A 115,343-nucleotide genomic window follows, 5' to 3' on the forward strand; every position below is an offset into this window, starting at 1 on the left:
TTTCTCCTCATAGTTGCTATGTACAATCTTTAAATTTTGTGCTTGTTTCGATTTTAGTTTGTCAAAACAAAAATTCTTTGTCATTGTCATAGAAAACGCCTCCACATTCTTATACTCACCAATCTTACTTTTATTTCGCCATAGTTTCAACAGCACCTCTTGGGTGGCGTCTTCAGCCTCTTCAGTAGAAACCAGCAGTCGTTTTGCCAAACGAAACACTTTATCCTTAAAAGGCATTACTATGTTTAAAAACTCGTTCTGAGTCATTTTGGTTATGGTTAATGTTGTGGTTATAATAACTTTATTACTGCTATTTGTCTTTACGACGACCCACTATTTGTTTTGTTACATCAAAAAATAAAAAATTTTAAAATTTGGGCGTAACCCACAAGGGGTCGGGCTTTCACTACTCGCTCCCTCCTGCGTCGGGGAGCTCAAACATGCCGTTCAATCCCTTACGCGGGGTCTTTTTGCCAGTACCTTCATATTAATTCTTACACCTGTCCAATCTTCTGTCTACTGCCTATCGTCTCTTGTCTCGGAAACCACAATTCATCGATTAATTTTTTTATTGTACAATAATGTAAGTAAATTTAGGGTTTAATAGACTACTATATAAAAATTGCGAAAAAGATGAAATCAAAGAAACATTATGTTTCTGAGATTGTATGTGTTATAAATAAAAAATAAAAAGCTATCACATGAAAAAGATAAAAGCCCTAGCACTAATTTTAGCTGCCCTAGTTTTAACAAGTTGTTTTGAGGATAGAGACGATAATACTGTACAAGCCAGCAGTATTAATGATTTTGTATGGAAAGCAATGAATGCTGTGTATTTGTACAAAAGTGAAATTCCAAATTTGGCCAATGATAGATTCACGAACAATGCTGAATATGCAGAGTATTTAAACTCTTTCTCGTCTCCCGAAGCCCTATTTGAAAGCTTAATTTTTCAAAGACAAACAGTCGATAGGTTTAGTATTATTGTCGACGACTACATAGCATTAGAGCAACGACAACAGGGTATTTTTAAAACGAATGGTATGGAGTTTGCTCTTTATGCAGCTCCAAATAGTGATACAGAATTGGTAGGTGTGGTTCGGTTGGTAATAAATGGCAGTGAAGCAGATACTAAAGGCGTAAAAAGAGGAGATTTATTCAGTCAAGTTAACGGAACAACAATCACTAGAACTAATGCTGGAGATTTATTAGGTCCAGATGTATATACCATTAATTTAAGTACTTACGATGATAAAGGCACCCCTGAAAATACGGATGATACTATTGAACCTAATGGCACCAATATTACTTTAGAAAAATTTCAGTTTACTGAGAACCCAATTCATATCAATAAAATTTTTCAGGTAGGTGGAGAAAATGTGGGGTATTTAATGTACAATGGTTTTATAGGCGATTCTGAAATTGGCTTGAATACTGTTTTTGGAGATTTTAAATCAAGTAATGTGCAACACCTAGTGATAGATTTACGATATAATCCAGGAGGCTTTGTATCAACAATGACCTTTTTGGCTAGCATGGTTACTGGGCAATTTACAGGACAAGTATTTGAAAAATTAATTTATAATGAAAATTTACAGGAAAGAAATAGAGACTTCCTATATGCAGATAACATAAGCGGAAACACAATTAACAGTCTGGGCTTAAGCAAAGTTTATGTGCTTACAACTGATAGATCAGCATCTGCCAGTGAAGGACTAATAAATGGTTTAAGTGCTTATATTGAAGTGGTACAAATTGGCACAAACACCACCGGCAAAACCCAAGCGTCCAGTATATTTTACGATTCCTCCAATTTTGGTCGCCAAGGTGCAAATCCAGCACATACTTATGCAATACGACCTCTAATAGCAAATGGGATAAATAAAAACCTAGAGGCTGTACCAGGCACTGGGTTGCCACCTTCTATTGGTTTTGAATACGAAGAAAGACCACTGAATTTAGGTGTTTTGGGAGAGGTAAACGAGCCGATGTTGGCCTTGGCACTAGCGGATATTGAAAATTCTACTAGTAAAAGAAATCTAATAAAAGAAAAACCTGTATTGCTTGCTAAATCAGAAATAGACAGCAACGATTTTCTACCATTTGAAAAAGGTGGTTTAATAGCAGATTAATTTTATTTCTTGAAACCTCACAAAACCTATTTCAATTGGAGCTCTGGTAAAGATTCTGCTCTAGCTTTATACCATCTGTTGCAAGATAAACGCTATTCAGTTGATGAACTTGTTACGACCGTAAATTCATATTATAATCGTGTGTCCATGCATGGTTTACGCAAAGCACTACTTGTCGAACAAACCAATGCCATTAATATTCCTGTAAGCTTTATAGAACTTCCTGAAATGCCAAGTATGGAAGTGTACGAACAAAAAATGAATGATACGGTTGCAAGGTTAAAACTTAAAGGCTTTACACATTCAGCTTTTGGCGATATTTTTCTTGAAGATTTACGTAAATATCGTGAAGAACAACTGGACAAACAGGGGTTTAAAGCTATTTTTCCAATTTGGAAGAGAGATACAAGAGCGCTAATGAATGAATTTTTAGATTTAGGTTTTAAAACGATTATAGTCTGTGCTAATTCCAAATATTTTGATGAAAACTTTGTGGGAACGGTTATGGACAAACACTTCGTAAACAATCTCCCAAAAGAAGTTGACCCTTGCGGTGAAAACGGAGAATTTCACACCTTTTGTTTTGAAGGCCCTATCTTTAAAAACCCAATAGATTTTACAATTGGCGAAAAGGTATATCGAGAATACGACCATCCAAACACTGATGATTCCATTTGTGGTGCCGACAAATATGGCGTTTGGTATTGCGATTTAATTCCAAAAAACTCATAAGTATTTATAATAAAGTTTCAATTCAAACTATCATTTTCTTAAAAATAGGAGTACATAAAAAAGCCACTAAATAGTGGCCTTTTATTTGCTGTAAATACGAACTATGCTACCTGTCGCTCTAAAGCTACAAAGTGTGTTTTCTTGTTATTAACTTTTAATGGAAAAATCTTCACCTCACATTTATACGGCGTACCATCCTTTTTATAATTTGTAATCACCTCAGTAAAAGCTAAATTGGTTTTAAGTTTTTCCTTAATATTACTCCTAGATGTATCTGATGTTTTCGAACCCTGTAACACTCTAGGCGTTTTATTTAAAACTTCACGCTTTAAATATCCTGTCATTTTAGTAAATCCCTTATTCACCCAGATTATTTTCTGCTTTAAGTCTGTTATCAAAATTGCTTCAAATGTTTCTTTTTCAAATATAAAATCGATATCATTATCCCAATTCATTTTTTTTGCATAAGACTTCACCTTTCGTATATCCTGTAAACGCTCAGCTTCCTGCAATTTTTCAATATTTCCTTGACTATAAATATCCCAACTTGTAAGTGGTGTAATTATCCTAGAACCCTTGGATATAGTTTTAGAAACTGCTTCATATTCTGTTTTATTTAACGATGACAGATATATGTCCAAACACATCATCTTATATAAATTATACTTCATAACTCAAAGTTTATAAATTCAAGTTCATACCCAAACTCACATTTCTACCTCTCGTTGTATACCCTAATATTTCAAAGTAATCTTCGTTAAAAAAATTGGTGATATTTGCAAAAAGCTTCACCTTGTTTTTAAGCATTTTATGACTGAAATATAAATCGATTAAAGAGTAGGCACTTAAATCCTCGTTAGCAAACGTAGAGAAATTGGTATCTGTTCGCTTTCCAACAAATTGATAACTCAATGATGCAAAGGTGTTTTCGCAAATATCATAGCCCAAACTAGCATTTGCTTTATGCTTCGGAATTCTTAAACGCACACCGTCCTTAACTTCCGTAAATGTATAATTTGTAGAAATAGCTAAGTTTTTCACCACATCAATTTGCGCCTCAAGCTCAAATCCATGAACAGTAGCGTCAGTAGTAGCATTTTCATAAGCTGAGGTGAATATGATGGTATGCACTTCATTTCGGTTAAAATAAACACCATTAATACGAACGCCCGTTGTTGTATTATATTCAATACCCCCTTCAATAGTAGTGTTCTCTTCTGGCTTTAAATCGGGATTTGCGCCAAAAAAACCGAACAGTTGTGACAAATTTGGTGCAATAAAGGACGTAGCATAAGATCCAAATGCCTTTACATAAGCCTCGTCAATTGAAATACTATAAGACGGATTCAAACTATACACAAAATGCGAACCATATTCGCTATGGTTGTTCAATCGTCCACCTACGTTCATATTCAGTCCAAAATCCGAGACATATACCACATTTAAATACGGATCGGTGTTGGTAAAACTTTCTTCTTCAGCAAATAAACTATTATAGTCACCATAGTTTAAACCAACAATAGTATAAAAAGTGTCGTTAAAATTATACTTGTTAAATGCATCAACAACATAACTATCCGCTTCATTGGTTGAGCCAAAAGCCGAAATAGTTTCCCTATCAATTTTTGTGTATGCCGCATTTACTTGAAATGTTCCATTCTTGTAGGTAAACTTTGGAGACAACCCAACTCTTTTCTGTTGCGAAATATACTCATCGTTAGTATCTGCAAATGCAAAATTTGGAGGCGGAAACCCGTCAATATCCGTTTTAAATTTATCTAAACTGGCATATGCGATCAATTCAAAATTATCACAAAACTCATAGCCTAATTTTAAGTTGGTGTTGTATCTAGAGAACGGATCTTTTTCCGCGTCTTCAGACTTGAAAGCAGACAAGCCATCTGCAAATTGGTTACCAAAACTTGCTAAGTAGGTAAATTTATCTAAAGTACCGTTTACCGAAACATTATTGGTAAAACTCGCGCCGTTATAATTTAAATCATCTTGAGTTTGATTGGTACCAACCACGGTTAAAAAATTTCCTGAGATTTTATCTTTTGAAGCCTTTTTGGTAGTAATGTTTATTACAGCCGTTGCTGCACCGTTTCCATAAAGGGTACTGGCTGCACCTTTTATAATTTCAATAGAGGCAATGGTATTTAAGTCTATCAACCTTAAATCTAATTCATTATTTACTAAGGATGGATCGTTAATTTGAACACCATCAATTAAAACTAAAACCTGTCTGTTATTTCCACCACGCACAAAACTTGAGATATTTTGTCCTGCCACACTGCGCGTACCGTTTATTTCAATACCACTTTTGGTGTTTATTAAATCTGTAAGCGTTCTGCCTTGGTTACGCTCAATTTCATTTTGAGAAATTTTAATAACGGTTTTTCCTGAATTTTCTCGTTTCAAGGCAAAACGAGAGTCTGAAATAACAACTTCATCAAGTTGCTCTACTTTAGTTGAATCAGTTTGCTGCTGTGCAAAACTAAACAACGAGCATCCTAAGCATAGGACACCAAAAACATTTGTGTGTTTCATTTTAATGAATAATTACTCGAGAATCGCATGGATTATCATACAATATATTATTCATAAATCGAATTAACTTAAATAAAACTATGCTTTAGTATTTATGCTTCAAAATAAAAAACGCCATAGCTAATGCTATGTCTTATTTTTCTTTTTTGCCTAAACAACAAAAATTTTAGTTTTCTTTTCAGCGAATTCAATTAATGACTAACATCAACTTTTATCCCGAAAGTTTAACTTATTTGTTTGAAAATGGCAGGTCTCCTGACTTGCGTCTTCATGTTGGTCTTCCCATCAAAATTGACAGTGACATTAGAAGTATAACATGAAGCTTTGTAGCTTACAGTTGCGGGAACAGTTCTGGAATTAACGATTTACGATTTACGATGTTTAAAAATTTCAACATCAAATCTTAAATCTGTAATCATAAATCATTGCACCAGATTCCCTTTTAATTCCGCCGAAGCGGAAACCAAAATTCGATGCAAATATACTTTATTAAAAACAATACCTTCTTAGAAAGGCTACTTTTTCCTATTCAGCTTATATATAAGATAAATAAACCCTACAAGAAAATGAATTATTATAACTCCAGCTACTATATATATTGTTAAATTTGAACTGTCTCTCATTGTTTATTTTTTTCGAAATTAACAATGAATACCCAAATCAAACATGACATAAGTCACTTTGCTTTTATGATATATAAAATTTTCATCGTTGCAACCTTTCTAAGTATTACGTCTTGTAAAGAAGACAAGGGTATTACTAGAAAACTTCCACTATCGGACGTTGAAATTGTTGATTTAAAATATGCAAAAGGGTTTTTAGTAACTCATTTTGATAAGTACAAAGTAATTAAAGTGAATCACCCATGGCCCGATGCAAAAAAGGTGTATAAATATGTGATAATTGACAATAAAAATCTTGCTAAGACAAGTTTTATGAGTGGTGAATATGACGGTATTATTGTAACACCCATTAGTAAAATTGTTGCTACCTCCACTACGCACCTCCCAGCCCTAGAGTTATTACAGGTTGAAAACACCTTAGTAGGTTTTCCTGGAACAGATTATGTGTCCTCGAAAAAAATACGCACTCAAATTGATAATGGAACTATTAGAGAACTAGGTAAAAACGAAAGTTTAAACACCGAAGTGTTGCTAGAATTAAATCCTGATGTCGTCGCTGGGTTTGGTATTGACGGCGGCAACCGCTCATTAGAAACCATTAGTAAATCTGGTATTCCGGTAATGTTTAATGGTGATTGGGTAGAAAGTTCCCCACTTGCTAAAGCAGAATGGATTAAGTTTTTTGGTGTACTTTACAATAAAGAAAAGGAGGCAGATTCTATTTTTAATCAAATTGAAAAAGATTATTTAGATGCTAAAATGCTAGCTCAAAATGTAACGTCAAAACCTACCGTTTTAAGTGGTGCCATGCACAACGATATTTGGTATTTACCTAATGGAACTAGTACAGAGGCGCAATTATTAAAAGATGCCAACGTCAACTATCTGTGGCAAAACACCGAGGGTGTAGGAAGCTTAAAACTAAATTTTGAATCGGTGTTTGTAAAAGCAAAAAACGCTGATATTTGGTTGAGCCCTTCAAATTATTCCACTTATGAAAATTTAAAAAACGGTAATGAAAACCATACGTTGTTTGATGCTTTTCAAAATAAAAAAATATATACCTTTAACAAAACAACCGGGGCAACAGGAGGTGTTACCTATTATGAATTGGGAATGACAAGACCAGATTTAGTTTTGAAGGATATTATAAAAATTTGTCACCCAGATTTACTTGAAAATTATCAACCCTATTTTTTTAAACCTTTAGAATAATTGTCTAATCAAAACACATATCGCACTGCTTTTGGTTGGCTTATTCTGGCATTGATAATTTGTTTTTTATTAAATATCAGCCTTGGGTCTGTATCTATTCCTTTAAAAGACATTTTTAATAGCCTTATCGGAAAGAATGTTGAGCAAGAGTCGTGGCAATTTATTATTCAAAATTACCGACTTCCAAAAGCCCTAACAGCGATAATAGTAGGTTCTGGTTTGGGCATTTCTGGTCTGCTCATGCAAACCTTATTTAGAAATCCACTTGCAGGCCCTTTTGTTCTGGGCATAAGTTCTGGTGCAAGTTTAGGGGTAGCCTTAGTAATTTTGGGCTCAGGCGTTATAGGGGGTGTTTTAGCTTCAGCATTTCAATCAAAATGGGGAATCGTATTAGCCGCTAGTTTAGGTAGTTTTTTAGTGTTATTAGCTGTATTAATTGTATCCATAAAAGTTAGGGATACCATGGCTATTTTAATTATAGGATTAATGTTTGCCAGCATAACAGCTGCCATAGTAAGTGTTCTCTCATACTTCGGTTCAGCCGAACAATTACAACAGTACATTTTCTGGGGTTTTGGCAGTTTAGGCAACCTGTCTTGGGACGAGCTTTTTATTTTACTGCTGATGTACGGAATAGGCATTTTTCTTGGAATCATTTCCATAAAATCATTAAACACACTACTCCTAGGAGAAAATTATGCTAAAAGTTTAGGGGTAAATATTAAAAAAAGTAGGTTTATTATAATTATTACTACAAGTTTACTAGCTGGCAGTATTACCGCTTTTACTGGCCCAATAGCTTTTATTGGTTTAGCCATACCCCATATCACCAGACAAATATTTAATACATCTAATCATAGGATTTTATTGCCTGCAGTTTTCTTATCTGGCGCAATAGTGATGCTATTATGCGATAGTGTCTCACAGCTACCAAACAGTGATTATACATTGCCTATTAACGCTATCACCGCATTGGTAGGCGCCCCAGTGGTAATATGGTTATTAGTTAGAAAACGAAAAATGGTATTTTAATGAAAAGTGAAACAAAAAATATCATTCTTAAAACTGAAAACCTGTCTATTGGATATACTTCAAAAAAAGACAACATTGTTGTGGCTTCAAACATAAATGTAGCGTTGGAAAAGGGAAAGCTAATAGGATTGATTGGTGCCAATGGCATTGGAAAATCTACATTATTACGAACTTTAACCAAGGTACAATCACCCCTGAAAGGAGCGATTTATATTAATGATACCGAATTGAAAGACTTCTCCTCTGTTGACTTAGCTAAGGCATTGAGTTTGGTTTTAACCGAGCCAGTTGCTGCAAAGAATTTATCAGTATTGGAGCTTGTTGCCCTTGGGCGTCAGCCTTATACAAATTGGATTGGTAATCTTTCAAAAGCCGATATAGAGATTACTGAACGTGCTATTTCACAGGTAAACATTAACCATTTAAAGCATAAAAAGTGTTTTGAACTAAGCGATGGACAATTACAAAACGTGATGATAGCCAGAGCTTTAGCGCAGGACACAGATTTAATTATTTTGGATGAACCTACCACGCATCTGGACATGTACCATAAAGCCTATATTTTAAAATTACTTCAAGAATTAGCTAAGGATACGGGCAAAACTATCTTATTTTCATCTCATGAAATCGATTTAGCCATTCAACTATGTGATGCACTAATTGTGATGACTGAAAACGAAGTTGTTACAGATGAACCTTGTAACCTGATTACAAAAGGCACTTTTGAAAAACTATTCCCAAAGGATTTGATTGCGTTTGATGAAGCTACAGGAAGTTTTCGAGTGAAAAAGTAGTTTCCAGTCGCAGTCACAGTATTCAGTACTCTTAAAATATAACCTTGCTACTTTTTGGAATTTGGTTTTTGTTATTTGATATTTGTTATATGAACGATAATTTAATAATAATTCTCGCTGCCTTAGTCTTTGCAGGAATCGGTTTCTTCTTAGGAAATTACTTTTCGAAGTTGAAAAACAAAAGTGAACAGAGCACCTTAGAGGAACGTCAAAACCAAATGCAGCGTACCATTGAGGAGCTAAAACAAAACCTAAGCAAGATAGAAGGTGAACGCGAGGAAATTCGTCGAGAAAAGGAGTTGTTAAATACCGAATTAGCTAGAAAGAATTCTGAATATGAAAATCTGCAAGAGTTAAACTTAAAGCGGGACAAAGAGCTAGAACAGCGTCAAGAACAACTGCGTAAAGATTTTGAATTATTAGCCAATAAAATACTTGAAGAAAAGTCAAATAAATTCACAGAGCAGAATAAAGAAAATATCAAGAATATTTTAAATCCGCTTCAAGAAAAAATCCAAGGATTTGAGAAAAAAGTAGAAGCTTCACAAAAGGAAAGTATCAGCATGCATTCTGCTTTAAAAGAGCAGTTATTAGGTTTAAAAGACCTTAATCAACAAATGACTAAAGAGGCTACCAATTTAACTAGAGCTTTAAAAGGCGATAGTAAAATGCAAGGAAATTGGGGCGAGTTGGTTTTGGAGCGAGTACTTGAAAAATCAGGTTTAGAAAAAGACCGTGAGTATTTTGTGCAACAAAGTTTTACTCGTGACGATAACTCGCGGGTGATGCCGGATGTGGTGTTGCATTTACCTGATGGTAAGAAAATGATAATTGATTCAAAAGTATCCTTAACGGATTACGAACGTATGGTAAATGCAGATGAGGACGACAGACCTCAATTTCTAAAAGCCCATGTAAATTCCATAAGAAAGCATGTAGAGCAGCTATCTGCTAAAAATTATCAGGATTTATACGATATTGAATCGCCTGATTTTGTATTACTTTTTATTCCCATAGAGCCAGCGTTTGCCGTGGTTGTCAATGAGGACAATAGCATTTACAATAAAGCTTTTGAAAAGAATATTGTAATTGTGACACCTTCTACCCTTCTGGCTACGTTGCGTACCATTGATACCATGTGGAATAATGAAAAACAGCAACGTAATGCTATAGAAATAGCACGACAAGCTGGTGCGCTTTACGACAAGTTTGAAGGCTTGGTAAAAGATTTAACTGGCGTTGGCAAAAAGATTGATGCAGCAAAAACCGATTATTCTGCGGCTATGAATAAACTAGTTGATGGTAGAGGCAACCTCATCACTAGCGTTGAAAAGCTTAAAAAAATGGGCGCAAAAGCTAAAAAATCATTACCTGAAGCTATTATAAAACGTGCCGAAGAGGACGAATAATTTGTTTATCATCTAAAAACGTGATATATTTGATTATTCCATAATTAAGGAATAATTATATTTATTCCATTTTAAAGGAATTTTATATATTATTCTATTTAAACGGAATATTATGACAACAAGCGTTATTACTGGTGATATTATAAGGTCGAATAAATTTAAAAACCCAAAAGTTTGGTTAGATCCTTTAAAAAAGGCGCTAATAAAAACAGAAACAGACCAAAAATATTGGGAAATTTTTCGTGGAGACAGTTTTCAAATCGAAGTGCGCGATAATCAAAAAGCATTTCTTACAGCCATATATATCAAGGCATGCATAAAATCAGTAAAAGGTTTAGATGTCCGTATGGCTATTGGTATTGGACATAAAACTTTTGAGGGAGATACTGTTACAGAATCGAATGGGGAAGCGTTTCAATTTTCAGGCGAAACCCTAGAAAATCTAAAAAAAGAAAAAACAAATCTCAAAATCAAGTCTCGGGATACGCATACAAACGAAGAGCTCAACTTATATTTCAAACTTGCTTTGATTGCTATGGATAACTGGACCGTGAGTTCATCAGAAGCTATAAAAGTATCTATTGAAAATTTTGGGGCTTTACAATCTGAAATTGCTGAACTTCTAGGCATAAATCAAGAAGCTGTAAGCAAACGTCTTAAACGCGCATATTTTAATGAAATACTAAGTCTTGATAGAATGTATCACAAAAAAATTACTCTACTTGAACAAAACATACAAGAAAGAAAATGATTTTAATAAAACTTTTACTTGCACACCTCATAGGCGATTTCTTTTTACAACCACAAAGTTGGGTTAAAGAAAAAGAGAAGAAAAAACTAAAATCCCCAAAACTCTATTTTCATGTATTCATACATATTGCTGCTCTGGCATTACTGTTATGGGATGTATCGTTGTGGCCCATAATTATAATTATTGGAGTTTCACATTTCATTATTGATGCGTTAAAACTTTCATTTCAAAAGAAAAAAACAAAGCGTAAACTATTTTTCCTAGATCAATTTCTTCATATTTTAATCATCTTAGGTTGCTATTTTTTTTCGTTTCATAGTGTCAATAAATTTCACTTCAGGATTACCGAAAATCAACTTGCATTAATCACTTGTATATTGTTTTTATCAATTCCTGCATCGATAATTATGAAAAACATTTTTTTAAAGTGGGATATTTCAGAACTTACTAAAAATAATCAATCACTTAAGGATGCAGGCAAATATATTGGTATTTTAGAGCGTGTTTTAGTGTTTATATTCATTATTGTAGACCATTGGGAAGCTGTGGGGTTTTTAATAACCGCAAAGTCTGTTTTTAGATTTGGAGATTTAAAAGAATCAAAAACCAGACAGCTTACCGAGTATATTTTGATAGGCACCTTAATTAGTTTTGGCATTGCCATAATAACAGGAATTATTTACACCGTTTTAACTTAAAACAACATGTTTAAACACCCTAAAGAATCGCAGGTAACCATAACACAACTTATGTTGCCATCTCACTCAAATTTTAGTGGAAAAATTCATGGTGGGCATATTTTGAACTTAATGGACCAGATTGCCTTTGCATGTGCCTCTAAGCACTCACAAAATTATTGCGTAACGGCATCCGTAAACCGTGTTGATTTTTTAAACCCTATTGAAGTTGGAGAACTGGTAACCCTAAAAGCATCAGTAAATTATACCGGTAGGACCTCAATGGTTATTGGGCTACGTGTGGAATCTGAAAATATTCAAACTGGAGAGGTTAAGCATTGCAACTCTTCATATTTTACAATGGTTGCAAAAGATGAACATGGTAAAAATGTAGCTGTACCAGGCATTATTTTAGATTCTGAACAAGCTGTGAGACGTTTTGCACGAAGCATCGTTAGACAGCAACAAGCAAGACATCGCTCTACGAAATTTAAGGCAAATGAGTTCAAAATGGAAGAACATTTGGATGTTATTAAAAGCCATAATGCCAAGATAGAATTATAAGTTTAGATTAAGAAAGTGCCTCATAGCAATTAGCATATTACTTTGATATCATGTATCTTAGTAAAAAATGCTTCACATTAAAACAAATAGCTATGAAACAAAAATTACAATTTATTTTACCAATTCTTTGCGTATTCTTTCTTTTAGATTTAAGCGCACAAACTACAGCTAACCTCACACCTGTAAAAGATAATTCTATTTATAGCGAATCTAATAATTCCAATGGTTTAGGACGATTATATTCTGGAAGAACAGGTTCAACAGATGGTAACAATAACAGAAGAGCACTAATCAAGTTTGATTTAACTTCAATTCCCAATGGTGCTACAATTACAAGCGTTACTTTAACATTAAATGTATCTAGAGTACCCGGAGGTGTCGGGACTCAAACGTATAACATTTATGAGTTAACTACCGATTGGGGAGAAGGCACATCCACAGGCACTGGAAATGGCGCAGCAGCAGTTGCCCCTGATACCACTTGGAGTGATGCCATGTTAGGCACATCCAATTGGACAGCTGCAGGAGGGGATTTTTCTCCAACAGCTTTATCTACACTAAGCTTGAGCGGTCTTGGTAACTATGATTTTCCAACAAGCACTACATTCGTAAGTGTAGCGCAACAGTGGCTAGATAACCCGAGTACAAATAATGGCCTTATTTTAATTGGAGATGAAACAGTTAACAGAAGTGCGAGGCAATTTGGAAGCAAAGATTCTGGTATTGCGCCAATACTAAACGTTACTTATAACACACTAAGTACTGAAGAGTTCAGTTTAACCAATTTTTATATCATTCCCAATCCAGCAACATCAAGTATAAAATTAGAACTCCCAAGTTTTATAAATGAAATCGATATAAGCGCTTTTGATGTATTAGGTAAAAACATTTATTCAGCTAAACACAACTCAAATGTTATTATTGATGTTGCTAATTGGACACCAGGGATATACTTGCTAAAAGTTAGTTCTGAAAATGTTTCTAAAACCAAACGTTTTGTGAAAATTTAATTTTCGATTTTCGGTAGAATAAAAAAGCCGCATATAGCGGCTTTTTCTTTTTATTATTTATTTACTCAAGTACATCTTACGTCTGGAGTACAAATCGTAAAACTCATCGTCCTTTAAACTATCAATAAACAAGATACTCTCACCTGTACTTTTCATTTCTGGTCCTAATGTTTTATCCACATTCGGAAATTTATTAAATGAGAAAACCGGTTGTTTTATGGCATAACCTTCCAATTCTGGTTTAAAGTTGAAGTCTTTAATCTTCTTTTCTCTCAACATTAGCTTAGTAGCATAGTTTACATAAGGCTCTCCGTAAGCTTTTGCGATAAATGGCACTGTTCTGGAAGCTCTTGGATTTGCTTCTATAATATATACCTTATCATCCTTTATCGCGAATTGAATGTTAATTAAACCAACAGTATTTAATGCTAAAGCTATCTTTTTGGTATGATCCTTAATTTGTTGCATCACAAATTCACCAAGATTGAATGGAGGCAGGGTTGAGTTACTATCTCCTGAATGAATACCGCATGGCTCAATATGTTCCATGATTCCAATAATGTAAACCTCTTCACCATCACAGATTGCATCGGCTTCTGCTTCTATCGCGCCTTCTAAATAGTGGTCTAGTAACAGTTTATTATTTGGAATTTTATTCAATAAATCTATAACATGCTCTTCAAGCTCTTTTTCATTAATCACTATTTTCATCCCTTGTCCTCCAAGTACGTAAGACGGTCTTACAAGGATTGGGAAATCCAGCTCTTTTGCTACGGCTAAAGCCTCATCAGCAGTTTCAGCAGTATCAAATTGTGGATAAGGAATATTGTTTTCTTTTAATAGAGTTGAAAAACTTCCTCTATCTTCAGCCAAATCTAGAGATTCAAAGCTGGTTCCAATAATTTTTACACCGTAACGCGATAGTTTTTCAGCAAGTTTTAAAGCAGTTTGTCCGCCTAATTGCACAATAACACCTTCTGGCTTTTCGTGCTTTATGATATCATAAATGTGTTCCCAAAATACAGGCTCAAAATACAGTTTATCCGCCGTATCAAAATCCGTTGAAACCGTTTCAGGATTACAGTTGATCATTATGGTTTCATAACCACATTCCTTCGCGGCATAAACCCCGTGCACACAACAATAATCAAACTCGATACCCTGGCCAATTCGATTAGGGCCAGAACCTAAAACAATAATTTTCTTTTTATCTGAAACAATACTCTCGTTGTCTGAATAGCGCTTTCCATCAGCAGTTTCCATGTCGCTTTCAAACGTTGAATAATAATATGGTGTCTTTGCTTCAAACTCAGCAGCACAGGTATCAACCAATTTATAAACACGGTTAATCCCCATTTCCTCACGCTTATTATACACTTGACTTTCCAAACAACCCAACATGTGAGCAATCTGTCTGTCTCCATATCCTTTCTGCTTTCCTTCAAGCAACAATTCTTTATCAATGGTATCGATGTTAAACGTAGAAATCTCTTTTTCCAAGAAATATAGTTCTTCATATTGTTTTAAGAACCACATGTCTATCTTAGTAATTTCAAAAATTCTACTTAAAGGAATTCCCATTTTAATGGCATCATAAATGGTGAAAACCCTATCCCATGAGGCATTAGTTAATTTATCGATTACCTCATCATAGTTAGTGTTTTCTTTACCATCTGCGCCTAAACCATTACGCTTAATCTCAAGCGATTGCGTTGCTTTGTGCAATGCTTCTTGGAATGAACGTCCAATACCCATCACCTCTCCTACGGCTTTCATTTGAAGCCCTAGAGTTCTATCTGAACCTTCAAATTTATCAAAATTCCAACGTGGTATTTTTACAATTACATAATCTAAAGTAGGCTCAAACAATGCTGAAGTAGATTTTGTAATTTGATTACTTAATTCATCTAAACTATACCCTAAAGCTAATTTTGCAGCAATTTTTGCAATTGGATACCCTGTAGCCTTACTAGCCAATGCCGATGAACGCGATACACGCGGGTTAATTTCAATAGCAATAATTTCCTCTTCTTCATCTGGGCTAACTGCAAATTGTACGTTACAACCACCAGCGAAATCCCCGATACTACGCATCATGTGGATTGCCATATCACGCATCTTTTGATAGGTTCTATCACTTAAAGTCATTGCCGGAGCTACGGTTATAGAGTCTCCAGTATGAATTCCCATGGGGTCCATATTCTCGATAGAACAGATAATAACAACATTACCATTGGAATCTCGCAACAGCTCTAACTCATATTCTTTCCAACCAAGCAATGCTTTATCTATCATTACCTCGTGGATAGGGGAAATTTCCAATCCGTGGCGCAGTAATTTATCAAAATCCTTTTCATCATAAACAATTGCCGCACCAGCACCGCCAAGGGTAAATGAAGAACGAATACATAATGGAAAACCAAATTCTTGTGCTATTTCTTTTCCTTTTAAGAAAGATGAAGCGGTTGCTTGTGGTGCCATTGCAACACCAATCTTACCCATTAATTCTCTAAACTGCTCCCTATCCTCAGTGACGTTAATAGCATCAATATTAACACCAATCATATCCACTCCAAAATCTTCCCAAATTCCTTTTTCATCAGCTTCAATAGCCAAGTTTAGGGCTGTTTGCCCACCCATTGTTGGCAGTACCGCATCAATTTGCGGATGTTCCTTCAATATTTTAATGATGGATTTAGTATTCAATGGCAACAAATACACATGATCTGCCATGGAAGGGTCTGTCATAATTGTTGCAGGATTGGAATTAATTAAAATGGTTTCAATCCCATCTTCTCTTAGAGACCTTAAAGCTTGAGAACCTGAATAATCAAATTCGCATGCTTGACCAATGATGATAGGACCTGAACCAATAATTAGGATAGATTTTAATTTCGGATTTTTCGGCATTTTTAAAAGTATTCTATAATTAAATAAATCGGTTTGCTAAATTAGTAATTACGAAACATAAAAAAAGGCGTTACACTTAAGTAACACCTTTTAAATATCAACAATTGTTAATCATTATTTCTTATGTCTTGTTTCAGATGACACAGACAATTTTTTTCTACCTTTTGCTCTTCTTCTGGCAAGTACTTTTCTGCCATTAGCAGAAGCCATTCTTTCCCTGAAACCGTGCTTGTTCCTTCTCTTTCTTTTTGATGGTTGAAACGTTCTTTTTGGCATCGTCTTATGTTTTTAAAATCTGAATTTTATTTTTCTGAAATATTTTGACCCTTGTCAAAAACTGAGCGCAAATATACAAAGCTTTTTTATTTCACAAACCTATTTTAAAAATATTTTTTACATAAAAAATTTAGTTTCTTTGCATTTTAAAAGAAAAACGGGCAAAAAGTGAAAAATGAAGCCCAAAACTGCAATAAAAATTAATTTAAATGTTCAACAAAATTATAAAACTGATTTTAGCTGCTGGAATTATAGCGTACGCTGTTTATCAATTTACTGAAGGTAATATAGGAAATGGTATCTCTTTAATTTTATTAGCCGGAGTTTTTATATTTCTTTATTTTAAAAATGAATTTATACTTCTCGCCTTCTTAAGACTACGTAAACAAGATTTTGACGGTGCTAAGAAATGGTTGGATAAAATTAAAAATCCAGAGGCAGCATTAGTAAAAAAGCAACAAGGCTACTACAGTTATCTTCACGGGATAATGACAATGCAGGATAATATGAACGAGTCTGAAAAGCATTTCAAGAAAGCAATTGCTTTAGGTTTATCTATGAAGCACGATTTAGCTATGGCTAAATTGAACCTAGCTGGTATTGCTTTTTCAAAGCGCAGAAAACGTGAGGCTCAACAACTACTTACTGAAGCGCAAAAACTAGATAAACATGGTATGCTTACAGATCAAATTAAAATGATGAAGCAAAATATGAAGCAAGCCGTTGGCCCTAACCAACATTTTGGAGCAGGTGGTTCATTAAGGTCTCAAAAGAGAAGGGGAAGGTAGTTTTAAATTAAAGGAGACCACAATCTGCTGTAAGATTCTTTAAGCTTTTCAATTTTTGGACGCTTTGTCCAATTATCTAGATTTACTTTTTCAGAATACTCTAAATCCTTCAAGAAATGCTGTTTTAGTATATTACTTGTATGCTTATCATATATAAAAGCATTTACTTCAAAATTAATATTAAAACTTCTGTAATCCATATTTGAAGTACCTATAGTAGAAAAGATATCGTCTATCACGATAGTTTTAGCATGGATAAGCCCTTTTGAGTAGCGATATACTTTTATGTCCGCTTCAAGCAACTTTTCTAACAAAGAATTTGTAGCATGTTTCACCACCCAGGAATCAGACTCTTTTGGTATTACTAACTTCACATCCACACCACTTCTTGCTACCACTTGCAGTGCTGTAATAATCTGATCATTGGGCACAAAATAGGGTGTGGTAATGTAGATGTAATCTTCTGCGGTATTTATAGCTGTAAACATAGCCTCCATGATATATGGCCAATCGGTATCTGGGCCGCTAGATGCTATTTGTACAGCTACATTATTTTTACAAGTTACTTGAGGGAAATACGATTTGTCAATTTTTAAGTCTTGATTGGATACAAAATCCCAAGTGGTAAAAAAATTAACCTGCAATGATTTAACGGCTTCTCCTAAAATTCTTAAATGTGTATCTCTCCAAAAAAGCTCATCACCATCATTGTTTATGTATTCATCTGCGATATTTATACCACCTACATAACCGATCTTCCCGTCTATAATTGTAATTTTCCTATGGTTACGGTAATTCATTTTTCCCGTGAATTTTGAAAACAGCACAGGCATAAATGGGTAATGCTCTACCCCACTTTTATCTAGTTTATGTTTCATTTTTGTGGATAATTTACTTCCCACATCATCATAAGTCAATCTTACAGAGACACCATTCTTGGCTTTATCGCATAACACATTTAAAATTCTTGTTCCAATTTTATCGTCCTTTAAAATATAATACTCTAAATGTATATGATGTTCGGCTTTTTTCAAATCGCCCATCAAATACTCAAACTTTTCATTTCCGTTTTTTAAAATATTGATATCGTTACAAAGGGTAAGTGGCGAATAATTGTTACTGTATAATAGCTCAACCAACTTTGATTTTTGGCTCAAATAATCGTCTACTTTATTATTGACGCCATTTTCAAACTCTAAAGTCTCATGTATTGATTTAATTGTTTTTTGGTTGAGTACCCGTTTTCTATTAAAAATTTTGTTCTTTCGATATTCTTGTCCAAAAAGATAATAGACCAACACACCGAAAAAAGGAAAAAAAACCAAAACAAGTATATAAGACAATGTTTTGGTTGGGTTGATATTTTTTAATATTACAGTTATAGCGGCTGAAATCGCTATAATATAATTAAGTATTATTAAGATGTTCCAGTAGTTATCTTGTAAAAAGGCCAACATGAAATTTAATTATAATACCCTTCCTTTGGAATCTCAATGTAATATGGTTTCCTTGACTTATTATTCAAATGAGGTTCTCTCAACCAAGGATTGTGTAGTTTTAAGATTTTATAATTTATACCAAAGCGTTCCGCAAATTTTGTAAAATCGGTTACTGCCGTATCAACTTCAACCTTAAACGTCGGTATGTTTGAGTATAGATCTTTGTCCCTAAAATTGAATCCGTATTTATCCGGATGTGATAAAATTTCCTTTAGTGCTACTATTCTAAATAAATAGCGCCCGGTTTCCTCTCCCAAAAGCAAATCATAATAATCACTAACATTTTGCTCCTTCAATCTTCGAGATACTCCTGCATTACCCGCGTTATAGGCCGCTGCTGCCAGGGTCCAAGAACCTAAATTTTCTTTAGATCTTATTAAATATTTACAAGCTACTTCTGTAGCTTTTTCCAAATGATAGCGTTCATCAACATTGGTGTTGACTTCTAAACCATTTTCACGACCAGTAGTTTTCATAATTTGCCATACACCCCTTGCTCCTGCTGGAGATACCGCATTGGTTAAACCACTTTCTATAACGGCTAAGTATTTAAAATCATCTGGAACACCATATCTTGCCAGTATAGGCTCAATTACTGGAAAGTATTTTTTTGCACGCTTAAACATCAATAAACCATTAGACTGCCAGTAGGTATTTACCAACAGTTCTCTATCCATTCGCTCTAAAATATCTGGGTTTTCTAGGGGCACACGCTCCCCTGCAAAATTTAAATCTTCGGGAACTTGCAATGCATAAACATTGTAATCATTAATGACTTTCTTTTCGAAATTTTCATCAGTAGGGGCGTCTTGGAGGGCATAAATAAATAGCAAACATAAACTTAATAATCCCACAAGCGCCAACATTCGTTGTATGGTCTTCATCATTAAAAAGTTTTTTTAAAAATATAAAAAATAGTGCATTAACCTATTGTTTATAAGATTATCTTAGGTAAATTTTCGTTGAACCACTTGTACTTGTTGATAATGGCTATATGTGTACCACCATTAATCGTGATACAGTTTTTGATATGTTTTATAGGAAAAACAGGGTCTTTATCTCCATGAATATGTGCAATACCTTCTTTATACACCTCTTGTTCCCAGCAAACCACTTGCTTTAAAGCCCAACTAAGATAATTAGGATCATTTACCGACAAGTATTTTTTGTACAGCTCTAAACGTTTAGCCATGGTTTTACCAAAGGCATATTTCTCAAACACCTCTATTTTACTTGCCAATTGAGTTGGCACCAATTTATATGCTCCCGTAGATTTTGCCAACTGCATCTTTAATGGCAACTCATATTTAGATTTAATGCTTGATACTATAATTAATTTCCTTATGCTAATATGTTTACACATTTCCTGCACCAAAATTCCTCCAAACGAAACACCTAACAATACAGGGTTTTCGTGCTCGATTTTCTTTGTCATACGAAATGCGTAATCACTTAAAGATTCATTTTCCTGAGGAACAAACCATTCCAAGTAGTGCATTTTAAATTGAGATTCTGGTAGTTTGATATTCTCAAAAATTAGTGGGCTAGCAGCCATCCCAGGCATTAAATACACATGTATTATCTCTTGACTCATAAGGTTTTAACAGTGCCGTTTATATAATCTCTCGATTTTTTTTCGTACTTTTGCACAAAGTTATTCAAATAGTCTGCACTATTTTATACAATACTCCTTTAAATTAAATAATTATTACACTATGGTTGAAGCTGCTGAATTAATTGACAACGATTTTTTACGTCAATTTGAAATTAAAGTTGATGGAAAATTGGCAAAAATTGAATATTCTTTACAAGAGAGAAAAATATTCTTAACTAAGTTAATCATTCCAGAAGAAATCAACGACGAAGACTTTAAAAAAGAATTTATCGCTTCGGTTTTTGAGCAAATTCAAGATCGTAATTTAAGCGTAATGCCTACTTGTCCGGCAATTGCTAAATTTGTAAGAAGCAATAGAAAGTACAAGCGTATGTTACCGGTTGGTGTGAGAATATAAAATATTGATAATAGATAGAAAAAATCCGAAGTTTGAATTAAGCTTCGGATTTTTTTATGCAGAAAACGCTTTTATAAACTCAAACCTCACCAAACCATCTTCATCTATTTTGGTTAATTCAACATCGTGAAGCGTATTAATCAATTCTGGATTCCAAGGCGCCTTAACCTTAACATAGTTTTCCGTAAATCCATGAATATAACCTTCCTTATTTTCACTTTCAAAAAGTACGGTTCTAACAGTTCCTAGCTGACTTTCATAAAACGCACGTCTCTTTTTAACAGACAAACCGCGTAACATTTTACTTCGCTTGGTTCTAACATTTTTTGGCACAACATCATTCATTGCAGCAGCTTCAGTATTATCTCTTTCAGAATAGGTAAACACGTGCAAATATGAGATATCCAGCTCCATTAAAAAATTATATGTCTCTAGGAAATGCTCATCGGTTTCCCCTGGAAAGCCAACAATTACATCAACACCTATACAGGCATGGGGCATAACTTCTTTTATTTTTGAAACACGATCCACATACAATTCTCGCAGGTAACGTCGTTTCATTTTTTTAAGAATTTCATTGCTGCCCGATTGCAACGGCACATGGAAATGTGGTACAAACGCTCTTGATTTAGAAACTAAATCGATAGTTTCATTCTTCAACAAATTGGGTTCAATAGATGAAATCCTTAAACGTTCTATACCTTCAACCTTATCAAGTTCAGTCACTAAATCCAAAAAAGTATGTGCGTGTTTCTTGTTACCAAATTCGCCTTTTCCGTAGTCACCAATATTTACTCCTGTTAAAACAATTTCTTTTATATTTTGCTTTGAAATCTCTCTGGCATTCTTCAAAACATTTTCCATGGTATCACTTCTAGAAATACCACGAGCTAAAGGAATAGTGCAATACGTACATTTATAATCACATCCATCTTGAACTTTTAAAAATGCACGCGTTCTATCTCCTATGGAATAGGAACCCACATAAAAATCGGCATCCTCGATTTCACATGAATGTACTTCTCCAAAATCGTTTTTGGATAAATCGTTGAGATAATCGGTGATTTTAAATTTTTCGGTAGCGCCCAAAACTAAGTCCACACCATTCACATCTGCCAATTCTTGCGGTTTTAACTGGGCGTAGCAACCTACTGCAGCAACAAAAGCTTCAGGATTTCCTTTTTGGGCTTGCTTTACAATGGTTTTAAAGCGTTTATCTGCATTTTCAGTAACCGAACAGGTATTGATGACATATATATCAGCTTTCTCAGAAAAATCTACTCTATCAAACCCTTCGTTAACAAAACTTCGGGCAATAGTAGAGGTTTCTGAAAAATTCAGTTTACAACCTAAAGTATAAAATGCGACTTTCTTCTTATCCACTTTAATTATACGAAACTTGTTTCAGGGTGTTTTAAAATTTATCTTTACCGCTAAAAGAGGGCAAATTTACAACTAATTACTTATATGATAAAACATATTTGGCGTCAAACAATTATCTATTTGTCAATTAGTTGCACACTCTTTTCATGTAAAGAGGATACTAATGCGAACAAAGACCATCTCGTATTCCGTTACAACGAATTTGCCAATATAAACACCCTAGACCCTGCTTTTTCCAGAACATTACAGGATAACTCGGTTTGCAACCAATTGTTCAATGGTTTGGTACAACTAGATGATAAACTTAACATTTTACCATGTATTGCTAAGAATTGGTCGATTTCAGAGGACGGTACAATTTACACCTTCAATTTAAGAAACGATGTATATTTCCATAAACACGTGTTGTTTGGTAAGGATTCTACAAGAACAGTTACTGCAGACGATTTTACGTTTAGTTTGAATCGTTTACGTGATGAAAAACTTGCACCTCCTGGAAGTTGGGTTTTAAATAAAGTGGATGATTTTAGAGCTATAAATGACACTATTTTTGAAATCACCTTAAAACAGCCGTTTCCTGCTTTTATTGGTTTATTAACCATGAAATATACCTCTGTTGTTCCAAAAGAAATTGTAGAACATTATGGAAACGAATTCCGTTCGCATCCTATCGGTACGGGACCTTTTAAATTTAAACGCTGGGAGGAAAACATAAAGTTGGTACTCCGCAAGAATGAACTCTATTTTGAAAAAGACAAAAACGATAACCAACTCCCTTATCTAGAGGCTGTAGCACTAACATTCCTTCCAGATAAGCAGAGTGAATTTCTGCAATTTGCACAAGGCAATATTGACTATCTGTCTGGCTTGGACGCTTCATACAAAGATGAATTGTTAACGGCAGATGGTAAGTTAAGAGACCGATATTCCAATGCTGTAAACATGGTAAAAGGGCCATATTTAAACTCTGAATATTTAGGTTTTTATTTAGATTCTGAAACACCTGAAATTCAATCCAAGCTTATTAGAAAAGCCATAAATTATGGGTTTGATAGAAAGAAAATGATGATCTATCTAAGAAATGGTATTGGCAATCCAGCCAATGGAGGTTTTATTCCCATAGGACTTCCAGGGTATAGTAAGTCTATTGGATTTACGTATCAACCCAAAAAAGCCAAACAACTTATTCAACAATTTAAGGAAACAAGCGGTATTACCAATCCTGAAATAACTTTGGTAACTTCCAGTAATTACTTGAGTTTCTGTGAATTTATTCAACGTGAATTGGAAAAAGCTGGACTAAAAATAAATGTAGATGTGATGCCTGAAGCAACTTTAAGATCGTCTCGATCTGAAGGAAAAGTAGATATGTTTAGAAGCTCTTGGGTGGCAGACTATATGGATGCCGAAAATTACCTCTCTATTTTTTATAGCAAAAACTTTACTCCAAAAGGATCAAATTACTTCCACTTTAAGAATAAAACAGTTGATAGCCTGTATAACGCCGCTTTTAGCATTTCAAATATCGAGAAACGGAAAAAGTTATACACCACTATAGATTCTATTGCCATGGATAATGCCATCATGGTACCACTATTTTATGATGAAGTGGTTCGATTTACCAGAAAAAATGTAAAAGATTTGGGTATTAACCCTATTAATTTATTGGATTTAAGGCAGGTGAAAAAAATTAAATGATGACATTTTTATCTTGTTTCGATGTATGTAAAAAACATTAAAACGTAACAAGATGTCAAACAAATTAAAAATCACAAGTATTCTATTCCTCCTATTAAGCCTATCATCATGCAGTAAAGATGAAGACGCTACAAAAGAAATACAAAATAATGATCCCGAATTAAGCATAAACCTAAGTAACGGCAATTTTGACGACTTTTATCAGTTTGAAAATTCAACCTTCGAAATTCAAAATACAACTTCATATATTGGATCTTTAGAATCTAAAAACAACTCTAATAGCTCTACAAATACTATTAGGTTTTCTTTAGTGATAACAGATTTATCACAACTAAAAAAAGGCAACACGATTAATTATAATGTCGTTGAATTATTTATCAATATTAATGACATTAATTACAGAGGAACTTCCGGTAAATTAGTTGTAAATAAATTTAGAAAAGCAGAAAATTCTGTAAACTCCAATACTTTTATTTTAGACGGAACTTTTGAATTTAATGCATTAAGTGATGATTCTTCGGACAGTACAGATGTAACTGGATCTTTACAAAACATTACCTTGGTTTGTGATGTCTGTCAATAGTGAAAAAAATAAATATCATTATCACCTTTTCCTCCATCGCGCTCAGAGACAAGAAATCCTGAATTATTATTTAGTTGTACTAGTGAAAAATCATCTTCTTTACTATTAAAAGGTTTTGGCAATTTTTCGGCTTTAGTAAATGTACCATCTGAATTCTTTTTACTCTTATAAATATCATAGCCTCCAAAACCATTGGACTTATCGGATGAAAAGTAAAGCGTATTGTCCGATGACACCACAGGAAACATTTCCCTACTGTATGAATTCACTTTAGAACCCAAATTCTTAATCTCTCCATAGGTATTATCACCTAAAACGTCAACCATAAAAATATCGGAACCACCTTTCGTAGATTGCCTTCCTCCCTTAACATTAGCCGTAAAATATAGCGTTTTTCCATCGGCACTTAATGCAGGATGTGCATAAGAGAAACGTGGTTTACAGAATGGCAATACTTTAAAATTAGTAAAACCCACACCTTGCCTAAACTCGCCAATTTCTAAATGGAAATTTGCTTTATTGAAGTTCCCTTTGGGCATATTCTTATCGGTGTAGGTGGTCATTATATAAATTCTTTTACCATCTGCACTCAAAGTTGCACTTGTAATGGAACCCAATCCAGCTTGCGTATCAATTTTAATTTCCTTTATATTGGTAATAGTACCATTCGCCCCGATGTTTCCTTTGTAAACCGATAAAACACCCTCACCTGTAAAAGCAACTTTTACTTTCCCATTTTTCTTTAAGCGATATGAGGTAAATACAATTTGATTTCCGTTTAAGGGCATCAAAGCAAAATGAGGATATTCATTATTGATATCCAAATTTTTAACTTCAACAGTTTTGTCTTGTGAAAACACAACAACAGGAGACAGTATAATAAAGATTGCGGTAATTAATTTCAAAATAAAAAAGATTAATATCTCAAATATACAAATCTTTAATAATTAGAACGTTAACCCTTAATTATTCGCGACGGTATTTTTTAGTTTCTTCAAAAACATGTTCCAATATGTCCTGATCTTGCTTAGAAAAATCTATTTTTCTTCTGGACATCACAACCTTAGCAACTTCAAATGCTTTTTTGGTTAAATAAGTAGTAAATCCGCTGCTTCCGCCCCAACTAAAACTTGGTACAAAATTTCTTGGGAAACCACTTCCAAAAATATTTGCACTTACCCCTACAACTGTACCTGTATTAAACATAGTGTTGATACCACATTTACTATGATCGCCCATCATAAGTCCACAGAATTGCAAACCTGTTTTAGCAAAACCCTCGGTTTGATAATCCCATAGTCTCACTTCAGCATAATTGTTCTTTAAGTTAGAATTGTTAGTATCCGCGCCTAAATTACACCATTCACCTAAGACCGAATTACCCAAGAAACCATCATGTCCTTTATTTGAAAATCCGAAAAGAACAGCGTTGTTTACTTCTCCCCCTACCTTGCTATGTGGGCCCACTGTTGTTGGTCCATAAATCTTTGAGCTTAGCTTTATAGTTGCACTATCACATAATGCCAAAGGACCTCTAATTACAGAGCCTTCCATAATTTCAGCGTTCTTCCCAATATAAATTGGGCCATTACTAGCATTAAGTGTGGTAAATTCCAATTTAGCACCTTCTTCCAAAAAGATGTTTTCTGAAGCTATTACATTGTTACTTGTAGGGATAGCCTGGGAAGTTCTGTTTTTAGTTATCAAGGTGAAATCTTCCTGAATAGCCTCTCCATTTTTCGAAAAAATATCCCAGGTATATTCTATTTTAAGGCACTCACTTCCAAACTCAATATTATCATACGATTCAAAATCTATGTTATCCTGTCCTTCTTTTGCATGAAACGCAATAACATCTTCTCCCTTAAAAATAGCTTGGTTTTCTTTTAACCCCTTAATCATTTCAACTAATTGGAAATTTGGAAGATAAGAAGCGTTAACCATTATATTCTCCTCCATTTCCACCATCGGATATTTTTCAGACAAGTAGTCCTCTGTTACAGTGGTGGTGGTAGTGTCTAAATACGACTCCCATTTTTCCCTAATGGTTAAAATGCCAACACGAATATCGGCTACTGGTCGGGTAAAGGTAAACGGAAGCAGATTATTCCTTGCAGGACCGTCAAAAAGAATATAGTTCATTTTAAGTTTGAAGTTTGAAGTTTGAAGTTTGAAGTTTTCACCTCAGACTTTTTAGTTTATTAAAATTACTTTGAAGTAAAAATAAAAAAGCCTCTCTATAGTAGAAAGGCTTTTTACAAATATATTTTGAACTAGTTTATTTCTTAAACTTTGCATATTTATTTTTGAACTTGTCAATACGACCAGCAGTATCCACCAATTTAGATTTACCAGTGTAGTATGGATGCGATGTTCTTGAAATCTCCATTTTCACAAGTGGGTACTCAACACCATCAACTTCAATCGTTTCATTTGTATCAGCAGTAGACTTTGTTAAAAACACATCGTCATTTGACATATCTTTAAATGCTACAATTCTATAATTTTCTGGATGTATACCTTTTTTCATAGCTTTACGCTTTAAATCTTAATTTTTCGAGGTGCAAATTTAAGTAATTTTTACAAATCCGCAATTACTTTTTTATATTTTTTATTTAGGTTCGGAAATGTAACGTTTTGTTATCTTTGTTTACTAACCATCCATATAACCAAAACAACAAAAATTATGGAAGAACAACAATTATCTCCAGGAAAATTTTCAGTTAATTACGGCCTTATACTAGGAGTAATAATGATTGCAATTACAGCTATAACCTATTTTTCAGGCATAATGGAAAAAGGAGAGCAATGGCCAAATTTCATCTTGTATATTATATTTCCTGTTATTATAATATATTCCATAAATCGCTACAAGAAGCATAACGGAGGTTTACTTACATTAATTGATGCTATAAAGGTTGGAGTAGCAGTAGCCGTGATTAGTGCTCTGATTAGTACCGCTTTTAATGCATTATTATTTTATGTGATTGATCCTTACCTAACCGACAGAATAATGGATATAACAAGAGAAAAACTTTATGAAAATCCAAAAATGACAGAAGAAATGATAGATAAAACAATGGAAACTATTAAAAAGTTTTCTAATCCATGGTTAGGTGGTGCTATTGGTATTGGACTTAGCGCATTATTTGGCTTAATCTATTCCGTTATCGGAGGACTGGTAATGAAAAAAGAAGCATAGTTAATGAACATATCCGTAGTTATACCACTACTTAACGAAGAAGAATCTTTAAATGAATTACATGATTGGGTTGCAAAAGTGATGCGGTCCAATCATTTTTCATATGAAATTATTTTTATTGATGATGGCAGTACCGATAATTCTTGGAAAATTATTTCAGAACTATCACGAAAAGACACTAATGTAAAGGGTATACGATTCTTAAGAAACTTTGGGAAATCACAAGCGCTTCACGCCGGTTTTGAAAAAGCCCAAGGCGATGTGGTGATTACTATGGATGCAGATCTTCAGGACAATCCTGATGAAATCCCAGAACTATACAAACTCATCTACTCTGAAGGTTATGATTTAATTTCAGGTTGGAAGAAAAAACGTTACGACGCCCTACTTACAAAAAATCTGCCTTCTAAATTGTTTAATTGGGCTGCTCGTAAAACCTCTGGAGTGAAGTTACATGACTTTAATTGCGGACTTAAATCTTACAGAAAGGCCGTTGTTAAAAACATAGACGTAAACGGAGAAATGCACCGTTATATACCTGTTTTAGCCAAAAACGCAGGTTTTAACAAAATTGGAGAAAAGGAAGTAAAGCATCAAGCCAGAAAATACGGCGAAACTAAATTTGGTATAGATCGTTTCATTCACGGTTTTTTAGACCTTATAACCATATGGTTTTTGTCTCGCTTTGGCAAACGCCCGATGCATTTATTCGGTGCGCTTGGAGTTATCATGTTTATAATAGGTTTTGGTTTTGCGCTTTATCTTGGTATTGATAAATTGTACATCGATAAAACAGGAAGATTAATTACCCAACGACCTCAATTTTACATCGCTTTAGTAACAATGATTATTGGTACACAATTCTTTGTTGCCGGTTTTTTGGGCGAACTTATTTTACGAAACAGACCTGATAAACGACGTTATCTCATAAAAGACAAGCTTAATTTTTAATTTTGTTACGTTGTTTTCGTAAATATATATTCAAAAAGCGAGTGTTTTAAATTCGTATTTTTAATCAAATGTTTACTTTTGTTTACCATTACAAATTAGATAACTATGATTCATATCGAGCCAAAAATTTTAGAGAGAATAAACACTTGGTTAACGCCAACTTTTGATGAAGAAACGCAGCAAACTATTAAAGATAGTATTGCTAATGATCCAAAAGATATCCAAGAAAGTTTTTATAAGGATTTAGAGTTTGGTACCGGTGGCATGCGAGGTGTAATGGGTGTTGGCACCAATAGAATCAATAAATATACGCTAGGTAAAAGCACACAAGGTTTAAGTGATTATCTACATCAGCAATTCCCTAATGAAACTCCTAAAGCCGTTATTGCTTACGATTGTAGACATAATAGCCAAACTTTGGCTAAGGTAGTTGCAGATGTGTTTTCAGCTAATGGTATTGAAGTATATTTATTTGAGGATTTACGTCCTACACCAGAATTATCATTTGCAGTAAAGCATTTAAACTGCCATTGCGGTATTGTATTAACTGCATCTCACAATCCACCAGAATATAATGGCTACAAAGTGTATTGGCAAGATGGTGGTCAAATGGTACCACCACATGATGGCGCTGTTATAAAAATGATCAATGATTTGAATTATGCAGATATTAAGTTTGAAGCCAATGCAGACCTCATCAAGCACATAGGAAAAGATGTAGATGACATATTTATCGATGCTTCAGTTGAAAACGGAAGTGTTGGAGCTTCTCAAGCAGCCAAAGATGATTTAAAAATTGTATTTACTTCACTTCATGGTACTTCAATCACAGCGGTTCCTGAAACTTTAAAACGTGCTGGTTATAAGAATGTGCATATTGTTGAAGAACAGCGAAAGCCTGATGGTGGCTTTCCTACAGTAAAATCACCAAATCCAGAGGAACCTGCTGCCTTAAAAATGGCTTTGGAGCTGGCGGATAAGGTTGGAGCCGATATTGTAATTGGCACAGACCCTGATTGTGATAGGCTTGGTGTTGCAGTGCGTAATTCTGATAATGAATTACAATTACTTAACGGTAACCAAACCATGGTGATGATGGTTGATTTTCTTTTGAAAAAATGGAAATCTGAGGGTAAAATAAAAGGAAAAGAATTTATAGCAACCACAATAGTATCTACACCAATGCTTACTAAACTGGCAGATGCTTATGGTGTTGATAACAAAATTGTGCTTACAGGGTTTAAATGGATTGCAAAACTCATTAAAGACCATCCAGAATTAGACTTTATTGGTGGTGGCGAAGAAAGTTTTGGATTTATGGTTGGCGATTTTGTGCGCGACAAAGATGCGGTTACCTCTACCCTTCTAGCTTGCGAAATTGCAGCTATAACAAAATCTAAAGGCAGTTCTTTCTTTGAAGAATTGATTAAACTTTATGTAGAACATGGTTTCTACAAAGAGAAACTAATATCGTTAACTAAAAAGGGAATCGAAGGTGCTGAAGAAATTAAACAAATGATGATAGATGCACGCCAAAACCCACTTACTGTTGTAAATGGCTCTAAAGTTGTTAAGATAGAAGATTATGAGTCTGCAACTTCTAAAAATTTAATTTCCGGAGAAACTACTTCTATTGACATTCCAAAATCGAATGTAATTATTTATTACACAGAAGATGGAAGCCAAATAGCATTAAGACCTAGTGGCACCGAGCCTAAAATAAAATTCTACGTAAGTGTAAATTCAGAATTGGACACCGTTCAGAACTTTAAAGCTTTAGAAACAGAATTAGATGCAAAAGCAGAAACTATATTAAAGGATATGAATCTTATTTAATTAATGAGTCATTTTACCAATATTTTAAGGTATGCTAAGCCTTACAAGAGCTACGCCATAGGACACGTTATTTCTAACGTGTTTTTTGCATTATTTGGTACGCTATCTTTTGTCGCCTTAAAGCCAATGCTGGATGTGATTTTCGATAAGGAAAAGATTGTCCCTAAGGTAAAACCAACGTATACTGGTTTGGATAAACTTGGTGAATATCTTGGAGATTTTCTGAACTACGAAATGCATCAATTTACAGGTGGCGACAAATCCAAAGCCTTAATGTTTACCATCGGACTTATAGTAGTGATGTTTCTCCTGAAAAACCTCTTTGGATATCTCGCAAACTATTTTCTCGTGTTTTTGAGAAATGGCGTAATTAGAGACATCAGAAATAAAGTATACCGAAAAACTATCGAGCTACCACTCTCTTATCTCTCAGACCAAAAAAAAGGTGATATTCTAGCTAGGGTTACTGGTGATGTACAAGATTTACAATACTCTTTCCTATCGGTTTTAGAATTATTGGTTAGAGAACCCTTAACTATTATTTTCACCATCATTGCAATGGTTTATATTAGTCCAAAGCTTACATTATTCGTTTTCATTTTTATTCCGATAATGGGCTTTGTTATTTCAAGAATTGGTAAAAGTTTAAAGCGAAAATCAGATAAAGTTCAAAGAGAACAAGGTATGTTTTTATCTACTTTAGAAGAAACATTAACGGGCTTGAGAATTATAAAAGGGTTTAGTGCCGAAGATAAGTTTACCGAAAAATTTCAAGAATCCACTTCTAGATTTTATCGGTTTTCCAATAAATTAATGAACCGTCAAAACCTTGCTTCTCCTGCAAGTGAGTTCTTGGGTATTTGCATGATTTCGGTCATATTATGGTATGGTGGTAATCTAGTTTTGAGCGATAATAACAATTTAGCTCTTGATGGGAGTCAGTTTTTAATTTACATGGGGCTAGCCTACAATATCCTTACTCCCGCAAAAGCAATATCGCGTGGCCTTTATAATATCAAAAAAGGAGGTGCTGCAGCAGAACGTATTCAAGAAATTGTTGATACACCAAACCCTTTGAAGGATAAACCTAATGCCAAAACGAAAGATGATTTTAATTCTGAAATTGTGTTTGATAACATATCGTTCAAATATCAAGATGAATATGTATTGAAAAATTTCAGTTTAACCATTCCGAAAGGTAAAACTGTGGCACTTGTTGGGCAGTCTGGTAGTGGAAAATCTACTGTAGCAAATCTTATCACTCGTTTTTATGATGTAAATGAAGGTGAAATTCTAATTGATGGTGATAACATCACAGATTTAACAACAAGCTCTTTACGCAAACAACTTGGTATCGTAACCCAAGATGCTATTTTATTTAACGACAGTATTAAAAATAACTTAAAACTTGGTAATGAGCATGCCACCGATGAAGATGTGATTGAATCTTTAAAAGTTGCAAATGCTTGGGAGTTTGTGAAAGATCTAGAAGGTGTACTTGATTACAACATAGGAGACGCGGGAGGCAAACTTTCTGGTGGACAAAAACAACGTTTAAGTATTGCACGGGCGGTATTAAAAAGTCCACCAATTATGATTTTAGATGAAGCCACATCTGCTCTTGATACCGAAAGTGAACGCTTGGTGCAAGTAGCTTTAGAAAATATGATGAAAAATAGAACATCAATCGTGATTGCACACCGACTCTCCACAATTCAAAATGCTGACGAAATTGTTGTTTTGAGCAAAGGTGAAATTGTAGAACAAGGAAAACACGATGCACTTATTGCCAAAAAGGGTACCTACCACAAACTTGTGGAAATGCAAAGCATAGGATAATCGTAATCGAGGTAAAAAACGTTAGAAAAATAAAAAAGGATAGTGATTTGGGCAACTATCCTTTTTTTTGTTCATGTTAGACTTGGGGACGACTAACATATATAAGTAGGTTTCTGATACAAATGTATATGAAAAATACATTCCAACCAAGAAAAAAATGCATTTTATCGTATTTATTTACATTTAATCGATAATGTATTTTGTACTTGTATGATTATTAAACAATTACGATTTTTAGCGTTTAATTAAAGTGTTTCAGATTAAACTTTAGTTATATTTCAATGTCTAAAATCTAAATCACTTTTGTGACTGACGAAGCACAATTAGTAAAAGAGCTGCAATCGCCCCAGCATAAAGAAAAAGCTTTTAGAGAACTAATCACTCTCTACAAGGAGCGTTTGTATTGGCATATCCGAAACATTTTAAAGTCCCATGAAGATGCAGATGATGTGCTTCAAAACACATTTATAAAAATCTATAAAAACATTCATAACTTTAAAGGCGATAGCAAATTATTTTCGTGGATGTATCGCATTGCAACGAATGAATCCATTACATTAATAAATAAGAATGCAAAACGTTTACAAATTACGAGTGAAGAAGTGCAACAATTAGCAATAAATAATTTAACTTCTGACGTATATTTTGAAGGCGACGTCATTCAATTGAAATTACAAAAAGCTATTGCTACATTACCCGAAAAACAACAATTAGTTTTTAATATGAAATATTTTGAGGATATTAAATATAAAGACATGGCGGAAATTTTAGAAACGAGTGAAGGTGCCTTAAAAGCTTCATATCATATTGCTGTCAAAAAAATTGAAGCGTATTTAACTGAGAATTAAACCTTTTTGTAAAATAAGAGTCAAAGAAACGACAATAGAAAGCAATGAAAAGAAATAAATTAGATAATATCAATGCATCAGGGTTTAAAGTTCCGAAAGACTATTTTGAGAACTTTGAATATACCTTGATGGATAACATAAAGGTAGAAGAAGTTATCGGCACACCTGAAACAGGTTTTGATGTTCCAAAGCATTATTTTGAAACTTTGGAAGATCGGATTGTTGCCAATGTAGCAGAAAAAAAGGACACAAAAGTGATATCCCTTCTTAACAGAAAAACTATTGTATATATCTCTGGTATAGCAGCTGCTATTCTTTTATTGTTTAACCTTTCAATTTTTAACGATAGGGTTTCTATCGAAGATTTAGAAGCAGCCACTGTGGAAAATTATATATTAGATGAAGATATAAGCTCTTATGAAATTGCGTCCTTATTTACCGAAGAATTACCTAGTGAAGATGGTTTGGTAGAATATAATTTAGATGCAGAAAACCTTGAAGAATACCTACTAAACAATGCAGATATTGAGAGCTATATGGTAGAATAACAAATTATTTATTACAATGAAAAAAACACTAATTATCATAGTATTGCTCATCTCATTTGGCGTGAATGCCCAAAAAGGAAAAAGACATGAACGTATAAAAGCTTTAAAAGTTTCTTTTTTGACGGAGCGTTTAAGCTTAACTGAAAAAGAAGCCCAAAAGTTTTGGCCTATTTATAATGGTTTTGAGGAAAAAATGAATGAGATACGGTTTAACGAAATGAGAAATATTAGGAGCGAGATACGAGAAAATATAGATACAATGTCTGATGATGAAGCTCTGGTCTTAATCGAACGTTTTAAAAAGGCTGAAGAGCAAATGCATACAGTTAAAACTGAATTTTTTGATAAAATTTCCAAAGTCATTTCTCCTAAAAAAATGATTCTTTTGAGAATTGCTGAAGACGATTTTAAAAAGAAAATGTTGGAAGAGTTTAAAAAACGACGAATGGAGAGAGGTTAACGCCTCTCTTTTTTTGTTCTATTCTCTAAAGGTTAGTTTTGAAATTCTACCCTTTCCTGCTACATACGCCACAGAATCGTTCAAAAACCGGATGGTATAAAAGCCCTCATTACTAAGGTGTTGCCAAGTACTCCCAGAATCGCTACTGTAATCAATACCTTTAAAACCAACCGCTACCAATTTCCTGCCTTCACCATTCGGCACATATTGCACACAACTGCGGTATCCAGGGTTTTGATTTTGGGCTACTAGTTCCCAAGTTTTACCTCCATCTGTGGTTCTTATTTTATTGGCAGCATTATCATCTGGCTTGGTATAATCGCCACCAATGGCAAAACCATGCAGTTCGTCATAAAAGTCAATAGAATAAATACCTTCGGTTTCTTCTGCCTTTACTATTGGAGTAGCAAAAACCTCCCATGTGTTTCCTTTATCTGGAGAGAAATACACACGTCCCGCAGTAGTAGCCACCCAAGTTTTATTGTCAACAATTGCTATATTGGTATCACTAGCAGCAAAAGCACCTTCATTTTCAGTAGCTTTTGGCAAATCGTCACATGATAGTTTCTCCCAACTTTTTCCACCATCTCGTGTAATGATAACACTCAAACAACCATCGGTTGAATCTCCAATCGCAATACCCTCTTGATTATTCCAAAATTCCATGGAATCATAGAAGGCTTTGGGATGGTTTTCTTGGTAAACCACTTTATTCTTTTCTAAATCAGCATCTAAACTAAAAACTAATGCAGGACTTCCTATAGTTATTCCAAAACCTTTGTTTTCATTTATTGCTAGGGCTCTAAAATTTAATTTTAAAGTATCAGTTGATAAATCAATCTTGTGATTATAAAAAGGTTTATTTTTTAATGAATCTACATGATTAAACGAAGAATTTGGCATCAAAATTCCAAGCTCCCCTCTCGAGGTCAAATAAACTACGATACTATTTTTAGATTCAATAATTTCTAAAGCCCTCACATCCAATGATGAATCTTCAACTAAATGCTCAATTTTTAAAGATGAAAAACGCCTTTCTGATAAGTTATCTATATGGTTGAATCCAAAACAAACAATAATTAAACTAAATAATGGCAAAAGTTTCTTCATAACGCTCTAATTTCTCTAAAAATAGAAAAAGCTTTGAGAATACCCTCGAAGCTTATCGTTAAAGTATCGCTTATTATATCAAATTTCTCGCTTCAATATCTCAACATGTCGTTTTAGGCGTTCTATATCAACAGGCAAGGTACCATTATAAACCCCACGTATGTGACCCTTTTTATCAACTAGAATAAAATTTTCAGTGTGTATAAAATTGCTCTCATCTTGGGTTTTGGTAAAATCTTCGTCGGCAAAATAACCTGTTCTGGCAATGTTATATAGTTCATCTTTATCCCCCGTTACCAAATGCCATTTACTGGAATTTACATCATATTTTTCAGCGTATTTTTTTAACACAGGAATAGAATCTCGCCAAGGCATTACGGTGTGAGATAACAACAGGATATCTGCATCTTTTTCAAAAGTATCTTGTAGAGTCTTCATATTTGTAGTGAGTTTTGGGCATATACCAGGACAACTTGTAAAAAAGAAATCAGCAATATAGATTTTGCCCTTAAACGTATTGTTATTGATGGTTTCGCCATTTTGATTTACAAATGAAAACTCTGGAATTTTATGCTTCGGTGTATTCCATTCAGGTGTAAAATCGGCACCGTTGAAGTATGGTAACATCGTAGTTTCTGCAAGTGTTGGTTCGCTTGTCTGGCTTTTACAAGAGATAAAGCACAATGAGAACAAGAAAACAATGAAAAACGTTCTTAACCCTGTTAGTCCCTCAAATTGAATACATTGAAGCGGAAGTGATTTATCATGAGATATCAAATTAATCCCGAAAGCTTTCGGGACAGCGCAATAACACAATTTATTCAATTTCATCTTTATCAACTGTTACGGTGTAACATTTTTTTAATCCTATTAAGCCGAAACGATCACCTCCAACCACTTCATAGTTCGCCTTTATTGACCCATCAGGCTTCCACATGCGTTGTTTTCCGGCTTCTTTTCCTTCTTTATAATTAAAATCTTGAAAAACCTGACCAGATTCATACCACTCTTTTACCGCGCCATGAAACTCACCTTTATCATTAAAATGATATTCAAACTTTAAATTACCTGAAGACCACCACGATTTATGAACTCCAACCTTAAATCCTTCTGAATAAAAACGCTCGCTTAATTGACTTCCATTTGTGTACCACTGTTGTTCATTACCATGCTTTTTTCCATTGAGGTACTCCGTTCTAGACTTTATAATTTCAGTCGTGAAATTCTCTAACAACACACCATTAAAAGGCTTTTGCTTGTAGAGTAAAACTCCATTATCTAACTTCAAGTTTTCGTCTGAAGCTCCTACAATATTTGTTTCAGCTGCCCTATTACAACCTACTGCAAATAGCATAATAAAGACGATATGACAATAAAAGAATTTCAACTAGCGTGATATATTTCCTGGTGTACCGAAAAATCCGTTTCCGTTTAAATAAGGGTCTTCACCAGTAATGTGATAATGATAAATACCATCTGGAAAATCAACCGTACTATGCGTATGTCCATGATACACATCTAAATCACTATTGGTAACCACTTCACCATTTTCTTTAGGCCCATACACGGGGAATCCATCTGCCAAAAGTCCTAAAAAAGCATCTTCACCAAATTGTTCAGTAAGGTATGTAGGCTCAATATGATAATGGTATTGATCCTGTCCTGCGGGATGACCTAAATACTGATCGAACGAATTAATCTCATTTGTTAGTGGGGAACCACCTGCAGCATACTGATTAAAAAATACAACACCATTTCTGGAAATACCAATGGGACCCATTGGAGTAGCTTCTTTATTAGTAGCTTCTTTAGGGTTTAAGGTTATTGTAAATACTATGTTTTGTTCTGCAATTGCATTTGGGTTCAATCTAAAATTAGCATTTGTACCATTATATGCCTCGTACAATAGGTGATTTGTTGGCCAATATGGGCTCTTATGATTTGGTAAATCTGCTGTTGTAAATGTCACAGTATTGCCATTTACAGCATACGACAAACCTGTGCCTTCGAACTTAGAAAGTATACCAGAAACATCATAAGTAGTGGTGTTTTCGATGGTTTCTTCTTCCTGTTCCATAACTGGTGTATCATCAATGTTAGAACATGCTATTATTACAAAAATTAAAAGTAAAAACTGACTTATATATTTGGATGTCTTCATCATAATTATGTGTTAAATTATAGTTTAAAGTTATTTAATTGCGCCTCTAAAATAGCTCTAGTGGTTGCTTCATCATTACTTAATCCACCGTTAGCATTCAATAAATTGGTAGTCTCTAGAGGATCAACTGCTAAGTCGTAAAACGCCTCGGTATCATCTGCAAACCGAATATATTTATAGGTAGCATTTCTAATCGCATAATCAAAGGTAGCACCTCCATTATCCACCTCAGCATAACTATATTCTCTTACACTTACACCAGGTGTATGTAACATAGGCTCAAAATTTTTGCTATCTCGCATTTCTCCTGTATCTGCATTGGCTATGGCAGCTATGGTAGCAAATACATCTGTAGAATTTAATATAGCATCTTCGGTCACACCCCTTCTTGTAACACCAGCACCAGAAATTACCATTGGCACACGAATACCACCTTCGTATACACTATTTTTTGCCCTTCGCCTCGGGTACTCTTGCACCACCCTATTCGGCGTACCATTATCGCCTATAAATATAATTATCGTGTTATCACGTTCTTGCTGTGTCATAGCATCAAGAAGCCTTCCTATTTCCGCATCCATAGCCTCTAGCATCGCCATGTAGTAAGGTAAAGGATTGCTATCAATACTCGATTGGTCATTTGGTAAATTACCTTGACTGTGCAAATCAGCATCAGGTAAATGAAACGGTGTGTGCGGCGCATTATATGCCAACCATAAAAACCAAGGTTGCGTTTGCGCACTAACCCAATCAATAGCTAAATCTGTAAACTTTGTGGTTGTATAGGTATTACTTGTTAATGTTTGTCCGTCGTCGTATAAATTCCAACTCCAATAATCCCTAACACCCCCAGATAAAATGCCAGCATAAGTACCAACTCCTATATTATTAGGATGAGCAGTATCAGACGATAAATGCCATTTCCCAAAAACCGCATGTGCATACCCTGAGTTATTCAAATCCAAGTGTTTCTGTATAGAGGTTTCGCTAGTAGGTAACACATCTCCAACGCCTGTTATCCCTGTCCTAAAGCCATATTTACCAGTTAACATACTGGCACGGGTTGGCGTACAAACCGCATAAGACCACATGTTATTAAAAACAATACCAGTATCAATCATCCCTTCTAAATTTGGCATATTAGGCTTAATATTGCCAATAGCATAGCCTGGAGCAGCATCAACCCCCATGTCGTCGGCAATAATTAAAAGTATATTTGGTGGGTTAGTAGAGTTGTCTGTATCATCCATAGCAATATCAACACTTTCGGTAGAACCACATGATAATATGACTAATAAACACACAAGAATAAAATTTGGTAATTTCATTTTGGTCTAATTTTCATGTTTAGACTCGCACAAATTAAAAAGGTTTAATTATTTTTTTGGGCGTTCCCCTATCGGGTCAGGCTTTCCCCTACAAGTCCTCGCACCTCCTGCGTCGGGCTGTGGGCTTTCCACTGCAATCCTTAACGCACCTATCTGCCAAAGCCAGTACTACGCCAAAAGTAAAAACCTACCCGCAAAACAATCAGCAAAACTTGGCGTTAAACCATACTTTTTTAAACCAATAAACAATTCCACAATTCCACATATATAATGTACCTTTGCGGTCAAATTTTTAACCAGTTCAATTTCGGTTTGAACGACTACGTCAAACTGCCACTGAACACTGAGCACTAACAAAGATGCGCTTACACAGAAACCTTTGCTTCGCCGTGATAGACGGACTTACCAAAATCTTTAATGAAGAAGAATACGCAGATAAAGTAATTCAGCAATTGCTGAAGCACGACAAACGTTGGGGCTCAAGAGATAGGGCATTTGTAGCTGAAACTACTTACGATATCGTACGTTGGAAACGCCTTTACGCCGAAATAGCCGAAGTAAAAGAACCTTTTGACCGTGATAATTTATGGCGAATGTTTGCCGTTTGGGCAACCCTAAAAGGCATTAAATTACCCGATTGGAAATACTTTGAAAACACCCCAACCCGCAAAATAAAAGGGCGTTTTGATGAACTTTCAAAAATTAGAAAACTAAGAGAATCCATTCCTGATTGGATGGACGAAGTAGGTGTCTCAGAATTAGGCGAAGCCAAATGGACCAAGGAAATCGCCATGCAGAACGAGCAAGCCGATGTAATTTTAAGAGTCAACACCTTAAAAATCTCAAAAGATAAACTACAGAATATCCTATCAGACGAAAGTAATATTGAAACCGAATTTATCAAGGGTTACCCGTCTGCTTTAAAACTCACCGAACGTGCCAATGTTTTCGTTACCGATGCCTTCAAAAAGGGATATTTTGAAGTACAAGACGCATCTTCTCAATTAGTAGCAGAATTTCTAGATGTAACACCAGGCATGAAAGTGGTAGATACCTGCGCAGGTGCCGGTGGAAAAACACTGCACATGGCGTCCTTAATGGAAAATAAAGGGCAAATTGTGGCCATGGATATCTACGAAAGCAAGCTGAAAAAACTAAAAATTAGAGCACGTAGAAATGGGGTGCATAATGTAGATTTAAAAGTGATTGATTCTACAAAACCCATCAAAAAATTATACAATAAAGCCGACCGTGTGTTAATTGATGCGCCATGTTCCGGACTTGGTGTGTTACGCCGAAACCCGGATGCCAAATGGAAATTGGAACCAGAGTTTTTAGATAGAATTAGAGGCGTACAGCAAGACGTTTTGCAACAATATTCTAGAATGGTAAAACCAAATGGAAAATTGGTCTATGCTACATGTTCCGTGTTACCATCCGAAAATCAAAATCAAGTAGAATCATTTCTAAAATCAGAAGCTGGTGCCAATTTTGAGTTAGTAAAAGACAAAAAAATATTAGCACACGAAAAAGGTTTTGATGGATTTTATATGGCTTTGTTAGAGAGAAAAGCTTAATTTTAGCTTACAAAAAGCTTTACTATGATAAAATTCGTTAAGGTTAGCCTTCTGTTTAGTCTACTACTTTTGTTTTCCTGCCCGTCAGATGATGAAGATGCCTGCACTAAAACTATTATTGTGCAATTTGAGCAAACTATAAGTGGTCCCTCTGGAATCACGTTTATTCCTGAAATCACACAAGAAGTACCCTGTGATTTTCCTGAGCCAGAAGTAGTCGAACCAATTGATCAAGGCAACGCGTTAACTAATTTTTCTTACGAAGTGATAAGTTTTGTTTTTACACCCGACACAGGGAATAATACAAGTAGATTACAATTTGAAATAAAATTGAATAACGAAAATGACTTTGTTGTTAAAGGGGTCCCAGTTTTAACTATTGATTCAGATAACATACAATTCTCAACAAGTTATTCAAACGATGCAATAGCACCCTGTTATGAGATTCAAGCTAATTCAAGTTGTAATCACACCTATGATAAAGAAACACCACTTGATCCCAACCTCGGTCCTCCACCTAGTAAATTCGATCTGGTTTCCGTAAAATATGTGCTTAAATAAAGTACCTTTTTCATTCTGAATTTATTTCAGAGACTTTTAAATCCTTATTTAATTACAAGAACATAAGCAAAATCAGATTGAGAAAAAAATACCGGTACTTTTAAATCATGAATTTAGATTTAAAAACTCATCTTTCCAATATAATAAATGACTCTATTCAAAACGTCATCCCAATTAGTGGCGGGGACATCTCACAAGCCTACAAAATCACAACACCACAAGTAAATTACTTTTTAAAGGTTAATAACGCACCTGATGCATTAACAATGTTCCAAACGGAAGCGTTTAGTTTACAAACCATTGCCAATACCAACACCATAAAAACACCAAGAGTAATTGTTTGTGATAGTTTTGAAAATTCGGCGTTTTTAATAATGGAATTTATCACGTCGAAATCGCCATCTTCTTCAGATTTTAAAGTACTCGGGGCACAACTGGCGCAATTGCATCAATGCAATTCTGAATATTTTGGTTTAGACCAAGATAATTTTATTGGGCATTTACCACAGCAAAATAACACACATAAAACTTGGCTTGATTTTTACAGCTATGAGAGACTACTACCTCAACTTGAACTAGCAAAAGAAAAAAACTTACTTGAAGATTCTGAATGCCCAACAACCGCGTGTATCAAAAGACAACTACAACCGCTTTTTGAAAACATAAAACCCAGTTTACTTCATGGTGATTTATGGAGTGGCAATTACATAATAGCAACAGATGGCACACCTTATTTAATTGACCCAGCGGTATATTATGGACATAATGAAGTAGATATTGCCATGAGCAAACTCTTTGGTGGTTTTGATGAGTCGTTTTATGAGGCTTACTTTTCAGAATACCCAATAGGTGAGGACACTTCAGCAAGAATTGAAATTTATCAATTGTACTATTTGTTGGTACATTTAAATATGTTTGGAAGGTCTTACTATAGTGCTGTTAGCTCTATTTTAAAAAAGTACTTCACTTGACTTTGTAAAAAATTTCGGCTATCTTCGTTTAACGGCGGATATAAGCCATTAAGCAACGGCGCATATCCGTTGACTCGTTGCCCACAAGCTAAACAAAACATCGACTAAAAAATAAATGGCAGAATTTTTAACGACAAACGGGACATCTTATCATATTGAAAAGATAATAACCGGAGCAAATAAAAAACTGATTTTAGTTTCACCATATTTACAAATTTCAAAGACATTTTACGAAAGATTATTAGATGCATCAAAACGGAATGTTTCAATTAAAATAATTTATGGAAAAGACGAACTGAAACCAAATGAGAAAAACTCACTTGCGGAATTAAAAAATTTGGAATTACTATATTTTGAGAACTTACACGCCAAATGTTATTTTAATGAGCAAGAAATGGTAATTACATCAATGAATATGTACGAGTTTTCGGAGAAAAACAATCGTGAAATGGGAGTTTTTGTTACTCGAAATAATGATAAAAATTTATTTGATAATGCAGTAAATGAAACACTTTCAATTATTCAATCATCAGAAATAATTCAATTATCGAAAACTAAAAGAAAATTATTTCAGCCTAAAACCAAAAATTCAAACGGAATAAATAAAAAGGCAAAACCGAAACGTGGTTATTGCATCAGATGTGAGGAACGTATTGAGTATGATGTTGAAAAGCCGTATTGTTGGGATTGTTTTGCAACTTGGTCTCAATTTGAAAATCCTGAATACGAAGAAAACGTTTGTCATAGTTGTGGAGAATTTGAATCAACATCTATGATTAAACCTGAATGTTACGAATGTTATAAAGAAAACAAATAAAGCCAGTGAGCAACAATGTGTATAGCTCATTGCTGTTCAGTTGCTTAAATCTAATTTAAGGCATATTTGGAAAGTCGCCAAATTTTTAAATTTGACGATTTCCAATAAAAAAGATAAATAGTAAAATTTAAAAATCTGGCTTGTGCCTAACCGAAAAATAATCGCTAATTTGCACGCAACGAGCCATACACAAGACCGTTAAACGAACCTCCCAAAAACTTTTAAAACGATTTAAGCGCTTGCTATAGCAAACACAACCCGCGTTAAGGATTGCAGCGGCATCCTTTTTTGAGACAAGAGAAAAAGACCTGCCCGACAACTGCACTGAGCTTGCCGAAGTGTTGGGAGGGTAACACCCAAAAAACATTGTTGAAAATACTGTTGATAACAGTGTTGCCTTTCACGAAAAAAGCCATATTGAATCGTGAAAAAAGTGTATTTTTGCATTTTCTTAAACATTTGCAAACTATCACATAATGATTCATTTCTTTGGAAACGTAAACAGTAAAGTTTTTGCTGTTCAAACTACAAAAGAATTATCAACCGAAACCATTTCGAAATTAACGTGGCTTTTTGGCAACCAACCTAAAATTGAGCAAGCATCTTTGGATGCTTTTTTTGTTGGTCCGCGTGCTGCAATGATTACGCCATGGAGTACAAATGCAGTCGAAATCACCGAAAACATGGGTGTTTCTGGGATTATACGAATTGAAGAATTTGCTGTAGTTACTGAAGATTTTAAAGATTACGACCCGATGATTTCGGAGAAATTTAACGGGCTAAACCAAGATACCTTTACTATTGATATTGCTCCTGAACCTATTTTAGATATTGAGGATATTGCGGCTTACAACCTACAGGAAGGGCTATCGCTAAGTGGCGAAGAAGTGGCGTATTTAGAAGGGGTTTCTAAGAAAATTGGTCGCCCGTTGACAGACAGCGAAGTGTTTGGATTTTCACAGGTAAATTCTGAGCATTGTCGCCATAAGATTTTTAACGGCACATTTGTTATTGATGGCGAAGAAAAACCAACGTCTTTATTCAAATTAATTAAGGAAACATCCAAGCAAAATCCAAACGATATTGTTTCGGCATATAAAGATAATGTGGCTTTTGTTGAAGGCCCGAGAGTGGAACAATTTGCACCAAAGCGTGCCGATATTCCTGATTTTTATACCACTGAAGATTTTGATTCTGTGATTTCACTTAAAGCTGAAACCCACAACTTCCCAACTACGGTAGAGCCTTTTAATGGTGCTGCAACGGGTTCAGGAGGTGAAATTCGAGATAGATTAGCAGGTGGAAAAGGTTCGATTCCTTTGGCTGGAACTGCGGTTTACATGACCTCATATTCTCGCTTGGAAGAAAACAGACCTTGGGAAAAAGCTTTTGAAGCTCGCGATTGGTTGTACCAAACCCCGATGGATATTTTGATAAAAGCTTCAAATGGTGCTTCAGATTTTGGAAACAAATTCGGACAGCCATTAATCTGCGGTTCGGTGTTAACTTTTGAACATGAGGAGGAAGCTCAAAAACTGGGATTTGACAAAGTAATTATGCTTGCTGGTGGTATTGGTTATGGCAAAAAAGACCAAGCCCTAAAAGACACGCCTAAAAAAGGCGATAAAATAGTTATCCTAGGTGGCGAAAACTACCGTATCGGTATGGGTGGTGCAGCAGTATCATCGGCTGACACAGGAGAATTTGCTTCAGGTATTGAGTTAAATGCGGTACAACGTTCCAATCCTGAAATGCAAAAACGTGCTGCCAACGCAGTTCGTGGTATGGTGGAAAGTGAAGAAAACCATATCGTATCTATTCACGACCACGGTGCTGGCGGGCATTTAAATTGTTTATCGGAATTAGTTGAAGATACCGGTGGAAAAATCGATTTGGATGCTTTACCAGTTGGCGACCCAACCCTATCAGATAAAGAAATTATTGGTAACGAATCTCAAGAACGAATGGGATTGGTTATTTCTGAAAAACACATTGACACACTTCATAAAATTGCTGATAGAGAGCGTTCGCCCATGTATACCGTTGGTGATGTAACTGGAGATGATCGTTTTACATTCCAGTCTAAAACCAAGGGCAATACACCCATGGATTTGGCTATGGAAGACATGTTTGGAAGCTCGCCAAAAACCATCATGAACGATAAAACGGTTGAACGTAACTATAGCAATGTAGATTATAATACGGACAACTTCCAAGAGTATTTAGAGCAGGTCTTACAGTTGGAAGCTGTAGCTTGTAAAGATTGGTTAACAAGTAAAGTGGACCGTTGTGTAGGCGGAAAAGTGGCAAAACAGCAATGTACTGGCCCTTTGCAGTTACCATTGAACAATGTAGGTGTAATGGCTTTAGATTATAAGGGAAAAGAAGGTATTGCTACATCAATCGGGCATTCTCCTATTTCTGGACTGATTGATCCTGTCGCGGGAAGCAGAAATTCTATTGCTGAAGCGTTAACTAATATTATTTGGGCACCATTAAAAGATGGATTACAAAGCGTGACCTTATCCGCTAATTGGATGTGGCCCTGTAAAAATGAAGGTGAAGATGCACGATTATACGAAGCTGTTGAAGCAGTTTCAGAATTTGTGATAGACCTAGGGATTAACGTCCCAACTGGAAAGGATTCCTTGTCTATGAAGCAAAAATACCCAAATGGTGATGTGATTGCTCCTGGTACAGTTATTATTTCAGCTGCTGCAAACTGTAACGACATTTCTAAAGTTGTGGAACCTGTTTTTAATAAAAACGGAGGCGATATTTATTATATCAACGTATCCCAAGATGATTTTAAATTAGGGGGAAGCTCATTTGCCCAAGTCTTGAATAAAATTGGAAGTGAAGCACCCAATGTAAAAGATGCTGGATATTTAAAAACCGTGTTTAACACTATTCAGGATTTAATTAGAGATGAACAAATCATTGCTGGACATGATATTGCTTCTGGTGGTTTAATTACCACACTTTTGGAATTGTGTTTCGCTGACACCAATTTAGGGGCGGAACTAGACCTTTCAGCTTTAAATGAAAGAGATTCGGCTAAAATCTTATTTGCTGAAAATGCAGGTATCGTTATTCAAGCAAAAGACAATTCTATTGAAAAGGTGTTAAGTAATTCCGAAATCGAGTTTTTTAACATAGGAAAAGTAACTAGCAGTGATACACTTAGTATAATTAATTATACGGATGTCTTTACTTTAACCGTTTCAAGGTTACGAGATATTTGGTACAAAACCTCTTATCTATTAGACCAAAAACAAACGGCTAATGGATTAGCAAAAGACCGATTTGATAATTACAAAAAACAGCCTTTACAATACGTATTCCCTAAACAGTTTACCGGGAAGCTACCTGTAATTGAAAATTCGAGACCTAAAGCCGCTATCTTGCGTGAAAAAGGATCAAACTCAGAACGTGAAATGGCAAATGCCATGTATTTAGCTGGTTTTGATGTTAAAGACGTTCACATGACTGATTTAATTTCTGGTCGTGAAACGCTCGAAGATATTCAGTTTTTGGGTGCCGTTGGAGGCTTCTCTAACTCTGACGTTTTGGGTTCTGCCAAAGGTTGGGCTGGTGCCATTAAGTACAACGAAAAAGCTAAACAGGTCATTAAAAATTTCTTTGCAAGAGAAGACACCTTGTCGGTTGGGATTTGTAATGGCTGTCAGCTTTGGATGGAGTTAGACCTTATCAACCCAGACCATGAGATTCATGGCAAAATGCATCATAATGACTCACACAAGCACGAAAGTGCCTTTACTTCAGTTAAAATTCAGGAGAACAATTCTGTGATGTTGTCCTCACTCGCGGGGACTACACTGGGAGTTTGGATTTCACATGGTGAAGGTAAATTCAGTTTACCCTATTCTGAAGACAAATACAATATTGTAGCTAAATATAGTTATGAAGGTTATCCTCACAATCCAAATGGTTCAGATTTCAATACAGCGATGATGAGCGATAAAACAGGTCGCCATTTAGTAACGATGCCACATATTGAGCGTTCTACATTCCAGTGGAATTGGGCAAATTATCCCGATGGCAGAAAAGATGAAGTCTCTCCATGGTTAGAAGCTTTTGTAAATGCTAGACTTTGGTTGGAAAAGAAATAAGTATATTTAGGTGAATCAAAAACACCTAAGTATGGAACAGCAACTAAAATCAATAGGTAGAAGAAATTTTATCAAAAAATCCTCATTATTTACAATTGGAGCTTTAGGAGCAAGTAAAATGGAATGTTGCTTAAGGTTTAGGCGATAAGGCAAGACAACAAATTAAGGGCAATACTCTAGATTATTATTTAGATCATCTTTCTGAAGTAAGAGAAAACACCATAAAAGAATTTAAAAATCGTGATGACGAATGGTTGATGTCTGTCGATAAAGAGTTTCCTTGGGGTCCAACTAATAACTACTGTAAATGGTTTCATGTGTGCGAGCATGAATCTAATCACAACGGACAATTTAAATTTATCAAATCTAGGATTAAATAAAAAAAGAGTTATAAATTAAAAATCCCCGAAATAACATATCATTTCGGGGATTTTTGCCTAATACACTCTTATAAAACGAAAATATTATGGAGTTGCCTTAATAGCAGCCTGAGCAGACACGAGTCTTGCTATTGGCACACGATAAGGAGAACAACTTACATAATCCATTCCTGTGTTATAAAAGAATTCTACTGAACTTGGTTCGCCTCCATGTTCGCCACAGATACCAACCTTTAAATTTGGTTTTGTACTTCTACCACGTTGGGTTCCAAGTTTTACTAGCTGCCCTACGCCTTCTTGGTCGATAACTTCAAATGGGTCAACCTTTAAAATTCCTTTTTCTATATAGTGCGGTAAAAATTTACCGGCATCATCTCTGGAGTAACCAAATGTCATTTGCGTTAAATCATTTGTTCCAAATGAGAAGAAATCAGCTTTTTCAGCAATTAAATCAGCCATCAATGCTGCTCTAGGAACTTCAATCATTGTACCAACGAGATACTCAACTGAGTCATTTCGTTCTTCAAAAATTACCTTGGCGGTCGACCTAATAATCTGTTCTTGAGCTTCAAATTCTGCCACCGTCCCTATTAAAGGCACCATAATTTCAGGTTTGCAAATAACACCTCGTTCTTTTAAATTAAGCGCAGCTTCTATAATAGCACGTGTTTGCATTTCAGTAATTTCTGGATAAGAGTTTCCTAATCTACAACCTCTGTGACCTAACATCGGGTTAAACTCTTCCAATTCTGCCACTTTGTTTTTAACTGCAGATAATGAAATATGCATATCCTCAGCCAACTCCTTTTGAGTTGCCAATTGGTGAGGTACGAACTCATGTAATGGTGGATCTAACAAACGAATGGTAACCGAAGCTCCTTCCATGGCTTCAAAAATACCTTCAAAATCAGCACGCTGCATTGGTAATAACTCCTCTAAAGCCAACTTTCTACCTTTTACGGTATCAGCCAAAATCATTTCACGCATGGCTTTGATTCTGTCTACTTCAAAAAACATATGCTCCGTTCTGGTAAGTCCAATACCTTGTGCACCAAAATTACGTGCCACCTTGGCATCTTTTGGGCTATCGGCATTTGTTCTTACTTTAATAACACCATATTTATCGGCCAGTTTCATTATTTCGGCAAACTCACCACTTAATTCAGGTTCTTTTGTTGCTACTTTACCTTCAATGATATTACCCGTTGAACCATTTAATGAAATCCAATCGCCTTCATGATATTCATGATCTCCAACGGTTAATGTGCGTTTCTTATAATTTATTTTTAAAGCTCCCGCACCCGAAATACAACACTTACCCATACCGCGGGCTACAACTGCTGCATGGGATGTCATCCCTCCACGAGCTGTTAAGATACCTTTGGCAATATTCATACCTTCCAAATCTTCTGGCGAAGTTTCCATTCTTACCAGAATACTATTCTTGTATTTATCAGCTTCATCTGCAAAGAATACAATTTTACCAGTTGCGGCACCAGGAGATGCTGGTAACCCTTGGGCAATAACATTGGCTCTTTTTAAGGCAATTGGGTCAAAAATTGGGTGTAATAATTCATCAAGTTTATTTGGTTCTACAAGCAATAGCGCCTCTTTTTCATTAATCATACCTTCTTTTAGTAAATCCATGGTTATTTTCACCATAGCGGCACCTGTACGCTTACCATTTCTGGTTTGAAGAATCCATAGTTTTCCATCCTGAATGGTAAATTCCATATCCTGCATATCACGATAATGCTTTTCTAAAACATCTTGATAACCGTTTAATTCTTCAAATATGGAAGGCATTAATTCCTCAAGCGATGGATAATTTTCTGCTCTATCGGCTTCTTCAATTTTAGCCAATTCTGCCCATCTTTCAGAACCCAATTTGGTAATTTGCTGAGGCGTTCTAACACCAGCAACTACATCTTCCCCTTGGGCATTAATTAAATACTCCCCGTTGAATACATTTTCGCCAGTTCCGGCATCACGGGTAAAACAAACCCCTGTACCTGAGTTGTCTCCCATGTTTCCATATACCATAGCCTGTACATTTACGGCAGTTCCCCAATCTGCAGGATAACCATTCATATTTCGATAATATACTGCACGATCGCCATTCCAACTATTAAATACTGCGATAACCGCACCCCAAAGTTGGTCCCACGGGTCGGTTGGGAAATCTCTACCTGTACGTTTTTTTACTGCATCTTTAAAATCATACACTAAATCCTGTAAATCTTGAACGGTAAATTCAGTATCCAATTGAATATGGCGCTTCTCTTTAAGATGCTCCATGATTTCTTCAAAAGGATCGATATCCTCTTTTGAAGCTGGCTTCATACCCAAAACAACACCGCCATACATTTGTATAAAACGACGATAGGAATCCCAAGCAAATTGCTCATTGTTTGTTTTTTTAGCTAAACCAAGAACCACCTCATCATTCATACCCAAATTCAAAACAGTATCCATCATTCCTGGCATGGAAACTCGCGCTCCAGAACGCACAGAAATCAATAATGGATTATCTTTATCCCCAAATTTTGTTCCCATTTGGGTTTCGATATTTGCAATGGAAGCTTCAACTTCCTCTTTTATTAGATTTATTACCGCTTCCTCTCCTAATACATTATACTCCGTACAAACCTCAGTTGTTATTGTAAATCCGGGAGGAACAGGGATTCCAATGGAGCTCATTTCTGCTAAATTTGCACCTTTACCTCCCAAAAGGTTTTTCATAGTACTGTTACCATCTGCAGTTTTATTTCCAAATTTGAAAACTCGCTGCTTTAAATCTTCAAGTATTTCCATAATATTTGTTATTAAATTTCTACATTAAAAAGTTAAGTAAAAGTAGGTTTTATAGGCAGAAATTATCATGACAAAAATCATGTAAACTATCTTATTATTAAGGATTTAACACTTATTTACATATATTTTAGGATAATGATTTTTAAAACCTCATTAAAATATGAAAACCGTAAATTAAGTGTCGATAAAATTGATATATAAAACTAAAAAAAGCACTTTCATGTACCGAAAGTGCTTTCCTGATTAACTAAATTATTAAATTACTTTTATGAAGCTAACTTTAGTTTTTTATCTATTTTTTTTTCCTCTTTTCTATATGCCATTACTACCGTTCGTTTCATTAATAACGACACGAATAAAGCGACAACAAATAAACCTGCAAATACTTTTAAAGTTGTATCCAAAGAGCCCGTAGCATTTTTAACCATATCGTAAATGGTTGGCCCTACAACACCGGCTAATCCCCATGCTGCTAGTACCATACCATGAATGGCTCCTAGTTGTTTTGTACCAAAGAGGTCTCCTAAAAATGCTGGTAGGGTTGCAAAACCACCGCCATACATTGTAATTACCGTAAACAAAACGATTAAAAACAATATCTCCATACCTATTTGTGGTAAGAAATAGAAAGCCAAAATTTGAAATCCGAAAAACACAATATACGTATTTGCACGCCCCAAATAATCAGATAACGTAGACCACATAATCCTACCCAAGCCATTAAACACACCTATTAAACCAACAATTGCCGCTGCTTCCATTGGGGTGTAATTTAATTTTTCCTGCATCATTGGACTTGCTGCAGAAATTATAGCTATACCACAAGCAATATTGATAAACATCATAATCCAGATGTAGTAAAACCGAGGGGTTTTTAACGACTCATTGGCCGTAATGTTTGCCATATCTTTTTTAATGGTTTTTCCCTCTCCTGGTTTAAAACCATCTGGAAGATATCCTTCTGGCGGACGTTCAATATATCTTGCAGAAGACAGGATAAGTACCATATAAATTAGTCCTAAGATATAAAATGCATTGGACACACCAACAGAATCAAAAAGTGATTGCATTACAGGACCAAATATTAAAGCTGCAAAACCAAATCCCATAATAGCCATTCCTGTTGCTAAACCACGTCGGTCTGGAAACCATTTTACCAAAGTACTTACTGGTGTGATGTAGCCTAAACCTAGACCAATACCTCCAATAACCCCATAGCATAAATAAAACAACCATAACGACTCTAGTTGTACTGCCAATCCAGAACCCAAAATACCTATACCGTAAAACAATCCTGCAGTTGTTCCACTTACTTTCGGACCAACTTTTTCAACCCATCGTCCTAAAAATGCAGCTGATAGACCAAGCAATAAAATAGCAATTTTAAATGCCCATTTTATAACGCTTCCATCTACATCAAATATATCCTTAACGGGGTTGGTCATCACCGAATAGGCATATACCGACCCAATTGAAATATGTATCCCTACCGCTGAAGCAGCTATTAACCAACGGTTTTTTAGTTTTTGTGTTTGCATAATATTTAGTTTAGAATTGCAATAGTGCAACTCATTAATTTATTCTTACTTCTTTAAAATATTGCTCTAAAATTTCTACAGCAGCATCAATTTCCTCTGGCTTATTTTCTCTGGCTTCCTTTAATTGGTAATCCCAACCTAAAGCTTCCCATTTATGAACTCCCAATTTATGATAGGGCTGAATTTCAATTTTCTCTATCGTTTTATAGTCTTTGAAATATTCTCCCATTTGATGCAGAAGCTCAGGTTTATTCGTAATTTCTGGAATTAACACATAGCGCAACCACATTGGCTTTCCTGAAGCTTCTCTATACTTTGCAAAATTGAATGTGGTTTCTTTATTTTTTTGTCCAGTGATATATTCGTATCCCTCCTCTGTCATGTGCTTTATGTCCAGCATTACCAAATCGGTATAGTCATCTAACAACTCTTCTGTAAAGTGATTTAAAATTCTGCCGTTAGTATCAATATTAGTATGGATACCTTCTTCTTTTAAGCGCTTAAACAGGGACAATAATTCTTTTGATTGCAAAAGGGGTTCTCCTCCCGAAACCGTAACTCCTCCTCTTTTTCCAAAGTATGGTTTCTCCTTTATTGCCATTTGTACCAACTCTTCAATTTGATACTCCTTTCCACCATGCGTATCGATAGTATCGGGATTATGGCAATACAGACACTTTAATTTGCAGCCTTGTAAAAAAATAATCATTCTTACTCCTGGACCATCATGTGTGCCGAAGGATTCAATGGAATGTACTCTTAATATATTGTCTTTTGATTGGATAACCTTGGGTTTTAAAATTAGCATCTGAAAAAGAAGCGTTTTAATCTTCGTTTTTCAGATGCTTACAAAATATAAATAAAGTTTAGATTGATTCGTGGAATGACCTGGTAATCACCTCCATTTGTTGCTCTTTTGTTAAGCGAACAAAATTTACTGCATAACCAGAAACTCTGATTGTTAACTGTGGATACTCTTCTGGATGCTCCATAGCATCTAGCAAGGTTTCTTTATCCAATACATTTACATTAACGTGCTGTGCATTCTTGGAGAAATAACCATCTAAAATACATGCAAGGTTTTCAATACGTTCTTCTTCATTGGCCCCCAGTGATTTTGGAACTATAGAGAATGTATTTGAAATTCCATCTTGAGAATCTTTATAATCTATTTTTGCTACAGAATTTAAAGATGCTATAGCACCTTGAGAATCTCTACCGTGCATTGGGTTTGCCCCTGGCGCAAATGGTATCCCTTTAGCTCTACCATCAGGTGTTGCTCCTGTTTTCTTACCATAAACCACATTTGAGGTAATAGTTAATACAGACATTGTAGGTTCTGCATTTTTGTATACAGGTAGTTTTTTCAATTCGTCATTAAAGTCGGCAACAGCATTTGCAGCCAATGCATCAACCCTATCGTCATCATTACCATAGCATGGGAATTCACCTTCGATTTCAAAATCAACTGTTAAGCCTTCCTCATTTCTTATTGGTTTCACTTTCGCATATTTGATAGCTGACAATGAATCTGCTACAATTGATAATCCAGCAATACCGTAAGCAATATTGATGCTTGGGTTGGTGTCAATCAATGCCATTTGTGCTTTTTCGTAATAGTACTTATCGTGCATGTAGTGAATAATATTCATAGAATCGTTATACACTCTTGCAACTTCCTTCATGGCAATTTTGAAGTTAGCCATTACTTTGTCAAAATCTAAAACTTCGCAAGTACAAGGCTCAATGCCATCTACCATTTGGGTTCCAGTAATTTCACATTTACCGCCATTAATTGCTAATAATAATGTTTTAGCCAAATTGGTACGTGCCCCAAAGAACTGAATTGATTTACCCAAAGCTTGATAAGACACACAACACGCAATACCATAATCATCAGAACCTCTGTTGGTTCTCATCATTTCATCATTTTCAAACTGAATTGAAGAGGTATCAATAGCTACTTTTGCACAATAATCCTTAAAGTTTTGAGGTAATTTTTCAGACCAAAGAATGGTCATATTTGGTTCTGGTGAAGGACCTAAGTTATAAAGTGTATTTAAGAAACGGAAAGAAGTTTTAGTTACCTTTGTTCTTCCATCGTCAAACATACCACCAATAGCCTCTGTAACCCAAGTTGGGTCACCAGCAAAAATCTCATCATAAGCACTCATTCTTAAATGACGCACCATTCTCAATTTCATCACAAATTGATCGATATACTCTTGAGCTTCTTCTTCAGTAATTAAGCCTTCTTGTAAATCGTTTTCAATAAATATATCTAGGAATGTAGATACATTACCCAAAGACATAGCTGCACCATCTTGCTCTTTCACCGCAGCGAGATATCCCATGTAAGTCCATTGTACGGCTTCTCTAGCATTTTCAGCTGGTCTACTTAAGTCTAAATCATATTTAGCACCTAAAACTATCATATCTTTTAGCGCTTTAATTTGATCTGAAACTTCCTCACGAAGACGAATTACTGCATCCGTCATTGGTCCTCCAATATTAGCTAAATCAGCTTTTTTAGCCTCTATTAATGCATCAATTCCATAAAGAGCCACACGACGATAATCTCCAATTACTCTACCACGCGCATAGTTATCAGGTAAGCCAGTTAAAAATCCTAACGAACGGAATTTTTTAATTTCGGCATTGTAAGCAGAAAACACCCCATCATTGTGTGTTTTTACGTATTTAGAGAATAATTCCGTTAAATTATCATTTGGTTTTACACCTTGCTCAGCTAATGCTTTTTGAACTACTTTAAAACCTCCAAAAGGTTTCATTGTACGTTTTAATAACTCATCGGTTTGCAATCCAACAATTACTTCATTTGCCTTGTCTATATATCCTGCATTAAACGCACTAACGGTCGAAATGGTTTCCGTATCTAATGCACGAACGCCATTATTTTGTCGCTCCTCTTTTACAGCCTCCTTGCATAGTTCCCATAATTTTTGGGTTTTTTCGCTTGGGCCTACTAAAAAATCTTGTGTTCCATGATAAGGTGTTATGTTATTAGAAACAAAATCCCTAACATCAATCTTATCAATCCAACTTCCGGTTTTAAATTGTTTTACTTCCATCTCTTTATATATTTATATTTTGTAAAATTTATGTCATCATTTGACTGTCCAAAGGTAAAAACAGACATTCTTAAAAAAGATGACAATTGTCATTAAACGCAACAAATCAGAGATTTAACAAAGATTTTTATCAACGAAAACGTTTGAGTTTTTAGCTATAATAAAGAATTATTCAATATTTTGATTCAAATCATAGAAAAAACACTATTCTAACATGTTTTACTTGAAAAAAACGCCTTTTTTTTATAAAAAAGTTTGATTTTTAATAAAAATGAGCACCCATATTACTATCAAAAAAACTCTCTTAAAATAATTACATAAATCACCTTCAAAGCCCTAACAAATAAGTACTATTGGGAAATCATTATTATTTTCATAATTTGCATTGATATATTCTAGACACGATATGACAGAGATTAGTAGACTTTTTGACTTTCCGTATTACCAATTGGAGCACAAACCAAATGACTCCGCATTAGTTACCAAATATGACGGTAAATGGATAAAAACATCAACCCAAGAGTATATTGATAAGGCTAATGCTTTAAGTAGAGCCTTGTTGAAACTTGGGGTTAAAAAAGATGATAAAATTGCTGTTATTTCTTCTACGAATAGAACTGAATGGAACATTGTTGACATCGGAGTCTTACAAGTTGGCGCTCAAAACATCCCCATTTATCCCACCATATGTGCTGAAGATTACGAATATGTGATTAATCATAGCGAATCTATTTACTGTTTTGTCTCAGATGAAGAAGTGCTTGAAAAAGTAAATAAGGTTAAGAAGAATACTAACATAAAGGAAGTATATTCTTTTGATCATATTAATGGATGTAAGCATTATTCTGAATTATTTGAATTAGGTGCCGACACATCGAATCAAGGTGATGTTGAAGCTCGAAAAAAAGCGGTTCAACCAAATGATTTAGCAACTATAATTTATACCTCTGGAACCACTGGAAAACCAAAGGGCGTGATGCTTTCGCATTGGAATATAACGAGCAACGTATTGGACAGTGCTGCTAGAGTTCCACTTAGGCAGGGTGAAAATAAAGTATTAAGTTTTTTACCTATTTGCCACATCTTCGAGCGTGTTTTGATTTACATCTATCAGCACGCGGGAACTTCAATTTACTATGCAGAAGGCTTGGATAAAATTGGAGATAATGCCAAAGAAATAAAACCAAACATGATGAGCGTTGTACCAAGACTGCTTGAAAAGGTATATGACAAAATCATGGATAAGGCCGAAGACTTAACCGGCATAAAAAAAGCACTGTTTTTTTGGGCAGTGAGTTTGGGTGAACAATGGAAACCCTACAAAGAAAATGGTGCTTGGTATGAATTCAAGCTCAAAATTGCCAACAAACTTATTTTTAGTAAATGGCGTGCTGCTTTGGGGGGAGAATTATACACTATGGTTTCTGGTAGTGCTGCGTTGCAACCAAGATTGGCACGCATTTTTGGGGCTGCCAAAATGCAAGTTATGGAAGGTTATGGCTTAACCGAAACCTCACCAGTGGTATCTGTTGGTAAATATGCCGACAAAATGTACAAAGTAGGTACCGTTGGCATACCAATACCAAATGTGGAAGTAAAAATAGCAGAAGATGGAGAAATTTTGATAAAGGGGCCAAATGTCATGCTGGGCTATTACAAGGATGAAGGAAAAACGGCCAGTGTTATGACTGGAGATTATTTTCATACAGGTGATAAAGGCGAAATAGATCCTGATGGTTTTCTCAAAATTACAGGTCGTAAAAAGGAAATGTTTAAAACCTCTGGTGGGAAATATATCATCCCAACCCTTCTAGAAAATCAGTTGAAACAATCTCGCTTTATTGAACAGGTAATGGTTATTGGCGAAGGCGAAAAGATGCCAGCCGCTTTAATTCAGCCCAATTTTGAATTTGTTCACGAGTGGATTGAGCGTAAAAATCACCCCGTTGGAGATTCGTTTGAAGCTATTGCAAACTCTGAAATAGTTCAAAAGAGAATTCAAAAGGAAGTAAATAAATGCAACAAAAAATTTGGTAAGTGGGAACAGATTAAGAAGTTTGAAATCACACCAGATGAGTGGTCAATAGATGCTGGACATTTGACACCTACTATGAAAATGAAAAGGGATGTGATAAAAAAGATGTATTCAACTTTGATTGAACACATTTACCGTCCGACGTAATTTTTTTTAGGCAACTTTCAACTGTATTACCCTTAAATATATGATATTTAAGTAGTTACTCATTTTTTAGTATATTTAGGCATAACCAATTAAAACTAAAAAAATGAAAACAAAGAATTTCTTAGTGTCAGGTATTGTTGGAGGTATTGTAGACTTCCTTTTAGGATGGCTATTTTACGGAATTATTTTCGTAAACACTTTTCCTCAACCCGAAGAAAGTTCACGTACAATGCTATTTATATTTTTGGGCTGCTTAACTTTTGGTCTTTTTGTTTCATACATTTATAATCGATGGGCACAAATTTCAACTTTAGCAACTGGCGCTAAGGCCGGAGCAATTATCGGGCTTTTTATCGGATTGTTCTATAACTTTTTTGGATTGGCAATGCAACCAGGACAAACGTTTGAATTAGCTGCATTAGACGTGGTAATATCCATTGTAATGACAACTATTATAGGTGCTGTAATTGGTGCCGTAAATGGAAAACTAGGTTAAAAACTAACGTCATAAATTTTAACAATCACCTCCTTTCGAGGTGATTTTTTTATTGGGTTATACCAAAGTCATTTTTATTTTATTTATTATGCATGCATAATAAAATTTTATTATATTTGGGAATTCTAACTCTCAAGAATGAAAGATAAAACAATAGATTATGTGCTAAGAACCACGTGGCTAACGGTTAACAAAATGTATAACGAAGAAGCCGCAAAGTTTGAAAGCACAATGGCTACAGGCTTTACTTTATTGAGTATAGATCCGGAAAAAGGCACACCCTCAACAGCCCTTGGCCCAAAAATGGGAATGGAAGCAACGAGTTTATCGCGCATATTGAAAACTATGGAAAAACGTGGTTTAATAGAGCGCCATCCAAACCCTGAAGATGGAAGAGGTGTTTTAATTCATTTAACCGAGTTTGGAAAAGAAAAGCGCGAACTTTCAAAAGAAAAAGTGTTAGGCTTTAATGAAGCCATCAAAAAAAATGTAGACGAAGAGAAAATAAATCATTTCTACGAAGTTGCAGAGACCATCAATGAATTGGTTTCAAACAAAAAAATATATAACGAGAAGTAAATCTTAGTGTAAAAAACATGGGGAAACGCATAATTAAAAAAGTTGCTGTTGTTGGTTCTGGTATAATGGGAAGCGGTATTGCTTGTCATTTTGCCAATATTGGTGTAGAGGTTTTACTCTTGGACATTGTACCAAGAGAATTAACGGATTCTGAAAAAGCCAAAGGACTAACACTTGAGGACAAAGTAGTTAGAAATCGTTTGGTAAATGATGCGCTTAAAGCCTCTTTAAAATCCAAACCCTCTCCTATTTATCACCAAAAGTTTTCCAGTAGAATAACTACTGGAAATTTAGAAGACGACATCTCCAAAGTAAAAGATGTAGATTGGATTATTGAGGTAGTAGTTGAGCGATTGGATATTAAAAAACAGGTTTTTGAAAATCTAGAAAAGCATAGAACTCCAGGAACACTTATTACGAGTAATACCTCTGGTATTCCTATTAAATTTATGAGTGAAGGCAGAAGTGAAGATTTTCAAGAGCATTTCTGCGGTACGCACTTTTTTAATCCTCCTAGATATTTAAAACTTTTTGAAATTATCCCAGGGCCAAAAACCGATACGTCCGTTTTGGACTTTTTAAATAACTATGGCGAGCAGTATTTAGGTAAGACTTCGGTTATAGCCAAAGATACCCCTGCATTTATTGGAAACAGAATTGGTATTTTCAGTATCATGAGTCTATTCCATACCGTGAAGGAAATGGAGTTAACCATTGAAGAAGTCGATAAACTAACAGGTCCTGTTATTGGAAGACCCAAATCAGCAACCTTTAGGACAGTAGATGTGGTTGGTTTAGACACTCTGGTCCATGTAGCTAATGGTATTGCTGATAATTGTAAAGATGATGAACGTTTAGAATTGTTTAAGCTTCCTGATTTTATATCAACAATGGTTGATAATAAGTGGTTAGGAAGTAAAACAGGACAAGGTTTCTACAAAAAAGTGAAAGGTAGCGATGGTAAAAGTGAAATATTATCTCTAGATCTTAATACCTTAGAATATAGAAGTAAAAAACGTGCAAAGTTTGCCACACTAGAGCTGACTAAAACTGTTGATAAAGTTATTGATAGATTCAAAATTCTGGTTTCGGGAAAAGATAAAGCTGGCGAATTTTACAGAAAAAGCTTTGTACAATTATTTGCATATGTAACTTATAGAATACCTGAAATTTCAGATGAATTATATAAGATAGATGATGCGATGAAAGCAGGATTTGGATGGGAACATGGTCCTTTCCAAATATGGGATGCCATTGGTATTGAAAAAGGTATTGAACTAATGAAGGCTGAAGGCTTAGAACCAGCATCTTGGGTCAATGAAATGCTAAATTCTGGAAGTACGTCTTTCTATACTGTGCAAAATGGTGCAACCTATTATTATGATATCCCTTCAAAATCTCAAGTAAAAGTTCCAGGGCAGGATGCCTTCATCATTTTGGATAATATCCGAAAATCTAATGAGGTATTTAAAAACTCGGGAGTTATTATAGAAGATTTAGGAGATGGTATTTTAAACTGCGAATTTCAGTCTAAAATGAACACCATCGGCGGTGATGTGTTGGCTGGATTAAATAAAGCAGTAGACATTGCTGAGAAAGATTTTGAGGGATTAGTTGTCGGTAATCAAGGTGCCAATTTCTCGGTTGGTGCTAATATCGGGATGATTTTCATGATGGCGGTAGAACAAGAATATGAGGAATTAAATGGTGCCATCAAATATTTTCAGGATACAATGATGCGCATGCGTTATTCTGCAATACCAACAGTGTCTGCGCCACATGGCATGTCCTTAGGTGGAGCGTGTGAATTATCCATGCATGCAGATAAAGTTGTAGCAGCAGCCGAAACGTATATTGGTCTTGTAGAGTTTGGTGTTGGCGTTATTCCTGGTGGAGCAGGTTCTAAAGAAATGGCACTACGTGCTTCTGACACCTTCCGAAAAGGCGATGTAGAATTAAATGTACTGCAAGAATATTTCTTGACTATTGGTATGGCTAAAGTATCAACTTCGGCCTATGAAGCGTACGATTTGGGCATCCTTCAAAAAGGAAAAGATATCGTTGTCGTGAATAAAGATAGACAAATTGCCACGGCAAAAGCCCATGCAAGATTAATGGCCGATGCAGGATATACACAGCCAGTAAAACGTAAAGATGTAAAAGTACTAGGAAAGCAAGCTTTAGGCATGTTCTTAGTAGGAACAGATGCCATGGAGGCTAGCAATTACATTAGCGAGCATGATCATAAAATCGCCAATAAGTTGGCTTATGTAATGGCCGGTGGCGATTTATCAGAACCTACATTGGTAACCGAACAATATTTACTGGATTTAGAGCGTGAAGCATTTTTAAGCTTATGTACAGAGCGAAAAACTCTAGAAAGAATTCAGCACATGCTAAAAACGGGTAAACCATTACGTAATTAAATTAATAAGCTATTCGCCTTTAGCCCTTAGCTATTGGCGCAAAATTATATTTTTTTGATGCTAGAAGTAAAAAGCTAATAGCAAAAAGCTAAAAAAGATGAAACAAGCATATATAGTAAAAGCATACAGAACAGCAGTAGGTAAAGCACCAAAAGGATTGTTCAGGTTTAAGAGAACAGACGAATTGGCTGCAGAAACTATTCAATACATGATGAAAGAACTTCCTCAATTGGATAAAAAGCGTATCGACGATGTGATAGTTGGTAACGCTATGCCAGAAGGTTCTCAAGGATTAAATATGGCCCGCTTAATCTCTTTAATGGGGTTGGATATTGTGGATGTTCCAGGAGTTACTGTAAATCGCTTCTGTTCTTCAGGTATTGAAACCATTGGTATTGCTACCGCTAAAATTCAAGCAGGTATGGCCGATTGTATCATTGCTGGTGGAGCAGAAAGCATGAGTTCTGTGCCTATGACAGGTTTTAAAACAGAGCTAAACTATGATGTTGTAAAATCAGGTCACGAAGAATATTATTGGGGCATGGGAAACACAGCCGAAGCTGTGGCCAATGAATTTAAAGTCTCACGTGAAGATCAAGATGAGTTTGCATATAATTCCCATATGAAGGCCTTAAAAGCGCAAGCTGAGGATAGATTTCAAAATCAGATTGTGCCAATTGATGTGGAGCAAACTTATGTGGATTCAAACGGCAAAAAAGCATCTAAAAGTTATAGCGTAACCAAAGATGAAGGCCCTAGAAAAGGTACAAGTCTTGAAGCATTAGCAAAACTGAGACCTGTATTTGCGCAAGGTGGCAGCGTAACTGCTGGGAATTCTTCACAAATGAGTGATGGTGCAGCCTTCGTTATGGTAATGAGCGAAGACATGGTAAAAGAACTAAACCTTGAACCAATTGCAAGATTAGTAAATTATGCCGCCGCAGGTGTAGAACCAAGAATAATGGGTATTGGCCCTGTAAAAGCTATTCCCAAGGCTTTGCAACAGGCAGGGCTTAAACAAAACGATTTAGAACTTATAGAATTAAATGAAGCTTTTGCATCCCAGTCACTTGCTGTGATAAGAGAGTTGAACTTAAATCCAGATATAGTAAATGTTAACGGCGGAGCGATTGCCTTGGGACACCCTCTTGGATGTACAGGTGCAAAACTTTCAGTACAACTGTTTGACGAAATGCGTAAGAGAAACATGAGTGGAAAATATGGTGCAGTAACAATGTGTGTGGGAACAGGTCAAGGTGCTTGTGGAATTTTTGAATTTTTAAACTAAAAAGACAATAAAAGAAAAATAAATGGAAGCAACAGAAAAAGATATTTTACGCGGTGGTCAATTTCTAGTAAGAGAAAGTACTTGTGAAGATATTTTCACGCCAGAAGACTTCAATGAAGATCAGTTGATGATGAAAGAAGCTGTTACTGAATTTGTAGACAGAGAGATTTGGGCCAAAAAAGCACAATTTGAACAAAAAGATTATGCCTTAACCGAATCTTGTATGCGTCAAGCTGGAGAACTTGGTTTTTTAAGCGTAGCAGTTCCTGAGGAATACGGTGGTATGGGTATGGGCTTTGTTGATACATGCCTAGTTTGTGATTTTATTTCTGGAGCAACAGGCTCTTTTAGTACGGCGTTTGGTGCCCATACAGGAATTGGGACTATGCCAATTACACTTTATGGTAACGAGGAGCAGAAACAAAAGTATGTTCCAAAATTAGCGAGTGGTGAATGGTTTGGATCCTATTGTTTAACTGAACCTACTGCTGGTAGTGACGCCAATTCAGGAAGAACTAAAGCTGTACTTTCTGAAGATGGTAAAACGTATAAAATTACAGGTCAGAAAATGTGGATCTCCAATGCAGGTTTCTGTAGTGTAATGATCGTTTTTGCACGTATTGAAGATGATAAAAATATCACAGGTTTTATAGTGGAATATGACCCTCAAAACCCTAATGGTATTACAATGGGCGAAGAAGAGCACAAGTTAGGAATTCGTGCTTCTTCTACTCGACAGGTATTCTTCAATGAAACTATTGTGCCTGTAGAAAATATGTTATCCACCAGAGGTAATGGTTTTAAAATAGCAATGAATGCGCTTAATGTTGGTAGGATTAAGCTAGCCGCAGCTTGTTTAGATGCACAAAGACGTACTATTTCAGAATCAGTAAAATACGCTAATGAACGCGTTCAGTTTAAAGTGCCTATTTCAAGTTTTGGTGCTATTCGTCAAAAAATAGCTGAAATGGCCACCAATTGTTGGGTAGGTGAAGCTGCAACATATCGCGCTGCTAAGAATATTGAAGACCGTATTGAATTAAGAAAAAATAACGGAAAAGACACACATCAAGAAGCAGAACTAAAAGGTGTTGAAGAATATGCAATAGAGTGTTCTATTTTAAAAGTAGCCGTTTCCGAGTTTGTTCAAAATTGTACAGATGAAGGTATCCAAATTTTTGGCGGTATGGGCTTCTCAGAAGAAACACCAATAGAATCTGCCTGGAGAGATGCGCGTATTGCAAGAATTTATGAAGGCACCAACGAAATCAACCGTATGTTGAGTATTGGTATGCTAATCAAAAAAGCTATGAAAGGGCATGTAAATGTTCTTGAACCTGCTATGGCTGTGAAAGAAGAGTTGATGGGCATTCCATCTTTTGATGTTCCTGATTATTCAGAATTATTTTCTGAGGAAAAAAATATCATCAAAAACTTGAAGAAATTATTTTTGATGGTAGCCGGTGCTGCACTTCAAAAGTATGGCGAAAAAATAGAGCAACAACAGCAATTGATGTTAGCCTCTTCTGATATTTTAATTCAAATATATTTAGCTGAATCTGCAATTTTAAGAGCTGAAAAAATGGCTAAAAAAGAAGGAGAAGACAAGGTTAAAGAACAAATAGCTATGGCGAAGTTAAACTTATTCCATGCTATTGACGTGATTGAAACTGCTGGAAAGCACTCAATTATTTCATTCTCTACAGGTGATGAACAAAAAATGATGTTAGTAGGCTTAAAACGTTACATCAAATATGTAAACATGCCTAATATTATAGAGCTTAGGCATATCATTGCAGAAAAAGTAATTAAAGAAAATAAATATTGTTTTTAGAGTTGTAACACTCTAACAATTTCGTGTGACTAATTCAAATGTAAAAGGCGTCTCAAATTAAGTTTTGAGGCGTTTTTTTATTAATTTAGTTGAAAATAATTGACATGAAAAACCTTATCGTTTCCGTTCTTCTTTTTATTTCCATTTTTGGCTATAGTCAATCTGAACAAGATATCTATAATATTATTGATGCTGTTTCCGCAGAACGCATTCAAAAAGACATACAAACGTTAGTGGACTTTGGCACAAGAAATACATTTAGTGACACCGTTTCTGAAACACGAGGTATTGGAGCTGCCAGACGTTGGATAAAAAAAGAGTTTGAATCTATTTCCAATAAATGTGACAATTGCTTAGATGTTTTTTACCAAAAAGATTTTGTGACTAAGGAAGGTAATAGACGTGTTCCTCATGATGCTTGGGTTGTTAATGTTGTAGCGATCCAAAAAGGGACAAAATACCCTAACAGATATGTGATCATGAGTGGTGATATTGATTCTAGAGCTAGCGATACTATGGATTTTACAACGGATGCTCCAGGTGCCAATGATAATGCCTCTGGTATGGCAGGCACTATTGAGGCAGCGCGTGTTTTATCAAAATACAAATTTGAAAGTAGCGTTGTATACGTAGGCTTATCCGGAGAGGAACAAGGACTTTTTGGTGGTGCAGGACTAGCCAAATATGCAAAAGATAACAACTGGGAAATTATCGGTGTATTGAATAACGACATGATAGGAAACATTAAAGGCGTTGACGGAGTGATTGACAATCGCACCTTTAGAATTTTTTCCGAGCCTGTTCCTCCAACTGAAACAGAACGCCAAAGAACACTAAGACGCTTTTACGGTGGTGAAGTAGACGGTATCTCAAGACAATTGGCTCGCTATATTCATAAAACAACAAAAACTTATATGCCAGAAATGAAACCTATGATGGTATACAGGTTAGATCGTTTTGGACGTGGCGGTCATCATCGCCCATTTAACGATTTAGGTTTTGCAGGTATTAGAATCATGGAAGCACATGAAAACTACACCCAACAACATCAAGATATTAGAGAAGAAAATGGTATTAAATACGGTGATGTGATAGAACACGTTAACTTTGGATATGCCAAAAAACTAACTGCAGTAAATGCGATTAATCTGGCTAGTTTAGCTTGGGCGCCACCAGCACCCTCAAAAGTTGCAATAGGTGGGGTTGTAGAAGCTTCAGCAAGATTTAAATGGGAAAAAGTAAAAGGAGCTAAAGGCTATAAAATTTATTGGCGTGATACCACCTCTCCCTCCTGGGATAATAGCAGATACGTTGGAGACGTTTCAGAATTTACTTTAGATGGTATTGTTATTGATAATTATTTCTTTGGATTAGCTTCTATTGGCGAGAATGGTTTTGAAAGTCCTGTTGTATTTCCGAATGAAGTGATGAGATAAAATGAAAAATGTTTTTCTATTATTCATCATTGCTTTACTGCTATTTAGTTGTTCCAAAAAGCAAAACAATAAGGGAAACATCTATTTTAAAGTCGTAGCAGATTCTATCTTCGTACTTTATGAAAATAAATTTCTCTGTCCTGTTTTTACAAAAATTGAAAATTTGAAAGATAACAGTATAGATTTTGTGCAGTCTGCACCAAACGAAACATCTTTAATAATGAAAATAAATAGTAAGCAAACAGACACTATTTCAATATTAAATAGCTATAGTTTCAAGCATTATTACGGCTATTATGAAGAAGCCAAACAAGCTTACGATACAGCTTTTAATTACGCGCTACCCTTTCCAAAAGGAAAACAATACAAAATCATACAAGGGTACAATGGAGATTTTACGCATAACACTAACTTTTCAAGATATACTATTGATTTTGAGTTAAAGATTGGAGATACTGTAGTTGCCGCACGCGATGGTATCGTCATTAAAGTTGTGGATAAGCACAACAAACAAGGCACCACAGAAAAGTATAAACCTTATGGCAACTATATCCTGGTACATCATGAGGACAATACCTTTGCACAATACGTTCATTTAAAACAGTATGGTGCATTAGTTAAAGTTGGTGATACTGTAATAAAGAATCAGCCTCTCGGACTTTCGGGATTTACAGGACTAACTACGACGCCTCATTTACATTTTGGAGTATTTAAGGCTACGACAAATGGATTTGTTTCTATTCCTATTATACTAGACTCAATTCCTGGAAAAAAATACACCAAAAATAAAATCGCTAAAAATGATTAACTCTAAATACATATTGCTGTTTTTTGTCATCTTTTCGATGATGAGCGCTAACTCTCAAGGGCTACTAGAAGATAAGCAAAATTTCACAAGACAGGACACACTTCGTGGCAGCATCACACCAGAACGTGAATGGTGGGATTTAACCTATTATCATTTGGATATTAAGGTTGAGCCTGATAAGAGGTTCATTTCAGGAAAGAACATTATTCAGTATAAAGTTCTAAAAGAAGATTCGGTTATGCAAATTGATTTGCAAAATCCTATGAAACTTTTAAAAGTGACCCAGGATGGACAAGAATTAAAAGTTGACCACGATGGAAACGCTCATTTTATTCATCTAAAAAAGAATCAAATACTTGATAAAATAGAATCTATTGATGTGTATTATGAAGGCCACCCAAAAGAAGCAGTTAGAGCCCCATGGGATGGAGGAATCTCATGGAAAAAGGACAAAAACGGTAATCATTTTATTGCATCTTCATGCCAAGGTTTAGGTGCTAGTGTTTGGTGGCCTTGTAAAGACCATATGTACGATGAAGTAGACAGCATGCAAATTAGCGTAAACGTGCCAGACAAATTAGTAAATGTTTCTAACGGAAGACTAAGACTTGTGGAACGTATTGGCGATACTAAAACCTATCATTGGGTTGTAAAAAACCCTATCAATAATTATGGTGTGAACATCAATATTGGTGATTACGTGAATTTTTCTGAGGTTTATGATGGTATGGCAGGTAATCTTAACATGGACTATTATGTCTTAAGTTACAATTTAGAAAAGGCAAAAGAACAGTTTAAGCAAGCTCGGAAAATGATGGAAGCATTCGAGCATTGGTTTGGGCAATATCCGTTTTACGCTGATAGTTTCAAACTGGTGGAAGTACCATATTTAGGAATGGAGCATCAAAGCTCAGTAACCTATGGCAACAAATATCAAAATGGCTATTTGGGTAAGGATTTATCTGGAACAGGTTGGGGCTTAAAATTTGATTTTATAATTATCCACGAAGCGGGTCATGAATGGTTTGCAAATAATATTACCAATAAAGATGTTGCAGACATGTGGATACATGAAGGCTTTACGGCATATTCTGAAAATTTATACCTAGACTATCATTTCGGAAAAAAAGCTTCGGCTGAATACGTTATTGGAACTCGAAAAAACATTCAAAACGACAGACCTTTAATTGGTTATTACAACGTAAACAAGGAAGGTTCATCAGACATGTACTATAAAGGTGCCAACATGCTTCATACGTTGCGTCAATTAATTGAAGACGATGAAAAATGGCGGCAAATACTTCGCAAAATGAATGTGGAGTTTTACCATCAAACAGTAACGACTAAGCAAATTGAAGACTTCTTAAGTAGAGAAAGCGGCAAAGACTTAACCGCATTTTTCAATCAATATTTAAGAACTACAAAAATTCCAACTTTGGAATATAAGATTGAAAAAAAGACTTTAAAATATAGATACACCAATATCGTTGATGGTTTTGATATGCCAATTCAATTTACAATCAATAATACGGCAGATTGGTTATTTCCTAATTCTGAATGGAAAACTTTAAAAGTAGATTCAAAAATTAAAACTTTTAAGGTAGATAAGGACTTTTACATCTTTTCAAAACAACTTTAAGGTTTGGAAGACTTACCAGAACTATATTTTGAACGCGATACGGATTGGTACGATTGGCTTCTGCAAAACCATGACAGGTTTAAAGCTGTTTATCTTATTTTTTTCAAGCTTGAAATGAATGTACCAACAATGCGTTGGGAAGAAGCTGTAAAAGTAGCACTCTGTTTTGGCTGGATTGATTCCACCGTAAAAAGTTTGGGCAATGGCAAACGGCGGCAGTACTTTTCCCCTAGAAATCCTAAAAGCAATTGGAGCGCCTTAAATAAAAAGTATGTTGCCGAGTTAGAAAAGGTTGGATTAATTCACGAAGCTGGCTATAATATGATTGAACTTGCCAAAAAAACGGGCACGTGGACTGCTATGGATGACGTTGAAAACGGCATTATTCCTGAGGGTTTACAAAAGGCTTTTGACAAAAACAGGCAGGCATTTGAAAATTATCAAAACTTTTCGCGTGGTTACCGCAAAAGTTATCTATCGTGGTTACAAAGTGCCAAAAGAGAAGGAACTAAACAGAAGAGAATTGCAGAAATTATTAGACTTTGTGAAGCAAATATTAAATCGAGATAATTGGTAATTTATGAAAACCAAGATTTTTGAAGTTGGCTTATTAGATCAATATCACATTTATATTCCTGAACATATATACAAGTCATTTGCAAAAGCTAAACTTAGTCGTGTAAAAGTAATGGCATCATTCCAAAGTAAAACTATCGAGTTTTATGCAGCGGTAAAAAAAGATAAAAACACAGATGATTACCGAATCATGTTTGGTAAACGGCTTCAAAAAGAGTTGGGGGTGTTGCAAAATGATTATTTTGAAATGCAATTGTTTAAGGACGAATCAAAGTATGGTGTAGATATTCCCGAAGAACTTGAAGAAGTTTTTAAAAGCGATAGCGAAGCCTTCACAGTTTTTGAGACACTTACCGCAGGAAAAAAACGCAGTATTATTTATGCCATTTCAAGATTTAAAAACAGTCAAACCCGCATTGATAAGGCCTTAATTGTCTGTGAAAACTTAAAACGTGGACACGTGAATCCATATACGATTTTAAAACCGCAATTTTAGAGATTACATTAGTACATTAATTTTTTAATATTACTCATATAACCCCTACTTACCCTTACCACATCCCCATTCAACATTGTTACATCATAACTTTTGGTATACTTATTCAGTTCTTTTACTTTATTCAGATTAATAATTGAAGAACGATGTACCCTTATAAAAACATCGCTATTCAGTTTCTCTTCAAGAGTTGAAATACCATAGTTGCTTAAAAACACACTATCGTTTACTATAATCTTTGAATAATCACCATAGGCTTCAATTCTAACCACATCTTCTAAATTAATTGTAACCAGTTTGTTTTGGCTTTGTACCAAAATACGTTTAGGATATTTTGATGTTTCCATTAGCAGACTCTCAGCCAATGGACGCGCTTTATTGTTTGAATTGTTGCGAAGTTTTTCAATTGCTACCTTAAACCGTGCTTTGGTATATGGTTTCAAAAGATAATCTATCGCATGAACTTCAAATGCTTTTAAAGCATATTGGTCATAGGCGGTGGAAAAAATAATCTGGGGTAATTCCTCCAAATGTGTTAAAACATCAAACCCCGTCATTCCAGGCATTTGTACATCCAAGAAAACCAAATCTGGCTTAAACTCATTGATAAGTTTTACGGCATCAACACCATTATTGGCTTCTCCAAGAAGAATAAGTTCTTCATAATCTTCAAGATACTCTTTAATTAACTGGCGTCCTGAAGCCTCGTCATCAACAATTATTACTTTTCTCATATTGCAAACGAAATCTTTAATCCTTTAGGAGAGTTATCTGATAGTTTTAAGGAGCTTTTATACATTTTTTCTAAGCGCAGTTTGGTGTTAGTTAAACCAATGCCTTTTTCAAAAACTGATGCCTTATCCTTAATACCAACACCAGTATCGGTAATTTCAAAATGTAGTTTATCGTCTAGTTTGAAAATTGATATTGAAACTTCGCCACCTTCAATTAATGAGGACAAACCATGCTTAATAGAGTTTTCAACTAATGGCTGCAACAGCATTGGTGGTATCAATTCATTTTTTAGATTATCATCAACATTGATGTTCACCCGCAAACGTTCTTGAAAACGTTCTTTCTCTAGAGTTAAATATTTATTTACGAATTCTAGCTCTTCCCTAAGTGGAACTCTGTCTACCTGGGATGCTTTTAATTGGTATCTAAACAAATCTGAAAGCTCTGCAATGAGATGTCTTGTTTTTTCGTTTTCCGGCGGTACCGACGCACTAATGGTATTAAAAATATTGTAGAGAAAATGGGGATTCAATTGTGCTTTTAAAGCAGATAGTTCACTTTTTAAAGCAGAACTTCTAAGTTCTCCTTCCAAAATTAGCTTCTTTTCGTTTTCCTTATGGTAGCTATAAGAGTGTAAAATACCAAACTGCAATATGTAAAACAGCGCAGGAATATAAATGTCCCAAACGGTGCCCCTACCTGTTAAGTGACCAAAACCGACAATATCTGAAGCCAAATAATAACTTTGTTGCCATACCACTACAAATAGGGGAAGTAATATTATATGAAGCAATAAAAGCCTCCGATTTGGCCAATGTTTTAGCTTTTTAAAAAGTAACCACCAAATAGGTATGGTAAGTAAAAACTTAAGTAAATAATCGAGTCCACTATCATCTAAAAAACTTATTGGTTCAAACAAAATGTCATCTTCACGCTTAAAACCACCTCTATTATACCACAATGTTACATGATAAAACATAGCCAAAACCAAATAAAACCCACCAAATATCACTAATTCGCTAATAGGTATTCCAAATAATTTTCGTTTGAAGAATGAACTTTTCATAGTATACACTTTCCACAAAACTAAAGGTAGTAATTTAAACAACATTCTACTTTCTGACGAGTCGGCATATATATCGATGAATTGGAAAGACCAGTAATCTGCGTATATGCCAACTTAACGGTTATTGCGTGTGCGTATCACATAAGAATTCCAAATTTGTGCCAACGATTAAAATAAAAAATTATGAAACCGTTTACACTAGTCTTACTTTTAGTTTTTGGTACAACCGTGGCACAGAACTCTATTTCTGGAACCTTAGTTACAGAAAACCAACAGCCCATACCTGCAGCTATTATCTCATTATTAGACGCTGGAACCAATGACTTTGTAAAAGGCGAACTATCTAAAGACAATGGCTATTTTAAAATTGAAAACATCGCCAATGGCTCATACATTATTTTAATTACGAGTTTAGGAATGAAAGACTATAAATCTGAAGTTTTTAAACTAAAAGGTATGGCTAAAAACCTTAATACCATCACCATGCTGGAAAACACCGCAGAACTTAGTGAGGTTACCGTGGTTGCAGAAAAGCCAATGATAGAGGTTAAAGCAGACAAAACCGTTTTTAATGTGGCGGGAACTGTAAATGCCATAGGCGATTCTGGCTTTGAATTATTACGAAAAGCTCCGGGTATCATTATTGACAACTCAGATAACATTATCGTTGAAGGTAGAACTGGTGTACTATTTTATATTGACGACAGACCATCCATTCTTAGAGGACAAGATTTAGTAAATTTTCTTAAAACCTTGCAAGCAAGCGATATTGAATCTATCGAAATCATCACCCAACCTTCATCAAGATATGATGCCGAAGGTAATGCAGGTATCATAAACATTAAGCTCAAACGCGATAAATCTCTCGGTACAAACGGAACTGTTGCCTCATCACTAACCGTCGGTGACTTTGCCAGAACAAGTAATTCATTATCGTTTAACAACCGCAATAAAAAAACAAATATTTACGGTACATATAGTAATTTCTTTGGAAAAAGAGCTAGTTTCATCAATCTCAATCGAACTCAAAATGGTACCAATTTTAATGCTAGAACCCAAAATGTTTTTGATAATAACAGAAACAATGTAAGATTGGGGTTTGATTTCTTCGCAAATGAAAAATCAACTTTTGGCATTATCGTAAATGGTAATTTTAATAATTCTAATTCCGAAAGTGATTCCCGAACTCCCATCACGCAAAATGGTGCCAATAGCCCTTCTGAAATTTTAGTTGCGGGAAGTGATTCAAAAAATAGAACCTCAAATATTTTTACAAACTTGAATTACAGGCTCAAAGATACTTTAGGCCATTCCTTAAATATCGACTTTGACTATGGTAAGTATGACAGTAAGCGCGAAAACTTACAACCTAATCGTTATTTTGATGGAAACGAAACTCAAATTTTGAGTGAAAACATCGTGTTTTTTGATACGCCAATAGACATTTCAATTATTTCTGGACAAGTGGATTATGAACAAAATTTACTTAAAGGCAAATTAAGCCTTGGCGTAAAATATTCAAAAGTAAAAACAGATAATAGCTTTGATGCATTTGATAGAACCAACGGAAATAATGATTTAGACGAATCACAATCCAATGACTTTAGTTATGATGAACGGATAAGTGCTGCCTACTTTAATTACAGCAGAAAACTTAAAAAACTTAGTATTCAATTTGGCTTACGAATGGAAAATACCATATCAGATGGCATTCTAACCAGTTTATTGGGCGATCAAAATAATCGCGTAAAGCGAAATTACACCAATTGGTTTCCAAGTGGCGGCATTACCTATCAAGCAAATAGAAAAAACAGTATTGCATTGATTTACAGTAAACGGATTCAAAGACCAAATTACCAAAGTTTAAATCCTTTTCAATATCGCATTGATGAATTGTCATTTAGACAAGGTAACCCATTCTTACAGCCTCAATATTCCGATAATATCAAACTATCCCATACTTATAATTACCGATTAACTACCTCGTTAAGTTACAGTTTTATATCAGATTTTTTCGCTCAGGTAACTGAAGCTGTTGGTAACGATCAAAACTTTATTATACAACGAAATGTAGCAGATCAGGAAATCATCAACCTTGGGATTTCGTATCCCAAAAAATTTAACGATTGGTGGCGGATATACTTTAGCGTAAATGCCTATAGAAGTATCTATAAAGCTACCAATCCAGACTTTGTTTCAATATCACAAAACACCTTGAGTTTGTATGCACAAAACACATTTACCCTACCCAAAGCAATAACCTTTGAAGTTTCAGGTTGGTATAGTTCTCCATCAGTTTGGGGAGGCACTTACGAAACCAAAAGTTTAGGCTCTCTAAACTTGGCTTTTCAAAAGAAATTCCTCAGTGAAAAGCTTACAGCCAGATTAGGGTTTAATGACATACTGTTCACCTCACCATGGCAAGGTACAACTCGCTTTGGAGAACTCTTTATTGATGGCAATGGTGGCAGCGATAGTAGGCAAATACGCTTTAACCTCACCTATAATTTTGGTAGTGACGAAGTTAAAAAAGCGCGCAAAAGACAAACAGGAATAGAAGATGAGAAAAATAGGATCAATTAAAAATCAAAATTATGGAAAGGACAAAATTTTTACTCGTGGTAACGTACCTTCTATTTGCGACTAGCGGGTACTCGCAAAAAACATATCTTAAAATAACAAAATCGGAACAAACAAATGACTATACAATGTATCCACCTGGAACAAAATTTGAACTTAAGAATAAACATGGCTACATTGTTTTTAAGAATAGTGATACTCCGGGAGCTATTCTAATTAACGAAAACTATACTTTGTATGTATACCCAAGCTGGAAAAATAGCCCCGATAAATTCAAACTTTCGGAAGGAAAAGTAGAAAAACTACTTACATCACACTTTTCAAAGTCAAAGGTTAAAAAACATTTAACAATTAGTAATGGAGTTACTGCAGAATATACAATTCATAAATCAGACAAAAAACCAAATAAAAAGAACCTTAAATTCAAACTCAGCAACGGGATTACTTTTGAATATTACGATGACAAATACTATGCATATTTAAACAAAAAAGAGAATTATCTCCAGATAAAAAAACAATATATTATAGAATCAGAAATAGGAACATTAAAATTAAGTTTTAATCCGAATAGTGGCATTGTTTGGTGGGTTTTTGAAGAAAACAAATAATTCTATGGCTCAATCAAACCATTAAAAATACTACAAAAAAGCATCAATTTTTTTAAACTGATGCTTTCAGTATGTTTTAATTCAATTGAAAAAGTTAAATACCACTTATAAAACTTCCGTAAGGATCTTTAAATTGAATGCCCTCAGAGAATCGATGCTTACTTAATTGTTTGTATTCTGCCAATGCCCATAATATAAACTCTTTAACAAAATAACTATCTCGTTTCTTTAAATTAGGCTGATATTCGCCAAGTAAATCATCTAGAGGAGCCACCGCATCCAACATACTTTGGTATTCTTTATCTCTTAAATCGTCTAATAACTCAAAACCATCTTTTTGATTAAAAAACCAAGATACAATATCATCATAAGGTGTTTCATCATCTTGCTTTTTTAACTTTTCTATTTTAGGGAAAAACTCCAAAAACAGATTCTTAACAGCTTCCCCTATTAAATTATAAGCTACCACGGCTGCACCTTCCTGCTCGCCCTCATACACCAATTCTACCTTTCCAGTAATGGAGGGAATCACTCCAACAAAATCACTCATGCGTAAACTTGTCTTTTCATCCCTAGCTAATAGTGCGCGTCGCTCCGCGGTACTTAACAAATTTTCAAAACCAGTAATACTCAATCTTGCACTTACACCACTCTTAGCATCAATGTATTCACTTTCCCGTGCTTCAAATACAATTTGCTCTAATAAGTCTTTAGCCAAATCTGGAACGTATACGTTTTCTTTTTGACCTTCCACCAAGTTAGCTTCCTGTTCGGTAATCAAACGTGCTGTTTCAATATCCTCTGGATAATGTGTTAAGATTTGAGAACCAATTCTGTCTTTTAAAGGTGTAACGATACTTCCCCTGTTGGTATAATCTTCAGGATTTGCAGTAAACAGAAATTGAATATCTAAAGGTAGACGGACTTTAAAACCTCTTATTTGAATATCGCCTTCTTGTAAAATATTGAACAGTGCTACCTGAATCCTAGCTTGTAAATCTGGCAATTCGTTAATTACGAAAATGCAACGATTTGCCCTTGGAATCATGCCGTAATGAATTACGCGATCATCGGCATAACTTAACTTTAAATTAGCTGCTTTAATGGGATCAACATCTCCGATAATATCTGCAACAGTTACGTCTGGCGTTGCCAATTTCTCAGCAAAACGCTCGCTTCTATGCAGCCATGAAATCGGGGTGTCATCTCCTCTTTCTTTTATTAGTTCCACTGCATATCTTGATATTGGATTAAGTGGATCATCATTTACCTCTGATCCCTCGACAATAGGTATATACTCATCAAGTAAATTTAGCATTAGTCTTGCCAAACGTGTTTTTGCTTGTCCGCGCAATCCTAATAAGTTGATATTATGTCGTGATAATATGGCACGTTCCAATTCTGGAATCACGGTATTTTCATAACCGTGAACACCCTCAAATGTGGTTTCTTTATTTTTAATCTTTTGAATCAGGTTATCTCTTAATTCGTCCTTGATAGATTTAGATTGATATCCTGCTTGTTTTAGTGCTCCTAAAGTTTTAATTTTTTCTGTTTTCATATAACTGCTTTTAGCTATTGGCTCATAACCTTTAGCGCTTACTCTTTCTTTAAAAAATCTATAAAAGCTAAAGGCTAAAAGCTTAATCTTATCCTCTAATTCTCTTTTTTCTATTGGTCTCGTAATCTTCAAAAATCATTTCGCCTAAACCTTTTAATCCTGTATAAAATGCTTTTCCTTGGTTGGCATAGGTAAACTCACGCACAAACTGCATTAGATAACTATCCTTTGCTATCATAAAAGTCGTTATCGGTATGTGCAATCGTCTTGCTTGTTGCGCCATCATATAACACTTATTAATAATGTGCGTATCCAGCCCCATGCTATTTTTATAATACTGCCCATCGGGTAAACGCAAACAACTGGGTTTACCATCGGTTATCATAAAAATCTGCTTGTTGGTGTTTCGTTTTCTTCTAAGTAAATCCATAGCTAATTGTAATCCAGCAACAGTATTAGTATGATATGGACCAACCTTTAAATACGGTAAATCCTTAATCTCTATACGCCACGCATCATTTCCAAAAACAATGATGTCTAACGTGTCTTTTGGGTAACGCGTTGTAATTAATTCTGCCAAAGCCATGGCCACTTTTTTAGCTGGTGTGATGCGGTCTTCACCATATAAAATCATACTATGGCTAATATCAATCATCAACACGGTACTCATCTGCGATTTATGTATGGTTTCTTCAACCACCAGGTCGTCCTCAGAAAGGGTAAAATCTGAAATACCATGATTAATCTGTGCATTTTTCAAACTCTCAGTCATTGATACTTTATCCAGGGCATCACCAAATTGATAGCCTCTAAAATCTCCCGTATGTTCATCGCCAATACCTGGACTTTTACTTTTATGATTGCCTTGTCCGCTACGTTTTATCTTCCCAAAAATTTGATCTAAAGCCTGCTGTCTGATAGCTCGTTCTGTTTTTGCTGTAATAGCCAAAGAAGAACCATCGCCATCAGGGTCAATTTCCTCACGTAAATATCCTTTCTTTTTTAAGTCCTCGATAAAATCCTCAATGGTGTATTCTGGTGTTGTTAGCTTATACTCCATATCTAATTCGCGCAACCAACTAATGGCTTCATTAAAATCACCAGAGGTGTGGGTGATAAGCTCTTTAAAAATTTCAAAAAGTGTATCAAAAGGGGATTTATAAGGCGATTCGTAAGTCTTAAAAACGAAACCTTTTCTAAAAATTTTATTCTCTTTCATAGCAATATAAAAATACTACATTTTCATATAACACTTGAAAGATAGCCATTAAATTTATCTATACTTTTGAGCGAAAATTGAATAGTGCTTATTCAACACGGTTCAAACCATTCAGATCTTCAATCTTGATATACTTACCTACTGTAGAAATTAACCCTTCTTTTTTAAATTGAGACAACACTCTAATAGCAGATTCAGTAGCTGTACCAACAATATTAGCATAATCCTCACGAGATAACACCAAGCTTATGGTACCGTCAGGATTGGTCCCAAAATTCTTTTCAACATAAATTAACGTTTCGGCTAAACGCTGTTTTACAGACTTTTGAGCCATATCCACGATAACATCATCGGCTTCTTTTAAATCGTGAGCCATATCCTTCAACATATCCAAAGTAAACTTAGGATTTCGCTCTAAATCTGAAATAATCTCACTCCTTGGAATGAAACACACTTCCATATCATTTAAAGCGGTTGCTTGTAAATTGGAACTCTCGTTAGACACTAAAGAACGTTGCCCTATAAGCTGACCTTTAACCACCATTTTTACCACCTGGTCCTTACCATTTTCACTTAATTTCGACAACTTACAAATGCCGTCTTTAATACAGTATACACCATTTATCGACTCTCCTTCCTCGAAAATCACTTCTCCTTTTTTAATAGTTTTGGAGGTTTTGCAACCTGAAATACGTATCAATTCGTCTTTCGTAAGAGACTTTAGTGCATTAAATTGCTTAATGATGCACTGTTCGCATTTGCTCATACCAGATAATTTATTTAAAAAGTAAAAATAAATAAAACATGACAGATATCATATTCTAAACAGCACTAAATTAAAATATTTGTAACAGGTATAAACGAGCAAATATTATGGGAGCAAAAACATGTTTCCACTGTGGATTGGATGCCACATCTTCTGAAATTAGATATGATGATAAGTCATTTTGTTGTAACGGTTGTAAAACTGTTTACGAGATATTTTCTGCAAATGATTTAACCTGTTACTACGATTTACAAGATGCTCCAGGAGCTACTCCCAAAGAGATTGAAGGCAAATACAACTTTTTGGACAATGCTAAAATTGTGGAAAACTTACTTGAATTTAACGATGACAACACACAGATTGTTACGCTATATATTCCACATATTCACTGTAGCTCTTGTATATGGATTCTAGAAAATTTGAACAAACTGAACTCTTCAATAAGCTCATCAATAGTGAATTTTGGAAAGAAAACTGTTCGTGTAAATTATAATGCAGAAAATTTTTCACTTAAGCAATTGGTAAGACTTTTAAGCAGTATTGGCTATGAGCCTTTTATCAGTTTAGATGATTATAGTGTTGGCAAAAAGAATGTAGATCGTTCCCTAATATATAAACTTGGAATCGCTGGTTTCGCTTTTGGAAACATCATGTTTTTATCATTTCCAGAATATTTTCAAGTGAGCGGTTTTTGGATTGAACAGTATGCGCCAGTATTTAGATGGCTAATGTTTACCTTTTCGATTCCTGTTGTTTTTTATTGTTCTCTCGACTATTTCATTTCAGCCTATAAAGGTTTAAAATCAAAACTTCTAAATATTGATGTGCCTATTGCTTTAGGAATTACAGTACTCTTCTTAAGAAGTACTGCTGAAATAGTTTTTGATATCGGTACAGGCTTTTTTGATAGTCTTTCAGGTTTAGTATTCTTTCTTTTACTTGGAAAGTTTTTTCAGCAGAAAACCTACAATTTCTTATCGTTTGAGCGCGATTATAAATCGTATTTTCCTATCGGAATTACTAAAATTGATAGTAAAGGCAAAGAAGAAGCCATTCAGGTATATGACATAAAGAAGGGCGACCGATTATTGATTAGAAATGAAGAGTTAATTCCTGTGGACTGTATTTTGATAAAGGGAAATGCACGCATTGACTATAGTTTTGTAACAGGGGAATCAGACGTAGTTTCAAAACAGTCGGGCGATAAATTATTTGCTGGTGGTAAACAACAAGATGGTAGTATTGAAGTTGACGTTTTAAAAACCGTTGAACAAAGTTACTTAACGCAATTATGGAGTAATGATGTATTTAATAAAAACAAAGAGGATAGTTTTACAAACCTCACCAATAGTATTAGTAAGCAGTTTACAGTCGCAGTACTCAGTATAGCAATAATTGCAACAAGTTATTGGTTAATCGTGGATGATTCCAAAGCTTTAAATGTGTTTACCGCGGTTTTAATTATTGCCTGCCCATGTGCTATTGCACTAGCCGCTCCTTTTACTTTCGGGAATCTATTGCGCATATTTGGAAATCTGAAATTCTATGCTAAAAATGCTACCGTTATTGAACAATTAGCGGCTATTGACACTATTATTTTTGATAAAACAGGAACAATAACAGCTAATAAAGAAACATCTATTGCTTACGAAGGTTCTGAACTCTCAGAAGCTGAAGAAGTGCTATTAAAAAGTTCGTTGCGAAATTCTAATCATCCATTGAGTCGCTTGTTGTATGAACTTTTAGAAGATAATGATATTTTGACTTTAGATGATTATAAGGAACACATTGGGAAAGGTATTGCTGCGAAACACGATACAAATTCTATAAAAATTGGCTCTGCGCCATTTGTAGGATATACTTCTGAAACTGCAACCTTAAACACCGCAGTTCATGTGAGTACCAATAATAAATACAAAGGGAAATTTACGTTTTACAACAAGTATAGAAAAGGTATCTCGAAATTGTTCAAGCGCCTTAAAAAAGAATATGATTTGGTGATATTGTCTGGTGACAATGCAGGAGAGAAGGAAAACTTAACCAAACTATTGCCTGCCAAAACAAAATTGTTTTTCAATCAAAAACCTGAAGATAAACTGGAGTATATAAAACACCACCAGAATTCTGGGGCTAAGGTGTTAATGATTGGTGACGGATTAAACGATGCTGGTGCTTTGGCACAAAGCGATGTTGGTATTGCAATTTCTGAAGATGTGAATGTCTTTTCGCCTGCTTGTGATGCTATTTTGGATGCCACTAAATTCAATCAACTGTACAATTTTATAAGAGCCTCAAAATCGGCTATTAGCATAATAAAATGGAGTTTTGTGCTATCGTTTATTTACAATACAATAGGACTTTATTTTGCAGTTACAGGACAATTAGCCCCTGTGGTTGCGGCTATTTTAATGCCCTTAAGTTCGATTAGCATTGTGGCGTTTACCACAGTTTGCACAAACGTTTTGGGAAGAAAACTAAGATAGACTCTGTAATGAATTTGGCAGATTGATGCGTTAGGGATTGAACGGTATACTTCGACTGCGCTCAGCACAGGTGTTTGAAATCCCCAACGCAGGAGAGATTAAGTAGTGAAATAGTTTTATTCACGATTTCACTAATTTGAAATAATAATCAATGAGTAAAGCCCAACCCCTTGTGGGTAACGCCAAAAAAATAAATGGAAACATGACAAATGTCATCTTTTAAAAAGAACTATGAAAGTATTTTTGAACCGTAACTTCAGATAGGTATGAGTGTTATATATATTTTACTAGCAGTAAGTATTTTAGTTGCTGTTGCGTTTTTTGTAGTGTTTGTTATTGCCGTAAAAAGAGGGCAATTTGACGACAGCTATACGCCATCGGTACGTATGTTATTCGAGGACGAATTGATAAAAGATAAAACCAATAAAACGATACTAACCAAGAAAGAATAAATTTTTAGATATGGAAATGCAACAATTTCATTACGATAATAAAATCGTTACTAAGTTTCTTTATGCCACCATTATTTTTGGGGTTGTGGGAATGGTGGTAGGCTTATTGCTTGCCTTTATGTTTTTATTCCCGAATTTAACCGATGGTATTTCATGGCTGAGTTTTGGTCGCTTACGTCCATTACACACCAATGCCGTAATTTTCGCCTTTGTAGGTAATGCCATGTTTGCAGGGGTCTATTACTCTTTACAGCGTTTATTAAAAACGCGAATGGCGAGTGACTTATTAAGCAACATCAACTTTTGGGGATGGCAGCTTATTATCGTAGCAGCAGCAATTACGTTACCTCTTGGAATCACAACATCAAAAGAATATGCCGAACTGGAATGGCCGATTGACATTGCCATTGCTCTAGTATGGGTTGTTTTTGGTGTAAATATGATTTGGACGATCTTAAAACGTCGTCAACGTCATTTATACGTAGCTGTTTGGTTTTACATTGCTACGTTTGTTACTGTTGCTGTACTTCATATTTTTAATAGTTTAGAACTACCTGTAAGTGGATTGAAGAGTTACTCGGTTTACGCCGGTGTGCAAGATGCACTTGTGCAATGGTGGTACGGGCATAATGCGGTGGCATTCTTCTTGACGACACCTTTCTTAGGTTTGATGTACTATTTTGTACCTAAAGCTGCAAACAGACCTGTGTATTCTTATAGACTCTCTATTGTACACTTCTGGTCGTTAATTTTCATATACATTTGGGCAGGACCTCACCACTTATTATATACTGCTTTACCAGAATGGGCACAAAATTTAGGTGTTACCTTTTCTGTGATGCTATTGATGCCGTCTTGGGGTGGTATGATAAACGGTTTATTAACCTTGCGTGGTGCTTGGGATAAGGTAAGAACAGACCCTGTTTTGAAATTCTTGGTAGTAGCAATTACTGGTTACGGTATGGCTACTTTTGAAGGGCCTACCCTATCACTTAAAAATGTAAATGCTATTGCCCACTTTACCGATTGGATTATTGCGCACGTGCACGTTGGCGCTTTAGCTTGGAATGGTTTTATGGCATTTGGTATTATTTATTATTTAATTCCAAGATTATTTAAAACAAAACTATACTCCTTAGGGTTGGCCAACTTACATTTCTGGTTAGGTACTTTGGGTATCATCATTTACGCATTACCTATGTACGTTGCTGGATTTACCCAAGCTAGTATGTGGAAACAGTTTAATCCTGATGGTACTTTAGTATATGGTAACTTCCTTGAAACCGTTACTGAAATTATCCCGATGTACTGGATGCGTGCTATTGGTGGTACACTTTACATTGTAGGTATGTTGATTCTTGTGTATAATGTAATTGCTACTGTAAGAAGCGGAAGCAAAGTACAAGATGAAGCAGCAGAAGCACCAGCATTAGAGCGTGTAACCAAGAGACGAACGGCAAATGAAGGATGGCACACATGGTTAGAAAGACGACCAATTCAGTTAACCTTATTAGCTACCGTAGCAATTTTAATTGGTGGAATTATCCAGATTGTACCAACTATTATGGTAAAATCTAATATTCCAACCATAGCCAGCGTAAAACCTTACACACCTCTAGAATTGGAAGGAAGAGATATCTACATCCGTGAAGGCTGTGTGGGTTGTCACTCGCAAATGATTCGTCCGTTTAGAAGTGAAGTAGAACGGTATGGAGAATATTCCAAAGCTGGAGAGTATGTGTATGACCATCCATTCTTATGGGGTAGTAAACGTACAGGGCCAGATTTACACCGCATCGGTGGTAAGTATTCTGACAACTGGCATTTTAACCATATGTACGATCCGCAAAGTACCTCATCAGGTTCTATCATGCCACGTTACCAATGGTTAATTAAAAACGAGCTGGATAAGTCTCAAACCGAGGCTAAAATGAAAACTATGGTTTCACTTGGTGTACCTTATTCTGATGAAGAGATTGCCAGCGCACAGCAAAGTATGCTTGAACAGGGAACCCAAATAGAAGAGAACCTTTACAGTGATCCAGACTTTGCAAAAACCTACGAAGCTGATAAAAAATATGCAGCCGAAAGTGGTGAAGCATTCGTAGAAATGAAGAATAGAGAGATCACAGCTTTAATTGCATACCTCCAACGTTTAGGTACTGATATTAAAGTAGAAACTGCTCAAAAATAAACCCATAAACTAAAGCATCATGTTAAAATTTGTAAAAAACCATATGGAGAGCATCACAGGGATAGAAATCTATCCTATCATTTCGCTGCTCATCTTTTTTATCTTTTTTGTAGTGCTTTTTTGGTGGGTTGTAACCGCAAAAAAAGACTATATAAAACGCGTAAGCAATATTCCATTAGACAACCAAAATAACGACACATTATGAGAAATTTAGTTCCATCTTGGATTCGTGTTCCAGTAGTATTCCTAATCATTTTTGGAGCAGTAGAATTCTTTATAGATTCTGGTGAAAAACCTGCATTTATTGAATACCCAGCAGTACTCTTATTTCTCTTGTTAGTATTGTTAATATTAATCGCTATTGAGGCCATAGTTGGTGCATTGGAGAATGTAATGCTCCATAAATTGGATGCAGAAGCCAAAGCTCGCTTTTTAGCTGAAAAGGAAAAAACGCCTCAATTTACTTGGTTAAAAGAAACCTACAACAAACTTTTAGGACAAAAACCAATTGAAGAAGAAGGTGAGATTATTTTAGACCACAATTACGACGGTATAAAAGAATTGGATAATAATTTACCACCTTGGTGGCTATACGGCTTTTATGCCACCATAGTTTTTGCTGCCGTTTACCTAGTAAGGTATCATATTTTTGATGGAGAGACACAGCTAGATGAACTAGAAATTGAACTCGCAGAAGCAAGAGATGAAATTGAAGCATATAAAAAGACAGCGGTGGATTTAGTAGATGCCAATACCGTTGTGATGCTGACTGACCCAGACGATTTAACTACTGGTAGGTCGATTTTTGAAACCAACTGTGTGGCATGCCACATGGCAGATGGTGGTGGTGGTATTGGACCAAACCTAACCGACGAGCATTGGATTTTAGGTGGCGGTATTAAAAATGTATTTAAAACCATCTCAGAAGGTGGACGTTCTGGAAAAGGTATGATTCCTTGGAAAGCGCAGTTAAAGCCATCTCAAATAGCAAAAGTAGCAAGTTACGTTTTAACTTTTGAAGGTACTACGCCTGCAAACCCTAAAGCACCAGAAGGTGATATTTGGGTGGAAGAAGCCGTCGTTGAAGAAGCGCCTACAGAAGATACAACTGAAAGTGCAGATGTAGTAACGGAAGTTATTACAGAAACAGCTTCAGAATAAAAAACATTCAATAAAATAATCTATTCTAAACTAAGCAAAACACTTGTAATAGATGATAAAAGACCTGCAAGGTTTTTAGAATCTTGTAGGTCTTAAAAAATAGTTTAACTATACCTACAAGGTTTCCAAAACCTTGCAGGAAAATGCTAAAAAATGGAAACCCCCGAGAACGAAATATTTAGAGATTCTATTGCTACCATTAATGAAGAAGGTAAACGCGCATGGGTATTTCCTAAAAAACCTAGTGGTAGGTTTTACGAATACAGAAAATATGTAAGCTACTTTTTGCTTGCATTTTTATTTTTATCGCCTTTTATCAAGGTAAATGGCAACCAGTTTTTAATGTTCAATATACTGGAACGTCGTTTCAATATTTTTGGATTCCCGTTTTGGCCGCAAGATTTCCATTTGTTTGTGATTTCAATGCTAATTGGTGTGGTGTTTATCACACTATTTACGGTAGCGTTCGGCCGTATTTTCTGTGGGTGGATTTGTCCACAAACCATATTTATGGAAATGGTTTTTCGTAGAATTGAATACTGGATTGAAGGCGACAGAAATAAACAACGTAGACTAGCGCGCCAAAAATGGGATGCTGAAAAAATTAGAAAGAGAGGACTTAAACTAGCAATTTTCCTCATCATATCCTTTTTAATTGCTAATGTGTTTTTGGCATATTTAATTGGTAGCGATAAACTGATACGATACATTACAGATGGCCCATTTAAACATATGGGTACACTTATACCGTTATTGATTTTTACTGGTGTATTTTATTTTGTGTTCGCATGGTTTAGGGAACAGGTATGTATTATTGCTTGCCCGTATGGTAGACTACAGGGTGTGCTTTTGGACACCAAATCGATAGTTGTAGCTTATGACCATAAGCGTGGTGAAGGCGAGAATGGCAGAAAGAAATTTAGAAAAAATGAAGATCGTGAAGCCTTAGGCCATGGTGATTGTATTGATTGCTTGCAATGCGTGCATGTATGCCCTACAGGAATTGATATTAGAAACGGTACGCAGTTAGAATGTGTAAACTGTACCGCTTGTATTGATGAATGCGACCATATTATGGAAAGCATTAATCTCCCTAAAGGATTAATTAGATACGCTAGTGAAGAAAACATAGAAAAGAAAGCACCTTTTAAGCTCACCGCTAGAATGAAAGGTTATATTGCTGTACTTTCTATTATGATTGGGTTGTTAATTGGTATGTTATTTTTAAGAAATGACGTAGAAGCAAACGTATTGAGATTACCAGGACAACTATACGAACATAAAGAAAACAACATAATTAGCAATGTGTTCACATATAAGTTAGTAAATAAAACATCTAATGATATTGAAGATGTAAGCCTAAAATTAATGTCGCACAAAGGCGAGCTAAGACTGGTATCTACAAGTGATGAATTTACAGTACCAAGTCAAGGAATTGCTGAGGGTACCTTATTTATTGAAATAAACAACTCAGCTTTATCTGGAGATAGAAACAAAATTAAAATTGGTGTTTTTGAAGGTGATGAGCTTATTGAAACCACTACGGCTAATTTTTTAGGCCCCAGAAGTTATAGGTAAACTGGTAACAAGAGCTTTGGGGATGAAGACAACGCTGGCGGATAAGTGCATTAGGGATTGAGCGATTGTTGGAGCTCCTCGCAGAGAGCGACTCGTGAAAGCCCGACCTGAGGAACGAAGGGAATGCCATAAAAAATAGAAATTATGAAAATTAATTGGGGAACCGGAATTGTTTTAGCATTTGTAGGCTTTATCGCCTTTATAATGTACTTTATTGTGTCGATGAATATTGATGACAAGTACGACCATGACCTGGTAAGTGACGATTATTACGGCGAGGAATTAAAGTATCAAGCAGATATTGACAAGCTTAAAAACGCCAAGACCTTAACTACAAATATTAGTTACGAAAGAACACCCGAGGGTTTGAAGGTTCACTTTCCACAGGATATTGATTATAAAAAAATTACAGGAAATATGTTCCTATATAGACCATCTAACAAACAACTAGACTTTGAAACTGCTATTTCATTGTCTAATCCTTATTTGCTCATACCTGACAAACGTTTGGTAGATGGTCGTTGGAACATTAAAATAGATTGGCAATATAATGGAAAATCTTATTTATTTAAAGAATCTCTAGTGTATTAGTATGTTGGTATCGGCATTCATACTTGGCCTTTTAGGAAGCTTTCACTGCGTGGGCATGTGTGGCCCTATTGCTTTTATGTTACCGGTAGATCGCTCAAATTCCATTAAAAAAGTATCGCAAATTGCCATTTACCATTTTGGTAGATTATTAGCTTACAGTGTAATAGGCTTAATTTTTGGGCTTATAGGTAAAAGCCTTTACATTTTTGGGTTTCAACAGCAACTCTCTATTATTATTGGAGTAATTATGATTTTAATTGTTGTTGTACCTCAACAAACATTTAATAAATACAATTTCTCTAAACCTATTTTTAAAGCCATATCCAAGGTAAAAAATGCTCTGGGTGCAGCGCTCAAGAAAAAAACACTGGACGCCTTTTTGTCCATAGGGTTTTTAAATGGTTTTCTGCCTTGCGGTTTGGTATATATGGCGTTGTTTGCCGCCATTGCTGGTGGAGATGCCCTAAACGGAAGCTTATATATGGCGGTTTTCGGGCTTGGTACCATTCCTTTAATGACCACAGCTATCTATTTCAGTCATTTTTTAAAAGGTAAAGCAAGACAGCGCATCCAAAAGGTCATTCCTGTTGTTGTGGTTATCATCGGTGCACTTTTTATTTTGCGTGGTTTGGGCCTTGGTATTCCCTACCTCTCTCCCGCCCCTGTGCACGACATGGTTGCCAATGGGATGAATTGTCATTAAAATTATTTGGGCGCCTGCCTACCTGCGGTATCGCAGGCAGGCTACCTTAAAGGATCAGACTTTACTCATGGATTTTTATTTGAAATTGATGAAATCGTGAATATAAATATTTCGGGAGTCGCTCCCTTCTGCATCGGAGAGCTTCAACAAACCTGTACTGGATTTATCTAAGTATGCCTAATTCCCTACCTACCGGCAAGTAGGCCTGACGCACTTACCAGCGAAAAACACTGCGATATCAAACTTAACTCCCTATTTGTGAACTAAATACCCTAAAAAAATCACATCACATAAGATTTCTTTATAGGTATCATTTACAAAATCAATAGTTTTATTTACAAATACGATAGTATTACTATTATATTTGCAATCAAATTAATTAACTATGGACTCATTACTTTCAAACTTAAAGATTGCTGTTCCAGAAAAAATATATGTAAAAGACCCTGAGTCATCATCTTTAGGTAAACGCATAGTGGAGCACAGTATCTTACTCATTGACGAGATAGGTTTTGATAGTTTCACCTTTAAGAAACTAGGAACCTTAATAGGCTCTAACGAGAGCTCTATCTACCGTTATTTTGAAAGTAAACATAAACTGTTATTGTACTTATCATCATGGTATTGGGCCTGGATAGAGTATCAACTTGTTATAGAAACCCATAACCTTAATCCGTTTGATAAGCTGCAAAAAGCAATAGAAGTTGTTTGTAGGTCTACAAAAGAAGACTCTAGCTTTTCTCACATTAATGAAGTTGTGCTAAACCGTATAATGATTAACGAAAACTCTAAATCCTTTTTAACTAAAGAAGTAGATTTAGAAAACAAAGAAGGTTACTTCGTTATTTACAAACGGATAGTATACAGATTACGCGATATGGTTATCGCATTAAAACCAAATTATAAATACCCGTCTAGTCTAGCTAGTACAATAATAGATGGTAGTTTACATCAACATTTTTTAAAAAGTCATTTCACATCTATGACAGATTGTGATTTAGATATTACTCCCACTCAATTTTATAAAGATTTAGTATCAAAAACTTTACAATCTTAACTATGGAACAACCAAAAATGACTCCTTGGCAACGCTTAGTAGGTTTACTTCAACTAGAAAAAAGAGACATACTCCAAATTTTTTACTATGCTATTTTTGCTGGTGTAGTGGCATTATCTCTGCCACTTGGAATTCAAGCTATTATCAATTTAATTCAAGGTGCGCAGGTATCTACCTCATGGATAGTTCTTGTTATTTTGGTAACATTAGGGGTGGCGTTTTCTGGAGTGCTGCAATTAATGCAATTAAGAATTATAGAAACCATTCAGCAACGTATTTTTATGCGTTCTTCGTTCGAATTGACCTACCGATTTCCAAAAATTAAAATGTCGGAATTACGGAATTTTTATCCGCCCGAATTGGCAAACCGATTTTTTGATACTTTAACCATACAAAAGAGCTTGTCCAAAATTTTAATAGACGTTCCTACTGCGGTGCTTCAAATTTTATTTGCACTAATATTGCTATCTTTTTACCACCCGTTTTTCATCATTTTCGGATTACTATTATTGGTGCTAATTTTTGTAGTATTCAAATTCACTGCCATTAAAGGTCTACAAACTAGTCTTATTGAATCAAAGCAAAAGTATAAAGTTGCCCATTGGATACAGGAAATTGCTCGATCTGTAATTAGTTTTAAATTATCTGGACGCACCAGTTTAGGCTTGAAAAAAAACGACAATCTTGTGAGTGGTTATTTAATCGCTAGGGAAAATCACTTTAAAATCTTGATGCTGCAGTTTATTCAGATGATAAGCTTTAAGGTAATCGTTACAGCAAGTTTGCTGCTTATTGGTGGTGCTTTAGTTTTAAACCAAGAGATGAATATTGGTCAGTTTGTCGCTGCAGAAATTATCATTCTACTAGTAATAGCTTCGGTAGAAAAATTAATTCTTGGCCTAGAATCTTTTTATGACACACTTACATCATTAGAAAAATTGGGGCAAATAGTAGATAAAGACTTAGAAAGCCAAACGGGAGAACGACCACAGTTTAGTAAAGGCATTAAAATAGAATTGGACAATGTGACCTATGAAGTTGATAACAGAGATAAACACATACTCAAAAATATATCCTTAACCATAAACCCAAAAAGCCGCATGTTAGTGCGTGGAGAAAGTGGTGCTGGAAAGTCTACATTACTTAGGTTAATTGCTGGTGTTATCCAATCTACATCAGGCCACCTCTATGTAAATGATATGTCCATCAATAGTTTACACCTCAATTTTTACCGTTCCCAAATGGGGTTATCACTTTCGGACGAGACACCTTTTGAGGGTACGATAAAAGATAATTTAACCTTCGGAAATCCTGATATTACAGATGAGCGCATCATGGAAGTTCTAGAAAATGCAGGGTTAAAGGATTTTATTAAAGATCAACAAGACGGCTTAAATACAGTCCTTTATCCAGATGGTAAGCAAATGTCTTATACACTATCTAAAAAAATAGTTCTGGCACGAGCCATATTAAAAGAACCAAAGGTATTAATTCTTGAAGATGCTTTGGATAGATTTAATCCAGAAGAGACAAATACCATCATTAATTACCTAACGCATCAAGATAGACCCTGGGCTTTAGTTGTTGTAAGTAGTAGTGAAGCGTGGTTAAATAAATGCAGCGAAGTAATTACGCTTGAGAAAGGAAGAATTAAAAACTAAAAAACTAAGTTATGCTTAATATAACCCATAACCAATTGAATAAGAAAATCGATTTAGGTGTTTTCAAATCTGGTAAGAATGTCTTGAATAAGGAGTACTATAAATACTTTAATCGATTCCTTTTGGCCGCGGCTATCATTATTTTAATTGTACTGTTTTTACCTTGGACCCAAAATATTTCTGGTAAAGGCTTGGTAACAACATTAAAGCCAAATCAGCGTCCACAAACCATTCAATCACAAATACCCGGGCGAATAGAGGAATGGTACGTAAAGGAAGGTGATACGGTAAAAGCCGGAGATACCATTTTAAGAATTTCTGAAATTAAAAGCGATTATTTTGATGACAGATTGGTAGAACGCACCAATCAACAAATCATAGCTAAATCATCATCCGTTGATGCTTACGGTGGAAAAGTTGAAGCCTTAAACAGACAGATTGCTGCCCTACAAAATGAACGGGGATTAAAGTTGGAACAAACCAAAAATAAATTGTTACAATCCAAACTAAAAGTGAAAAGTGACAGCATTGATTTAGAAGCTGCTAAAACCAATTTAAAAATTGCTGAAACACAATATAATCGTATCGCCACATTGCAAGAGGAAGGCTTAAAAGCCGTAAAAGATGTTGAAGAAAAACGCCTAAAACTTCAAGAAACACAGGCAAAGCTTATTTCACAACAAAACAAATATCTGGCAAGCCAGAACGAAGTAATTAATGCAGAATTAGAACTTTCTAGAACTAAAGCGTCATACGCCGACAAGATTTCCAAAGCGCAAAGTGATATGTTTACCGCACAATCCGGTCAGTTTGATACCAAGGCACAGGTTACCAAGCTTGAAAATGCCAAAACCAATTACGAGGTAAGAAACAGCCTATTATATGTAACCGCTCCGTTGAATGGTATCATAAACAAAGCGCTGAGAGGTGGTGTTGGTGTTACATTTAAAGAAGGTGAAGAATTAGTTGGTATTATGCCCATAAAGTATGATTTAGCTGTTGAAACCTTCGTACGTCCTATAGATTTACCTTTATTACATATTGGCGAGCATGTCCGTGTACAATTTGACGGTTGGCCTGCTATAGTTTTTAGCGGTTGGCCAAATGTATCTTACGGTACATACGGCGCAAAAGTAGTTGCTATAGAAAACTTCATAAGCGATAATGGCAGATATAGAATTTTACTAGCACCCGACGAGACTGACCACGAATGGCCAGAAGCCATACGTGTAGGTTCAGGGGCCCAAACCATTGCTTTACTGGAAGATGTACCTATTTGGTTCGAGCTATGGCGACAAATTAACAGTTTCCCTCCAAACTATTATCAACCTGAAGGAAGCAAAACAGCCTCAAAAAAAGATAAAAAATGAGAGTAATCCTCGCAAGTATATTAGTTTTCTTTAGTGGTTTAGCCTCAGCCCAAGATTCTACAGCGGTTATCTCGTTAGCAGAATATTTAGGATATGTTAAATCCTTTCATCCTATCGTAAAACAAGCCAATTTGGTCATTAACGAAAGTGAAGCCAAATTAATGAAAGCTCGTGGTGCTTTTGACCCTAAGCTGGAAGTGGACTACGACAGGAAGAAATTTAAGAACACCGAATATTTTGACAGGCTAAACGCCACGTTTAAAATACCAACTTGGTTTGGTATAGAATTTAAAGGAAATTTTGAGGAAAATACTGGAGATTTCCTAAACCCTCAAGCCTTTGTTCCAGAGGACGGATTGTATAGTGCTGGTGTTTCTGTACCCGTAGCCCGTGGTTTGCTCACCAACAAACGTATGGCAATGCTTAGGCAATCGCGTTTGTACGTAAAACAGGCACTGGCAGACCGACAGCTACTAGTCAACAATATTCTTTATGAAGCTACCGTAACTTATTTTAATTGGTTACGTCGCTACAATGAAAAACGTGTTTATGAAGATTTTTTGCAAAATGCCGAAATACGATTTAATGGTATCAAAAAAAGTCATGAAGTTGGAGACTTACCAGCAATTGATACTTTGGAAGCTAGAATAGCACTAAACAACAGAAAACTCAACTTAGAAAAATCTAGAATTAAGTTTATAAAAGCCTCTTTAGAGCTGTCTAACTTTATATGGTTGAATGATAATACACCTGTAGAATTAGAGGATAATGTAATTCCTGATATTGACACTTTTTTAACGGTTGATGAAACATTGAACACTTCTGGACTTGATATTGAAAGTTTTGATATTGAAAGCCACCCCAAACTACAATCCTTGGATTATAAGATTAGGAGCTTGAACATTGAAAAACGATTGAAGGCGAATAATTTATTACCCCAAATAGATTTGCAATACAATTTTTTATCTGAAACGCCCGATGTAGCCCGATCGTTTAGCACTTCGGCTTACAAAAGCGGATTAAATATTAATTTCCCGTTGTTTTTAAGAAAAGAACGTGGCGATTTAAGGTTGGCCAAATTAAAATTACAGGATACCAGATTTGAAGTGCAAGACACTAGGGTAAGCCTACGCAATAAGATTGATGCCATTAATCAGGAACTGGATTCTTACGTGCTGCAAAGTGATTTTACTGATGTAATTGTAGATGATTACGCTACAATGCTATCTGCTGAAGAACGCAAGTTTTTTCTAGGGGAAAGCTCCTTGTTTCTGGTAAACTCCCGAGAATCTAAACTTATTGATGCGAAGCTAAAGGCCATTGAAATTGAGAATGATTTTTTAAAAACAAAAGCTAATTTGTTTAATGTATTAGCCATTCCTGACGGCCCAACCAACTAAGGGTTTTGTTTTTTCATTTTAAAACATTGCTTGATTTTTTCATAAAAAAAGGATAAATGGTTTTATTTAAGGGGTACTCATTAATAAAACATATATCTCCATGAGATACGATTTGTTCTGATCATATTCTATGAAAAAGAGGCAAGCGACTCCAATTAATTAAATCATTACTTCAGATTTACATATTATTTAGTAGATTAATTTTAATTATTGTAACTTTTTCATCTCAATATAAACGCAAAAGAATGAAGAAAGCTGTCATTTTAATCCTCGCACTATCTTGTCTTTCCATGGGAATGAAAGCTAAAAAAGCACTGCCTATTCTGGGAATAGCCCATGTGGCTTTTCAAGTATCAAGTTTAGAACAATCACGGGCCTTTTATACAGCTTTCTATGGTTTTGAATTCGCCTTTGCAGCCTACGAGGATAAGGAGGCTTGGTACTTGAAAATAAACGATGACCAGTTCGTGAAGTTGGTCTCAATGCCAGATGGAACGAATGACAATCGGTTAGTGGAAGTTGCCTTTCAGGTTTCGGATATCGAAACAACTATTGATATGCTTAAAGAAAGAGGACTCAATCCAACGCCCGTCGAAAAAAAACCAGATGGGACATTGGCAACCGTTATCGTAGACCCAAATGGACATAATCTGATTTTTGTAGAATATACTGCCAGTTCTAAACAGACGCTAGCGCGAGGCAAGCATCTGGGATCCAGACGGGTTTCCGATCGTTTACTTCATGTTGGCCTTACAATTAGGGACGAGCAGGCGGCCAATGCACTTTATAAAGACGCCCTAGGCTTTCAAGAGATTTGGCGTGGATCTCGTGAGGATGGAGGTCCAGATGCTTGGGTGAATATGCAGATGCCTGGAGATAGAGGCGACTATGTTGAGTATATTCTAGTAAACGACATGAAACTAAGTAGAAGACAAATGGGTACAATGCATCATATGTGTCTTTTAACTGATAATATTCGGAAGGCACATGGTGATATGCTGTTTAACGCCTTGCCCGATCTTGAACGCTACGAGCCCTTGATTGCTCGCAACAACCGCTGGGTTTGTAATGTGCACGATCTTGATGGAACGCGTTGTGAATTAATGGAATCCAAAGAAGCTGTAAAAAAATGATGAATATATTAATACCTTCGCGTTTATTCCTAATGGGAGTGCTGCTTTTGATGTTGAATCCATTTGTGCTTTCGTTAGAGGCTTTTGGTCAAGATGCAACGGTTACTACCTCGACTGGAAAAGAAAGCCCTCGTTTCTTCGGTGCAAGACGTGGCGCCTTACCAAGTGTGAAACAAAGGATTGCCCAAGGTGACACTTTGCTTATGCCTGCATACAAGGCTCTATTAAAGACTGCTAATGAGGCATTAGCAACTAAACCTCCAACGGTAACTGACAAAAAACGACATCCCGTCACAGGGAATCTGAATGATTACTACACTCAAGCTCCTTATCTTTGGCCCGACCCCTCAAAGTCAGACGGTCTGCCTTACTTACCAAAGGATGGTATCATAAATCCTGAATCCCGAAACCCAGACTTTGCTGACTATTCGCGCGGTCAGGAAATAGGCCTCTTGGTAGAATCACTTGCCCTCGCTTATTATCTTACGGGCGAGGAGTCCTATGCTGCTCATGCTGCTAGATGTTTGCGGGTATGGTTTATCGATTCCGCTACTCGGATGAACCCGCACCTGAAGTATGCTCAGGCTGTGCCCGGTAGAAACCAAGGACGCTATATTGGAATGATTGAAGCTGGTGGCGTAGTGCAAGCAGTAGACGCTGCAGGTCTATTGGATGGATCGCAACATTGGAGTGAAGATGATAGGGCAGCACTGGAGATTTGGATAGCGGACTTTCTAGATTGGTTTATGAATAGCGAATATGGTCGTGAAGAGGCACAGATGCGACAGAATCACGGTACTATGTTCGATGTAAGAGTGGTGCGCTTAGCGCTCGCCTTAGGCCAGCAGGACCTAGCGCGTGAAAGACTAGAATCGGTAAAAGAAAACCGTATTGCTCGCCAAATAGAACCAGATGGCGCGCAACCCATGGAGCTGCGCCGTACCAAATCGTTTAATTACTCCGAAATGAATTTGACAGGGCTTACCGAGTTAGCTACTCTTGGTGAATGGGTTGGAGTTGATTTGTGGATCTATGAGACGGCAGATGGCCGCAGTATTAGGCGAGCATTGGAATTTCTTCGTCCTTATGTGGAGGCAGTGCAAGAAGGCTCCCCTCCTAGGGTTTGGCACTACAAACAGGTTGTTCCCTATTTACCAGAAATTCTTTCGCCTGCGTTTCGTATGGCGAGCATAGGGTATCAAGATGAGGAGTACGAATTGATTGTTTCGCAATTCGCTAATTTTAGAGCATCAAGCTTTCAGCTAACGCATCCGAAACAGTAATTTTGAGCTTGCTCCTCATGAAACTTTCGGTTAATGTATGTACTAATTAACACATCAATGGCGTCCCTGAATTAATAACCGATTTTAAAAAGATTAAAAGAACATGAAGGCCATGGCAATATGTGCAAATACTGAAGATTTATACAAGGCTATGCGCAATCCATTGATATGAAACCTTCTGACATAAGCATCTGTCAAACAAATATTTAATACACCTTAATAGTAAGGCAACTAACGAACACTACAATGCAAAATCGAAGAAAATTTATTAAAAACTCGTCCATGGCGACTATTGGATTGACATCTGGTTTACTATCATCTGCCATGTCTATGACATCGGTCATGGGGGCGAACGAAAAAATCCGGATGGGCTTTATCGGCCTTGGTAATCGCGGGACTCTGTTGTTGAACTGGTTTATGGAAAACCCTGATATTGAAGTGGTCGCCTTGTGTGATGTTTACGAACCCTACACCCTACGCGACCGCTCAAAGGTGGCCGCACGTTATCTTGAAATCGGCAAAGTCCCAAAAATGGGAGAAGAATTCGGATCGAATGTAAAACGCTATACCGATTTTAGAAAACTACTTGAGCAAAAAGATATAGATGCGGTATGTATCGCAACCCCAGATCACTGGCACGCGATACAGACGATTGCCGCTTTGGAGGCAGGAAAACATGTGTATGTTGAAAAACCATTGACCATTACCATTCAAGAGGGTCGGGCCATGGTGAATGCACAAAAGAAATCAGGTAAGGTCTGTGCCGTCGGATTGAACCGCAGGGGCTCATCGATTTACCAGCACTTGGCCAAAGAAGTCCAGAGTGGCATTATCGGTAAGGTCACTACTGCCCGTGCACAGCGTACCAGCAATATGTACCCTAACGGTATTGGTATGCTTCAACCGGAAGAACCGCCAAAAAATTTTGACTGGGATATGTGGTTGGGGCCTCGAGCTTTCCGACCGTATCAATATAATATCGCCCCATATTTTTTCCGTTGGTGGAAAGAATACTCATCACAAATGGGCAATTGGGGGGTGCATTTTATGGATGTCATCCGTTGGATGTTGGATGAGCAGGCTCCCGTCGCCATAACCGCTACCGGCGGAAAATTTGCGGTTCAAGATGATCGAAATATTCCCGATACCATGGAAGTGCTATTTGAGATGCCTTCAAAAACGATAATAAAATTCAGCATCCATGAAGCTAGTGCAGGTGGTGCTATTCCCGGAGGGGAAGTTGAATTACACGGGGCAAAGGGTAATTTAATCGCCGATCAAAATGGCTATTCGATATCATCCGCGCAACCCGGACAGTTTCAGACTTGGAACACCTTAGTCGAGCCAGTTGAAAAGAAATTGGAGGGTGGTACCGAGTTCGGAGATTTGGGAAGTAAAGAGAATTCCACCGGCAACCTCATCCGTAATTTCTTGGATTGTATAAAATATGGCGGAGAGCCACTTTGTTCGTTGGAAGAGGGCCATCGCTCCACGAGTTTTGCCCATTTGGCCAATATTTCATTGGAGCTGGGGCAGCGTATTGAATGGGATGCGGTCAATGAGCGTATAACCAACAATGACAAGGCCAACGATTACCTGCAGTATGAATATAGAGCTCCTTGGAAACTTTAAATTAATAAGGTCATGACCAATCAAAGAAGAAAATTTATAAAACAAACAGCTCTTGCAGCAGCAGCTGTTCCCTTTTCAAATGTTCTTGCAGCAGCCAAAAACGTACCAAAGTCAAAACCGTACCCTATCAGTTTCTTCACGAAACCGCTCGATAAATATGGCCCTGATTTCTTTATGGACACCCTTAAAATGGCAGGGACTGATGGACTGGATTTGACCGTTAGGCCTAAAGGTTGTGTGCTACCAGAGCGCGTGGAAAACGATTTACCCAAAATTGTCGAAATGGCAAAACAAAAAGGACTGACTGTTGAGATGATAACAAGCAACATCACTAAGGCTGATGTCACATTGGCGGAAAAAGTATTATCAACCGCTACCAAAAATGGGGTTAAGCATTATCGATTGGGATATTATAAATATGATAAAAATTTGGGTGTTCGGTCTTCCATTGAAAAGATAAAAAGCGAAATGGAAGCACTAGCCGAAATGAATAGACGTATAGGAATCCAAGGAGGCTATCAGAATCATGCGGGGACCTGGTTTGGAGCTTCTATGTGGGATTTAGCGGAAGTGCTTCAAGATATCCCTAAAGCGTGGATGAGTAGTCAGTTCGATATTCGACATGCGGTTTGCGAAGGAAATAAATCGTGGATAATAGCTATGCAACTATTGGCGGAAAAAATAGGTTCGATTGCGATAAAGGATTTCACATGGGATATTGATGGAGGCCAATCGAAAGTCAAAAAACTTCCCCTTGGCGAGGGTATAGTCGATTTCGATTTATTTTTTAAAACCATAAAAACCTTGGGCATTGTTGCACCGATAACACTTCATATGGAGCATGATTTACTAAGTACGGAGGACGAAGGATTATCGTTATTGCAACAACAGAAAATTTTGGTTTCAAAAATTAAAAAAGATGTGGATTTCATCCGCGAGAAACTTAAAGAACATCAATTAAACTAACCGTATGGAAAATAACTCACGAAGAACCTTTATCAAAAACGGACTCTTGGCATCCGGAGCCATGGCCGTTGGCCACCCAGGAAATCTTTTTGCCAATTCAAAAGAACAAGCATTGAAAAACATTACTATAAAAACCGTAGATTCTAATTTCGAGAGAGGACCCCTCATCCGCCCCTTTGGGTTTAAAGGAGGTTATATGTCGGAAATCTGGCAAACCATAAGCTATCTTGAAAGTACTTCGGGACAGCATCAAATTGGTCTTTGTACGCAAAATGTCCTCTGGTCGGACGCGAAGGTTTTTGCCAATAATTCTGAGAGTGCCGGCAATGCGCTGATGTATGCCATAACGGAACGAGCGCAACAAATGATCAAAGGGCAAAGTTTTACAAGTCCCGTTGATTTGCTTGATGAAATGCTTCCCGAAGTTTACGAATACGCCAAGAAAGTAACGTCCAATCCGAATCTGAGAAAGACTTTTGCTTTGAATGCATTGGTCGGTGTTGATAATGCCTTATGGCTTTTGTATGCCCAAGAAAATGGATTCAAGACTTTCGATGATATGATTCCGAAGGTTTATAAACCATCTCTTTCCCATAATCATGAAAAAGCGGCGGCCATTCCATTGATGGCGTACACGATTCCCATCGATGAAATCAAAACAGCGGTGGATGAAGGCTATTTTTTTATGAAAATAAAAATCGGGCAACCAGGTACACAAGCAGAAATGCTTGAAAAGGATAAAGCCAGATTGTCGGCCATTCACAAAGCCATTGGCGACGTACGCACACCCTATTCCAAAAATGGAAAATTACCTTATTATTTTGATGCTAATGGAAGATATGAGAAGAAAGAGACTTTGCTACAGCTTTTGGACCATGCCAAAAAAATAGGTGCTTTCGAACAAATAGCCATCATCGAAGAACCTTTTGCCGAAGAGCTTGAATTCGATGTTTCTGATATTCCAGTTCGGTTAGCGGCCGATGAAAGCGCCCATACCGATGAAGACGCCATTAAGCGAATGGAAATGGGCTATAAGGCCATAGCTTTAAAGGCGATAGCGAAAACCTTAAGCATGACAATGAAAATCGCTCAAGCGGCTTATGAACGTAATATTCCCTGTTTCTGCGCCGACCTAACGGTCAATCCAATATTGGTCGAATGGAACAAAAATGTAGCGGCACGACTAAAGCCATTCCCAGGAATGGGAAATCTCGGTCTTGTTGAAAGTAACGGCCATCAAAACTATAAAAACTGGAAAATCATGTTGACATACCATCCACATTCAAATGCCAGCTGGGTAAACGCGAAAAAAGGTGTATACGAGTTGAATGAGGATTTCTATGCGAAAAGTGGCGGTATTTTTGACCGCTCGGAACATTATGAATCTATATTTGCAAAGCACTAGTTAAGTTTAAAAATTATTGCATTAGCTATTTCCTTTGGTAGGTTCTTGACAACTTGATATTCCAATAAAATTTTTGCAACCTTAAGAGGAAAAGAGGTCTGTCAAGTCTAGTAAGTCCCTAGCTTGAAGACCGTTTTAGTTCGCCTCTTTTCTTCTGGCAATTTAATAATTCAAAGTAAAGATGACCTTTAGCTCTAATTTGTAAAAAAATTCAGTACCATAATATTAACCTGTGTGTTCATCCTCTCTTTTGTGCTTTCTTGTTTATATTCTAATTTGGTGAATTATAAACTTAAGGTGTTTATAAAAAAACGATAAGCGAATCTTAAAAAAAAGGAAAGCAAATGGAAGTAATTAAGTCTGTACTAGAGGTCTAAATAATATTTAGTAAATTAACTTTAATTATTGGAAATTTTCAATCTCAATAGAAACACAAAAACGTATGAAGAAATTACTCGTTTTAACCCTAATAGTATCTTGGCTATCGCTGGGAATGACAACTAAAAAAGCACTCCCCATTTTGGGAATAGCCCATGTGGCGTTTCAGGTTTCAAACTTAGAGCAGTCGCGTGCCTTCTATACGGATATCTATGGATTCGAATTCGCCTTTGCTGCGCATGAGGATCAGGAGGCTTGGTATTTAAAAATCAACGACAACCAGTTCGTGAAGTTGGTCTCAAAGCCCGGGGGAACGGATGACAATCGGTTGGTGGAAATCGCGTTTCAGGTTTCGGACATAGAAACTACTGTCGCGATACTCCGAGAAAGAGGACTCGATCCGACACCCGTGGAAAAAAAACCAGATGGTACCTTGGCGAGCGGCCTCAAAGATCCCAGCGGACATAACTTGATTTTTGTTGAATATACCTCCGGTTCCAAGCAGGCGCTAGCACAAGGCAAGCATTTAGGATCGAGACGGGTTTCCGATCGTTTGCTCCATGTGGGCATCACAATTACGGACGAAGCCGCGGCCAACAAATTATATCGAGATGCTTTAGGCTTTCAGGAGATTAGGCGCGAACCGGCTAAGGAAGGTGGTCCGTATGGTTGGATGAATATGCGGACGCCAGGAGATCGGGGTGACTATGTTGAGCTTATCCTCATAAACGATATGAAACTAAGTAGAAAGCAAATGGGAACCATGCATCATATGTGTATTATGACTAATGATACTCGAAAGGCACATCGCGATATGTTATCTAATGGCTTGCCAGATCTTGAACGCTACGAGCCGATGATTGGCCGCAGTAAGCGCTGGTTGTGTAATGTGCACGATCTTGATGGTACGCGTATTGAATTAATGGAATCAAAAGAAGTCGTTACAAAATGATGAATACGATAATACCATCTCGTTTCTCCCTGATGGGAATGCTGTTTTTAGTGGTGAGTCCATTTGTTTTTCCATAAGTGAGTTTTGCGCAAAACGAGTCAGTTGATGGCCGCAGCATCCGACGAGCGTTGGAGTTCCTTCGTCCTTATGTCGAGGCAGTGCAAGAAGGCTCGCCTCCTAGAGTCTGGCACTACAAGCAGGTTGTTCCATATCTACCAAAGATTCTCGCCCCTGCATTTCGTATGGCGAGCATAGGGTATCAAGATAAGGAATACGAAGCTATTGTGTCGCAATTCCCCAATTTTAGAGCATCAACCTTTGAGCTAACGCACCCTAAACTCCCATTTTGATGAATAAAAATGGTTTACCGCTATTTTAGTTTATCCTTCTTCTGAAAAATACCTTGTGTAAATCCGCTCCTACTCATACTCAAGGAGTATAAGAGAACCTCGCAAAAATAGAACAGCGTTAAGTTAAAAAGCACAAGCCAGCAAATAAGCCCGCGTTAAGGATTGAGGCATTTGTTGAAGCTCCTCGACGCAGGAGAGAGCGACTGCCGAAAGCCTGACCACGCCCTTGGCGTGGTAACGCCCTAATAATTAAATTCACACTAAATCTTAAACGTCATTACAGGTAACGTTGCATGGTTTGCTACGTCTTCGCCAATACTACCTTCAAAGAAATGGGATAAGCCTTTTCTACCATGTGTTGGTATGGCAATAAGGTCTGCCCCTATTTTGTTAGCGCAGTTTAGCAACCCGTCTTCTACGGTATAATCGGCTACGTAACACACATCTTCCATCTTATCTAAATTCCTGTCGGCCCTGGTAAAGAAATTTACAACACTGCGTTCAATTTCTAAAGAGCTTTTAAAACGATCGTTAGGTAAATTAACATGCACTAAATACAGTTTTGAGCCTATTTTCTCAAACAATTGTTTTGCCTTGAGGTATGCTGAAATACCTTCTTCAGAAAAATCACTAGCAAAGGCAACAACGTCAAATTGAATATTTGGCAACTCCTTTTTAACCACTAAAACAGGGATATCCGCATGCCGCACTACACGTTCGGTATTAGAGCCTACAAAATACTCTACAAGTCCTGAGGTACCATGAGAGCCCATGATGATTAAATCGGCATTATTTTCGATAGCTACATCGTTTACTTCACTAAATATCTTGAAATGCTTTACCAATGGCGTTACTTTTACGCCTTGCAAAAAGTCTTTTTCCAAAAATTTATTAAACTTCTTTTCAGCCAGTTTAAAAAAGTACACTGCTTTTTCATTTTGCAAACCATCTGATGCTGAAAGCATAATATCCGACATTTCTAGCATGTGTAACGCGAGCACTTCCCCATCGTACTTTTTAGCCAATTTAGCTGCGGTTTTAAGAGCATATTCTGAGTGATCTGAAAAATCTATGGGTACAATAATTTTTTTCATCATAATTAATTTTAAAGTGATTAATAAACAACCTAAACCTAGGTGAAAGCTTAAATTTAATTAAAGCTTTAAAGATTAACGATAAATTTGGGAGGTTTTCGTTAAACCGTCATCGAAAACAACTGCGTATTGGGCTGTTTTCGTTTTAGTAATACATCAAAAGCCATACAAACATTACGTACAAAAGGTTTGCCTTTTTCAGAAATTACAATAGTATTGGCATTAATTTCTATTAAGCCATCCGTTTCCATTTCCTTAAGCTGGATTAATGCATCTGGCAATTCTTGGAAATACAGGTTGTTTTTATCCCAAGTAGTTATAAAGCGACACATTAAATTAAGAATATGTTGTCGTACAATCAAATCTTCTTCATTTAGTATATGACCCCTAAATACTGGTAAGGTATTAGCTCTCAATGCGGCGTAATACGATTTAATATCCTTTGCATTTTGCGCAAAACCATACCAAGAATCACTAATGGAAGACACTCCCAAACCAATCATAGCTTGAGTTTTGGATGCGGTATAGCCCATAAAATTTCGGTGTAGCTTACCATTTTCCATGGATTGGTATAAGGTATCCGTTTTAAGAGCAAAATGGTCCATACCAATTTCTTCGTAACCTACCTTGGCCAACAATTGTTTACCGGTTTCATATTGGGTTCTTTTTAAATCGGCACTTGGTAAATCGCTATCTTGAAATCCACGCTGCCCATTACCCTTAATCCATGGTACATGTGCGTAACTGTAAAATGCCAAACGGTCTGGAAGCAAGGATTTTGTTTTTAAAATCGTAGTTTTTACATGCTCCAATGTTTGAAAAGGCAATCCAAAAATAATATCGTGACCAACCGAAGTATAGCCAATATCCCTTGCCATTTGTGTAGCACGTTTTACATTTTCAAATGGTTGCACACGATGGATGGCTTTTTGTACAGTTTCATTATAATCCTGCACACCATAACTTACACGCCTAAAACCTACATCGTACAATGCTTGCAAGTGCTCTCGGGTAGTATTGTTTGGATGGCCTTCAAAACTAAACTCATAATCCGAAGCCAATTGCGAAGTATTTAAGATTTCAGAAATCAAAAACTTTAAATTTTCGGGACTAAAAAAAGTTGGCGTACCGCCACCAAGATGTAACTCTTTTATTACTGGTTTTTCATCAAACAATTCCAAATACAAATGCCATTCTTTTAAAACGGCTTTTATGTATGGCAATTCTACCGTATGTTGTTTTGTAATGCGCTTATTACAACCGCAAAATGTGCACAAACTCTCGCAGAATGGTAAATGAATATATAAGCTTACACCTTCCCTGGCATTACTTTCTTTAAACGAGCTTAATAAGGAGCTTTTCCATTTTTCTACAGAAAACGTAGTGCTATCCCAATATGGTACTGTGGGATAACTGGTATAACGGGGACCTGCTATGTTATACTTACGTACTAATGATGTTGACATACCTGATTCTTATAAATCAAAATTAGAGGAATGAAAAATGAAAAAACATGATATATGTCATACCCATTTCTTGCATTTTGTTTAATTAAATGGTAACTTCGAATGGATAAAAAACACCGAAATCATGAAAAAAATTACAATTCTATTACTAGCTGTAACCATATCGTTCACGGCTTGTAAAAAGAAAAAAGAAGAAGTAAAAGTTGAGGAAGAAACCGTAACTACCGAAGTTACCAAAGCAAAAAAAGTTAAAATAACCCTTAATGCTAAAAGCGATTCGAATACAAGTGGGAATGTTGTTTTTAAAGAAGAAGACGGCAGTGTTACCATGACGGCAATTATAAGCGGACTAACTGCTGGAGAACACGCGATACACATACACCAAACAGCAGATTGTACCTCAGCTGATGGGAAATCGGCCGGTGGCCACTGGAACCCAACGGGCAAGCCACACGGTAAATGGGGTGATGTAACAGGATATCATAAAGGAGATATTGGAAACTTTACTGCAGATGAAAACGGAAATGGCACCATTTCCATGACCACAGATGAGTGGTGCATTGGCTGCGGAGATAGTACCAAAGATATTCTAGGTAAAGCTGTAATTGTACATGCTGGAGCAGATGATTTCACCTCTCAACCTTCTGGAGCAGCTGGAGCTAGAGTGAGTTGTGCGGGAATTATAGAATAAAGTTTTATTAAACATACTTTTTTTAAAAGCTATCATTACGATAGCTTTTTGCATATTATTCGTTATTTTCGGACTTCATATTGCTGTGAATGGATTTAGACGTACTTATTGAAAAATTTCAAGCAAAAGACGAAAAAGCTTTTGAAAAACTATATGCTATGTATTCCGATAGCATGCATGGGGTTATCTTCAATATTGTAAGAGATCATGGTATTGCTGAAGAAGTGATGCAAGATGTATTTATAAAAATATGGCATAAAGCTGATAGCTATTCCAAAGAAAAAGGACGATTTTTTACTTGGGTTTTGAATATTTCGCGTAATGCTGCTATTGATAAAATTCGCTCCAAAGCCTTTAAGAATTCTAAACAAAACTTAAGTTCCGATTATTTCGTAGATATAATTGAAGCCAATGACAATTTGGACAATAAGACCGACGCCATTGGCGTGAAGAATTTTGTAAGCAAGCTAAAGCAAAAATGTAAAGACATTATAGAATTATTATACTTTAAAGGTTATACACAAAGTGAAGCATCTGAAGCCCTTGATATGCCTATTGGCACTGTAAAAACTAGAAATAGAAATTGCATTCAAGAGCTAAGAAACATGGTATTAAATTAAAATGGATATAAACGCATACATAGCATCTGGAGTTTTAGAACTCTATGTAGCTGGAGCACTTTCTGAAAAGGAAAATGCCGAGGTATATGCTCTTATACAAAAACATCCTGAAATTTTACAAGAAGTTCTCGAAATAGAAGCTGCGGTTGTGAAACTTACAAGTTCTACTTCGCAACGTAATAATCTGCACATTTTAGAAAATGTAAAGAAAGAACTTGGTTTTGATGGCAACGATACAAAGGTGGTGTCACTTGTAAAACCAAAATACAATTGGATAACCTATACAGGTTGGGCAGCATCCATAGTGCTAGCATTTGGCTTGTTATGGACAGTAAACCAAAACAAACAATTACAGACTGACATTCAAGTGGCTGAAACGCAACAATCGTTGCTAGAAACTCAAATTGAAAACTCTAAAAACAGTCTTGCAGAAGCAAATACGCTTATTACAGTTTTAAGAGACGATAATATTGCCAGAATTCCATTAGCAGGACAGGGCAATTTTGCAAATACCTATGCCAAAGTATATTGGGATAAAAATGAAAAACGCATCTTCTTGGATGCACAAGGACTTCCCGATCCACCTGAAGGTAAGGTATACCAAGTATGGTCGTTAAAGTTAAGTCCGCTTACACCTACCAGCCTAGGTACTATAGATAACTTTATTTCAGATAATAATAAAATATTTGAAATTGAAAACAGCAACGAAAGTGAAGCTTTCGGTATAACTTTAGAACCTGCCGGCGGAAGCGAAACGCCAACCATGGAATTTCTTTATACTCTAGGAGTTGTTGCTTCATAAATCTATCTTTTTTTGAAAAGCAACCCTATGCCTAAAATCTAAAAAATACAGAAATCTAAAAGCTTGCATTTATCTCAGCTTACCTTTATTTAAAGTGGAATACAATTCTCTAATATTCGTATATCCAAATAAAACTTTATAGTCACGAACATCTTGTTTACAAAATATTCCTCATAAGGAAATCAAGTTTTACATAATACAAAATATTAGAATTGAAAATAGTATAATTGTGTATGCATAAATAAAAGCCCCCAACAATACTTAAATCGCTGAAGACTTTCATCTAACAAAAAACCTAAAAACAACCACTATTTAGGTTTTAACAACATCAAATTAACTAATTAAAAAATATTGGTTCACCCTTAAAACTTCTATATTTTCATGATGTTTTGAGTCATTATTGGTCCAAGTTCAAAAGCGCTTTCCAATAATTCTTCCTTAAGCTGTTGTGCTTCTGCTATCTTACCATTAGCTTTATAAACTTCGGCTAAATGATACATAGCTTCTGGCTCAAACGTTTTGCCAACTACATGGTTTTTCATTACTTCTAATGCATCATCAACATCACCTTGGTTATAATATGTCCACGCTAATAAATCATAAGATTGAGCAGTTGGTCTATTTTTAATTTCTTCATTGGCTATTTTTAAAGCTTCAGCAGTTTGCGCAGGATTTTCAGCAAATAACATGACATTGTATTTGTTATACATATCCCCGTATAAACTATTTTTAACAACCTCTTTATACCTCTGTAATTCTGATGCTTTAAGTGTTTCATCACCTTTATATTCAGCTATTTCAGCCTTCAATAAATGATAATCAGGTGCATTGTAATTTCGTGTTACTGCATTTAAAATCCTTAGAGCTTCATCTGCATTCTTTTCATGGGAATATACTATCCAAGCAATGCCTTTTTTAGCATAAGCATCGTTTGGGTCTAATTCTAAAGCCTTTAAATAATACTCGTATGATTTCTGAATTTTTCCAGCATGCCCATAATAATCTGCTAAGTTGGTGTAAGACCACTGCATTAAAGCCTTGTTCTTAGATACCTCAGCTTTCTCTGTTGCTTTTGATAAATATAAAATAGCATCGTCTAGCTTACCTTCATGATCGCTCCATTTGGACAATCGGATTAAAAAATCAAAATCCTTATAGTTTTCAATTTTAGTTAGATATAGTTTTACCTCTTTTGTATTGCCCAATTCCAAATGCACATCAAAAAGCATCTTTTGGGTAGATTTTAATTTATCCCCATTGGTTTCAGCGATTTTCAATAATTCTAAAGCATCTTTAAACTTGTGTTGAGATATGTAGTTTCTTGCCAAAGTGCGTAAATAACCAGAATTTTTATAATTGGTCGCTTTATTGGCCCTAGCAAGATGCCTTTTAGCTTCAATTAAATATGTAATTTTTCCTGTTTCATTAAACATGAGAGATTGAGATGCTGCAGCCTTTGCCAAATAAGGAAACTGATTTGGTTCTTTTTCTAGCTTTTTTTCCCAAAAATTATAATCCTGCTGTGCAGCATCCAAAATCTCGTTTTTTTCTGTTTTCAAAAAATGGTTGTAATCCTCTACATTAGTTACTATGCTTGGGGTTTCAGCATTATTTTTACAACCTGTTGCCATTAATAGTAGAGCTATGCTTGTTAATAGGTATATAGATTTCATTGTGTTGTGTTTTTTGTTAGTGTTACATTAAAACCCGAGTATGGTTTAACCCACATACTCGGGGAGAGTTCCGTTTACCATGGTGAGGCTAAGTAAGGAAATGAGGTTAAAAAAGCTTTGTCATTAGCATCTACGTTATCATCAGAAAGTGTTGGATTTTCTGAGAAATCTTCACCACCAAAAATCAATAACAGTTCTACGGTAATTACGTCGTCTGCCAAAGAACGACCTGTTAGTACATTAGTCCCATCAAAAAATGTTGTTTTACCGTCTAGAGAAACATTTAATACATCGGTTGCCAACAATCCTGTGAATGTGGGTGCGTCCAACATTAAGGCATTCATATCGCCAGGGTTTGCATATGCAGGACTTAAGGCTGTTAAATTCGTCTCAAACATACTCTGAAACGCAGCATTTTGTTGAGAAGGAATGGTTGTATTGAACATATCCTTGCTTGATGATGACACAAAAACAGTATTTACTGCTGGTCTTCCCATTTGATCTTCTTGTGAGTACGTTCCAGAAAAGTCTGGCCCTTGTGGTATCATTACATCGTCATCATTATTAGAACAATTAAATCCTAAAAACGAAATTGCTATTACTAGTGTATATATTTTAAATTTTTTCATGATTTATATCTTAATAGATTAATATTGAGTTTATTTTGTCTTGGTTTCTACCCAAGTGTTTATGGTTCCAGAACCACCAATCATAGATTTTGGCACTTCTACTACAATAGACATCACGTTAGTACCCGCAAACGTATCAGCTCCTGGGTCGTTAAAACCTGTAGCAGTTCCGCCAATTATTGCAGAATATTGGGCAAAATCCATAAAGAACGGATCGTCTCTTGGGCCAGCAAAAAAGCTCATACCATTGTTAGTTGCTATGGTAGCATTGGCACCGTACGCGGTAATATCTACCACACCACCTGCAGTTGCATTGGTTTGTATCACACTATTTAACCCTGTTTGCGATGGAACTACTGGACCAAAGAAGTACATCTTACCGTCTCTTGGAATAGCTTGAATTACTAAATCCTCAACATTGTCTCCAGTATTATCAATATTAAACTCTACCAGTACATTTTCACTAAATGAAGCGCTAGAGGTGTTAGCAGGACTAATTAAGCCTTGTACGTTGGCCACAAATACCAAATTATTTGTGTTTTCGCCTTGGAAAGCGTAAAAATCGGTTACATCGCTAGTACCGCCAGCTACTGCAGGTGCATCTATATGATCTGCAGCAATTACGAAGAAACTAGCTATTGCTAAAATTCCAACGCCTAAAATTGTTTTTAAATTTTTCATGATTTTGAGATTTTTGTTATTGTTATTTTTTGACTCTCAGCAATACCTACGGAAAAATAAAAACAGTGGTTTTGTTAAAATTTTGTTAAAAGAGTTTAATAGCAAACCACGGGGTTGATGTAAATTGAAATTTGAAGATCGTTGTAGCCACCAATACAAGGTTACCAACTCATGTTGTTTTACTCGATAAATCAAGTTATAAATTAATTAGCTTAATGATTTGTTATGCTGAAATACCTAATGTGAAATTTAGTATTGACTAGCAGAAATATTATTTGAAAAAAACCGAAAACTATAAAACCTAACCTAAATTTCACTTGGGGTAACGCTCCTTAATCTCTCGCACCAAACCTTCCAAACCATTAATTTTCAGCTCATACACTTGGGTAAGCATATCGCCCAATTTTCCTTTTGGAAAACCTTTTCCATGGTACCATACCACATAGTATTCTGGTAAATCAATCAGATAGCGGTCCTTATATTTGCCATAAGGCATTTTGGTGTGTGCCAGGTCTATTAAAAATTGTTTATCGGGTAGCATTTTAATCTGCTGACTTAAAATAGTCTAATTTTTTCAATTCCTTTTTAATAAACAACTCCCATTGCAACTGCATTTCAATATCTCTGGAGAAATCAGTCTCTGTATCATATTGATTTTGAAACTCAGCAAGTTCTTTATTAATATTTCTATGTATGGCCCTTAACCGTTTAGCAACATCGTTTGTAGTTTTTAAAAGGCTTATGCGCTTTCTGAACTTTCGGGCAAATAATTCAGTAATATCAAAATGTAATTGTTCATGACCCAATACATGATTATCTGCTCTTTCAGGTTTATACCACGACTGTTCTGGATAAAAATGAGCATGTACTTCGGTAGTAAAACTTATCACGCGGTCATCACTTTCACGGATTGAAAAACCAAAAGTAATCCCTGAGGCGGCAGTTGCAACAGCACTGGAGCTATACTTTGGTTTCGCTTTAAAATCATTCCATGTTAAGCGATACGCTTCTTGCCAAGACATCACGGGCTCATCGTTAGTTTGAACAAACAACAACAAACACATTACTAAAACAATTTTATGCACTGAGATAAACGTTTATAGCAAAACGCCAAATAACACCGGGTTATTGCGCTAGCTCAACAATCTTGAGATCATTATACCTTACTAGATAAACAGCGTCATTATAATACCCACCAAACAGTTTCTTTTTGTAGGCAAACTTGTTTTCCACATAAGATGTTAAAGACGCACTGTTAACCGACATGAATAAATCCTCAGAACTGGCCATTCTAAGTACAACGTCCATGGTCAAATCAAATCCTTTAACAGCACGTCTTCCGGGAGTAATGTTATAGGCTTTCTTATAGCTTTTAACAAATGCATTCTTATCATCCCCGCTGTAACTTTTTGAAGATGTAGCAAAAGTAAAATGCAGCTTTGAAAGATGGGTATTGTTTACCTCATCCCCTTCAAAAGCACCATTAAACTTAGTAGTAGTTAATATAATTTCCGATTTTTCCAATTCTGGTTTTTCTGGATCTTCCTTCAAGTTTAAAGCGGCCAAAATACTTGTGGCTCCAGAGATAAAACTCTCATTTTGAGTTTCTAAAAACACCACATTCATACCCGGTTTTAGCGCAGCTTCAATATCTTCTTTCGTTACAAAATATTCGTCCTTTCCTTCTTTATTCTTTCTAGAATACACGATGGTGGCAGCATTGAACTCCCTTTTCAATTCATTGGCGATAGGCATATTCTTAGAATCTGCCAATATCACAATATTTTTGGGAATACTGTCGTGCTTCACATAATTAATTACTTTTTCTTTCAATAAATCATCTGAAGGTCTCGTTTGAAATACATTGTCGTGAAGTTTTATTTTTGTACCAATTGGAGATACCACAGGAACATTGTATTTTCTTAGTTCACCAGCAACAATATCAAAATTTTTGGTAGTTAAAGGGCCAATGACTGCGTTAACATTTTCAAAATCATTATCAGCCAAAATCCTGGAAACAGCAGTTGGTTGATACTTAGTATCATACACATCCAATTTTATCGAAATCCCTAGTTTCTTCAAAGAATCCAATGCCATCAAAACCCCAGAATAAAAGTCTAGGGATGCATCTAAATACGGATCTTTTTCAATACTTCTTTTGGTTTCAGAAATAGAATCAAATTCCACACGATTCAATCGAAACGGCAGCATTAACGCAATGTGCTTGGTTTCATAATTGTTTATTAAGCTTACCAAATTAGTAGATTCTATATTTTCCGCAGTAATACCTTTTGATTCAGAAAAGGGAATTTTAAGAATCATACCTGCTTTTAAGCCACTTTCTGCTAATCCAGGGTTAAGTTGCTCTAGCTCTTCCTTTTCTAAATCCAGTTTTATCTTAAGCCTATAAAAGCCTTCCTTGGGTAAAACCTTATAATAGCTGTATTTTTCATCAACCTCTTTTTCTTCCTCATTATCAATATTTGGTACATAAATTTGTTGTCCTTCTTGGAGCACCTCTCCCATATTCGGATTTAATGCCTCCAATTCGGTAATCGTGATTCCAAACTTATACGCAATACGCCATTTTCCCTCTTTGGGCTGTACAATGTAAGTTTTGTTTGCCTCTACCTCTTCCTCAACCTTTCTAATTTTAAATACTGGTATTTGAAGCTTTTGTCCTTTTCTTAAGTTATTGGCATAAAGCGAGGTATTATACTTTTTTATGTCCTCGATGGCAACACCATACTTCTGCGAAATACTATAAAGCGTTTCCTTACGCTTAGTTTTGTGCTTTTTAAAACCTTGTAACTCTTTAACTTCAGTAACCTTTGGTTTTTTAGCTTTTGAAATTGGAATAATTAAAATGGTATTGGGCTTAAGTCCCTTTTTAGCATCAGGATTCAAGCCATAAATATCGAAAGGCGTAACATAATAGCGTTTGGCTATCTCCTCAATAGTTTCTCCTTTTTTAACCTGATGTGTACTGTAGTTTTGCGCATTTACAGAAGTTATTCCAAAAAATAATGCGACAATTAGGACTAAGAAAAATCTATGCATTGTATCGTTTGTTTAATAGCTAAGCCTATATTAAATGATTTATATACGTTATTTATTGCGTAAAAAGATTAAAACTTTTAATTAATATTACACATAATGTGCCAAATTTTTATTTGGGCGCCTGCCTGCCGGCAGGCAGGTTCACTAAGGGTCGGGCTTTACTCATTGATTGCTATTTCAAATTTATGAAATCGTGAATAAAACTATTTCACTACTCAATACCTCTCCCGATAGCTATCGGGATCGGGGATTTCAAACACCTAGAATGAGTGCAGTCGAAGTATGCCGTTCAATCCCTAACACGCCTATCAGCAATCAATAATCCATAAACCAAAACATCAGACTTTCCGCCTACTGCCTACTAAAGTAACCTACTCCCATTCTATGGTTGCAGGTGGTTTCGAACTAATATCATAAACCACTCTATTTACGCCTTTTACTTTATTAATAATCTCGTTTGATGTTTTTTGAAGGAACTCATAAGGCAAGTTTACCCAATCCGCTGTCATACCATCCGTACTTTCAACTGCTCTTAACGCTACACATTTTTCATAAGTGCGCTCATCCCCCATTACTCCTACGCTGTTTACAGGCAATAACATAGCACCCGCTTGCCAAACCCTGTCATATAAACCCCATTCTTTCAATCCGTTAATAAAAATATAATCTACTTCTTGAAGCATACGCACCTTTTCGGCCGTAATATCGCCTAAAATACGAATTCCTAAACCTGGGCCAGGAAATGGATGACGCCCTAACAATTCAGGATCAATACCTAAAGTTGCTCCTACACGTCTTACTTCATCCTTAAAAATGGCTTTAAGAGGTTCTACAATTTTCAATTTCATAAAATCTGGTAATCCACCAACATTATGATGACTTTTTATAGTTGCTGAAGGTCCTCCAGTGGCCGAAACACTTTCAATCACATCTGGATATATAGTGCCTTGTGCCAACCAAGTTACGTCTTCTATTTTATGCGCTTCATCATCAAATACTTCAATAAAGGCATTACCAATTGCTTTTCGCTTTTTCTCAGGGTCTTCAATACCTTTTAAAGCGGATAAAAATCTATCCGAAGCATCAACACCTTTTACATTGAGTCCCATACCTTCGTATTGATTCAATACATTTTGAAATTCATTCTTGCGTAGTAAACCGTTATTTACAAAAATACAATATAGGTTTTTGCCAATGGCTTTATTTAAAAGTACAGCTGCAACGGTAGAATCTACACCACCTGACAGCCCTAAAACCACTTTATCATTGCCTACCTTTTCTTGAATGGCTTCCACCGTTTCCTCCACAAAAGATTGTGGTGTCCAATCCTGATGCAAACCAGCAATACTTACTAAAAAGTTTTCTAACAACTGCTTACCACCGGTGGTATGGTAAACTTCTGGGTGAAACTGAATGGCATAGGTTTCTTCCCCATCTATTCTATACGCCGCATTTTCTACATCATGGGTACTAGCTATTAAAACACCATGTTCTGGTAGTTTTTTTATGGTATCGGAATGACTCATCCAAACCTGACTTCCAGTATGGATATGAGCCAAAAAGGGTTCATTGCCTTTTATAAACGATAGGTTTGCCCTACCATATTCCCTTGTACTTGAGGGCGCCACTTCACCACCAGAAAAATGTGCTAAATACTGCGCACCATAGCATACGGCCAGTACTGGTTTTTTACCCCTAATTTCTGACAGGTCAGGATGTAGTGCCTGCTTTCCTCTTACAGAATTTGGACTTCCGGACAAAATCACAGCCTTGTAATCGTCTATATTTTTCGGAATTTTATTAAATGGATGAATTTCGGAATATATGTTGAGTTCCCTAACTCTACGCCCTATAAGTTGTGTGTATTGGCTTCCGAAGTCTAAAATGAGTACCTTATCATGTTGCATGCGCAAAAATAATAATGATTTTAGAATTACAATTTAGGTTTTCTGTTTTTTTTAAGGAGGTTATTAACGGGTTATTACATATCAAAAACTTTAAAAATACACTTACTTCATGGACTCCAAAATAGCTTTTATATCCTCTTCTGTTGTATCTGGATTGATGAAACAAAACCTAGAGACCGTTTCGAAAGTCGTTCCCGTTTTCCATTTTGTGGGTGTCACCAAAGCAAATCCCTTTTTTTGGTTTTCGTACGTCCAATGCCTATAATCTTCGGGGTTCCAACCTAATCTTCTATAAAGTACGCAAGATAAACTAGGAGTTCTTACCAATTCAACATGAGGCATACTTTCAATCATCTTACCGGCTATTTGTGCTAACTCAATGCCACGTTCTACAGCTTCTTTATATTTATCTGTACCGTGTGTAGCTAGTGAAAACCATAAGGGTAAGCCTCTAACGCGTCGTGTTAACTGTATTTGATAATCAGAAGGATTAAAACCGTGCGCTCCTTCATCTTTAAAGATTTCCAGATAAGAACCTTCTTGTGCATGTGCGGCTTTAGCCAACTCTGGTTCTTTGTAAATAACTGCACCACAATCATAAGGAGAAAACATCCATTTATGAGGATCTATTGTTATACTATCTGCCTTTTCAATTCCGTTGAATTGATATCTTACAGAATCTGCAACTAAAGCTCCTCCTCCATAGGCTGCATCTACATGAAACCAAAGATTTTCTTCATTACAAACTTTAGCAATACCATCTAAATCGTCAATAATTCCCGCATTTGTAGTACCGCCGGTCGCCACCACGGCAAACAACCTTTTACGTTGATGCTCCGTTAGACCTTTTATACATTCTACTAGAGCACTACCTTTTAAAATATCTTCAGTATCAACTAATAAAATATCAACATCAGCAACCTTAGCCATAGCTTTTATTGAAGAATGTGCACCAATGGAAGTGATTATTAATCCTTTTTCGCTCTTAAAAGCATCATTTTCCCTCCAATGTTCTCTAGCTGTAATAATTGCGGAAAGGTTTGCGGCAGTACCACCACTGGTAAATACACCAAAGGCACCTTTTGGTAAACCTGTAAGAGATACAATCCAAGACATGGCTTCGTTTTCGCAAAATATGCCTCCGGCACCCTCCATCCAATAGGCGCCATGGATGCTGGATGCCGATGTTACCAAATCAAAAATAACTGCGGCTCTTGTAGGAGATGCAGGCACAAAGGCCAAATGTCTTGGATGATCTATGGGTACGGTTGCCTTAGATAGGTGTTTTCTCCATATTTTAAAAGCTTTTTCACCACCTATACCACCTGAAGTAATGGTTTTACCCGCTAGCTTTTTTAATTCTGCAGCCTTCTTTGGTTTCCCCATTTTAATTTTAGTAGCAGAAACCCTATCAATAGTATATTTCATAACATCCATTGTCATTTCTACCAGATCTATATCAATTTTATGCATCTTTAGCTATTTAATTTACTCCTCAAATTTAGTATTAACCAGAGTATTTCTAACTAAAATTCTTGACAAAATGACTCAATTAATTGGAATCATAAAAAATGGGTATTTTTAGGAAAAATTAATTTCTGCTGAGATGAAAAAGTTTGTTAGCACTATTCTTTTATTGCTTATTCCAATTTACCTGTTTCAAGCTCAAAACAAGGCACTTATAGACAGTTTAAAGTATGAACTTGAACACATAAAAACAGGCGACTCCATAAAAGTTAATATCCTAATAAATCTTAACAAAAACCTTAAATATTCAAAACCCGATGAGGCCAAAGCTTATGCTTTAAAAGGCATTGAAATCTCAAATAGAATTAATCATAAATTCGGTATTGCTGCATGCAACATGCAAATAGGAGATTATTATTTAAACAAAAGTGAAAATGATTCTGCTTTACATTATTATGCCATTGCAAAAAGAAACTTTCAAGACATTTCATATACAAGAGGGTTAATATTTATTAATCATGCCACTTCTATTGTTAAAGAAACATCGGGTGACTTAGATGAAGCCATTGCTATTACAAAAGACAATTTAAAATTAATTGAAGAAACTGAAGACGATGACGATCCCTCTAAGATTAAATTTCTTGGATCGCATCATGATGCTTTATCTATTCGATATGCAGAAAAAGGCAACTACAAAATAGCTTTGAAAGAAGCACTTAAAGCTTTAGAATATTTTGAAAAGGCAAAAGATTCTAGAAGGGCTGGAGCTCTAGAGCAAATAGGTATTATTCAATCTACTCAAAAAAATTATGAAGAGGCAATAAAATATTACAAACAAGCCGCCGAGATTTATGAGAAAGAACATCAGGAATGGTCACTTACCTACGTTAACACCTCTTTAGGATCTTCTTATAAAAAATTAGATGATTATTTTAGCGCTGAAAAACATTACGCTTTAGCTATCAAATACGCTAACGAATTTGAAGATAAATTTGCGCTTTCTTATGCTATAACTGGTCTAGCAGAATTAGAAATGGAAAATGAAAACTATGCTAAAGCCGAAGCATATTTTCAAGAAGTTAAAACCATTGCTGAGGAAGAAAATTATAAACTTAATTTATCCAATGCGCTTCATGGATTATCTAAAATTGCATATGAAAATAAAAACTACGCAACTGCTTTAAAATATAGTGATGGCGCCATAGCACTTGCTAAACCCAACGACGCTCTGGCTTATTTAAAACGTTTTTATCCTTACCGCGCTACAATATTACAAGCGCAAAAAAATTATAAAGAAGCTATAGTATACCTCAATGCATATCAAGAAGTTAATGACAGCTTATATTCAATTACAAAAACACAGCAAATTGAAGAACTTAAAACAATTTACGAGACCGAAAAAAAA

At 35.8% G+C, this 115,343-nt stretch carries 95 protein-coding genes, 2 pseudogenes and 1 riboswitch (2 of these 98 only partly in view); of the genes and pseudogenes, 61 read left to right on the forward strand and 36 right to left on the reverse strand.

Annotated features, from left to right (window positions below):
- Positions 1-267, reverse strand: partial view of an RNA polymerase sigma factor gene (locus EYD45_RS05705; protein ID WP_130963460.1) — the 5' portion only. It extends 243 nt beyond the left edge of the window; the window shows 267 of its 510 coding nt (coding positions 1-267); its start codon is at positions 265-267; its stop codon lies off the left edge, out of view.
- A 434-nt stretch (positions 268-701) separates the two neighbouring features.
- Here EYD45_RS05705 and EYD45_RS05710 point away from each other — a divergent pair, with 434 nt between their 5' ends.
- Complete coding sequence (locus EYD45_RS05710; RefSeq protein ID WP_130963462.1) at positions 702-2,132, forward strand: S41 family peptidase; 1,431 nt, start codon at positions 702-704, stop codon at positions 2,130-2,132.
- Positions 2,133-2,141: 9 nt separating this feature from the next.
- Entirely contained in the window at positions 2,142-2,864 is a 723-nt protein-coding gene (locus EYD45_RS05715; protein WP_130963464.1) for an adenine nucleotide alpha hydrolase, read from the forward strand.
- Between the two features lie 101 nt (positions 2,865-2,965).
- On the opposite strand, the gene EYD45_RS05720 is transcribed toward EYD45_RS05715, so the two are convergent.
- Together EYD45_RS05720 and EYD45_RS05725 are read right to left on the reverse strand one after the other, a co-directional pair.
- Entirely contained in the window at positions 2,966-3,535 is a 570-nt protein-coding gene (locus EYD45_RS05720; protein ID WP_130963466.1) for a PAS domain-containing protein, read from the reverse strand.
- Positions 3,536-3,545: 10 nt separating this feature from the next.
- On the reverse strand, positions 3,546-5,414 hold the full coding sequence (locus EYD45_RS05725; protein ID WP_130963467.1) for a TonB-dependent receptor plug domain-containing protein: 1,869 nt from the start codon (positions 5,412-5,414) through the stop codon (positions 3,546-3,548).
- Between the two features lie 228 nt (positions 5,415-5,642).
- Positions 5,643-5,897, reverse strand: a riboswitch (cobalamin riboswitch).
- Positions 5,898-6,103: 206 nt separating this feature from the next.
- Here EYD45_RS05725 and EYD45_RS05730 point away from each other — a divergent pair.
- The 8 genes from EYD45_RS05730 to EYD45_RS05765 all read left to right on the forward strand — a co-directional run bounded on the left by EYD45_RS05730 (position 6,104) and on the right by EYD45_RS05765 (position 13,489).
- Positions 6,104-7,252: an ABC transporter substrate-binding protein gene (locus EYD45_RS05730; protein ID WP_130963469.1), complete on the forward strand. Its 1,149-nt coding sequence runs from the start codon at positions 6,104-6,106 to the stop codon at positions 7,250-7,252.
- The gene (locus EYD45_RS05735) at positions 7,253-8,284 is read left to right on the forward strand and encodes a FecCD family ABC transporter permease (RefSeq protein ID WP_130963471.1); all 1,032 of its coding nucleotides are present in this window, start codon (positions 7,253-7,255) and stop codon (positions 8,282-8,284) included. It begins immediately after the preceding gene.
- Complete coding sequence (locus EYD45_RS05740) at positions 8,284-9,078, forward strand: ABC transporter ATP-binding protein (RefSeq protein ID WP_130963473.1); 795 nt, start codon at positions 8,284-8,286, stop codon at positions 9,076-9,078. The genes EYD45_RS05735 and EYD45_RS05740 overlap by 1 nt, the downstream gene beginning before the upstream one ends.
- A gap of 89 nt (positions 9,079-9,167) precedes the next feature.
- Positions 9,168-10,487, forward strand: a complete 1,320-nt coding sequence (gene rmuC, locus EYD45_RS05745) for a DNA recombination protein RmuC (protein WP_130963474.1) — start codon at positions 9,168-9,170, stop codon at positions 10,485-10,487.
- Positions 10,488-10,599: 112 nt separating this feature from the next.
- Positions 10,600-11,238, forward strand: coding sequence for a SatD family protein (locus EYD45_RS05750; protein WP_130963476.1), 639 nt, complete (start codon positions 10,600-10,602; stop codon positions 11,236-11,238).
- Positions 11,235-11,936, forward strand: coding sequence for a DUF3307 domain-containing protein (locus EYD45_RS05755; RefSeq protein WP_130963478.1), 702 nt, complete (start codon positions 11,235-11,237; stop codon positions 11,934-11,936). Before EYD45_RS05750 ends, EYD45_RS05755 begins: the two co-directional genes overlap by 4 nt.
- A 6-nt stretch (positions 11,937-11,942) precedes the next feature.
- Complete coding sequence (locus EYD45_RS05760) at positions 11,943-12,479, forward strand: acyl-CoA thioesterase (protein WP_130963480.1); 537 nt, start codon at positions 11,943-11,945, stop codon at positions 12,477-12,479.
- Between the two features lie 92 nt (positions 12,480-12,571).
- Complete coding sequence (locus EYD45_RS05765; protein WP_165453893.1) at positions 12,572-13,489, forward strand: DNRLRE domain-containing protein; 918 nt, start codon at positions 12,572-12,574, stop codon at positions 13,487-13,489.
- 57 nt (positions 13,490-13,546) lie between these two features.
- Here the strand turns inward: EYD45_RS05765 and carB are convergent, their stop codons facing one another.
- Positions 13,547-16,399: a carbamoyl-phosphate synthase large subunit gene (gene carB / locus EYD45_RS05770; RefSeq protein WP_130963483.1), complete on the reverse strand. Its 2,853-nt coding sequence runs from the start codon at positions 16,397-16,399 to the stop codon at positions 13,547-13,549.
- 114 nt (positions 16,400-16,513) lie between these two features.
- A complete protein-coding gene (gene rpmH, locus EYD45_RS05775) occupies positions 16,514-16,675 on the reverse strand; it encodes a 50S ribosomal protein L34 (RefSeq protein WP_013870629.1) in 162 nt (53 codons plus the stop codon).
- A gap of 209 nt (positions 16,676-16,884) precedes the next feature.
- On the opposite strand from rpmH, the gene EYD45_RS05780 reads away from it, so the two are divergent.
- Complete coding sequence (locus EYD45_RS05780) at positions 16,885-17,463, forward strand: M48 family metalloprotease (protein WP_130963485.1); 579 nt, start codon at positions 16,885-16,887, stop codon at positions 17,461-17,463.
- A gap of 2 nt (positions 17,464-17,465) precedes the next feature.
- On the opposite strand, the gene cls is transcribed toward EYD45_RS05780, so the two are convergent.
- Genes cls through EYD45_RS05795 form a run of 3 tightly spaced genes read right to left on the reverse strand, consistent with a single transcriptional unit; the run spans position 17,466 to position 20,556 of the window.
- Complete coding sequence (gene cls, locus EYD45_RS05785; RefSeq protein WP_130963487.1) at positions 17,466-18,920, reverse strand: cardiolipin synthase; 1,455 nt, start codon at positions 18,918-18,920, stop codon at positions 17,466-17,468.
- A 5-nt stretch (positions 18,921-18,925) separates the two neighbouring features.
- Complete coding sequence (locus EYD45_RS05790; protein WP_130963731.1) at positions 18,926-19,846, reverse strand: lytic transglycosylase domain-containing protein; 921 nt, start codon at positions 19,844-19,846, stop codon at positions 18,926-18,928.
- 50 nt (positions 19,847-19,896) lie between these two features.
- Positions 19,897-20,556 (reverse strand): alpha/beta hydrolase, encoded by a 660-nt coding sequence (locus EYD45_RS05795; protein WP_130963489.1) that lies wholly within the window; start codon positions 20,554-20,556, stop codon positions 19,897-19,899.
- A 121-nt stretch (positions 20,557-20,677) separates the two neighbouring features.
- Here EYD45_RS05795 and EYD45_RS05800 point away from each other — a divergent pair, with 121 nt between their 5' ends.
- Positions 20,678-20,974 carry a GNAT family N-acetyltransferase gene (locus EYD45_RS05800; protein WP_130963490.1) on the forward strand — a complete coding sequence of 99 codons (297 nt, stop codon included), beginning with the start codon at positions 20,678-20,680 and terminating at the stop codon, positions 20,972-20,974.
- A 54-nt stretch (positions 20,975-21,028) separates the two neighbouring features.
- On the opposite strand, the gene mtaB is transcribed toward EYD45_RS05800, so the two are convergent.
- The gene (gene mtaB / locus EYD45_RS05805; RefSeq protein WP_130963492.1) at positions 21,029-22,357 is read right to left on the reverse strand and encodes a tRNA (N(6)-L-threonylcarbamoyladenosine(37)-C(2))-methylthiotransferase MtaB; all 1,329 of its coding nucleotides are present in this window, start codon (positions 22,355-22,357) and stop codon (positions 21,029-21,031) included.
- Between the two features lie 84 nt (positions 22,358-22,441).
- Here mtaB and EYD45_RS05810 point away from each other — a divergent pair, with 84 nt between their 5' ends.
- Both EYD45_RS05810 and EYD45_RS05815 read left to right on the forward strand, forming a co-directional pair.
- A complete protein-coding gene (locus tag EYD45_RS05810) occupies positions 22,442-24,055 on the forward strand; it encodes an ABC transporter substrate-binding protein (protein WP_130963494.1) in 1,614 nt (537 codons plus the stop codon).
- 52 nt (positions 24,056-24,107) lie between these two features.
- Positions 24,108-24,638: a hypothetical protein gene (locus EYD45_RS05815; protein ID WP_130963496.1), complete on the forward strand. Its 531-nt coding sequence runs from the start codon at positions 24,108-24,110 to the stop codon at positions 24,636-24,638.
- Here the strand turns inward: EYD45_RS05815 and EYD45_RS05820 are convergent.
- The 3 genes from EYD45_RS05820 to EYD45_RS05830 all read right to left on the reverse strand — a co-directional run bounded on the left by EYD45_RS05820 (position 24,632) and on the right by EYD45_RS05830 (position 27,168).
- On the reverse strand, positions 24,632-25,543 hold the full coding sequence (locus EYD45_RS05820; RefSeq protein ID WP_130963498.1) for a TolB-like translocation protein: 912 nt from the start codon (positions 25,541-25,543) through the stop codon (positions 24,632-24,634). The two genes, EYD45_RS05815 and EYD45_RS05820, sit on opposite strands and share 7 nt — an antisense overlap.
- Before the next feature lie 61 nt (positions 25,544-25,604).
- Positions 25,605-26,780, reverse strand: a complete 1,176-nt coding sequence (locus tag EYD45_RS05825; protein ID WP_130963499.1) for a GlmU family protein — start codon at positions 26,778-26,780, stop codon at positions 25,605-25,607.
- Between the two features lie 136 nt (positions 26,781-26,916).
- Complete coding sequence (locus EYD45_RS05830) at positions 26,917-27,168, reverse strand: type B 50S ribosomal protein L31 (RefSeq protein ID WP_076700033.1); 252 nt, start codon at positions 27,166-27,168, stop codon at positions 26,917-26,919.
- Positions 27,169-27,324: 156 nt separating this feature from the next.
- On the opposite strand from EYD45_RS05830, the gene EYD45_RS05835 reads away from it, so the two are divergent.
- The 7 genes from EYD45_RS05835 to EYD45_RS05865 all read left to right on the forward strand — a co-directional run bounded on the left by EYD45_RS05835 (position 27,325) and on the right by EYD45_RS05865 (position 34,322).
- A complete protein-coding gene (locus EYD45_RS05835) occupies positions 27,325-27,840 on the forward strand; it encodes a DUF4199 domain-containing protein (RefSeq protein WP_130963501.1) in 516 nt (171 codons plus the stop codon).
- Between the two features lie 3 nt (positions 27,841-27,843).
- Positions 27,844-28,791, forward strand: coding sequence for a glycosyltransferase family 2 protein (locus tag EYD45_RS05840; protein WP_130963502.1), 948 nt, complete (start codon positions 27,844-27,846; stop codon positions 28,789-28,791).
- Between the two features lie 105 nt (positions 28,792-28,896).
- The gene (locus tag EYD45_RS05845; RefSeq protein ID WP_207303294.1) at positions 28,897-30,627 is read left to right on the forward strand and encodes a phospho-sugar mutase; all 1,731 of its coding nucleotides are present in this window, start codon (positions 28,897-28,899) and stop codon (positions 30,625-30,627) included.
- 3 nt (positions 30,628-30,630) lie between these two features.
- On the forward strand, positions 30,631-32,466 hold the full coding sequence (locus EYD45_RS05850) for an ABC transporter ATP-binding protein (protein WP_130963504.1): 1,836 nt from the start codon (positions 30,631-30,633) through the stop codon (positions 32,464-32,466).
- A gap of 305 nt (positions 32,467-32,771) precedes the next feature.
- On the forward strand, positions 32,772-33,314 hold the full coding sequence (locus EYD45_RS05855) for an RNA polymerase sigma factor (RefSeq protein WP_130963506.1): 543 nt from the start codon (positions 32,772-32,774) through the stop codon (positions 33,312-33,314).
- A gap of 44 nt (positions 33,315-33,358) precedes the next feature.
- Positions 33,359-33,862 carry a hypothetical protein gene (locus EYD45_RS05860; protein ID WP_130963508.1) on the forward strand — a complete coding sequence of 168 codons (504 nt, stop codon included), beginning with the start codon at positions 33,359-33,361 and terminating at the stop codon, positions 33,860-33,862.
- A 16-nt stretch (positions 33,863-33,878) separates the two neighbouring features.
- Positions 33,879-34,322, forward strand: a complete 444-nt coding sequence (locus EYD45_RS05865) for a hypothetical protein (protein ID WP_130963510.1) — start codon at positions 33,879-33,881, stop codon at positions 34,320-34,322.
- A gap of 18 nt (positions 34,323-34,340) precedes the next feature.
- On the opposite strand, the gene EYD45_RS05870 is transcribed toward EYD45_RS05865, so the two are convergent.
- The 5 genes from EYD45_RS05870 to EYD45_RS05890 form a co-directional block, all read right to left on the reverse strand.
- On the reverse strand, positions 34,341-35,432 hold the full coding sequence (locus EYD45_RS05870; protein ID WP_130963511.1) for a WD40/YVTN/BNR-like repeat-containing protein: 1,092 nt from the start codon (positions 35,430-35,432) through the stop codon (positions 34,341-34,343).
- 78 nt (positions 35,433-35,510) lie between these two features.
- Positions 35,511-36,263: an SCO family protein gene (locus tag EYD45_RS05875; protein ID WP_130963513.1), complete on the reverse strand. Its 753-nt coding sequence runs from the start codon at positions 36,261-36,263 to the stop codon at positions 35,511-35,513.
- Positions 36,250-36,786, reverse strand: a complete 537-nt coding sequence (locus EYD45_RS05880) for a toxin-antitoxin system YwqK family antitoxin (protein ID WP_130963515.1) — start codon at positions 36,784-36,786, stop codon at positions 36,250-36,252. Before EYD45_RS05880 ends, EYD45_RS05875 begins: the two co-directional genes overlap by 14 nt.
- Positions 36,787-36,819: 33 nt before the next feature.
- Positions 36,820-37,596, reverse strand: a complete 777-nt coding sequence (locus EYD45_RS05885; protein WP_130963517.1) for a YHYH protein — start codon at positions 37,594-37,596, stop codon at positions 36,820-36,822.
- Positions 37,597-37,610: 14 nt separating this feature from the next.
- Positions 37,611-38,921, reverse strand: a complete 1,311-nt coding sequence (locus EYD45_RS05890; RefSeq protein WP_130963519.1) for a sulfatase-like hydrolase/transferase — start codon at positions 38,919-38,921, stop codon at positions 37,611-37,613.
- 359 nt (positions 38,922-39,280) lie between these two features.
- Between EYD45_RS05890 and EYD45_RS05895 the strand changes: the two genes are divergently transcribed.
- The 5 genes from EYD45_RS05895 (at position 39,281) to purL (ending at position 46,980) form a co-directional block, all read left to right on the forward strand.
- Positions 39,281-40,498 carry an RsmB/NOP family class I SAM-dependent RNA methyltransferase gene (locus EYD45_RS05895; protein WP_130963521.1) on the forward strand — a complete coding sequence of 406 codons (1,218 nt, stop codon included), beginning with the start codon at positions 39,281-39,283 and terminating at the stop codon, positions 40,496-40,498.
- A gap of 24 nt (positions 40,499-40,522) precedes the next feature.
- Positions 40,523-41,059, forward strand: coding sequence for a hypothetical protein (locus tag EYD45_RS05900; protein WP_130963522.1), 537 nt, complete (start codon positions 40,523-40,525; stop codon positions 41,057-41,059).
- Positions 41,060-41,166: 107 nt separating this feature from the next.
- Positions 41,167-42,030, forward strand: a complete 864-nt coding sequence (locus EYD45_RS05905; RefSeq protein WP_130963524.1) for a fructosamine kinase family protein — start codon at positions 41,167-41,169, stop codon at positions 42,028-42,030.
- Positions 42,031-42,145: 115 nt separating this feature from the next.
- Complete coding sequence (locus tag EYD45_RS05910) at positions 42,146-42,847, forward strand: phospholipase D family protein (RefSeq protein ID WP_130963526.1); 702 nt, start codon at positions 42,146-42,148, stop codon at positions 42,845-42,847.
- A gap of 476 nt (positions 42,848-43,323) precedes the next feature.
- A complete protein-coding gene (purL, locus tag EYD45_RS05915; RefSeq protein WP_130963528.1) occupies positions 43,324-46,980 on the forward strand; it encodes a phosphoribosylformylglycinamidine synthase in 3,657 nt (1,218 codons plus the stop codon).
- 464 nt (positions 46,981-47,444) lie between these two features.
- Here purL and ppdK read toward each other — a convergent pair whose 3' ends face one another.
- The 4 genes from ppdK to pflB form a co-directional block, all read right to left on the reverse strand.
- Complete coding sequence (ppdK, locus tag EYD45_RS05925) at positions 47,445-50,174, reverse strand: pyruvate, phosphate dikinase (RefSeq protein WP_130963529.1); 2,730 nt, start codon at positions 50,172-50,174, stop codon at positions 47,445-47,447.
- Between the two features lie 266 nt (positions 50,175-50,440).
- Positions 50,441-51,712, reverse strand: coding sequence for an L-lactate MFS transporter (locus EYD45_RS05930; RefSeq protein ID WP_130963531.1), 1,272 nt, complete (start codon positions 51,710-51,712; stop codon positions 50,441-50,443).
- A 34-nt stretch (positions 51,713-51,746) separates the two neighbouring features.
- Complete coding sequence (gene pflA / locus EYD45_RS05935) at positions 51,747-52,520, reverse strand: pyruvate formate-lyase-activating protein (RefSeq protein WP_130963533.1); 774 nt, start codon at positions 52,518-52,520, stop codon at positions 51,747-51,749.
- 58 nt (positions 52,521-52,578) lie between these two features.
- Positions 52,579-54,804 carry a formate C-acetyltransferase gene (pflB, locus tag EYD45_RS05940; RefSeq protein WP_130963535.1) on the reverse strand — a complete coding sequence of 742 codons (2,226 nt, stop codon included), beginning with the start codon at positions 54,802-54,804 and terminating at the stop codon, positions 52,579-52,581.
- A gap of 406 nt (positions 54,805-55,210) precedes the next feature.
- Here pflB and EYD45_RS05945 point away from each other — a divergent pair, with 406 nt between their 5' ends.
- From EYD45_RS05945 to EYD45_RS05995, 11 genes are all read left to right on the forward strand, one after another.
- A complete protein-coding gene (locus EYD45_RS05945; protein ID WP_130963537.1) occupies positions 55,211-56,986 on the forward strand; it encodes an AMP-dependent synthetase/ligase in 1,776 nt (591 codons plus the stop codon).
- A 103-nt stretch (positions 56,987-57,089) separates the two neighbouring features.
- Positions 57,090-57,482, forward strand: coding sequence for a DUF1761 family protein (locus EYD45_RS05950; protein ID WP_130963539.1), 393 nt, complete (start codon positions 57,090-57,092; stop codon positions 57,480-57,482).
- Between the two features lie 138 nt (positions 57,483-57,620).
- Complete coding sequence (locus tag EYD45_RS05955) at positions 57,621-58,061, forward strand: MarR family winged helix-turn-helix transcriptional regulator (protein ID WP_130963540.1); 441 nt, start codon at positions 57,621-57,623, stop codon at positions 58,059-58,061.
- 17 nt (positions 58,062-58,078) lie between these two features.
- Complete coding sequence (locus EYD45_RS05960; protein ID WP_130963542.1) at positions 58,079-60,487, forward strand: 3-hydroxyacyl-CoA dehydrogenase/enoyl-CoA hydratase family protein; 2,409 nt, start codon at positions 58,079-58,081, stop codon at positions 60,485-60,487.
- Between the two features lie 97 nt (positions 60,488-60,584).
- Positions 60,585-61,775, forward strand: coding sequence for an acetyl-CoA C-acyltransferase (locus tag EYD45_RS05965; protein WP_130963544.1), 1,191 nt, complete (start codon positions 60,585-60,587; stop codon positions 61,773-61,775).
- A 22-nt stretch (positions 61,776-61,797) separates the two neighbouring features.
- Positions 61,798-63,609 (forward strand): acyl-CoA dehydrogenase family protein, encoded by a 1,812-nt coding sequence (locus EYD45_RS05970; protein ID WP_130963546.1) that lies wholly within the window; start codon positions 61,798-61,800, stop codon positions 63,607-63,609.
- A gap of 104 nt (positions 63,610-63,713) precedes the next feature.
- Positions 63,714-65,045: a M28 family peptidase gene (locus tag EYD45_RS05975; RefSeq protein WP_130963547.1), complete on the forward strand. Its 1,332-nt coding sequence runs from the start codon at positions 63,714-63,716 to the stop codon at positions 65,043-65,045.
- A 163-nt stretch (positions 65,046-65,208) separates the two neighbouring features.
- Positions 65,209-65,853: a M23 family metallopeptidase gene (locus EYD45_RS05980; RefSeq protein ID WP_165453894.1), complete on the forward strand. Its 645-nt coding sequence runs from the start codon at positions 65,209-65,211 to the stop codon at positions 65,851-65,853.
- Positions 65,846-67,492, forward strand: coding sequence for a M1 family metallopeptidase (locus EYD45_RS05985; protein WP_130963551.1), 1,647 nt, complete (start codon positions 65,846-65,848; stop codon positions 67,490-67,492). Before EYD45_RS05980 ends, EYD45_RS05985 begins: the two co-directional genes overlap by 8 nt.
- A 3-nt stretch (positions 67,493-67,495) precedes the next feature.
- Positions 67,496-68,062: a YdeI/OmpD-associated family protein gene (locus EYD45_RS05990; protein ID WP_130963553.1), complete on the forward strand. Its 567-nt coding sequence runs from the start codon at positions 67,496-67,498 to the stop codon at positions 68,060-68,062.
- Positions 68,063-68,072: 10 nt separating this feature from the next.
- Entirely contained in the window at positions 68,073-68,564 is a 492-nt protein-coding gene (locus EYD45_RS05995; protein WP_130963555.1) for a YdeI/OmpD-associated family protein, read from the forward strand.
- 8 nt (positions 68,565-68,572) lie between these two features.
- Here EYD45_RS05995 and EYD45_RS06000 read toward each other — a convergent pair whose 3' ends face one another.
- Complete coding sequence (locus EYD45_RS06000) at positions 68,573-69,298, reverse strand: LytR/AlgR family response regulator transcription factor (protein WP_130963556.1); 726 nt, start codon at positions 69,296-69,298, stop codon at positions 68,573-68,575.
- A complete protein-coding gene (locus EYD45_RS06005; protein ID WP_130963558.1) occupies positions 69,295-70,365 on the reverse strand; it encodes a sensor histidine kinase in 1,071 nt (356 codons plus the stop codon). Before EYD45_RS06005 ends, EYD45_RS06000 begins: the two co-directional genes overlap by 4 nt.
- Positions 70,366-70,548: 183 nt before the next feature.
- Here EYD45_RS06005 and EYD45_RS06010 point away from each other — a divergent pair, with 183 nt between their 5' ends.
- Complete coding sequence (locus tag EYD45_RS06010; protein ID WP_130963559.1) at positions 70,549-72,948, forward strand: outer membrane beta-barrel family protein; 2,400 nt, start codon at positions 70,549-70,551, stop codon at positions 72,946-72,948.
- 11 nt (positions 72,949-72,959) lie between these two features.
- Entirely contained in the window at positions 72,960-73,553 is a 594-nt protein-coding gene (locus EYD45_RS06015; protein ID WP_130963561.1) for a hypothetical protein, read from the forward strand.
- A gap of 94 nt (positions 73,554-73,647) precedes the next feature.
- Here the strand turns inward: EYD45_RS06015 and EYD45_RS06020 are convergent, their stop codons facing one another.
- From EYD45_RS06020 to EYD45_RS06030, 3 genes are all read right to left on the reverse strand, one after another.
- Positions 73,648-75,114 (reverse strand): MoxR family ATPase, encoded by a 1,467-nt coding sequence (locus EYD45_RS06020; RefSeq protein ID WP_130963563.1) that lies wholly within the window; start codon positions 75,112-75,114, stop codon positions 73,648-73,650.
- Positions 75,115-75,202: 88 nt separating this feature from the next.
- A complete protein-coding gene (locus EYD45_RS06025; protein ID WP_130963564.1) occupies positions 75,203-76,333 on the reverse strand; it encodes a vWA domain-containing protein in 1,131 nt (376 codons plus the stop codon).
- Positions 76,334-76,421: 88 nt separating this feature from the next.
- Positions 76,422-77,099 carry a Crp/Fnr family transcriptional regulator gene (locus tag EYD45_RS06030; RefSeq protein WP_130963566.1) on the reverse strand — a complete coding sequence of 226 codons (678 nt, stop codon included), beginning with the start codon at positions 77,097-77,099 and terminating at the stop codon, positions 76,422-76,424.
- A 107-nt stretch (positions 77,100-77,206) separates the two neighbouring features.
- Between EYD45_RS06030 and EYD45_RS06035 the strand changes: the two genes are divergently transcribed.
- The 18 genes from EYD45_RS06035 (at position 77,207) to EYD45_RS06120 (ending at position 99,498) form a co-directional block, all read left to right on the forward strand.
- A complete protein-coding gene (locus tag EYD45_RS06035) occupies positions 77,207-79,582 on the forward strand; it encodes a heavy metal translocating P-type ATPase (RefSeq protein ID WP_130963568.1) in 2,376 nt (791 codons plus the stop codon).
- Positions 79,583-79,848: 266 nt separating this feature from the next.
- Positions 79,849-80,034 carry a cbb3-type cytochrome oxidase assembly protein CcoS gene (ccoS, locus tag EYD45_RS06040; RefSeq protein ID WP_130963569.1) on the forward strand — a complete coding sequence of 62 codons (186 nt, stop codon included), beginning with the start codon at positions 79,849-79,851 and terminating at the stop codon, positions 80,032-80,034.
- A gap of 10 nt (positions 80,035-80,044) precedes the next feature.
- Entirely contained in the window at positions 80,045-82,228 is a 2,184-nt protein-coding gene (ccoN, locus tag EYD45_RS06045; RefSeq protein WP_130963571.1) for a cytochrome-c oxidase, cbb3-type subunit I, read from the forward strand.
- 19 nt (positions 82,229-82,247) lie between these two features.
- The gene (locus tag EYD45_RS06050; RefSeq protein WP_130963573.1) at positions 82,248-82,433 is read left to right on the forward strand and encodes a CcoQ/FixQ family Cbb3-type cytochrome c oxidase assembly chaperone; all 186 of its coding nucleotides are present in this window, start codon (positions 82,248-82,250) and stop codon (positions 82,431-82,433) included.
- Positions 82,430-83,389 (forward strand): cbb3-type cytochrome c oxidase N-terminal domain-containing protein, encoded by a 960-nt coding sequence (locus EYD45_RS06055; RefSeq protein WP_130963575.1) that lies wholly within the window; start codon positions 82,430-82,432, stop codon positions 83,387-83,389. Before EYD45_RS06050 ends, EYD45_RS06055 begins: the two co-directional genes overlap by 4 nt.
- Before the next feature lie 153 nt (positions 83,390-83,542).
- Positions 83,543-84,967: a cytochrome c oxidase accessory protein CcoG gene (gene ccoG / locus EYD45_RS06060; RefSeq protein WP_130963577.1), complete on the forward strand. Its 1,425-nt coding sequence runs from the start codon at positions 83,543-83,545 to the stop codon at positions 84,965-84,967.
- Between the two features lie 144 nt (positions 84,968-85,111).
- The gene (locus EYD45_RS06065; protein WP_130963579.1) at positions 85,112-85,558 is read left to right on the forward strand and encodes a FixH family protein; all 447 of its coding nucleotides are present in this window, start codon (positions 85,112-85,114) and stop codon (positions 85,556-85,558) included.
- A gap of 1 nt (position 85,559) precedes the next feature.
- Positions 85,560-86,261 (forward strand): sulfite exporter TauE/SafE family protein, encoded by a 702-nt coding sequence (locus tag EYD45_RS06070; protein ID WP_130963581.1) that lies wholly within the window; start codon positions 85,560-85,562, stop codon positions 86,259-86,261.
- A gap of 385 nt (positions 86,262-86,646) precedes the next feature.
- On the forward strand, positions 86,647-87,318 hold the full coding sequence (locus EYD45_RS06075) for a TetR/AcrR family transcriptional regulator (protein ID WP_130963582.1): 672 nt from the start codon (positions 86,647-86,649) through the stop codon (positions 87,316-87,318).
- Positions 87,319-87,320: 2 nt separating this feature from the next.
- Entirely contained in the window at positions 87,321-88,979 is a 1,659-nt protein-coding gene (locus tag EYD45_RS06080) for a peptidase domain-containing ABC transporter (protein WP_130963584.1), read from the forward strand.
- An 11-nt stretch (positions 88,980-88,990) separates the two neighbouring features.
- The gene (locus EYD45_RS06085) at positions 88,991-90,349 is read left to right on the forward strand and encodes an HlyD family secretion protein (protein WP_130963586.1); all 1,359 of its coding nucleotides are present in this window, start codon (positions 88,991-88,993) and stop codon (positions 90,347-90,349) included.
- Positions 90,346-91,749 (forward strand): TolC family protein, encoded by a 1,404-nt coding sequence (locus tag EYD45_RS06090; RefSeq protein WP_130963587.1) that lies wholly within the window; start codon positions 90,346-90,348, stop codon positions 91,747-91,749. The genes EYD45_RS06085 and EYD45_RS06090 overlap by 4 nt, the downstream gene beginning before the upstream one ends.
- 245 nt (positions 91,750-91,994) lie before the next feature.
- Positions 91,995-92,882: a VOC family protein gene (locus EYD45_RS06095; protein ID WP_130963589.1), complete on the forward strand. Its 888-nt coding sequence runs from the start codon at positions 91,995-91,997 to the stop codon at positions 92,880-92,882.
- The gene (locus EYD45_RS06100; protein ID WP_130963591.1) at positions 92,879-94,165 is read left to right on the forward strand and encodes an alginate lyase family protein; all 1,287 of its coding nucleotides are present in this window, start codon (positions 92,879-92,881) and stop codon (positions 94,163-94,165) included. The genes EYD45_RS06095 and EYD45_RS06100 overlap by 4 nt, the downstream gene beginning before the upstream one ends.
- 282 nt (positions 94,166-94,447) lie before the next feature.
- On the forward strand, positions 94,448-95,797 hold the full coding sequence (locus EYD45_RS06105; RefSeq protein ID WP_207303295.1) for a Gfo/Idh/MocA family protein: 1,350 nt from the start codon (positions 94,448-94,450) through the stop codon (positions 95,795-95,797).
- Between the two features lie 12 nt (positions 95,798-95,809).
- Entirely contained in the window at positions 95,810-96,763 is a 954-nt protein-coding gene (locus EYD45_RS06110) for a sugar phosphate isomerase/epimerase family protein (RefSeq protein WP_130963595.1), read from the forward strand.
- A gap of 4 nt (positions 96,764-96,767) precedes the next feature.
- Positions 96,768-98,168, forward strand: a complete 1,401-nt coding sequence (locus tag EYD45_RS06115; RefSeq protein ID WP_130963597.1) for an enolase C-terminal domain-like protein — start codon at positions 96,768-96,770, stop codon at positions 98,166-98,168.
- A gap of 442 nt (positions 98,169-98,610) precedes the next feature.
- Entirely contained in the window at positions 98,611-99,498 is an 888-nt protein-coding gene (locus tag EYD45_RS06120; RefSeq protein ID WP_130963599.1) for a VOC family protein, read from the forward strand.
- Between the two features lie 610 nt (positions 99,499-100,108).
- Here the strand turns inward: EYD45_RS06120 and EYD45_RS06125 are convergent.
- Positions 100,109-100,942 carry a universal stress protein gene (locus EYD45_RS06125; RefSeq protein ID WP_130963733.1) on the reverse strand — a complete coding sequence of 278 codons (834 nt, stop codon included), beginning with the start codon at positions 100,940-100,942 and terminating at the stop codon, positions 100,109-100,111.
- Positions 100,943-101,043: 101 nt separating this feature from the next.
- Positions 101,044-102,408 carry an oxygen-independent coproporphyrinogen III oxidase gene (gene hemN, locus EYD45_RS06130; protein ID WP_130963601.1) on the reverse strand — a complete coding sequence of 455 codons (1,365 nt, stop codon included), beginning with the start codon at positions 102,406-102,408 and terminating at the stop codon, positions 101,044-101,046.
- 124 nt (positions 102,409-102,532) lie between these two features.
- Between hemN and EYD45_RS06135 the strand changes: the two genes are divergently transcribed.
- From EYD45_RS06135 to EYD45_RS06145, 3 genes are all read left to right on the forward strand, one after another.
- Positions 102,533-103,099, forward strand: a complete 567-nt coding sequence (locus EYD45_RS06135) for a superoxide dismutase family protein (RefSeq protein ID WP_130963602.1) — start codon at positions 102,533-102,535, stop codon at positions 103,097-103,099.
- A gap of 89 nt (positions 103,100-103,188) precedes the next feature.
- Positions 103,189-103,719, forward strand: coding sequence for an RNA polymerase sigma factor (locus tag EYD45_RS06140; RefSeq protein WP_130963604.1), 531 nt, complete (start codon positions 103,189-103,191; stop codon positions 103,717-103,719).
- Between the two features lies 1 nt (position 103,720).
- A complete protein-coding gene (locus tag EYD45_RS06145; RefSeq protein WP_130963606.1) occupies positions 103,721-104,521 on the forward strand; it encodes an anti-sigma factor in 801 nt (266 codons plus the stop codon).
- Between the two features lie 371 nt (positions 104,522-104,892).
- Here the strand turns inward: EYD45_RS06145 and EYD45_RS06150 are convergent, their stop codons facing one another.
- From EYD45_RS06150 to EYD45_RS06185, 8 genes and pseudogenes are all read right to left on the reverse strand, one after another.
- Positions 104,893-106,194 (reverse strand): tetratricopeptide repeat protein, encoded by a 1,302-nt coding sequence (locus EYD45_RS06150; RefSeq protein WP_233702542.1) that lies wholly within the window; start codon positions 106,192-106,194, stop codon positions 104,893-104,895.
- A gap of 74 nt (positions 106,195-106,268) precedes the next feature.
- Positions 106,269-107,198 (reverse strand): annotated as a pseudogene (locus tag EYD45_RS16930) (DUF4331 family protein).
- Between the two features lie 33 nt (positions 107,199-107,231).
- Positions 107,232-107,504, reverse strand: a pseudogene (locus tag EYD45_RS17105) (DUF4331 family protein); the annotation flags it as partial.
- 313 nt (positions 107,505-107,817) lie between these two features.
- Positions 107,818-108,045, reverse strand: a complete 228-nt coding sequence (locus tag EYD45_RS06165) for a DUF3820 family protein (RefSeq protein ID WP_130963612.1) — start codon at positions 108,043-108,045, stop codon at positions 107,818-107,820.
- A 1-nt stretch (position 108,046) separates the two neighbouring features.
- Positions 108,047-108,589, reverse strand: a complete 543-nt coding sequence (locus EYD45_RS06170; RefSeq protein WP_233702544.1) for a DUF922 domain-containing protein — start codon at positions 108,587-108,589, stop codon at positions 108,047-108,049.
- A gap of 40 nt (positions 108,590-108,629) precedes the next feature.
- Positions 108,630-110,564 carry a PBP1 and LysM peptidoglycan-binding domain-containing protein gene (locus EYD45_RS06175; protein WP_130963614.1) on the reverse strand — a complete coding sequence of 645 codons (1,935 nt, stop codon included), beginning with the start codon at positions 110,562-110,564 and terminating at the stop codon, positions 108,630-108,632.
- A 371-nt stretch (positions 110,565-110,935) separates the two neighbouring features.
- Positions 110,936-112,471: a glutamine-hydrolyzing GMP synthase gene (gene guaA, locus EYD45_RS06180; RefSeq protein ID WP_130963616.1), complete on the reverse strand. Its 1,536-nt coding sequence runs from the start codon at positions 112,469-112,471 to the stop codon at positions 110,936-110,938.
- A gap of 102 nt (positions 112,472-112,573) precedes the next feature.
- Positions 112,574-113,944 carry a pyridoxal phosphate-dependent decarboxylase family protein gene (locus EYD45_RS06185; RefSeq protein WP_130963618.1) on the reverse strand — a complete coding sequence of 457 codons (1,371 nt, stop codon included), beginning with the start codon at positions 113,942-113,944 and terminating at the stop codon, positions 112,574-112,576.
- Between the two features lie 133 nt (positions 113,945-114,077).
- On the opposite strand from EYD45_RS06185, the gene EYD45_RS06190 reads away from it, so the two are divergent.
- Positions 114,078-115,343, forward strand: the 5' portion of a protein-coding gene (locus tag EYD45_RS06190; RefSeq protein WP_130963620.1) for a tetratricopeptide repeat protein. It continues 603 nt past the right edge of the window; 1,266 of the gene's 1,869 nt are visible here — the first part of the coding sequence; its start codon is at positions 114,078-114,080; its stop codon lies off the right edge, out of view.

The organism is Hyunsoonleella flava (assembly GCF_004310325.1).
Classification (GTDB): Bacteria; Bacteroidota; Bacteroidia; order Flavobacteriales; family Flavobacteriaceae; genus Jejuia; species Jejuia flava.

Excerpts from the sequence above, each read along its gene's own strand:
- EYD45_RS06125 (WP_130963733.1), bottom strand. The coding sequence starts at position 100,942 with ATGAAAAAAATTATTGTACCCATAGATTTTTCAGATCACTCAGAATAT.
- EYD45_RS05905 (WP_130963524.1), top strand. The coding sequence starts at position 41,167 with ATGAATTTAGATTTAAAAACTCATCTTTCCAATATAATAAATGACTCT.
- EYD45_RS06020 (WP_130963563.1), bottom strand. The coding sequence starts at position 75,114 with ATGAAAACAGAAAAAATTAAAACTTTAGGAGCACTAAAACAAGCAGGA.
- EYD45_RS05710 (WP_130963462.1), top strand. The coding sequence starts at position 702 with ATGAAAAAGATAAAAGCCCTAGCACTAATTTTAGCTGCCCTAGTTTTA.
- EYD45_RS05900 (WP_130963522.1), top strand. The coding sequence starts at position 40,523 with ATGATAAAATTCGTTAAGGTTAGCCTTCTGTTTAGTCTACTACTTTTG.
- pflB (WP_130963535.1), bottom strand. The coding sequence starts at position 54,804 with ATGGAAGTAAAACAATTTAAAACCGGAAGTTGGATTGATAAGATTGAT.
- EYD45_RS05795 (WP_130963489.1), bottom strand. The coding sequence starts at position 20,556 with ATGAGTCAAGAGATAATACATGTGTATTTAATGCCTGGGATGGCTGCT.
- EYD45_RS05960 (WP_130963542.1), top strand. The coding sequence starts at position 58,079 with ATGGGGAAACGCATAATTAAAAAAGTTGCTGTTGTTGGTTCTGGTATA.
- EYD45_RS05945 (WP_130963537.1), top strand. The coding sequence starts at position 55,211 with ATGACAGAGATTAGTAGACTTTTTGACTTTCCGTATTACCAATTGGAG.
- EYD45_RS05750 (WP_130963476.1), top strand. The coding sequence starts at position 10,600 with ATGACAACAAGCGTTATTACTGGTGATATTATAAGGTCGAATAAATTT.
- EYD45_RS06085 (WP_130963586.1), top strand. The coding sequence starts at position 88,991 with ATGCTTAATATAACCCATAACCAATTGAATAAGAAAATCGATTTAGGT.
- EYD45_RS05825 (WP_130963499.1), bottom strand. The coding sequence starts at position 26,780 with ATGAACTATATTCTTTTTGACGGTCCTGCAAGGAATAATCTGCTTCCG.
- EYD45_RS05815 (WP_130963496.1), top strand. The coding sequence starts at position 24,108 with ATGTCAAACAAATTAAAAATCACAAGTATTCTATTCCTCCTATTAAGC.
- EYD45_RS05875 (WP_130963513.1), bottom strand. The coding sequence starts at position 36,263 with ATGAAATTGAATAAATTGTGTTATTGCGCTGTCCCGAAAGCTTTCGGG.
- EYD45_RS05965 (WP_130963544.1), top strand. The coding sequence starts at position 60,585 with ATGAAACAAGCATATATAGTAAAAGCATACAGAACAGCAGTAGGTAAA.
- EYD45_RS05955 (WP_130963540.1), top strand. The coding sequence starts at position 57,621 with ATGAAAGATAAAACAATAGATTATGTGCTAAGAACCACGTGGCTAACG.
- EYD45_RS06110 (WP_130963595.1), top strand. The coding sequence starts at position 95,810 with ATGACCAATCAAAGAAGAAAATTTATAAAACAAACAGCTCTTGCAGCA.
- EYD45_RS05760 (WP_130963480.1), top strand. The coding sequence starts at position 11,943 with ATGTTTAAACACCCTAAAGAATCGCAGGTAACCATAACACAACTTATG.
- EYD45_RS06010 (WP_130963559.1), top strand. The coding sequence starts at position 70,549 with ATGAAACCGTTTACACTAGTCTTACTTTTAGTTTTTGGTACAACCGTG.
- EYD45_RS05950 (WP_130963539.1), top strand. The coding sequence starts at position 57,090 with ATGAAAACAAAGAATTTCTTAGTGTCAGGTATTGTTGGAGGTATTGTA.
- EYD45_RS06165 (WP_130963612.1), bottom strand. The coding sequence starts at position 108,045 with ATGCTACCCGATAAACAATTTTTAATAGACCTGGCACACACCAAAATG.
- EYD45_RS06030 (WP_130963566.1), bottom strand. The coding sequence starts at position 77,099 with ATGAGCAAATGCGAACAGTGCATCATTAAGCAATTTAATGCACTAAAG.
- EYD45_RS06005 (WP_130963558.1), bottom strand. The coding sequence starts at position 70,365 with ATGAAAAGTTCATTCTTCAAACGAAAATTATTTGGAATACCTATTAGC.
- EYD45_RS05975 (WP_130963547.1), top strand. The coding sequence starts at position 63,714 with ATGAAAAACCTTATCGTTTCCGTTCTTCTTTTTATTTCCATTTTTGGC.
- EYD45_RS06095 (WP_130963589.1), top strand. The coding sequence starts at position 91,995 with ATGAAGAAAGCTGTCATTTTAATCCTCGCACTATCTTGTCTTTCCATG.
- EYD45_RS05985 (WP_130963551.1), top strand. The coding sequence starts at position 65,846 with ATGATTAACTCTAAATACATATTGCTGTTTTTTGTCATCTTTTCGATG.
- EYD45_RS05730 (WP_130963469.1), top strand. The coding sequence starts at position 6,104 with ATGATATATAAAATTTTCATCGTTGCAACCTTTCTAAGTATTACGTCT.
- EYD45_RS05740 (WP_130963473.1), top strand. The coding sequence starts at position 8,284 with ATGAAAAGTGAAACAAAAAATATCATTCTTAAAACTGAAAACCTGTCT.
- EYD45_RS06065 (WP_130963579.1), top strand. The coding sequence starts at position 85,112 with ATGAAAATTAATTGGGGAACCGGAATTGTTTTAGCATTTGTAGGCTTT.
- EYD45_RS05845 (WP_207303294.1), top strand. The coding sequence starts at position 28,897 with ATGATTCATATCGAGCCAAAAATTTTAGAGAGAATAAACACTTGGTTA.
- EYD45_RS06175 (WP_130963614.1), bottom strand. The coding sequence starts at position 110,564 with ATGCATAGATTTTTCTTAGTCCTAATTGTCGCATTATTTTTTGGAATA.
- EYD45_RS06135 (WP_130963602.1), top strand. The coding sequence starts at position 102,533 with ATGAAAAAAATTACAATTCTATTACTAGCTGTAACCATATCGTTCACG.
- EYD45_RS06055 (WP_130963575.1), top strand. The coding sequence starts at position 82,430 with ATGAGAAATTTAGTTCCATCTTGGATTCGTGTTCCAGTAGTATTCCTA.
- guaA (WP_130963616.1), bottom strand. The coding sequence starts at position 112,471 with ATGCAACATGATAAGGTACTCATTTTAGACTTCGGAAGCCAATACACA.
- EYD45_RS06185 (WP_130963618.1), bottom strand. The coding sequence starts at position 113,944 with ATGCATAAAATTGATATAGATCTGGTAGAAATGACAATGGATGTTATG.
- EYD45_RS05850 (WP_130963504.1), top strand. The coding sequence starts at position 30,631 with ATGAGTCATTTTACCAATATTTTAAGGTATGCTAAGCCTTACAAGAGC.
- purL (WP_130963528.1), top strand. The coding sequence starts at position 43,324 with ATGATTCATTTCTTTGGAAACGTAAACAGTAAAGTTTTTGCTGTTCAA.
- EYD45_RS05895 (WP_130963521.1), top strand. The coding sequence starts at position 39,281 with ATGCGCTTACACAGAAACCTTTGCTTCGCCGTGATAGACGGACTTACC.
- EYD45_RS05780 (WP_130963485.1), top strand. The coding sequence starts at position 16,885 with ATGTTCAACAAAATTATAAAACTGATTTTAGCTGCTGGAATTATAGCG.
- EYD45_RS06105 (WP_207303295.1), top strand. The coding sequence starts at position 94,448 with ATGGCGACTATTGGATTGACATCTGGTTTACTATCATCTGCCATGTCT.
- EYD45_RS06150 (WP_233702542.1), bottom strand. The coding sequence starts at position 106,194 with ATGAAATCTATATACCTATTAACAAGCATAGCTCTACTATTAATGGCA.
- pflA (WP_130963533.1), bottom strand. The coding sequence starts at position 52,520 with ATGCTAATTTTAAAACCCAAGGTTATCCAATCAAAAGACAATATATTA.
- EYD45_RS06025 (WP_130963564.1), bottom strand. The coding sequence starts at position 76,333 with ATGAAAGAGAATAAAATTTTTAGAAAAGGTTTCGTTTTTAAGACTTAC.
- EYD45_RS06015 (WP_130963561.1), top strand. The coding sequence starts at position 72,960 with ATGGAAAGGACAAAATTTTTACTCGTGGTAACGTACCTTCTATTTGCG.
- EYD45_RS06120 (WP_130963599.1), top strand. The coding sequence starts at position 98,611 with ATGAAGAAATTACTCGTTTTAACCCTAATAGTATCTTGGCTATCGCTG.
- EYD45_RS05720 (WP_130963466.1), bottom strand. The coding sequence starts at position 3,535 with ATGAAGTATAATTTATATAAGATGATGTGTTTGGACATATATCTGTCA.
- EYD45_RS05810 (WP_130963494.1), top strand. The coding sequence starts at position 22,442 with ATGATAAAACATATTTGGCGTCAAACAATTATCTATTTGTCAATTAGT.
- ccoG (WP_130963577.1), top strand. The coding sequence starts at position 83,543 with ATGGAAACCCCCGAGAACGAAATATTTAGAGATTCTATTGCTACCATT.
- EYD45_RS05970 (WP_130963546.1), top strand. The coding sequence starts at position 61,798 with ATGGAAGCAACAGAAAAAGATATTTTACGCGGTGGTCAATTTCTAGTA.
- EYD45_RS06145 (WP_130963606.1), top strand. The coding sequence starts at position 103,721 with ATGGATATAAACGCATACATAGCATCTGGAGTTTTAGAACTCTATGTA.
- EYD45_RS05885 (WP_130963517.1), bottom strand. The coding sequence starts at position 37,596 with ATGATGAAGACATCCAAATATATAAGTCAGTTTTTACTTTTAATTTTT.
- EYD45_RS05790 (WP_130963731.1), bottom strand. The coding sequence starts at position 19,846 with ATGAAGACCATACAACGAATGTTGGCGCTTGTGGGATTATTAAGTTTA.
- ccoS (WP_130963569.1), top strand. The coding sequence starts at position 79,849 with ATGAGTGTTATATATATTTTACTAGCAGTAAGTATTTTAGTTGCTGTT.
- EYD45_RS06080 (WP_130963584.1), top strand. The coding sequence starts at position 87,321 with ATGGAACAACCAAAAATGACTCCTTGGCAACGCTTAGTAGGTTTACTT.
- EYD45_RS06070 (WP_130963581.1), top strand. The coding sequence starts at position 85,560 with ATGTTGGTATCGGCATTCATACTTGGCCTTTTAGGAAGCTTTCACTGC.
- EYD45_RS06090 (WP_130963587.1), top strand. The coding sequence starts at position 90,346 with ATGAGAGTAATCCTCGCAAGTATATTAGTTTTCTTTAGTGGTTTAGCC.
- ccoN (WP_130963571.1), top strand. The coding sequence starts at position 80,045 with ATGGAAATGCAACAATTTCATTACGATAATAAAATCGTTACTAAGTTT.
- EYD45_RS05800 (WP_130963490.1), top strand. The coding sequence starts at position 20,678 with ATGGTTGAAGCTGCTGAATTAATTGACAACGATTTTTTACGTCAATTT.
- EYD45_RS05860 (WP_130963508.1), top strand. The coding sequence starts at position 33,359 with ATGAAAAGAAATAAATTAGATAATATCAATGCATCAGGGTTTAAAGTT.
- EYD45_RS05865 (WP_130963510.1), top strand. The coding sequence starts at position 33,879 with ATGAAAAAAACACTAATTATCATAGTATTGCTCATCTCATTTGGCGTG.
- EYD45_RS05765 (WP_165453893.1), top strand. The coding sequence starts at position 12,572 with ATGAAACAAAAATTACAATTTATTTTACCAATTCTTTGCGTATTCTTT.
- EYD45_RS06035 (WP_130963568.1), top strand. The coding sequence starts at position 77,207 with ATGGGAGCAAAAACATGTTTCCACTGTGGATTGGATGCCACATCTTCT.
- EYD45_RS05830 (WP_076700033.1), bottom strand. The coding sequence starts at position 27,168 with ATGAAAAAAGGTATACATCCAGAAAATTATAGAATTGTAGCATTTAAA.
- cls (WP_130963487.1), bottom strand. The coding sequence starts at position 18,920 with ATGTTGGCCTTTTTACAAGATAACTACTGGAACATCTTAATAATACTT.
- EYD45_RS06100 (WP_130963591.1), top strand. The coding sequence starts at position 92,879 with ATGATGAATATATTAATACCTTCGCGTTTATTCCTAATGGGAGTGCTG.
- EYD45_RS05995 (WP_130963555.1), top strand. The coding sequence starts at position 68,073 with ATGAAAACCAAGATTTTTGAAGTTGGCTTATTAGATCAATATCACATT.
- EYD45_RS05835 (WP_130963501.1), top strand. The coding sequence starts at position 27,325 with ATGGAAGAACAACAATTATCTCCAGGAAAATTTTCAGTTAATTACGGC.
- EYD45_RS05890 (WP_130963519.1), bottom strand. The coding sequence starts at position 38,921 with ATGAAATTACCAAATTTTATTCTTGTGTGTTTATTAGTCATATTATCA.
- rpmH (WP_013870629.1), bottom strand. The coding sequence starts at position 16,675 with ATGCCAAAAAGAACGTTTCAACCATCAAAAAGAAAGAGAAGGAACAAG.
- EYD45_RS05840 (WP_130963502.1), top strand. The coding sequence starts at position 27,844 with ATGAACATATCCGTAGTTATACCACTACTTAACGAAGAAGAATCTTTA.
- EYD45_RS06115 (WP_130963597.1), top strand. The coding sequence starts at position 96,768 with ATGGAAAATAACTCACGAAGAACCTTTATCAAAAACGGACTCTTGGCA.
- EYD45_RS05725 (WP_130963467.1), bottom strand. The coding sequence starts at position 5,414 with ATGAAACACACAAATGTTTTTGGTGTCCTATGCTTAGGATGCTCGTTG.
- EYD45_RS06000 (WP_130963556.1), bottom strand. The coding sequence starts at position 69,298 with ATGAGAAAAGTAATAATTGTTGATGACGAGGCTTCAGGACGCCAGTTA.
- EYD45_RS06075 (WP_130963582.1), top strand. The coding sequence starts at position 86,647 with ATGGACTCATTACTTTCAAACTTAAAGATTGCTGTTCCAGAAAAAATA.
- EYD45_RS06140 (WP_130963604.1), top strand. The coding sequence starts at position 103,189 with ATGGATTTAGACGTACTTATTGAAAAATTTCAAGCAAAAGACGAAAAA.
- ppdK (WP_130963529.1), bottom strand. The coding sequence starts at position 50,174 with ATGGAAATACTTGAAGATTTAAAGCAGCGAGTTTTCAAATTTGGAAAT.
- hemN (WP_130963601.1), bottom strand. The coding sequence starts at position 102,408 with ATGTCAACATCATTAGTACGTAAGTATAACATAGCAGGTCCCCGTTAT.
- EYD45_RS05870 (WP_130963511.1), bottom strand. The coding sequence starts at position 35,432 with ATGAAGAAACTTTTGCCATTATTTAGTTTAATTATTGTTTGTTTTGGA.
- EYD45_RS05880 (WP_130963515.1), bottom strand. The coding sequence starts at position 36,786 with ATGCTATTTGCAGTAGGTTGTAATAGGGCAGCTGAAACAAATATTGTA.
- EYD45_RS05910 (WP_130963526.1), top strand. The coding sequence starts at position 42,146 with ATGGCAGAATTTTTAACGACAAACGGGACATCTTATCATATTGAAAAG.
- EYD45_RS05930 (WP_130963531.1), bottom strand. The coding sequence starts at position 51,712 with ATGCAAACACAAAAACTAAAAAACCGTTGGTTAATAGCTGCTTCAGCG.
- carB (WP_130963483.1), bottom strand. The coding sequence starts at position 16,399 with ATGCCGAAAAATCCGAAATTAAAATCTATCCTAATTATTGGTTCAGGT.
- EYD45_RS06050 (WP_130963573.1), top strand. The coding sequence starts at position 82,248 with ATGTTAAAATTTGTAAAAAACCATATGGAGAGCATCACAGGGATAGAA.
- EYD45_RS05755 (WP_130963478.1), top strand. The coding sequence starts at position 11,235 with ATGATTTTAATAAAACTTTTACTTGCACACCTCATAGGCGATTTCTTT.
- rmuC (WP_130963474.1), top strand. The coding sequence starts at position 9,168 with ATGAACGATAATTTAATAATAATTCTCGCTGCCTTAGTCTTTGCAGGA.